At 62.6% G+C, this 112,385-nt stretch carries 106 protein-coding genes, 3 tRNA genes and 3 pseudogenes (2 of these 112 only partly in view); 59 read left to right on the top strand and 53 right to left on the bottom strand.

Annotation, left to right across the window (positions count from 1 at the left end; translation table 11 throughout):
- From SO156_RS12410 to SO156_RS12400, 3 genes are all read right to left on the bottom strand, one after another.
- Positions 1-2,771, bottom strand: partial view of a strawberry notch-like NTP hydrolase domain-containing protein gene (locus SO156_RS12410; RefSeq protein WP_498534964.1) — the 5' portion only. The gene continues 1,552 nt to the left of window position 1, outside the view; the window shows 2,771 of its 4,323 coding nt (coding positions 1-2,771); its start codon is at positions 2,769-2,771; its stop codon lies beyond the left edge, outside the window.
- Between the two features lie 180 nt (positions 2,772-2,951).
- The gene (locus tag SO156_RS12405) at positions 2,952-5,063 is read right to left on the bottom strand and encodes a ParB/RepB/Spo0J family partition protein (protein WP_498534963.1); all 2,112 of its coding nucleotides are present in this window, start codon (positions 5,061-5,063) and stop codon (positions 2,952-2,954) included.
- 108 nt (positions 5,064-5,171) lie between these two features.
- A complete protein-coding gene (locus tag SO156_RS12400; protein ID WP_498534962.1) occupies positions 5,172-6,125 on the bottom strand; it encodes an ArdC family protein in 954 nt (317 codons plus the stop codon).
- 805 nt (positions 6,126-6,930) lie between these two features.
- Between SO156_RS12400 and SO156_RS12395 the strand changes: the two genes are divergently transcribed.
- The gene (locus SO156_RS12395; RefSeq protein ID WP_498534961.1) at positions 6,931-7,194 is read left to right on the top strand and encodes a hypothetical protein; all 264 of its coding nucleotides are present in this window, start codon (positions 6,931-6,933) and stop codon (positions 7,192-7,194) included.
- A gap of 715 nt (positions 7,195-7,909) precedes the next feature.
- Positions 7,910-10,423, top strand: coding sequence for an AAA family ATPase (locus tag SO156_RS12390; RefSeq protein ID WP_498534960.1), 2,514 nt, complete (start codon positions 7,910-7,912; stop codon positions 10,421-10,423).
- Positions 10,424-10,433: 10 nt separating this feature from the next.
- Here the strand turns inward: SO156_RS12390 and SO156_RS12385 are convergent, their stop codons facing one another.
- From SO156_RS12385 to ku, 3 genes are all read right to left on the bottom strand, one after another.
- Positions 10,434-10,919, bottom strand: a complete 486-nt coding sequence (locus tag SO156_RS12385) for a metallophosphoesterase family protein (RefSeq protein WP_498534959.1) — start codon at positions 10,917-10,919, stop codon at positions 10,434-10,436.
- The gene (locus SO156_RS12380; RefSeq protein WP_498534958.1) at positions 10,916-11,419 is read right to left on the bottom strand and encodes an NUDIX hydrolase; all 504 of its coding nucleotides are present in this window, start codon (positions 11,417-11,419) and stop codon (positions 10,916-10,918) included. Before SO156_RS12380 ends, SO156_RS12385 begins: the two co-directional genes overlap by 4 nt.
- Positions 11,420-11,644: 225 nt before the next feature.
- Complete coding sequence (gene ku / locus SO156_RS12375; protein WP_498534957.1) at positions 11,645-12,577, bottom strand: non-homologous end joining protein Ku; 933 nt, start codon at positions 12,575-12,577, stop codon at positions 11,645-11,647.
- A gap of 145 nt (positions 12,578-12,722) precedes the next feature.
- Between ku and SO156_RS12370 the strand changes: the two genes are divergently transcribed.
- The 3 genes from SO156_RS12370 to SO156_RS12360 are packed head-to-tail and all read left to right on the top strand — an operon-like array spanning position 12,723 to position 14,342.
- Positions 12,723-13,118 carry a hypothetical protein gene (locus tag SO156_RS12370; RefSeq protein ID WP_498534956.1) on the top strand — a complete coding sequence of 132 codons (396 nt, stop codon included), beginning with the start codon at positions 12,723-12,725 and terminating at the stop codon, positions 13,116-13,118.
- A 45-nt stretch (positions 13,119-13,163) separates the two neighbouring features.
- Positions 13,164-13,613 (top strand): hypothetical protein, encoded by a 450-nt coding sequence (locus SO156_RS12365; protein WP_498534955.1) that lies wholly within the window; start codon positions 13,164-13,166, stop codon positions 13,611-13,613.
- Between the two features lie 3 nt (positions 13,614-13,616).
- Complete coding sequence (locus SO156_RS12360) at positions 13,617-14,342, top strand: SOS response-associated peptidase (protein WP_498534954.1); 726 nt, start codon at positions 13,617-13,619, stop codon at positions 14,340-14,342.
- Positions 14,343-14,510: 168 nt separating this feature from the next.
- Here SO156_RS12360 and SO156_RS12355 read toward each other — a convergent pair whose 3' ends face one another.
- Positions 14,511-14,951 carry a Wadjet anti-phage system protein JetD domain-containing protein gene (locus tag SO156_RS12355; RefSeq protein ID WP_498534976.1) on the bottom strand — a complete coding sequence of 147 codons (441 nt, stop codon included), beginning with the start codon at positions 14,949-14,951 and terminating at the stop codon, positions 14,511-14,513.
- Positions 14,952-15,723: 772 nt separating this feature from the next.
- A complete protein-coding gene (locus SO156_RS12350) occupies positions 15,724-18,240 on the bottom strand; it encodes an SbcC/MukB-like Walker B domain-containing protein (protein ID WP_498534975.1) in 2,517 nt (838 codons plus the stop codon).
- Between the two features lie 87 nt (positions 18,241-18,327).
- Here SO156_RS12350 and SO156_RS12345 point away from each other — a divergent pair, with 87 nt between their 5' ends.
- Positions 18,328-18,690, top strand: a complete 363-nt coding sequence (locus tag SO156_RS12345; protein WP_498534977.1) for a hypothetical protein — start codon at positions 18,328-18,330, stop codon at positions 18,688-18,690.
- 450 nt (positions 18,691-19,140) lie between these two features.
- Here the strand turns inward: SO156_RS12345 and SO156_RS12340 are convergent.
- From SO156_RS12340 to SO156_RS12330, 3 genes and pseudogenes are all read right to left on the bottom strand, one after another.
- Positions 19,141-19,245: pseudogene (locus SO156_RS12340) on the bottom strand (hypothetical protein); the annotation flags it as partial.
- Positions 19,246-19,411: 166 nt separating this feature from the next.
- Positions 19,412-19,891, bottom strand: a pseudogene (locus SO156_RS12335) (DUF4194 domain-containing protein); the annotation flags it as partial.
- Positions 19,888-21,270, bottom strand: a complete 1,383-nt coding sequence (locus SO156_RS12330; RefSeq protein WP_498534953.1) for a Wadjet anti-phage system protein JetA family protein — start codon at positions 21,268-21,270, stop codon at positions 19,888-19,890. The gene SO156_RS12330 and the pseudogene SO156_RS12335, both read right to left, overlap by 4 nt.
- Positions 21,271-21,339: 69 nt before the next feature.
- Here SO156_RS12330 and SO156_RS12325 point away from each other — a divergent pair, with 69 nt between their 5' ends.
- Positions 21,340-22,017, top strand: a complete 678-nt coding sequence (locus SO156_RS12325) for a hypothetical protein (RefSeq protein WP_498534952.1) — start codon at positions 21,340-21,342, stop codon at positions 22,015-22,017.
- 47 nt (positions 22,018-22,064) lie between these two features.
- On the opposite strand, the gene SO156_RS12320 is transcribed toward SO156_RS12325, so the two are convergent.
- From SO156_RS12320 to SO156_RS12305, 4 genes are read right to left on the bottom strand one after another with little or no spacing between them, the layout of a single operon-like run.
- The gene (locus tag SO156_RS12320) at positions 22,065-23,582 is read right to left on the bottom strand and encodes an SAVED domain-containing protein (RefSeq protein WP_498534951.1); all 1,518 of its coding nucleotides are present in this window, start codon (positions 23,580-23,582) and stop codon (positions 22,065-22,067) included.
- A gap of 4 nt (positions 23,583-23,586) precedes the next feature.
- Positions 23,587-24,534: an AAA family ATPase gene (locus SO156_RS12315; RefSeq protein WP_498534950.1), complete on the bottom strand. Its 948-nt coding sequence runs from the start codon at positions 24,532-24,534 to the stop codon at positions 23,587-23,589.
- A complete protein-coding gene (locus SO156_RS12310; RefSeq protein ID WP_498534949.1) occupies positions 24,534-25,049 on the bottom strand; it encodes an HORMA-1 domain-containing protein in 516 nt (171 codons plus the stop codon). Before SO156_RS12310 ends, SO156_RS12315 begins: the two co-directional genes overlap by 1 nt.
- An 8-nt stretch (positions 25,050-25,057) precedes the next feature.
- A complete protein-coding gene (locus SO156_RS12305) occupies positions 25,058-26,023 on the bottom strand; it encodes a CBASS oligonucleotide cyclase (RefSeq protein ID WP_498534948.1) in 966 nt (321 codons plus the stop codon).
- Positions 26,024-26,177: 154 nt separating this feature from the next.
- Here SO156_RS12305 and SO156_RS12300 point away from each other — a divergent pair, with 154 nt between their 5' ends.
- From SO156_RS12300 to SO156_RS12260, 9 genes are all read left to right on the top strand, one after another.
- Positions 26,178-26,390, top strand: coding sequence for a ribbon-helix-helix protein, CopG family (locus SO156_RS12300; RefSeq protein ID WP_009734077.1), 213 nt, complete (start codon positions 26,178-26,180; stop codon positions 26,388-26,390).
- Positions 26,387-27,022, top strand: coding sequence for a GNAT family N-acetyltransferase (locus SO156_RS12295; RefSeq protein WP_498534947.1), 636 nt, complete (start codon positions 26,387-26,389; stop codon positions 27,020-27,022). Before SO156_RS12300 ends, SO156_RS12295 begins: the two co-directional genes overlap by 4 nt.
- Complete coding sequence (locus tag SO156_RS12290; protein WP_498534946.1) at positions 27,012-27,515, top strand: helix-turn-helix domain-containing protein; 504 nt, start codon at positions 27,012-27,014, stop codon at positions 27,513-27,515. Before SO156_RS12295 ends, SO156_RS12290 begins: the two co-directional genes overlap by 11 nt.
- On the top strand, positions 27,512-28,447 hold the full coding sequence (locus tag SO156_RS12285; protein WP_498534945.1) for an ImmA/IrrE family metallo-endopeptidase: 936 nt from the start codon (positions 27,512-27,514) through the stop codon (positions 28,445-28,447). The genes SO156_RS12290 and SO156_RS12285 overlap by 4 nt, the downstream gene beginning before the upstream one ends.
- Before the next feature lie 52 nt (positions 28,448-28,499).
- Complete coding sequence (locus SO156_RS12280; RefSeq protein WP_498534944.1) at positions 28,500-31,106, top strand: PD-(D/E)XK nuclease family protein; 2,607 nt, start codon at positions 28,500-28,502, stop codon at positions 31,104-31,106.
- Positions 31,103-34,387, top strand: coding sequence for a UvrD-helicase domain-containing protein (locus tag SO156_RS12275; RefSeq protein ID WP_498534943.1), 3,285 nt, complete (start codon positions 31,103-31,105; stop codon positions 34,385-34,387). Before SO156_RS12280 ends, SO156_RS12275 begins: the two co-directional genes overlap by 4 nt.
- Positions 34,388-34,968: 581 nt before the next feature.
- On the top strand, positions 34,969-35,334 hold the full coding sequence (locus SO156_RS12270; protein ID WP_458151039.1) for a hypothetical protein: 366 nt from the start codon (positions 34,969-34,971) through the stop codon (positions 35,332-35,334).
- Positions 35,335-35,339: 5 nt separating this feature from the next.
- Positions 35,340-35,804, top strand: coding sequence for a hypothetical protein (locus tag SO156_RS12265; RefSeq protein ID WP_458151040.1), 465 nt, complete (start codon positions 35,340-35,342; stop codon positions 35,802-35,804).
- Positions 35,762-36,139, top strand: coding sequence for a hypothetical protein (locus tag SO156_RS12260; RefSeq protein ID WP_498534942.1), 378 nt, complete (start codon positions 35,762-35,764; stop codon positions 36,137-36,139). The genes SO156_RS12265 and SO156_RS12260 overlap by 43 nt, the downstream gene beginning before the upstream one ends.
- Before the next feature lie 487 nt (positions 36,140-36,626).
- Here SO156_RS12260 and SO156_RS12255 read toward each other — a convergent pair whose 3' ends face one another.
- From SO156_RS12255 to SO156_RS12245, 3 genes are all read right to left on the bottom strand, one after another.
- A complete protein-coding gene (locus SO156_RS12255; RefSeq protein ID WP_458151043.1) occupies positions 36,627-36,809 on the bottom strand; it encodes a helix-turn-helix domain-containing protein in 183 nt (60 codons plus the stop codon).
- Between the two features lie 390 nt (positions 36,810-37,199).
- Positions 37,200-37,274 (bottom strand) — tRNA-Glu (locus tag SO156_RS12250).
- 281 nt (positions 37,275-37,555) lie between these two features.
- Positions 37,556-37,897: a hypothetical protein gene (locus SO156_RS12245; protein ID WP_458146497.1), complete on the bottom strand. Its 342-nt coding sequence runs from the start codon at positions 37,895-37,897 to the stop codon at positions 37,556-37,558.
- On the opposite strand from SO156_RS12245, the gene SO156_RS12240 reads away from it, so the two are divergent.
- The 3 genes from SO156_RS12240 (at position 37,896) to SO156_RS12230 (ending at position 41,018) form a co-directional block, all read left to right on the top strand.
- Positions 37,896-38,903, top strand: a complete 1,008-nt coding sequence (locus SO156_RS12240) for an RluA family pseudouridine synthase (RefSeq protein ID WP_498534941.1) — start codon at positions 37,896-37,898, stop codon at positions 38,901-38,903. The two genes, SO156_RS12245 and SO156_RS12240, sit on opposite strands and share 2 nt — an antisense overlap.
- Positions 38,904-39,119: 216 nt before the next feature.
- Entirely contained in the window at positions 39,120-40,019 is a 900-nt protein-coding gene (gene rpoH, locus SO156_RS12235) for an RNA polymerase sigma factor RpoH (protein ID WP_458146499.1), read from the top strand.
- A 651-nt stretch (positions 40,020-40,670) separates the two neighbouring features.
- On the top strand, positions 40,671-41,018 hold the full coding sequence (locus SO156_RS12230; RefSeq protein WP_458146500.1) for a hypothetical protein: 348 nt from the start codon (positions 40,671-40,673) through the stop codon (positions 41,016-41,018).
- A gap of 131 nt (positions 41,019-41,149) precedes the next feature.
- Here SO156_RS12230 and SO156_RS12225 read toward each other — a convergent pair whose 3' ends face one another.
- The 4 genes from SO156_RS12225 to SO156_RS12210 form a co-directional block, all read right to left on the bottom strand.
- On the bottom strand, positions 41,150-41,773 hold the full coding sequence (locus tag SO156_RS12225; RefSeq protein ID WP_498534940.1) for a peptidoglycan recognition protein family protein: 624 nt from the start codon (positions 41,771-41,773) through the stop codon (positions 41,150-41,152).
- A 39-nt stretch (positions 41,774-41,812) separates the two neighbouring features.
- Positions 41,813-43,033: a GGDEF domain-containing protein gene (locus SO156_RS12220; RefSeq protein ID WP_458146502.1), complete on the bottom strand. Its 1,221-nt coding sequence runs from the start codon at positions 43,031-43,033 to the stop codon at positions 41,813-41,815.
- A gap of 619 nt (positions 43,034-43,652) precedes the next feature.
- The gene (locus SO156_RS12215) at positions 43,653-44,264 is read right to left on the bottom strand and encodes a LysE family translocator (RefSeq protein ID WP_498534939.1); all 612 of its coding nucleotides are present in this window, start codon (positions 44,262-44,264) and stop codon (positions 43,653-43,655) included.
- Positions 44,265-44,317: 53 nt separating this feature from the next.
- Complete coding sequence (locus SO156_RS12210) at positions 44,318-44,692, bottom strand: response regulator (protein WP_458146504.1); 375 nt, start codon at positions 44,690-44,692, stop codon at positions 44,318-44,320.
- A 127-nt stretch (positions 44,693-44,819) separates the two neighbouring features.
- Between SO156_RS12210 and SO156_RS12205 the strand changes: the two genes are divergently transcribed.
- On the top strand, positions 44,820-45,650 hold the full coding sequence (locus SO156_RS12205; RefSeq protein ID WP_498534938.1) for an SDR family NAD(P)-dependent oxidoreductase: 831 nt from the start codon (positions 44,820-44,822) through the stop codon (positions 45,648-45,650).
- 281 nt (positions 45,651-45,931) lie between these two features.
- On the opposite strand, the gene SO156_RS12200 is transcribed toward SO156_RS12205, so the two are convergent.
- Entirely contained in the window at positions 45,932-46,738 is an 807-nt protein-coding gene (locus SO156_RS12200; RefSeq protein WP_458146506.1) for a lytic murein transglycosylase, read from the bottom strand.
- Positions 46,739-46,897: 159 nt separating this feature from the next.
- Between SO156_RS12200 and SO156_RS12195 the strand changes: the two genes are divergently transcribed.
- The 3 genes from SO156_RS12195 to SO156_RS12185 all read left to right on the top strand — a co-directional run bounded on the left by SO156_RS12195 (position 46,898) and on the right by SO156_RS12185 (position 49,137).
- The gene (locus tag SO156_RS12195; protein ID WP_498534937.1) at positions 46,898-47,842 is read left to right on the top strand and encodes an OmpA family protein; all 945 of its coding nucleotides are present in this window, start codon (positions 46,898-46,900) and stop codon (positions 47,840-47,842) included.
- Positions 47,843-48,044: 202 nt separating this feature from the next.
- A complete protein-coding gene (locus tag SO156_RS12190; RefSeq protein WP_498534936.1) occupies positions 48,045-48,386 on the top strand; it encodes a hypothetical protein in 342 nt (113 codons plus the stop codon).
- Between the two features lie 514 nt (positions 48,387-48,900).
- Positions 48,901-49,137, top strand: a complete 237-nt coding sequence (locus tag SO156_RS12185; RefSeq protein WP_458146509.1) for a hypothetical protein — start codon at positions 48,901-48,903, stop codon at positions 49,135-49,137.
- Between the two features lie 18 nt (positions 49,138-49,155).
- Here SO156_RS12185 and SO156_RS12180 read toward each other — a convergent pair whose 3' ends face one another.
- On the bottom strand, positions 49,156-49,536 hold the full coding sequence (locus SO156_RS12180) for a thiol-disulfide oxidoreductase DCC family protein (protein ID WP_498534935.1): 381 nt from the start codon (positions 49,534-49,536) through the stop codon (positions 49,156-49,158).
- Between the two features lie 154 nt (positions 49,537-49,690).
- Between SO156_RS12180 and SO156_RS12175 the strand changes: the two genes are divergently transcribed.
- Both SO156_RS12175 and tcmP read left to right on the top strand, forming a co-directional pair.
- Positions 49,691-50,443 (top strand): DUF5131 family protein, encoded by a 753-nt coding sequence (locus tag SO156_RS12175; protein WP_498534934.1) that lies wholly within the window; start codon positions 49,691-49,693, stop codon positions 50,441-50,443.
- Positions 50,444-50,455: 12 nt separating this feature from the next.
- Positions 50,456-51,604 carry a three-Cys-motif partner protein TcmP gene (gene tcmP, locus SO156_RS12170; protein WP_498534933.1) on the top strand — a complete coding sequence of 383 codons (1,149 nt, stop codon included), beginning with the start codon at positions 50,456-50,458 and terminating at the stop codon, positions 51,602-51,604.
- A 63-nt stretch (positions 51,605-51,667) separates the two neighbouring features.
- Here the strand turns inward: tcmP and rpoD are convergent, their stop codons facing one another.
- Complete coding sequence (gene rpoD, locus SO156_RS12165; RefSeq protein WP_458146513.1) at positions 51,668-53,818, bottom strand: RNA polymerase sigma factor RpoD; 2,151 nt, start codon at positions 53,816-53,818, stop codon at positions 51,668-51,670.
- 376 nt (positions 53,819-54,194) lie between these two features.
- Positions 54,195-56,201 carry a DNA primase gene (dnaG, locus tag SO156_RS12160; protein ID WP_498534932.1) on the bottom strand — a complete coding sequence of 669 codons (2,007 nt, stop codon included), beginning with the start codon at positions 56,199-56,201 and terminating at the stop codon, positions 54,195-54,197.
- 163 nt (positions 56,202-56,364) lie between these two features.
- On the opposite strand from dnaG, the gene SO156_RS12155 reads away from it, so the two are divergent.
- Complete coding sequence (locus SO156_RS12155; protein WP_458146583.1) at positions 56,365-56,928, top strand: chlorite dismutase family protein; 564 nt, start codon at positions 56,365-56,367, stop codon at positions 56,926-56,928.
- On the opposite strand, the gene SO156_RS12150 is transcribed toward SO156_RS12155, so the two are convergent.
- From SO156_RS12150 to SO156_RS12140, 3 genes are all read right to left on the bottom strand, one after another.
- The gene (locus SO156_RS12150; protein ID WP_498534931.1) at positions 56,925-57,323 is read right to left on the bottom strand and encodes a gamma-glutamylcyclotransferase family protein; all 399 of its coding nucleotides are present in this window, start codon (positions 57,321-57,323) and stop codon (positions 56,925-56,927) included. The genes SO156_RS12155 and SO156_RS12150 overlap by 4 nt on opposite strands.
- A gap of 109 nt (positions 57,324-57,432) precedes the next feature.
- Positions 57,433-58,248: a transglutaminase-like domain-containing protein gene (locus SO156_RS12145; RefSeq protein WP_498534930.1), complete on the bottom strand. Its 816-nt coding sequence runs from the start codon at positions 58,246-58,248 to the stop codon at positions 57,433-57,435.
- Positions 58,249-59,160, bottom strand: a complete 912-nt coding sequence (locus SO156_RS12140) for a transglutaminase family protein (RefSeq protein WP_458146517.1) — start codon at positions 59,158-59,160, stop codon at positions 58,249-58,251.
- Positions 59,161-59,252: 92 nt separating this feature from the next.
- Here SO156_RS12140 and SO156_RS12135 point away from each other — a divergent pair, with 92 nt between their 5' ends.
- Entirely contained in the window at positions 59,253-60,056 is an 804-nt protein-coding gene (locus SO156_RS12135) for an N-formylglutamate amidohydrolase (RefSeq protein WP_498534929.1), read from the top strand.
- 75 nt (positions 60,057-60,131) lie between these two features.
- On the opposite strand, the gene SO156_RS12130 is transcribed toward SO156_RS12135, so the two are convergent.
- From SO156_RS12130 to SO156_RS12120, 3 genes are all read right to left on the bottom strand, one after another.
- Positions 60,132-60,752: a LysE family translocator gene (locus SO156_RS12130; protein WP_254099320.1), complete on the bottom strand. Its 621-nt coding sequence runs from the start codon at positions 60,750-60,752 to the stop codon at positions 60,132-60,134.
- 227 nt (positions 60,753-60,979) lie between these two features.
- The gene (locus SO156_RS12125) at positions 60,980-61,525 is read right to left on the bottom strand and encodes a hypothetical protein (protein WP_498534928.1); all 546 of its coding nucleotides are present in this window, start codon (positions 61,523-61,525) and stop codon (positions 60,980-60,982) included.
- The gene (locus SO156_RS12120; RefSeq protein ID WP_498534927.1) at positions 61,525-62,973 is read right to left on the bottom strand and encodes an LVIVD repeat-containing protein; all 1,449 of its coding nucleotides are present in this window, start codon (positions 62,971-62,973) and stop codon (positions 61,525-61,527) included. Before SO156_RS12120 ends, SO156_RS12125 begins: the two co-directional genes overlap by 1 nt.
- A gap of 206 nt (positions 62,974-63,179) precedes the next feature.
- Here SO156_RS12120 and SO156_RS12115 point away from each other — a divergent pair, with 206 nt between their 5' ends.
- Genes SO156_RS12115 through SO156_RS12100 form a run of 4 tightly spaced genes read left to right on the top strand, consistent with a single transcriptional unit; the run spans position 63,180 to position 64,924 of the window.
- Positions 63,180-63,494: an ArsR/SmtB family transcription factor gene (locus SO156_RS12115; RefSeq protein WP_498534926.1), complete on the top strand. Its 315-nt coding sequence runs from the start codon at positions 63,180-63,182 to the stop codon at positions 63,492-63,494.
- On the top strand, positions 63,487-63,945 hold the full coding sequence (locus SO156_RS12110) for an SRPBCC family protein (RefSeq protein WP_498534925.1): 459 nt from the start codon (positions 63,487-63,489) through the stop codon (positions 63,943-63,945). The genes SO156_RS12115 and SO156_RS12110 overlap by 8 nt, the downstream gene beginning before the upstream one ends.
- Positions 63,945-64,412: an SRPBCC family protein gene (locus tag SO156_RS12105; RefSeq protein WP_498534924.1), complete on the top strand. Its 468-nt coding sequence runs from the start codon at positions 63,945-63,947 to the stop codon at positions 64,410-64,412. Before SO156_RS12110 ends, SO156_RS12105 begins: the two co-directional genes overlap by 1 nt.
- Positions 64,412-64,924 carry an SRPBCC family protein gene (locus SO156_RS12100; RefSeq protein ID WP_498534974.1) on the top strand — a complete coding sequence of 171 codons (513 nt, stop codon included), beginning with the start codon at positions 64,412-64,414 and terminating at the stop codon, positions 64,922-64,924. Before SO156_RS12105 ends, SO156_RS12100 begins: the two co-directional genes overlap by 1 nt.
- Positions 64,925-65,081: 157 nt before the next feature.
- On the opposite strand, the gene SO156_RS12095 is transcribed toward SO156_RS12100, so the two are convergent.
- From SO156_RS12095 to SO156_RS12070, 6 genes are all read right to left on the bottom strand, one after another.
- On the bottom strand, positions 65,082-65,855 hold the full coding sequence (locus tag SO156_RS12095) for a DUF2189 domain-containing protein (protein WP_498534923.1): 774 nt from the start codon (positions 65,853-65,855) through the stop codon (positions 65,082-65,084).
- A 153-nt stretch (positions 65,856-66,008) separates the two neighbouring features.
- The gene (locus SO156_RS12090; RefSeq protein WP_498534922.1) at positions 66,009-66,452 is read right to left on the bottom strand and encodes a hypothetical protein; all 444 of its coding nucleotides are present in this window, start codon (positions 66,450-66,452) and stop codon (positions 66,009-66,011) included.
- Between the two features lie 2 nt (positions 66,453-66,454).
- The gene (locus SO156_RS12085) at positions 66,455-66,772 is read right to left on the bottom strand and encodes a nuclear transport factor 2 family protein (RefSeq protein WP_498534921.1); all 318 of its coding nucleotides are present in this window, start codon (positions 66,770-66,772) and stop codon (positions 66,455-66,457) included.
- Between the two features lie 126 nt (positions 66,773-66,898).
- On the bottom strand, positions 66,899-67,366 hold the full coding sequence (locus tag SO156_RS12080; protein ID WP_458146527.1) for a MarR family winged helix-turn-helix transcriptional regulator: 468 nt from the start codon (positions 67,364-67,366) through the stop codon (positions 66,899-66,901).
- A gap of 28 nt (positions 67,367-67,394) precedes the next feature.
- On the bottom strand, positions 67,395-68,543 hold the full coding sequence (locus tag SO156_RS12075; protein WP_498534920.1) for an epoxide hydrolase family protein: 1,149 nt from the start codon (positions 68,541-68,543) through the stop codon (positions 67,395-67,397).
- Positions 68,544-68,757: 214 nt separating this feature from the next.
- Positions 68,758-69,213, bottom strand: coding sequence for a GatB/YqeY domain-containing protein (locus SO156_RS12070; RefSeq protein ID WP_498534919.1), 456 nt, complete (start codon positions 69,211-69,213; stop codon positions 68,758-68,760).
- Positions 69,214-69,445: 232 nt separating this feature from the next.
- On the opposite strand from SO156_RS12070, the gene carA reads away from it, so the two are divergent.
- The 4 genes from carA (at position 69,446) to SO156_RS12050 (ending at position 72,482) form a co-directional block, all read left to right on the top strand.
- Positions 69,446-70,636, top strand: coding sequence for a glutamine-hydrolyzing carbamoyl-phosphate synthase small subunit (gene carA, locus SO156_RS12065; RefSeq protein WP_458146530.1), 1,191 nt, complete (start codon positions 69,446-69,448; stop codon positions 70,634-70,636).
- A gap of 225 nt (positions 70,637-70,861) precedes the next feature.
- Positions 70,862-71,389 (top strand): hypothetical protein, encoded by a 528-nt coding sequence (locus SO156_RS12060; protein ID WP_458146531.1) that lies wholly within the window; start codon positions 70,862-70,864, stop codon positions 71,387-71,389.
- A gap of 206 nt (positions 71,390-71,595) precedes the next feature.
- Entirely contained in the window at positions 71,596-72,021 is a 426-nt protein-coding gene (locus SO156_RS12055) for a YeeE/YedE family protein (protein ID WP_458146532.1), read from the top strand.
- 8 nt (positions 72,022-72,029) lie between these two features.
- The gene (locus tag SO156_RS12050; protein ID WP_498534918.1) at positions 72,030-72,482 is read left to right on the top strand and encodes a DUF6691 family protein; all 453 of its coding nucleotides are present in this window, start codon (positions 72,030-72,032) and stop codon (positions 72,480-72,482) included.
- A gap of 77 nt (positions 72,483-72,559) precedes the next feature.
- On the opposite strand, the gene SO156_RS12045 is transcribed toward SO156_RS12050, so the two are convergent.
- Positions 72,560-73,090, bottom strand: a complete 531-nt coding sequence (locus SO156_RS12045) for a Dps family protein (RefSeq protein ID WP_458146534.1) — start codon at positions 73,088-73,090, stop codon at positions 72,560-72,562.
- A 113-nt stretch (positions 73,091-73,203) separates the two neighbouring features.
- On the opposite strand from SO156_RS12045, the gene SO156_RS12040 reads away from it, so the two are divergent.
- Positions 73,204-73,908, top strand: coding sequence for a class I SAM-dependent methyltransferase (locus SO156_RS12040; protein WP_458146535.1), 705 nt, complete (start codon positions 73,204-73,206; stop codon positions 73,906-73,908).
- 54 nt (positions 73,909-73,962) lie between these two features.
- Positions 73,963-74,038, top strand: a tRNA-Ala gene (locus SO156_RS12035).
- A 111-nt stretch (positions 74,039-74,149) separates the two neighbouring features.
- Here the strand turns inward: SO156_RS12035 and SO156_RS12030 are convergent.
- On the bottom strand, positions 74,150-74,521 hold the full coding sequence (locus SO156_RS12030) for an ArsR/SmtB family transcription factor (protein ID WP_498534917.1): 372 nt from the start codon (positions 74,519-74,521) through the stop codon (positions 74,150-74,152).
- A 114-nt stretch (positions 74,522-74,635) separates the two neighbouring features.
- Between SO156_RS12030 and SO156_RS12025 the strand changes: the two genes are divergently transcribed.
- The 4 genes from SO156_RS12025 (at position 74,636) to SO156_RS12010 (ending at position 80,744) form a co-directional block, all read left to right on the top strand.
- Entirely contained in the window at positions 74,636-75,805 is a 1,170-nt protein-coding gene (locus SO156_RS12025; protein WP_498534916.1) for an MFS transporter, read from the top strand.
- 251 nt (positions 75,806-76,056) lie between these two features.
- Positions 76,057-79,521, top strand: coding sequence for a carbamoyl-phosphate synthase large subunit (gene carB / locus SO156_RS12020; RefSeq protein ID WP_498534915.1), 3,465 nt, complete (start codon positions 76,057-76,059; stop codon positions 79,519-79,521).
- Between the two features lie 207 nt (positions 79,522-79,728).
- Positions 79,729-80,202: a transcription elongation factor GreA gene (gene greA, locus SO156_RS12015; protein ID WP_027525218.1), complete on the top strand. Its 474-nt coding sequence runs from the start codon at positions 79,729-79,731 to the stop codon at positions 80,200-80,202.
- A 143-nt stretch (positions 80,203-80,345) separates the two neighbouring features.
- Complete coding sequence (locus tag SO156_RS12010) at positions 80,346-80,744, top strand: DoxX family protein (RefSeq protein ID WP_458146539.1); 399 nt, start codon at positions 80,346-80,348, stop codon at positions 80,742-80,744.
- An 8-nt stretch (positions 80,745-80,752) separates the two neighbouring features.
- Here SO156_RS12010 and SO156_RS12005 read toward each other — a convergent pair whose 3' ends face one another.
- Positions 80,753-81,232, bottom strand: coding sequence for an Lrp/AsnC family transcriptional regulator (locus SO156_RS12005; protein ID WP_458146540.1), 480 nt, complete (start codon positions 81,230-81,232; stop codon positions 80,753-80,755).
- A 270-nt stretch (positions 81,233-81,502) separates the two neighbouring features.
- Between SO156_RS12005 and trxB the strand changes: the two genes are divergently transcribed.
- The 5 genes and pseudogenes from trxB to SO156_RS11980 all read left to right on the top strand — a co-directional run.
- Positions 81,503-82,468 (top strand): thioredoxin-disulfide reductase, encoded by a 966-nt coding sequence (trxB, locus tag SO156_RS12000; protein ID WP_498534914.1) that lies wholly within the window; start codon positions 81,503-81,505, stop codon positions 82,466-82,468.
- 5 nt (positions 82,469-82,473) lie between these two features.
- Positions 82,474-83,397, top strand: coding sequence for a LysR family transcriptional regulator (locus tag SO156_RS11995; protein WP_027525214.1), 924 nt, complete (start codon positions 82,474-82,476; stop codon positions 83,395-83,397).
- Positions 83,398-83,855: 458 nt separating this feature from the next.
- A complete protein-coding gene (dapA, locus tag SO156_RS11990; RefSeq protein ID WP_498534913.1) occupies positions 83,856-84,827 on the top strand; it encodes a 4-hydroxy-tetrahydrodipicolinate synthase in 972 nt (323 codons plus the stop codon).
- Positions 84,828-85,146: 319 nt separating this feature from the next.
- Entirely contained in the window at positions 85,147-85,296 is a 150-nt protein-coding gene (locus SO156_RS11985; protein WP_458146543.1) for a hypothetical protein, read from the top strand.
- 91 nt (positions 85,297-85,387) lie between these two features.
- Positions 85,388-85,568, top strand: a pseudogene (locus tag SO156_RS11980) (hypothetical protein); the annotation flags it as partial.
- A gap of 134 nt (positions 85,569-85,702) precedes the next feature.
- Here SO156_RS11980 and SO156_RS11975 read toward each other — a convergent pair.
- On the bottom strand, positions 85,703-86,380 hold the full coding sequence (locus SO156_RS11975) for an AAA family ATPase (RefSeq protein ID WP_449376819.1): 678 nt from the start codon (positions 86,378-86,380) through the stop codon (positions 85,703-85,705).
- A gap of 598 nt (positions 86,381-86,978) precedes the next feature.
- On the bottom strand, positions 86,979-87,356 hold the full coding sequence (locus SO156_RS11970) for a hypothetical protein (protein WP_498534912.1): 378 nt from the start codon (positions 87,354-87,356) through the stop codon (positions 86,979-86,981).
- 348 nt (positions 87,357-87,704) lie between these two features.
- Between SO156_RS11970 and SO156_RS11965 the strand changes: the two genes are divergently transcribed.
- The 3 genes from SO156_RS11965 to SO156_RS11955 all read left to right on the top strand — a co-directional run bounded on the left by SO156_RS11965 (position 87,705) and on the right by SO156_RS11955 (position 89,803).
- A complete protein-coding gene (locus SO156_RS11965) occupies positions 87,705-88,649 on the top strand; it encodes an AEC family transporter (RefSeq protein WP_498534911.1) in 945 nt (314 codons plus the stop codon).
- Positions 88,650-88,764: 115 nt separating this feature from the next.
- The gene (locus SO156_RS11960; RefSeq protein ID WP_498534910.1) at positions 88,765-89,178 is read left to right on the top strand and encodes a hypothetical protein; all 414 of its coding nucleotides are present in this window, start codon (positions 88,765-88,767) and stop codon (positions 89,176-89,178) included.
- 220 nt (positions 89,179-89,398) lie between these two features.
- Positions 89,399-89,803: a nuclear transport factor 2 family protein gene (locus tag SO156_RS11955; protein WP_458146548.1), complete on the top strand. Its 405-nt coding sequence runs from the start codon at positions 89,399-89,401 to the stop codon at positions 89,801-89,803.
- 98 nt (positions 89,804-89,901) lie between these two features.
- Here SO156_RS11955 and SO156_RS11950 read toward each other — a convergent pair whose 3' ends face one another.
- Together SO156_RS11950 and SO156_RS11945 are read right to left on the bottom strand one after the other, a co-directional pair.
- On the bottom strand, positions 89,902-90,096 hold the full coding sequence (locus SO156_RS11950; protein WP_458146552.1) for a hypothetical protein: 195 nt from the start codon (positions 90,094-90,096) through the stop codon (positions 89,902-89,904).
- Positions 90,097-90,480: 384 nt separating this feature from the next.
- Positions 90,481-92,256, bottom strand: coding sequence for an adenylate/guanylate cyclase domain-containing protein (locus SO156_RS11945; protein ID WP_498534909.1), 1,776 nt, complete (start codon positions 92,254-92,256; stop codon positions 90,481-90,483).
- A gap of 536 nt (positions 92,257-92,792) precedes the next feature.
- Between SO156_RS11945 and SO156_RS11940 the strand changes: the two genes are divergently transcribed.
- Together SO156_RS11940 and SO156_RS11935 are read left to right on the top strand one after the other, a co-directional pair.
- Positions 92,793-93,143 (top strand): hypothetical protein, encoded by a 351-nt coding sequence (locus tag SO156_RS11940; protein WP_458146554.1) that lies wholly within the window; start codon positions 92,793-92,795, stop codon positions 93,141-93,143.
- A gap of 140 nt (positions 93,144-93,283) precedes the next feature.
- Positions 93,284-93,670, top strand: a complete 387-nt coding sequence (locus tag SO156_RS11935) for a hypothetical protein (RefSeq protein WP_498534908.1) — start codon at positions 93,284-93,286, stop codon at positions 93,668-93,670.
- Positions 93,671-93,702: 32 nt separating this feature from the next.
- Here the strand turns inward: SO156_RS11935 and SO156_RS11930 are convergent.
- The 3 genes from SO156_RS11930 to SO156_RS11920 all read right to left on the bottom strand — a co-directional run bounded on the left by SO156_RS11930 (position 93,703) and on the right by SO156_RS11920 (position 95,385).
- Positions 93,703-93,779 (bottom strand) — tRNA-His (locus SO156_RS11930).
- Positions 93,780-94,047: 268 nt separating this feature from the next.
- Complete coding sequence (locus SO156_RS11925; RefSeq protein WP_458144916.1) at positions 94,048-94,482, bottom strand: phasin; 435 nt, start codon at positions 94,480-94,482, stop codon at positions 94,048-94,050.
- Between the two features lie 519 nt (positions 94,483-95,001).
- Positions 95,002-95,385: a phasin family protein gene (locus tag SO156_RS11920; protein WP_498534907.1), complete on the bottom strand. Its 384-nt coding sequence runs from the start codon at positions 95,383-95,385 to the stop codon at positions 95,002-95,004.
- Positions 95,386-95,719: 334 nt separating this feature from the next.
- Here SO156_RS11920 and SO156_RS11915 point away from each other — a divergent pair, with 334 nt between their 5' ends.
- Positions 95,720-99,001, top strand: coding sequence for a PAS domain-containing protein (locus tag SO156_RS11915; RefSeq protein ID WP_498534906.1), 3,282 nt, complete (start codon positions 95,720-95,722; stop codon positions 98,999-99,001).
- 8 nt (positions 99,002-99,009) lie between these two features.
- On the opposite strand, the gene SO156_RS11910 is transcribed toward SO156_RS11915, so the two are convergent.
- Positions 99,010-100,221 carry an NnrS family protein gene (locus tag SO156_RS11910; protein ID WP_498534905.1) on the bottom strand — a complete coding sequence of 404 codons (1,212 nt, stop codon included), beginning with the start codon at positions 100,219-100,221 and terminating at the stop codon, positions 99,010-99,012.
- A 137-nt stretch (positions 100,222-100,358) separates the two neighbouring features.
- Between SO156_RS11910 and SO156_RS11905 the strand changes: the two genes are divergently transcribed.
- A complete protein-coding gene (locus SO156_RS11905; RefSeq protein WP_498534904.1) occupies positions 100,359-101,072 on the top strand; it encodes a Crp/Fnr family transcriptional regulator in 714 nt (237 codons plus the stop codon).
- Here SO156_RS11905 and SO156_RS11900 read toward each other — a convergent pair whose 3' ends face one another.
- Together SO156_RS11900 and hemN are read right to left on the bottom strand one after the other, a co-directional pair.
- Positions 101,073-101,270 carry a DUF1858 domain-containing protein gene (locus tag SO156_RS11900; protein ID WP_458144921.1) on the bottom strand — a complete coding sequence of 66 codons (198 nt, stop codon included), beginning with the start codon at positions 101,268-101,270 and terminating at the stop codon, positions 101,073-101,075.
- Between the two features lie 96 nt (positions 101,271-101,366).
- Positions 101,367-102,719: an oxygen-independent coproporphyrinogen III oxidase gene (hemN, locus tag SO156_RS11895; protein WP_498534903.1), complete on the bottom strand. Its 1,353-nt coding sequence runs from the start codon at positions 102,717-102,719 to the stop codon at positions 101,367-101,369.
- Between the two features lie 282 nt (positions 102,720-103,001).
- Here hemN and nirK point away from each other — a divergent pair, with 282 nt between their 5' ends.
- Together nirK and SO156_RS11885 are read left to right on the top strand one after the other, a co-directional pair.
- A complete protein-coding gene (gene nirK, locus SO156_RS11890) occupies positions 103,002-104,099 on the top strand; it encodes a copper-containing nitrite reductase (RefSeq protein ID WP_458144923.1) in 1,098 nt (365 codons plus the stop codon).
- 50 nt (positions 104,100-104,149) lie between these two features.
- Complete coding sequence (locus SO156_RS11885; protein WP_498534902.1) at positions 104,150-105,028, top strand: SUMF1/EgtB/PvdO family nonheme iron enzyme; 879 nt, start codon at positions 104,150-104,152, stop codon at positions 105,026-105,028.
- Between the two features lie 517 nt (positions 105,029-105,545).
- Here the strand turns inward: SO156_RS11885 and SO156_RS11880 are convergent.
- Positions 105,546-106,196, bottom strand: coding sequence for a CoA transferase subunit B (locus tag SO156_RS11880; RefSeq protein WP_458144925.1), 651 nt, complete (start codon positions 106,194-106,196; stop codon positions 105,546-105,548).
- 72 nt (positions 106,197-106,268) lie between these two features.
- Positions 106,269-106,976 carry a CoA transferase subunit A gene (locus SO156_RS11875; protein WP_458144926.1) on the bottom strand — a complete coding sequence of 236 codons (708 nt, stop codon included), beginning with the start codon at positions 106,974-106,976 and terminating at the stop codon, positions 106,269-106,271.
- A gap of 255 nt (positions 106,977-107,231) precedes the next feature.
- Here SO156_RS11875 and SO156_RS11870 point away from each other — a divergent pair, with 255 nt between their 5' ends.
- The 4 genes from SO156_RS11870 to SO156_RS11855 all read left to right on the top strand — a co-directional run.
- Positions 107,232-109,190, top strand: coding sequence for an AsmA family protein (locus SO156_RS11870; protein ID WP_458144967.1), 1,959 nt, complete (start codon positions 107,232-107,234; stop codon positions 109,188-109,190).
- A 366-nt stretch (positions 109,191-109,556) separates the two neighbouring features.
- Positions 109,557-110,942, top strand: a complete 1,386-nt coding sequence (locus SO156_RS11865; protein ID WP_498534901.1) for an ABC transporter substrate-binding protein — start codon at positions 109,557-109,559, stop codon at positions 110,940-110,942.
- Positions 110,943-111,037: 95 nt separating this feature from the next.
- Positions 111,038-111,910, top strand: coding sequence for a carbohydrate ABC transporter permease (locus SO156_RS11860; RefSeq protein ID WP_458144928.1), 873 nt, complete (start codon positions 111,038-111,040; stop codon positions 111,908-111,910).
- Positions 111,907-112,385 carry the 5' portion of a carbohydrate ABC transporter permease gene (locus SO156_RS11855; protein ID WP_458144929.1) on the top strand. The gene runs 373 nt beyond the window's last position, so the window shows 479 of its 852 coding nt (coding positions 1-479); its start codon is at positions 111,907-111,909; its stop codon lies off the right edge, out of view. Before SO156_RS11860 ends, SO156_RS11855 begins: the two co-directional genes overlap by 4 nt.

The raw sequence follows: 112,385 nt of genomic DNA, 5'->3' as shown, positions 1-112,385 counted from the left end.
GCGACCATGTCGGTACCGAAGCGCTGGACGACCTGATCCAGCGCGCCAGGTACCGGAGGGAGCGAGGCGAGCTTCTCGATCAAGCGGTCGCGGCGGGCGACGGCTTCCCGACTCTCGAGCGGTTGGCCGTCACGATAGACAGGCCGGGAGCAGAGATTGCCCTCCTGGTCGGTGAAGGGCTCGTAGAGTTGGACCGGGAAGGAATGGGCGAGATAGTCGAGCACGTACTCACGCGGAGTGATGTCGACGCGGACGTCGCCCCACTCCTCGGTCGGGATATCGGCCAGCCGGCGCTCCATCAGCGCCTCGCCTGTCGAGACGATCTGGATGACGGCGGCGTGGCCGGCGACGAGATCGCGCTCGATCGAGCGGATCAGCGACGGCGTCTTCATCGAGGTCAATAGGTGCCCGAAGAAGCGCTGCTTCGCGCTTTCGAAGGCGGATCGTGCCGCGGATTTCGCCTGCCCGTTCAGCGTTCCGGTCTCGCCGGTGATATTAGCGGCTCGCATCGCCGCATCGAGATTGTTATGGATGATGCTGAACGCATCGGCAAAGGCGTCGTAGATGCGAACCTGCTCCGGCGAGAGTTGATGCTCGACGAGCTCGTACTCAACCCCATCGTAGGACAGTGAGCGGGCGGCGTAGAGACCGAGCGCCTTGAGGTCGCGCGCCAGCACCTCCATCGCCGCGACCCCGCCCTCCTCGATCGCCTCGACGAATTCTGCCCTGGTGGCGAACGGGAAATCATCACCGCCCCACAATCCCAGCCGCTGAGCATAAGCAAGATTGTGCACCGTGGTGGCGCCGGTTGCCGACACATAGACCACGCGTGCATTCGGTAGGGCGTGCTGGAGCCGCAGGCCCGCGCGCCCCTGCTGAGAGGCCGCTTGATCGCCGCGCTCGCCCTTGCCCCCGACCGCATTCTGCATCGCGTGGCTCTCGTCGAAGACGATCACTCCGTCGAAGTCCGAGCCCAACCATTCGACGATCTGCCGCACGCGCGAAAGCTTTTCGCCGCGCTCATCGGTGCGCAGCGTAGCGTAGGTGGTAAATAGGATGCCCTCCGAGAGGCGGATCGGCGTGCCCTGCCTGAAACGTGACAGCGGCGTCACCAGCAGCCGCTCCATGCCGAGCGCGGACCAGTCGCGCTGCGCGTCCTCGATCAGCTTGTCGGATTTGCTGATCCAGACCGCGCGCCGGCGGCCCTTGAGCCAATTGTCGATCAGGATACCCGCGACCTGCCGCCCCTTGCCCGCGCCGGTGCCATCGCCCAAGAAACAGCCGCGGCGAAACCGGACGGCGTTTTCCGCGTCATCGCTCGCGGCGGCCACAACATCGAAGGTCGCATCGACCGTCCATGAGCCCGCGAGAGATTCGGAATGCGCTTCGCCAGCATAGATCACGCTCTCAAGCTGTGCGTCCGACAGGATGCCATTTGCCACGAGACTCGCTGGCAGATGCGGCCGATAGGAAGGTCTTGGCGGCGCTACGGATGCCATTGCAGCCGACTGCACGAGCTTGGTCGGATGCGCGTGCGCGCCGGCAATACGGATCGACTGCAATCCATATTCCTCATAGAGCGCATCGGTGAGCCGGGCGCCTTCCGGTGGCGACCACTCGACCGTCTCGTATGAAAGTTCGACGCCTTCTGGCGCGGCGCCGCCCGAAGTAGAGGTCGGGCATGGTGCAGAGGCGCCAAGGGATCGTGACACCGCAGGGCGACTGGCGACATCGATCACGACTGGGGCAGCAACAGTCAGCCTCGGAGGCACATGCTGGGTCACCCAGTCGAGCAAGGTAGCGACATCGTCCGCCATGCCGAGCGAGGCCGGCAAGACGTTCGGGTCCGCCGCGGGCTGCTTGTCGATCACAAGCAGCCTTGTCTCGGTTTGAGTTCCGTGTTTCGCGTAAACGGCACCGTCGACCGCGGCAGAGAAAACAACACGCCCGCGTTCCTGAAGGCGAACGAAGGCATCTCGCCATGCCGGACTGTCCGCCCCGAAGCTTGCACCGGTGATGGCGACCAGACGCCCACCGTCGCAAAGGCGCGCTAAGGCCGAAGCAATGTGCCGAAGCGCCGCGTCCGCCATTCGTCGATCAACATTCGCCAGCGCCGAGAACGGCGGGTTCATCAGGACCACGCTCGGTGCGACACTTGCATCGAGGTGATCGTTGATCTGCGCTGCGTCGAGCCGCGTGACTCCGGCGTTGACGAACAGTTGGTCGAGCAAGGCTGCACGAGCCTCGGCCAACTCGTTCAACACCAGCGTGCCGCCAGCGAGCTCGGCAAAGATCGCGAGCAAGCCAGTCCCCGCGGAGGGCTCCAGAACCCGGTCGGCCGACGTGATGCCGGCTGCGGTACATGCGGCCAGCCCCAGCGGGATCGGCGTCGAGAATTGTTGAAGCGCCTGGCTGTCCTCGGAACGCCGCGTATGGGTCGGCAGACAGCTCGCGATTTTCGCGAGCATCGGCAGCATCGCGGCAGTTGAGCCAGCCTTGGTCCGGATGGCCGGACCGAACTTGCGAAGGAATAGAACGGTTGCCGCCTCGCAGGCGTCATAGGCGGTCTTCCAATTCCAGGCACCAGCCGCGTCCGAGGCGCCGAAGGCAGCCTCCATGGCGCCACGCAGGACCGCGGCATCGATGCGCCGGCCGCGTTCGAGGTCGGTTAAGAGCTGTCGCGCGGCCCTGACCGTAGCGGAGGTGATAGTTGCAGCGGCACGCATCGAGAGCGGCGCGGCGGCAGCGCCGCCAGCGAGAGATTCGGTCATGGGGATTTCTTTCGGAGAGCAGGAACGGGTCAAACCGCCCGGCGCTCTCCTCAAGACCACGGCGATTCAAACCCTTCCCGGCCAGACTCTCCCTCTCAGGCTCGGCCATAAGAACGGTGACCGGCGCTGTGCACCGGTCCCCCAGCAAGCGCAGGACAGCCGGAGCCACCCGTTATGCTGTCACTCGGCCGCATCGAGCTGTTGCCGATCCTCGTCGCTGCCGTTCTCGGGATCCTCCTCTTCAGCGAGGAATTCTGGCAATGGGCCCGCTTCACCTTCCGGCTCCGCCGAAGACGAGCTGGAATCGACGAGACGCAGCGGTTCTGGCAACCAGCCCGAGCCGTCCAGGAGACGCTCGGCCTCCTTGGCCATGTCGGCCTTCTTCAGATGGTCGATCAGTTGGGCCGACGACTCGCCCTTGGCTTCCCGCACTACCTCCAGAATGCGAGGCTTGGTGACTCGGCCGAGATAGTTGTCGACGGTCGGTCTCCAGCCGGCCTGCACCATGTCGAGTCCGGCAGCGAGCGCCAGCACGTTGGCCTGGTCGAGACGCGTGCGGACGCCGTGGGCTGAGACGCGACCCTGATTGTAACGATTGGTCGGCTCATAGACGGCGTTGACCGCAAAGGACGCGCAGTGGGCGAACAGCGATGCCTGTGCACCACCATCGAGAGCCGTCAGCGCATCCCAGAGATCGTTCTCGCTCTTCGGCAACCGTGCCTTCCAGGCCTCATGCCGCACCTCGACAGCCTTAGCCGAGGCGCTTTCCCTCAGCCCCGGAGCTTGAGCGGGAAAGGTTGGCGTGCGCAGCCCGATCTCAAGGCAGCTCCCGGACGAAGCAAACCGGTAAAAGGCCGTCAGCACGAAGTTGTGTAGCACCGCTTGGAACGCGATCGCGGGATTCTCCGCCAGCGCATCCCGCAATGCCAGCGTACGGTGCGCCGTCAGTTCGATGATGAGCCGATCCGGCAAGGGCCTTGCCAGGTCTTCATCATCTTCCTCCGGTTCGCTCGTTGCGCCGGCGACCGAGATCGCCGTGCGCGTTGCGGAAGCACCAGCCTCCTGCCCCTCAGTCGATGATGCATCAGTGCCCGGATCGACGTCGAAATCGGCCGCAGGCGCCTCATCCTCGGGTCGGACATAGCCCCGATCGACGAAAAGCCGTCCTTCGGAATCGATGCTGACAAAGACGCCGGCCCGGGCAATCTCGGCCGGATCGTAGATCACGGGCCGGTCTTCGAGCGCCAGCAGCGCCGCCTCGATCGCGCCGAGACGCTGGTCGACCTCTTCGGGCAGATCCTCCGGATATTCGGTTTCGAGCTTCGCCTGCTCGGCGTTGAGAGCGTCGATGGTGGCTCGTTCCTCGGCGGTGAGATCGACAGGTTGGCCTTCCAGCTCGCGCAGGCGTGTCGTGTGGCCGTAGGGGAAGTCAACGGCGACTGAGATCCATTTCCATCCCTCCGCGCCAATTGCCTCCGCCTCGGCTTTGAGCTTCTCCGTGACAAGACGGTCGAGCAGAGCGACGTCTTGAAGCCAGCCGCCATCATCGTGCTCAAACAGGTCGCGCAAGACGCCGCCGCCTGCCTGCTGGTAAACATCGAGCCCAATGAACTGCACGCGGCGATCGGACGCCCGCACGGTATTTTCGGTCAGCATCCGCCGGATTTGATAGGGTTCATCGTAGCCCGAGCGGCTGACATTCTCCCAGACCTGTTCCTGACGAGCCTGATCCGCGGTGACGGAAAACGCCATGAGCTGCTCGAGCGTCATGCCGTCTTCGGCATAGACGTCGTGCAGCTTTGGCGACACGGACGCCAGCCGGAGGCGTTGCTTAACGACGGCCGGTGCCACAAAGTGCCGAGCCGCGATATCCTCCTCGGACATGCCGGCGCCACTCAAGGTCTGGAAAGCCCGGAACTGATCAAGCGGATGAAGGCCTACCCGCTCGTCGTTCTCCGCAAGAGAGTCGTCTTCCGCGATGCCACCCTCGCGCACGACACACGGAACGGCCTGCGTCTTCGCCATGCGCTTCTGCTTGACGAGAAGTTCCAGCGCGCGATAACGCCGGCCGCCCGCCGGCACCTCGAACATGCCGGTCTCATTGCCTTCCGCATCCACGACCGCCCGTACATTGAGACTTTGCAGGAGCGTCCGCTGGGCGATGCTTTCGGCGAGCTGCTCGATCGAGACGCCCGCTTTCACGCGCCGGACGTTCGACTGGCTGAGCACCAGCTTGTTGAACGGAATGTCCCGCGAGGGCGACAGGATGATCTTTTGGACAGCCTTCGTCATGTCGATTCTCCACGACGGGCGGCCGGGAGCCTCTCTCTCGGCCTCCAACCCGTCGCGAAAATCGCATCTCCCCTCTCACTCTCGTTTCCGAAGCGACTGGCGAGATCTTCACGCTGCCTCCCGCTCCGCGCTCTCGGTCGTCACGTCAACAGCGGACTCCGGCAGAAAGCCAAGGAGATAATCCGCAACCTTGCTGGCTTGTGAGGCAGCTCGCACGATCGCGCGATTGTCCTCGCGCAGCACCTCGAGCCAGGAGCCGATGTAGTCGGCATGTCGCACCGTCGGTACGATACCGAGCGACGCGCAACTAAACGCAGCCGATATCTCCGCGATCAACTCTTCAAAAGCATACTTCTTGGTACCGTAGGCGCCTGACAAGTCGCGGTTGAGACGTGACGGGTGGCCGCTGGCATGCGCCAGCTCATGCAAAGCGGTTCGATGCCAGTTGATCGGCTCGAAATAGGCCTGTGGTGGAGGCACCTGCACATAGTCTTCTGCCGGCGCATAGTATGCGCGGTTGCCGCCGATGCGGAAGTTGATCCGGGTCGCCTTGATCAGGTATTCGACCTTTGGCTCGATCAGGCCTGGTGGCGGAGGCGACGCCGTCGCTGCGATCTCCAAAGGCAAGTCGTCGCATTGATCAGTGTTAAAGACCGTGAAGCGCTTGAGAAACGAAATGGCCTGCGCTTCGTCGCCCGTTTCGCTCGCGCGCCGCCTTTCCTCAACCGGTACAAATCGATCGGCATAGACCACGGTCGTCCCGCGCTCGCCCTTGCGGACATGACCGCCAAGCGACAGCGCCTGGCGGAAGGTAAGCCAGCTCTGACCTGTAAATGCGCGTTCGGCGGCGGCCCCCCAGAGGATCAGAACGTTGATGCCGCTATATTGACGGCCGGTCGCGGCGCTTTTCGGCATGGCCAAAGACGCCTTCGCGGCGGTGCCCCAAGGCTGCACCCATGGCACTCGGCCGGCCTCAAGTTCACCGATGATCTTGTTGGTGATGTCGTCATAAAGGTTCGCCCGGTCTTCACCGGTGCGCGCCCGAGGAATGTGTCTGGACATCGCGGGTCTCCGCGACGGGCGCCGCGAGCCTCTCTCGCAGCCTGTGACCCGTCACGGCAGACCCATTCAGCTCTCTTACTCTCAGCCTCTTGCGCGGAAACGACGACGCGTGATGCCCCGCCGCTCGCGCGCAAGTGAGAGAATGCGACCATCTGCGGAGTACCCCACCTTACGTCCCATTTCTTCATGGGATGTGGCCTTGACTCTTAGGGCCGCAGGCCCTGATCAGGCGTGCGCCAACGGCGCATCGCCCCACTGAAATGGCACCCGGAGAGCGTGAGCATAGCGACCCGAAGGGGCACGCGGGTCCGAGTGCAGCGACGAGACCGGTTAACAGCGGCACCCGGGAACGGGGCAGTGATAGCGATCGCCGAAGGCGAGCCCCTTTCCCGAGTGCCCCCGGCGAGGAGCTCTGCAGTGTTTGCGCGAGGGATCGAAGCCGAATGGCCGAGACGCAAAGCGGCTCGGTTCACGAGAGCCCGGTGCGGCGAAGCCGCACGCGCCTAAACGAAGGGTCAGGAAAGCCAAGACGAGGCAGTCCGCGAGCTCGTCGCGAACGTTGGTCCACGAGATTCGAATCTAGAGCATCAGGAAGCTCTTTACAATTCCTCCACTGTCGCGGCCGCCGCATAGGATCGCATGCGGACTTCGGTCGGCTGTTCACGTCAAGCGCGCAACCAGACGCGGGCAGTTCGCGGTCGCATTGCACCCTAACCTTGCTCTCTCGTCATTGCGAATCCCAGCCTTTGTTAGCAGGGGGGAACAAATGACGGAAATAAGGATTCGTCGTATCAGGAGCTTCTCAATGCTGATGACGCGTGAACGAAGGCCAGCGACACGGACGCTGCGCGGATGGGTGATCCAGGTGCTCCAGGAAGCCGGCGCCATCCGCGAGTGCGAAGAACACGGTTGGATGCAAGATCGCGCCGATCCGCATGCACGGGATCGGGCCTTTGAAATCGCCCGTGGAGACCCGCCTGCAGGCTTCTCCCCTGATGCGGCTGCGGCCGAGGTTCGCGACGTGCTGAATTCGATCGGTGATACCTGCCCAGAATGCCCCGCAGACTAGAAGGGCTGGTGCCGCACCTCAATGCGCTCAGGCGCGCTTCGACCAAGACCTTTGCTTTTAACGAGCGCGCGGCCGGCAACATACTCCATCACTCTCACTAGTGGAGGATCAGGATGCCTTGGATAGACGAAGCGCGCTGCATTTCCAACGCGGCATGCACCAGATAGAAATCATCACTTACGACGAACTCATACGTGATGCCAAAGCCTTCGTTGATTGCGTTCAGCAAAGCATAAGAACCTGACCTGTTCAGCGTAATCCTGCCGACTGTGCAAAATTTCTAGCACATCCATATGCAAGCCCGCAGACGGACTAGGGGAAGACAAAAAGAACAGTCGGCGCCTATCAGAACGGCCATCTGCGAATACCCTGAAATCATTGAATAATTTTTCGAGCGCTACTTTAGGTTAGATGGCCGGGCTGTGGAGGAAATGGCCGTCGGCCAAGTTTTAGCTTGCGGCCCTTCGCCCTGTGGTTGTTCCCTGACATGGGCTAACGCACGCGAGTACCCATTAATGTCTGACAGAACTTCTTCCCCTGGATCTTCACAACCCGCCCCCGCACCATCCAACTTTGATCGGCTGCGCACGAACCTGACGAACGGCAGTCTCGCCATAGCGCTGCTGGATAGTTGGCTCACCGCTCCATCTTCTACTGTTCAGGAACGAATGCTTTCTGCCGTGGATCAGCACGTCACCAAAAGCCGAACGACGAAATGAAACATCGCATTCAAAGGATCGACCTTCAGGGCTTCCGCGGATTTGGTGCGAGTCCGCAATCCTTCACCCTGCCAGAAACCGTCACCGCTCTTTGGGGCGGCAACAGCCAGGGCAAGTCGAGCCTAGCCGAAGCGATCGAGTTCCTTATGACAGGGCACATCGCAAGGCGGGAGCTCCTCGCCAGCGCCAAGGACGAATTTTCCCAATCCCTGCGAAATGCGCATCTTCCAGCCGCCGTTTCGGTTTTTGTCGAAGCAACGTTCAAGTGTCCGGATGGAGTAAGCCGCCGCCTCCGTCGAACCTTGACATCCGACTATGACGGCAGCACCGCTTGTACAAGTACGCTCCAGATGGACGGAGTGCGGTGCGCCGAATCCGACGTCGAAGGAACATTAGGGCTTCGTCTTCTTCATCCGCCGCTTCGCGCGCCTGTGCTCGCGCAACACACCTTGGCGTACGTCTTTACCGCGTCCCCCACCGATCGCGCGGCATATTTTCGGGCGGTGCTCGACACTCAAGACCTCGAAGATTTCCGGTCTGCGGTTGCGAACCTATCATCCCGTCTCAAGCCCCCGCAAAATACTGAACTTGAGGCACTCGCCGTTCTCGACACGATTCCAGGCCATGCCGCACACGCAAAAGCGATGCGAAACACCAAGACTGAGCCGGCGCTCGGAGCGGCACTTTCTCGCTCGGTTGAGGCTCTGCTTTTCTCAATTGGGATCGCCCTTAAGCCAACGCCGGCTGAACGCATCCACCAACTGAGTGCGGAGCTGGAGACAAGGCGGTCGCAAGCGTTTCCAATCGACCTCTTCGCTCGGAAAGCCCTTGCGCCGTGGAATGCCCCTGCCGATGACCTTGCCAGCACGGTCGACGTTTTTCGACGCGAGCAGGCTGCTATTTCACAGGAGACGCGCCGTCTCGTGTCGCTGTTCGAAAGCGCTCTTGCGATACCTGCCGTCCACGACTGCATCGAACCGACAGACTGTCCCCTTTGTGGTACCGCCGATGCCGTTACTCCCGAGCGGGTCGTATTTCTAAATGCTCAGCTCCGCACGAACGAATCCTATCAAAGTGCAGAGAAGGCGTTGCTAGCCTCCCTCCGCGGCGCCGACGCAAAGCTCGTTGCGCTTAATGACGCCGCCCAAGCCGCTTTGCCAAAGTTCATGGGTATTTTGGCTGCGGACCGGCGCAAACGCGACTTCCGCGTGGCCCGCGTCGCGACGTTGTCGGCCGACCAAGAGGGGACCTCGCGTTGGGTCGCCGCGACCCGCGTGTTTTTCCGCGCGTACATGCGGTATCGCCGCTTAATCGAGGCGATCAGGGTCGAGATCAGCTACGCGATGCGCGATCCGTTCTCTTGGAGGCGCGATACTGCTCTCGCGCAAAGCTTGGATCGTCTGCGAGATTACTATGCTGACTTTGAGTCAGCCGCCAGCGGCTACGGCCTGGCCATCGACGGCATTAGCGCAACACTCAAGGCGTCCGTCGATCTGAGCACGAACACTCGCGGATGGGAGGAACTCATTGCGCTGGCCCGCAAGCCATCAGCAGCCTGGCTTGCACTTGAGCTACTCCGCCATCATGAACAGGTCGTCAAAGCGATCGAACGAGCCGTTCGCGATATCGACACGGCCAGCGGCAAGGTAGCTGACGAGAAATTCGCCGACCTAAGCGCTCAGGTGCTGGCGTGGTGGGAACGGCTCCGTCCTGGCGAGCCGACATTCTTCAGCGCGGTGCAGCGGCGCGGAGCGAAAACGCGCCGCACCGTCGATTTGAAAGTCGCACTCTCTTCCAAAGATGATCGAAGCGATATCAAGCTTCGCGATGCCGTGGCCGTGTTCAGCCAATCGCAGCTCCATTGCTTGGGCCTCTCGCTGTTCCTGGCCCGAGCGATCGAAGGAGGAGCGGGCTTCGTCGTACTTGACGATCCGGTCCTCACGAGTGACGACGATTTTCGCCCGAACTTCGCTTCCTCCGTAATCGAAGCTCTCTTGGATTCGAGCGTGCAGGTTATCGTTATCACGCAAGACCATAAGAGCTGGAAAGACATTGGCCATCGCTGGGAACATCGTGGCGCAGCGCAATTTCAGATTGTCCGCGAAAACGCCGTGGCTGGCACTGAGATTCGGGGGCAGGATGATGCACTCGCTACCATGCTTGCCCAAGCGCGCCCTTTCATCAATTCTCAAGACAGCGATCAGCGCAAAGAAGGAGCAACGCGTCTGCGCCGCGTGATCGAACGCCTCTGCAAGGAGTTGATCGTCAAATCCAGGCGGACGCAGGGTGACAGCATGGCGTTCATAACGGACTATGACAGCAAGAACTATGGCGACTACAGCGCGCAAGCGCTTGCCTTGCTAACCCTCGATCCAGCCCATCGCGGCAAACTCACCGCCGCGTACAGCTATGTCACGCCGGGGCCGCACGACGACACGCCGCCATCCACGGCCCAGCTCAAAGTAGCTGCCGGCGACCTTAATCGGCTGAAGAAAGACTATCTGCAATAATGTGCACGCTCTATTCCCTCCGCGGTGGGACTCGGTCGCCTCCAAGGTCGTGGATCTCCGGTCGCATGCCGTCAGGCGTGACTTCGAGCGTCGCAAGTGTGATCGGCAGCTTGAAGCGCCGGGGTCCCGCGCTGCCGGGATTCAGATAGAGAACGCCACCGACCGTGTCGATCTTCGGCACGTGAGAATGCCCGGAGACGATGACGTTGATGCCAGCGCCTGGATCGGCCTTCAGCATCTTCAAGTCGTGCAGAACGTAGATCGACTTTCCCGCCAGGCGCACAAGCTTCGTGCCGGGGTAATCGCGGGCCCACTCGCCAGTGTCCACGTTTCCACGAATGGCCGTGACGGGCGCGATGCGACGAAGCGCGTCGACGATCTCGGGACGTCCGATGTCGCCGGCATGGATGATGTGATCGACGCCCGTAAGGCCCCGTTCCGCCTCGGGCCTCAACAGACCGTGCGTGTCCGAAATGATTCCAATCCTGAACATCATTTCCCGGCGCTCTCAACCGCGATCGCCAAAAGGCGATCAAGAAACTCAACTTGAGCGGACAACATCTTGGTCCGCGCAAGCTCGATATCAAACCATTCGGCGCGGTCGACTTCGGGAAAGCTCTCCCGTCGACCGCTTCGGGGCGGCCATTCGATATCGAAGGTATTGCTGATCAACGCCGCCGGATCAAAGTGGCCCTCGCCGGCGAATGCGATGACGCGCTTTCCTCCTCGCTGTCGGACTTCCCCCAGCGCCTGGAGCGGACCAATCAAAGCGCTCGGGCCGAGTTCTTCGGCAAACTCGCGTCGTGCGACGTTTTCCGGAGCATCATTGGCATCGATTTCGCCCTTTGGAATGGACCAGGCGCCATCATCCTTCTTACGCCAGAACGGACCGCCGGGATGAACGAGCAGTACCTCGAACCCACGAGCGCCCTTGCGGTATGCGAGAACGCCCGCGCTCAAGGTCGATCTTCTGGAAGTCTTTTTTACCGCAGCCATATCGCTCCTATTTTGCAGAGCAATCCAAAGCTGAGCGGGCGAGGAGCACTGAGGCGCGATGTGCCGGCTAGTTGCACAGCAAAGATCGTTCGAAACAGGCCAGTAGCGCAGCGGGCCTCTGTTGTACCGCCTTTTTTAGAATCTCGTCGAGATTAGGAATTGCCAGCCGCCAGAGCCGGCCGCGGACGACGAAGTAGTGGCCGTCCGACGTCACCGTCACAATACCTAAGCCGACTTCCGCTGGGGTTTTGCCGCCGGCTTCTTCGCCGCGGCCTCTTTCGCCGGCTTCTTGCCTGCGATCGGCATCAGCATTTCCTTCTGCCCGGCCGCCGCCTTGCGTGGCTTTTTGCCTGGCTTCCTGGGTGCCTCGGTCGCGGCCGCCCCTTCTCTTCCGATGCTCTTGCGTAGCGCGTCCATCAGGTCGACGACGTTCTCGCCGCGGGGACGCGCCTTCGCGGTGATGGGTTTGCCGGCGCGTTTCTGGTTGATGAGATCGATGAGGGCGGTTTCGTACTGGTCTTCGAACTTGTCCGGCTCGAAATGGCCTGCCTTCTGATTGACGATGTGCTTGGCCAAGTCGAGCATGTCCTTGGTGACTTTGACGTCCTGGATATCGTCGAAATACTCGTCGGCAGACCGGACTTCGTAGGGATAGCGCAGCAAGGTCCCCATCAGCCCCCTGTCGAGCGGCTCCAGCGCGATGATGTGCTCGCGATTGGTCAGCACCACGCGACCGATCGCGACCTTGTTCATATCGCGGATGGTTTCGCGGATAACGGCGAAGGCGTCGTGCCCGACTTTGCCATCTGGAGTCAGGTAGTAGGGACGGATCAGATATCTTGGATCAATCTCGCTGCGGTCGACGAACCCGTCGATCTCGATCGTTCGCGTCGATTCCAGCGCGACGTTCTCGAGTTCCTCCTTCGTCACCTCGATGAATGTGTCGGTGTCGACTTTATAGCCCTTGACGATGTCCTCGTTGTCGACCTCCTCACCGGTATCGGCGTCCACCTTGGCGTACTTGATGCGGTGGCCGGTCTTCCGGTTGAGCTGGTTGAACGAGACCTTTTCGGATTCCGACGTGGCCGGATAGAGCGCTACCGGACAGGTGACGAGGGAAAGACGCAGGAAGCCTTTCCAGTTAGCGCGGGGGGCCATCGCGGGGGAACTCCATACTGGTGCCGGATTCAAGACGAACGGGCCGGCTTGGTTCCGACACCGCTCCCCTCCCAACGGGATGATTTTTTCAAGGATGAGGGTCGGAGTGGACTCGACATTTGTTCTTGTTATGTTCTAATTCGGAATGACCGATCGACCCGCGAGCTGGCGCATGCCGACCCCAAAACAGATGGAAAAACTGGCCGCAGAAGCCGCCTGTAGGCCCGGCCCGTCCACGGCGGCTCCGGATGCGCCACTCCCGGCGGAATATTGGGAATCGGTCCTGAAAGACCCTCGCGCCGACGAGAGCGGAGCCCAGAGGCCGCAGCGACGTCTTTCTGAGATTCAACGCCATGTCCTGCGCATCTCATGCCGCCGCTGCGAGCGGACCGTGGAAATCCAGAAGGCCGACGCAGTCCGATTGTATGGCGGCAACGCGGTCTGGAAGGACGTGGCGCAGCGGTTGCTCGACAACACCTGCCAGCAGCGCACCGGCAGGCATGAGGAAGACGGGTGCTGGCCTGCGTTCGAGCCGCCGTAACCGCTCCGGATTGCCGTTCCGATCTCTTAGCGCCTGGATGTCCGGATGGCCCCGAAGTATCACCCCACGCCCCTGTCGGGCGGCGATCGCAAGGCTCTGGCGAAAGAGCTCGGCAAAGCACGTGCGATGGCCAACATGCTGGCCGCTCAATCGGCGGAGATGCGGGTCAAGGGCGAGGCCATGATCCAGCAAGCTGACAGGCTGCTTTGCGAAAGCTGGAACGAGCGCATGTGGAGCGACGGCGAACCGATCGATCCATCGCCCACCATCGACCAAGCCGTGAACGGAGGCTTCCCTTGGCTCGAGATCAGGTGCACGCGCTGCAAGACGCCGAGCGACGTCGACCTTGCCACGATGAAGCACCCACCAACCACCTTCGTGCATGACCTCGCCAGCCGGCTGCGCTGCCGCAAATGCGCCAAGGCGGGCCGGCGTCCATCCGCGACTCTGCTACAACTGGCTTGCCAGCCTCGCCACCCTCGAACCGAAGCTTGACTGATGTGCAATCTCTATTCGATCACGACCAACCAGGCCGCGATCAGCGCGCTGTTCCGCGTCGTGAACCGATACGTGGGCAATCTGGCACCCCTGCCCGGCGTGTTTCCGGACTACCAGGCGCCAATCGTGCGCAACGGAGCCGAGGGCCGCGAGCTCGCCACCGCGCGGTGGGGAATGCCGTCGTCATCAAAGGCGTTGATGGACGCCACCAAGAAACGAGCCGAAAAGCTGCAGGCCAAAGGCAAGGCAGTGGATTTCAAGGAATTGCTCAGAATGGAGCCGGACAGCGGCACGACCAACATCCGCAACGTGAAGAGCAAACACTGGGCCCGCTGGCTCGGCGTCGAAAATCGCTGCGTAGTGCCCTTCAATTCCTTCAGCGAGTTCAACAAGACCGAAGGCGGCGACATCTGGTTCGCGCTCGACGAGACCCGCCCACTCGCCTGCTTCGCCGGCATCTGGACCGACTGGACCAGCGTCCGGAAAGTCAAGGAAGGTGAGACGACCAACGACCTCTACGCGTTCCTCACTACGGAGCCGAACGCCGAGGTCGGTGCCATCCACCCCAAAGCGATGCCGGTCATCCTGACAACTCCGGAAGAGGTCGAGACCTGGATGACGGCTCCCGCGGACGAGGCCCTGAAATTGCAAAGGCCGCTTCCGGATGGAAGCCTCCGGATCGTCGCTCGCGGCGTCAAGGAAGACCTACAGGGCCTAACGACGTGACCGACGAGGAGGCTGACTACCAAACGGGGCCAGCACCGCATCGGCGAAAATCATCCATATCGATATGGACGCCTTCTACGCATCCATGGAGCAGCGATTAAACGAACGAGGCAGCCACGCCGCGTTCCGTGATCGTGATCCCGCCGGCAGATGCGACGCTACTTTCGCTCATGACGAAAGATGCCTCCCGGGCGCGAAAATTGGCGGCATCGGATCGAGTTCCTCCTGCTCCAACATTTTTGCTTCCTCACTGCGAAGCCAGAGCGCCAATTGTCCGATTTCGCCTGAGCGCATAGCGAGTTTCTCGAGACCTTTCTGCGATTGCAGCGCTGACCCGAAGGCGCATGCGAGTTTTGGCTCCATCTGATGCAGTTGAACATGAATCCCGAACGCGTCTTCGAGATGCGCGGCGATCCTCAAGCCACCGGCATCGATATCACCCCAATGGTACACCGGCGTTTCCGGCGCCAGGAGAAGAGCGTGCCGGACGAGATGCACCATGCTCGACAGCACATCGCGCGCCGGAAATCCATCTGTCAGGAGTGCGAGATAGTTTCCATCGATTTCCGTGCTGTAACGCCAAAAGCTTGTCGGATTCTCGACAGTCATCACGTAGTCAACGCCGTGAGCCAAAGAAGCCTGCCGAACCGAGAGCCACGGAAGGCCGATAAACGCCTCTCCGGTACCATGGATGTTCAGCGCCTCGGAAGAGAGCCGAAGCGGACCCTTGACCTGCAGGAGATGGGCCCGACGCACGATGCCACTCGCTTCCAGAACCTCGCGCGGCTCTTCACCGGCCAGGCTCGGATCGCGACGTCGGAGCAGCTGGACGACGCGACCCTCCATCCGCTCGAGGGCCTTGCTGTCCTTTGCGAGCCGGCGAGAAAACGTCCGGTGATCGATATCGCGGCCCGACAGGTTTACGATGCCATGCACAAGGCGGATAGTTGTGAGGAACGTGTTGATCTCGCCCACCGAGAGCCCGAGAAACGTCTTATTGTTTTTCCAGGCTGCGATAGCCTCCTGCTCGATACCTCGAAAGAAGGCATCCGCCAGAATCTCCGGGATAGCAGCCAGTATCGCCTGGTGCGCGGTCTCAGCGGTCGCTCTTGCGGGCGCTCTGACCAGGAATCGATAAAGCTTGTCAGGATCGACGAGGCGCACCCGCGCGAACTCGCCGGTGAACCGACCAAGTCGATCCTGCTCGAGCGCGATACCGCCCGCTCGTTCCGCATCGCGCAGCACACGATGAAACTCGTCCTGCGCGGCGGGACCCCCGACCAGGGTGTAGTCGATCGTCTGCGTGATGTCGCGAGTGCGAGCCAACGGCGCTTCAAAGCGGTCGAGCAGCCGATTCAGCAGCGTCTCCGCGGTATTTTGATTATTCCGCGGCATGCCTCCGCTCCTCGCGGACACGCTCTTCGAAGAAACTTCGCGGCTGATGCATAGGGTTCTCTTTGCGCAAGAGAATGTGCGCTTCTTGATGGAAATGTTGCGGGATCGCCTGGATCGCGCGGCCGACCCGGATGATCGAAATCAACGTATCAAACGTCTCCTGATAGAGGGCCTGATGCGTTTTTGGCGCGGCCATGATGAGCTGGAGGCCGAGTTGATCGTAGAACCGGATGATCTTGTAGATATTGTCGGGATCGAGCTTCTCGAACGCCTCGTCCATCAGCATAAGGGCCGATTGGGGCGGCGCCTCGCGACTGCCTCCAAGGTGATTGAAGTAGGCTGACGCGGCCGCAACACCAAGGCAGATATAGAACGGGACGAACTTCTGTCCTCCGCTGGCCTTGCCGCGGCGCTGCTCGAGATCCGAGATCCTGCGGTAACCCTGCTGCGGATCGCATATATCGATGCTGAAACGAAAGTAACTCCGATAGTCCGCTAGCTCACGAATGCGGCGGCGATGCTGGGCATCGTCGCCATTCTCGATCGTCAGCATGTCGATCAGCTCTTTGATCTTCACCTGATCGGGATCGTTCGGATCCGGATTGCTCTGCATCAGAGCGGTGGCCTTTGGCGCCACGATGTCGAGCCGATCGATTAGGTAGCGGATGGTCTCCTTGTCCTGATCACGCTCCTGGCGGATCTGATAAACTTCCCCCATGAAGACGCTGCCGCGCAACGCCCGGTTCAGATCGTCCTTGATGCGGTCGACCGCGTCGATGTTGCCGCTAAGGCGGCTCAGGAAGTCATGCACCATCGTTTCGACCAGGGCAGTGACGGCTTTATCAATCTGCCCCTTGAAGTTACGCAAAATGGTTTGGGTGAGTTCGCGATGTCTCGAGTCGATCCAGTCATAAAGAGTTGTCGTCTGCTCGGTGGCGACAAACTGCGTCCACTCGAAGTGCGGATGCTGGTCTGGATTCGCCTGAACATAGTCCTGTATCGCGGCGTTTAGTCTCGCCACCCGCTGGACGGGCGCCCTGTCCTTGAGAAGACCGTCAAAATGATTGCGTACATGCGCGGGATGCCCGCGTGCGGCGCGCTCCTGCACATAGGCCGCACGAACGCGCCGAGCAAATGCCTCCAAACCAATCGCGGGATCGTGCCTCTGACGGCGCCGGTCGAATGGCGGGAATGCCTCGCAGGCACGTTCGGCGGCCTTCTTGCGCTCGTCTGCGTTCGTATTCATCGCGCCCTTTCGTTGTCCGATGGCATCGATGAGCTCGTCTTCCTTTTCCCTCTCGTCGTCCCTTTCCTTTTTGTATTGAACGAGCATTTGCTCGACTTCGCGCTTTTCCTCCATCACCCCTTGTGGCAACTCGGTCTCGAGCTCGCGAATGAGGGCGGCCTGGCGCTCGCTCTCGCGATCCGCGGACTCGATTGTCTCAAGCAGTTGGGTCGCCGCGCCGCGATTGATTACGAGAGCTGTTTCTGCGCGTTTGATGGCCTCAAGGACAGCGAATGACCGGCGTTCAGCGTCCCGCGCGGTCTGCAACCTTGTCTCGAGCTCGCGTTGCTGTTCGCTGAGCTGGGCGATCTGTTGCTCGCGGACCGATTGTCCCAAGCGCGGAATCTGCTTGAGCTGGCGATACTCGATGCCGCGGCCGTGGGCGTATTTGCCGTCGGCTGATGCGGCCAGATCGCCCTTACGAATATCATTGGCCGAGCGCGCCCGAATGATCCGGCCGAGCCGCACGTTGAGGAACGCGCGAGCATATGAATTATCGGTAACCACCGCCTCGGCCAACGTACCAGATCGGACACTCTGGTCCTGGGCCAGCATGTTCTCCGACTGGATCAGCTTGGCCCTGGTCGCCTTATAGTGGCTGTCGAAATGGCGGTAGGCCTGGTCCATAAAACGCGGCTCGATGATGAGGGCATCGGCCCAGTCGCCGAGGATCGATTCGATGATGGCGCGCCATTCGGCAAACGCAGGCGCGATATCGGCGACTTCCGAAAGACTTTGCGCCGGCACATGCATCTTCGCCATATCGGCCAGGAAGTCCTGCGTGTCGTTCGACATGTAGGTACCGCCCGACTGCAGTTTCTTCAATATGCGATCGCCCTCGTCAAATTCCTTCGTCAAACCCGCTTTAATCGAGGCTGCGGTCTGATGGCGCTCGTCGAGCACGGCCCGGACCTCGGATAGCTGCGGCACGGCGGACACGAGCGCCTCGATCTGCTTTGGAGATTTGGGCCAAGCGGCATCGTGGACGCCGACCAGATCGGACGTCAGCCTCGAAGCAAAATCCGTGATTTTGGCAAGACCACTGGGAAAGACGGGACTGTTCGTAGCTTCGCGCAAGGAGTTGAGCGCATCGAAGATCGGCTTAGCCTCGATGACGCCCGCCTTGCGGATGGCGTCTTGGGTGTTCCTCTCGGCCTGCGCCTTCTTGATCTGCTCAAAGGCCGGCGTTCCGTCGATCTGGTCCTTGATGGCCTCCAATCGGCGCCTGATCTGCTCGATCCCTTCGACGAGCGTCTGCTGATAGGACTTGGTGCTATCAAGCTTCTCCTGCATCTCGGCGATCTCTTGGCGCTGCTTGGCAATGAAAGCACCATATCGATCGTATTCCGCGCGCTGAGCACCGTAATTCCACATGCGCGCGTTAAATTGATCGTCCATGACGCGCTCGCATGCCGCGCGGATTGCTTCGACTGTCCTGATTTCCGCTTCGACGCGCTCGATGGTCTTCTGCATGTCGCGCCAGGTGTTGTAACGCGCCTGGAAGGTCTCGATCTCGATCGGAAGGTCGTCAAGCAGGAAGCGCTTGACGAAGTCGGTGACGCTCGTGATCTGTTCGATGTCAAAGGACAGCGCCTGTCGCAGCGCGGCGCGCGCACGATCGGGATCGAGTTGGGTCCCGCGGGCATTCGCGTTGATGATCGCGTATAGCTCCCGCAAGAAGGCCTGATTTTTCTGTCGCTGGAATGTCTTGACCTCTCGTCCCTTACGGCGCTGCTCATCCAGGAAAGTCTGCCACGCCTTCTCCTCAAAGCCCCTGGGTTTCGGATGGACGAAGTCTGCGAAACCCAGTATCTCGCCCTCCAGGATGAAGAGGCCGAGAACGTTCTCTTCACTGAGAGATGCCTTGGCCTCGAGACAGACGCCTGCGGTGCAGCGACGCGATCCGTCGACAGCTTCGAAGCCGAGAGCAATATATGTCAGGCAGGCGTCGCGCTGATAGCCTTCACCATCATCGAGCAAGCCAAGACAGGCCTCGCGCACGGTTCTGGTGCTGCGCCCTCCCTCGGAAACGCGGCTGTTGAGATCGAGGTAACGCCGGTTCATGCCCGTCATGACGATCTGGATCGCATCGAGCAGAACGGATTTGCCAGATCCGTTGCCACCGAGAAAGACCGCATTGCCGCGTCCGGAAATGGGGAAGTCCTGGGCGTAGAGATAGAAATTGACGGCGGTTATGTTCCGCAACACGAAGGCCGGAATCATGATCGTGAACTCTCCGGCGCACTATCGGAGGCATCGTCTGCAGTATCATACTCCTCATTGACAGGTTCAGCGGCCCGCACCGGCTGACCGGCCCAAACCTCGATGCGGGCCAGGAAAGAACCGTCGACCACCTCCGTAATGGTGGGGCGGATGTAGATGTCGGCGGACACCTGACCAACCCCTTGCGCTTGAACGTCGTCAGAATCGATCGCAATTCGCCCGGCTTGAGAGTTCGGGACCCCATGGAGGAGAAGACAGTCTGGATCTCCTCTTCTTCGACGAGGATCTGTGCGCTCGAGTCGACGAAATAGCCCTTCTCGGCGCCTTCGTTGTAAAGCATACGAAGACATAGGAGAACGATGGTTTCCTGTGTCGGGACGCGCGCATTGCCGTAGGCAACCGGGCTGACGAATCCGGCATAGCCCCAGGTGTCATTGAAGACGAAGCTGAACCCGAAGCTCGCGAACAGGTCTTTGAAATAGTCGAGGTTGCTGGCGATCCGGTCGAAATGCGCGGCTCCGCCGAAATCACCGCGGGAGACGAACTGCCGGTGCAGGAGCCGGTTGGCCGTCTCGGTGAGCTGTTCAGCGCTGAAGTTGGGGTCCTGGGCTGCTTGCTTTGTCGCCCACCGCGAGAAGTAGGTCATGCTTTGCCCTGTCTGCGGCGCACGAGCACGCCGGGTCCGGAAACAAATCTGTTTGTGGTCCGAGCGGCGCTCGCACGCACTTCGAATTCGGGGTTCGATGCGAGCGCACCCGACCGTGCTTCGTAGAGGATGGCGACATCCCGCGCGGACTTCGGCTCGAACTGGTCGAGATCGAAGAAGGTGCCGTCATCCGGCACCAGCTTCCGCATATGTTCGGCGACGACACGGGGAGTAACGTCCATGGCGGCGACATAGGCGTCGATCATCTGCTCGCGCTTGACGTCCGCCGGATCGACTATCTTCGGCTCCCGCGTCTGCGGTTCGACCGGCTCGCGCGCTTTCTTCGCTAGAGCCAGCGTGGCGTTCGCATAAGGAACCGGGATTTCAACAAGTGGCGTGACGCATTCGTCGTTACCGGCGCTCCAGTAGGAAAACGCAAGGCGGATCGCATCCCGCAGTCTCTCTTCGCGGACGTTGCGCGCCGTCTCCTGGTATCGCACGGTCGTGGCAATTCGGCGCTCGAGCCGATGCGAAAAGCGGTCGATCACGTCCAGCTTTTCTCCGAGACCGGCGAACACGGCACGGATGCGCATGAGATCCTGGATGATCTGGGTTTCGGCCGCAGCAATGTCGGCGACCATGCCCTGATCCGCAAGCGCAACGGCGGCTCGCGCAATCTGGCCCTCATCATTGATGAACAGGTCGGTATTCGTCAGGATACTGCGCTGGAAGCGCATCGGATTGTAGGCGGATGCCTTCAGCGCTCGGTAGTTCTCCAGCAGTATCTTCTCGACAAAGCGTTCCATGAATCTAGCCAGCAGGTCGGCGAGGCCTTCGGACCGCATCAGGTCTTCTTCGATCCGATGGAGGGACGTCAGGACACCGTCGATCGAACGCCGCAACTGCACCGCTTGGCGGCGCGCACTAGCAATGTTCATGACCTTGCCGACAGGGTCCTGATAGGCGGCGAAAATGCCGCTGTCGATCAGGCTGGCTTCCGCCGAGATATCGACCTTGAGTTCCTCCTTCAGAGTGATCAGCGAGGAAAGCAGAGCGTGGGCCTCGCGGGGCATGTAGACCTCGGCGGCCTTTCGGTTCGCCACTTCCATGATCCAGCCGTCGTCCCGCAATCGCCCATAGATGACGTACTCGGCGGTCTCGGTGGTTGAGCTTGGCTCGTCGTCATCAGAAACGCTCCGGAAATCGGGGTTCTCGAGAACCTGACGAATGACCTGCAGCACCTCGGACTTCTTCGGCGCGAAAGCAAAATCATCGAAGAACTGTTCAAAGATGGCTTCCAGGATCGCGACGTTGCGAATATGGGCCGGCGACGACAGCAGGCGAAACAACGTGTGCGGAATGACATCAAGAAAGCTCATTCTGCCCTTTCATCGCGGGGAACCGTGTGTAAAATAAGTTAGCACAAATCAAACAAACCGACTGAACCTATGCCCCGCCCACAAAAATATACCGATTCCGAAATTGTGGCGGCTGCGCAAGCATTGATTGCACGGGGCGAACAAATCAATCCGATGCGCGTCCGGATGCGGCTGGGCGGGGGGAATGTCAAACGGATCAAGACCGTGCTTGCCGGGATGCCCCGGCGGCCGTCGCAAGGCCCTGTGCTTGAGGGACGCCTGCCACCCGCATTGAAACGTGAGTTGCTGCACCTCACGGCCGAAGCCTCCCAGGAAATCCTGCTTCTTCTCGCCAAATATTGGGCAGGCGTGCCCACGGCATCAACCAATACGATTGGCGAAGAGAACGCTGGGCCTCAGAGCCCCATCACCGATCTGGAGAGAGACGGGCTCGCCCTGTCGGAGAAGCTTGCGCTCGCCGAAAGCCATCGGGAGGAGACGGAACGCGCCGTGAAGCAGGTTGCGACCGAGAGGGACGATCTGGCCCGGAACTTTGGCTCCCTGCAGTCGGCCCTGCGCAATGCGGAAGCCGACTTTCGCGCCGCACAACGAACAATCGAAACCTTCGAGCGCCATCGGCGCGAGGACCGGGAGCAAATCCGGGACCTTCACAAGCGGATAGAAGAGATGATCGGCGAGATCGCCCAGCTGAAGACGAAAGCGAGCGGCGCCCCGCATCAGAAACGGCCGCGTGGCGCTGGATCCTAGCGGATCATGCGTCAGCTGGGCTCTTAGGGTTTGCCTCATGCGTTTGCCTAGGCGAACGGAAGCGTCAAAGCGGCCGTGTAGGAACGGCCACGTCCGCCATCGAAATCGAACTCGTAGAGCCGGACAGAGCCGAGTGCCGTCTGGCGCTGGCCGAGAAAGAACGTGAAAGCGTTGGGCGCGGCGATGAATAGATGGGTCATGCCGATCCCGTCGGCCTTCACGGCCCGAACCGCGCTGGTCGCCGCGTCCGCGAGTTCGAAAGCGTGGCGCCCACTGGTAACGGACTGTGCGCCCGATCCAGAACTCGGCTTCAAGATCAAAAGCCGGCCGACGCTTGGAAGCGCGGTTTCGCAGTATCGGCGTACATCGGCCGAAACGTCATGGGTCAGGCCGAGCGCCACGGCAAGATCCGGCTGATCATCCCGAAGCTCCACCGTCTCCGCAACGAGGGTGGGCCAGGTCGGATCGGAGATCACGTCATCGGCCGACCAAAGCCGGCGGCCGGTGCTGCGCTGCTCGAGCTCGACTTGTCGGCCCGACTTGATGTTGATGATGGAGCCGGCGGCGAAGGCCAGCGTGGCGTGGGCGTCAAGCGCTAGCCGCAGGCGCGGCTGGTTCTTAGCGGCTGTGAGCAGGAAGCCCCGCAGCGCGGGATAGAGCTTCGCTTCCCAGTCGGCGTCGCTGCGGATATATCGCTCGTCAAAGGACGGGATCATGTCCAGCACGGCATGACAACGCTCCTCAAGCCGATCGAAGGCGTGCTCGAAGGATTTGACGCCGAAGACCCGCGGTCCGCCTCGCGCCGCACCCAACAGGTCTTCCCGGGCGCAGACGGCGCGGAAGCCGGCGCGGTCGAACTCGAGCCGCCCCTGCGCCATCCACTGGAAAACGACATCGTCATAGGGGAACGCGCTCTGGTTGGCGGGGATGCGCTGCAGGCCGACATAGGCAAACAACAGGTCAAGCTGATCGCGCAGCCCATCGAGCGTATCGGTCGCCTCGCCAAATGCGAGCGTGCGCGCCAAAAGGCGAAGCTCGGTTTCATCGATGCCGAGATGCTCGCGCCAGGCCTTGCGCACGGCGCCGGCCTTGCTGTTGTCGGTCACCGAGCCATAGAGCCGCTCGAGCCGCATCGCGCCGGAGCGCGTGCCGACCATTTCGCGCAATGGGTCGTTGCGGTCAAGGCGCCAGTTGGTCACGAGCTTGAACCGCACGCCACTCCCCTGTGGGGCGTAAGCGAGCTGCGCTTCCCGCGCGCGCTGCAGCAACGAGCGGGCATTCGCGTTGATGAACTCCGGATCGACCAGGTGGGAGTAGCCGTAGCTGTCGGGCGCGACGTGCCATTTGCACTGCATGTGCTCGCGCCGCAGCGGGTCGCCATATTGGTCGACCGCACTGCGCGCGGCATCGTATTCGACCCAGATGTCATCGAAACTCTTTGGTCCCGTCTCGAAGCCCACGCTCACGACCGGACTGTCCGGGTCAAGCAGGCGCGCCGCGTGATACCAGAAGAGCCGCGCCTGGAAGGTATCTCCATCGCGCCGGACGGTTACGGCCTGGGTCATGCGCTCACCTCAGCATCTCGCCGTCACGGAAGGGAGGCGTCGGCACCATCGACCGGGCGATCTCGACGGCGCGCGCGCCGTCGACCGCCCTGGTCGGGTAGGCGTCCAGCACGATCGTCGGCAGCAGCCGTTGCGTCAGATCGGAGAAGGTGAAGCCGTAGTCACGGCTGCCCCGCTGCGGCCCGGTCGCCGCGACCAGAGCGTCGATATGATGGCGGCCGAGGCCAATCGGCTCCAGCCGGCTGGACAGCACGAAGCGGCGCTGCTCGTCGGCGGGTCGCGCGAAGCTCAGCACATCGGCGGCACGGCGGCGCACGGCAGGATCAAGCGCATTGAGGCGATTGGTGCACATCAGGACGGACGCCGGCAGCTTCGCATTGGCAATCCGGTCGATGCCGCGGATGAAGGCGTTTACGCCAGCGCGGTCCTCGTGGTGCATCTGGGCCGCCTCGCGCGACTGCGCCAGCGCGTCGGCCTCGTCGACCAGCAGGATCACGGCGCCACGCGAGCGGCCGGACGCTGACTTCAGCTTGGTCGCCTCCGCCACCGTGTAGTCGAAGGCGGCCGAGAGCAGCTGCGTCATCTCGCCAACCCGGCCCTGGCCGCGCGTCGACAGGCTGAGCGGCAGCAGGGTGATGTCGATCTTCTCCTGTCGTGCCACCGCATCGCCGATCGTCTCGGCAAGCTCCGTCTTGCCCGAGCCGACATCGCCGGCAAGCACGACCAGCGGCGGGCGCCGCAGCACCGTATCGAGCAAGGCCTGAGCACCCGGGTGATGCTTCTTCGCCCAGTCGGCAAGGCCTGCCGGATTGACGAGCAGGCCCAGGATCTTTGCGAGCCGGATCTTCTGCTCGTCGAGCCCGACCAGCCGGGCCAGCCGGGATTGCGGATCGATGTCGGGATAGGTGATACGGCGCTCGAACAACTCGTCGAGGGTCGGCTTGGTGTTCATCAAAAGCTCCTGACGGTGGCGCGGTCGAGGGCCCTGCCCCCGGACGAATACGTGCGGTCGTTCGACAGATGGCCGGAGATGCCCGGCTCGGGGGCGCCGCCGCGCGAAAACGGCAGGCTGGCCTTGAAGGCGTCGCGCTCGGTCTGACTGAGACGGTCCCACGCCGCCGTGTAGGTCATGTAGCTGTAGAAGAACGCGCCGCTGATGTCGGCGCCCGGGCGGATCTTGCCGGGATCGTCGTCGTTGGCCGAGGCGCCGGCGAGGTCGCGGGCGGTGTAGCGCAGGGTCGGCTCGATCCACTTGCCGTCTTTCTTGAAGCCGTAGGTGACGGTGTCGAGGTAGCCGGCCCGCAGCATTTCGGTTGCTTCGGTCTCGTAGTCCGCGATGTTTTCGTCGGACGGCTTGCCATAGAACCGCTGCATGCGCTTCAGGTCGGTCGCGACCTTGGCGGCCATGTGGCGGGCGTGGGTGACCGTGAAGGTCGTGCTCTCGGTGAAGCTGTAGCTGTAGGACATTATTGACCTCACGCCTGGAAGGAGGAGCCGAAGACCTTCTGCCAATAGGCGACGGTCAGTTGCTTGTTGGGAGCGGCCAGCGCCGCATCGATGGCATCACCGGCATCGAGCGCGGCATCTACGACCGCATCCGCATTCGCCTTCGTGTAGAGGCGGGCGACGTTGTTGGCGGCGTTCACGGGATCGATGATCTGCACCGTGTCGGTGAAGGCGCCGACCGACGAGGCCGGATAGTAGTCGCCGAAGACGATTTTCGACCGCATGTCGGTGCGGGCGACATAGGTGAAGAAGTGCTGGAGCGCCTCTGGATAGTCGGAGAAATCCAGGCCATCGTCGCAGAGCTTGGCCAGAATCATCTCGATCATGAAGGATTTGAAGCGGAAGCCGTCCCGCTCCTGCTTCATGCGCCTCGCCCAGAACTTCACCAGCCGGACGACCTGGGCGAAGTGCTTCTCCTGCGCGCGCTTGCGCTTGGCGGCGAACTCCAGATGCAGCGGAATGCTCGTCTTCAAAAATGAGCCGTCGTCCTGGCTGACGAGATTGCCGTACCACTTGGGGTCGCCGTCATAGAGGATCGGCACGACGTCGACATCGAGGCCCGTCCCCCGGAAGGAGACGGTGACGGAATACGTCTGCGGCTTGACTTGGTCGGGGTTGAAGTTGGGGAAGGCCTTGCGCAGCCGCTCGGCGAGATAGTCGAGCAGCGCCTGGACATCCTTCGGCGCGTCGGCGCCGCTGATATAGCAGGCGACATCGATGTCGTTGAGGGAGCGAAGCGCCGTGCCCTTCGCCAGGCTGCCCGAGAGCAGCATCTTCTTCAACGTGAAGTCCGGGTGCTCGGACAGATAACCTTCGAGCTTCTCGCGAAGCCGCCGGGCCTGCGCCCGGTACTCATCCGCCGTCTCTTTGGGCAGGTTCACCTTGTCCTGCGCAAAGGCGGCGATCTCGGCATGGCCGACGTGCTGCCGTCCCATATCCTGCTCCTGTTGGCCGGCTGCCCAGGGGCGGCGGCGTTGGGACCAGGATATAATAGCTAAATTTTAGCTATTCAAGGGAGCAAATTTAGCTATTACGCGTTGACAAAATCCACTGATTCTCTATATGCTGCGCACAACGACGGAGGATGAGATGACGGCGAAGCGAACCATGACGCTGAACCTCACCGACGCCGAGATGCGGGTTCTGGACGAATTGTCGGCCCGGAAGGACATCACCAAGACTGCCGTGCTCCGACAGGCCTTGCGCCTCTATCAGACGATCGATGCTCGGGTCGAAAAGGGCGAAAAGCTCTTGTTCGAGAACGACGCGACGAAGGAGAAGGCGGAGTTGATGCTTCTATGACGGCCAACGTCTCAAAAATCTATCTTCTCGATGTCGCGACCGATGGAAGCGTCGAAGCCGAGCTGCGCGATGCGATCGAGCAGGCGCAGCTCGACGACTGGCAGACAAAGTGGCGGCCAGCCCTCTTGACCACACTTCAGGAGCTCGTGCGCAAGGGCGTGCCGTTCGATCAGTGGCCGCAAAGCTGGCACTGGGATTGGAGCAAGAAGACGGCCCGCGTGCAGGGTCTCCTGGCCTTCCGCGGCTTCAGCATTGTCGCGCAAGGCGAGACGCAAGGCCTGGCACAGGTCGATCTGACAAAGGCGGCCCGGGAAGCCAACCAGCGCGGCAAGCCGCTCGTCTATCTCGAATACCTCGAGGTCGCTCCCTGGAACCGGCCAGACCTCGGGAACGCTCCGCGCCTGCGCGGCGTCGGTACAGCCCTGATCACGGCGGCGGTCGCACTCAGCGAAGACGAGGGCTTCAAGGGACGTTTGGGGCTGCATTCGCTACCCCAGGCCGATAACTTCTACCGCAAGATCGGGATGACCGATCTGGGGCAGGACGCGGCGTACCAGAATTTAAGGTACTTTGAGATGACCAGCGAGCAGGCTCGCGCGTTCTTCGAAAAGGAGGAGAACGATGAAACTTGAACGAAGCAAAGAGTGGTGGATGGCTCGGGCCCGTCGTGAAGGCGACGCCGTCATCGGCGCCGGCTTGCTCGCGTTCGACCCGGTGCCGGAGGAGCGGCCGGCCACTATCGCGCAGACCGCTGCCGTCGAGGAAACCCGCATCGCGTTCGGCAAATTCGTGAACCTGATGCGACGTCGCCGCGGCTTTTCGATGGAGCGGCTGGCCGAGGTCGCCGACCTCGACGCCAGCGAGCTCCTCGTGATCGAGGACGACGTCCACTATGTTCCGGACCCACGAACGGTCTTCAAACTGGCGCAGACATTCGAGGTGTCGCAGCGGCGCTTGATGCAGCTCGCAGGTCTTGCTGCGGCGAATGATGCCGGCTTCCGGCAAGAAGCTGTGCGATTTGCTGCGCGCTCCGAGGCCGTGCACAAGCTCACGCCGGAAGAGAATTCCGCTCTTGAAGCGTTCGTCGCTGTCTTGAGCGAGCAGGATCCCAAACGAGTGAAGTGAAAAACGTCAGCCTCAAAGATCGGACGATCGCCGACATCGACGGACAGGTCGACAAGGTCCTGCGGGGCCTTGGCAACGCCGAGCCGCCGGTCGATCTGCGCCTGGTTCGGGAACTGTTGAAGCTAGACCGCGGCTATTACTCGACCACCGACGACAGTCTTCTGCGCGAGACCTTCTCGCGCATGAAGGTCGCCGGCCTTCAAGTTCTCTTGCGCCCGACCATCCTGCGCGATGCGGTCAAGAGTCTCAGCCTGAAAGCGCTCTATCTGCCCGACCAGAAGCGGATCCTGCTCGACCAGGATCTACCCATCCTCAAGCACCGCTGGAACGAGGCCCACGAGATCGGCCACGACATCATCCCCTGGCACATCGGCATGATGTTAGGCGACACCGAGCAGACGCTCACGCCCGCATGTCATCAGATCATGGAGGCGGAGGCGAACTACGCCGCCGGCCAGCTGCTTTTTCTCGCGCGCCGCTTTGTGGAAGAGGCTACGGCTTCGGTTCCGAGCCTTGCCTTCGTCAAGAGCCTGAGCAAGGGGTTCGGCAACACCATGACCTCCACGCTCTGGCGCTTTGTCGAAGAAGGCCATGGCGGCCGGCCAGTCGTGGCTCTCGTCACCGGCCATCCTCATCGCTCACGTCGCAAGGCCGATTTCGATCCTGCGAACCCATGCCGATATTGCGTGGAATCGCCGCCTTTCCGTCAGCGGTTCGGCACCATGCGCGAGACCGACCTGTTCGCGACGATCGTCGGCTATTGCGGTTCGCAGAGCGGCGGCACTCTTGGCCGCAGCGAGGTGCTGCTCACGGACCTCAATGGCGATCGGCATATTTTCAATTTTGAAACGTTCTTCAATCGCCACGAGGCGCTGACGCTGGGCTATTGGCTGGGCCCACACAACGCGCCGGTGCCGGTGCGAGTGTTCTAAGGCGATGATCCCGCGATCAACTCTCGTGGTCGACGGACCGCTGGCGATACGGATGCAGCGCCTAAAGGCGGCGCGCGAAGGAAGCACCGGCCGTGAAATCATCACACTGCCATTCCTCGCCGCCCGTCTTGCCGGCGGATTCGTGGCGCCCGTCGCGACCGACATTCTCTATCCCGCCATTCAGGCGGCGCTGGCGGCGGGCGGCTTCCGTGACCTCGGCCGTGTATCGAGCCTGCCGGGGATGCCCCGCGCGGTCCTTCAGTCGCTCACCGCGATCTGGCGCGCCGATATCGATCTGTCGTCCTTGCCGCAACACGTCGGGCGCTTCGCGGATCTGTGTCTCCTCGAAACGCGCATCAGGGAACGCCTTCCCACCTCCAGGATGCTGCCACGCGATCTTCGCGACGCGGCACAGGCGAGGAGTTCATTTTGCGGGTCCCTGCTCGGGCCAGTCACGCTCGAGGGAATCGTTGAGATCGATGCCGTCTGGCGCCCGCTGCTGAACGAGATTGCGCGATTCACGGAGCTCTCCTGGAACGTCCCGGCCCCGACGGTGGAGCAGGCATGGTTTAAGGGCGCAATCCGCCGGCAGCCAGCAACACCGAAGGCGACATTCTCGGCCGAGACAAGCGCAGATCCCAAATCCGAGGTGGTGGAGGCGCTTCGCTGGGTGCGTCGGCTGCTGTCCTCCGGCAAGGCAAACGCGGAGGACATCGGCATTGCGGCGACGTCGACGACGGACTGGGACGACCATTTTCTCGCCTATGCAAATAGCGCGGGCCTTCCCCTGCACTTCTCACACGGCATACCGGCGCTGAGCACGCCGGATGGGCAAGCCTGTGCCGCCTTGGCTGACGTTCTGACCACCGGTCTCAGCCAGGAGCGGATTTGGCGTCTCATCAGACGGCTGCCGCCACGGCCGTTCGCGGGCGCCCTTCCGAAAGACTGGTTTGCCGGCATACCGCGCGGCGCGGGCCTGAGGACGCTTGAACAGTGGCGCGAGGTGCTCATCGCGGCGAGATCCCATCGCGCGGACGACATGGCTGCCGAAGATGCCCTGCTCCCAATTCTCGAGCTTCTCGCGCGCGGCCCTGAGGCCGGCGAGGAAGCCGGCCGGCTTCTGCTCAGCGGCGCGAGCCTCGCCATGTGGAACGAAGCCTTGCGGAGCGCGCCGCCTCACGCCGTTTCGCTTTCGTTGCAGGCTATGCGGGTGCGCGATGGCCGGGACCCGGCGAACAGCGTTGTGTGGTGCCCTGCTTCGCATCTCGCTGCGAGCCCGCGACCGTTCACGCGACTCCTTGGTCTGACCAGCCGATCATGGCCTCGGCTCGAGAATGATGATCCTCTGATCCCCCACCATCTTCTCGACCGCCAGACGTTGCATGGATTGACGACAGCAGATCGCGACCGCCGGCACTTCGAGGTCATCTGCAGTGGGACCCGCGAGCACTTGATCCTCTCGCGGCCACAGCGCAATTTAAAGGGCAGCATCCTGTCACCAAGCGCGCTTTATCCCGCGAACGAGCTGGTCCACAAGCGCGACCGCATCCCCGAGCATGCGTTCAGCGAAGCGGACCGGCTTCTGGCGCGGCCGCGCGATGCGGGAGCGCTCGAGCACGTACGACAGAGCCAATCATGCTGGCGCGACTGGCAGTGGGACGAGACGCTGACACGCCACGACGGTTCGGTCGCAGCCGACCATCCCGCGATCCTGGCCGCTCTCGCCCGGACCCAATCGACGACGTCGCTTCAGCGGCTCCTGCGGGACCCACTCGGCTACGTCTGGCGCTACGCGCTGGGATGGCGCTCTATCCGCCTGGAGGGCGAGCCGCTTCAGCTTGATTCGATAGCCTTTGGCGAGCTGGTGCACGAGCTCATTGCCGGAGCGATAACACGCCTTGAGCCGATGCCGGGCTTCGCGCGCGCCAACGCGGACGAAATCGAGGCCGCCATTGCGGCAGCATCCAGCAAGGTTCTGGCGTCCTGGCCGCTACAGCGGTCGGTGCCGCCATCCATCCTCTGGCAACATACCGTGAAGGAAGCCGCTCGCCGCACGGCCAAGGGCCTGGCCTGCGACGATCCGACTAGGGCCGATACGAGGAGTTGGAGCGAAGTCCCGTTCGGCCAGGAGATGCGAACAGGCGGCGAATGGCCTTGGGATGAGACAGTCAAGGTTCCGATCGAGCAAGCGGATCTTGTGTTTGGTGGCCGGATAGATCGGCTCGACATCCGCGCCTCCGGCGATGGCGCGCAGATCACCGACTACAAGAGCATCAAACCGCCGCCGAAGAGCCAGCGCATTACCCTCGGACAAGGGCGTGAGCTCCAGCGCGTGCTCTATGCGATGGCCGTCAGGATTTTGCTCCCCGAGATCAGAACTATCGTCACAAGGCTGATCTATCTCGCCGACGAGCCGGCCAGGTTCGAATTGAAGGGCGACGAGCTCGATGCTGCAGTCGCGGAGGCCAACACCTATCTGGTCGCGGCCGTGCAAATCCTTCGAAGCGGGCGGATTGCGCCGCGCTCGGAGCAGGACGCAGTCTACGATGATATGCGTCTTGCGCTGCCGGCGGATCGTGAAAGCTATCTCCGTCGCAAGGCCACCGACTTTCGTGCAGCCAGCCAGAAACTCGGCAAGCTCTGGTATTCGTCTAAATGACGCTGATCGACCAGGACAGTCGCCGTCGCGCGATGACCGACTTCACTTCGATCTTGTTGGTCGAGGCCGCCGCCGGAACGGGAAAGACCTCGCTGATGGCCGGTCGCGTCGCCATGATGCTGGCGAGTGGTTACTCCCCTGCGGATATTGCCGCGATCACCTTCACCGAGCTCGCAGCAAGCCAGCTCGCGCGCCGCATCAAGGAGACCGTGGACCGGCTTCTCGCAGGTGACATACCCAACTTCATCAAACCCGTACTTCCTGACGGCCTCTCGGCTGCCCAGCGCGCGGCGCTCTCTGCGGCGGCCCCGCGGCTGGACGAACTCACTGCGACGACGATCCATGGGTTCTGCCAGGCCGTCATTCGCAGCCATGGCGTCCAGGCTGGCCTCGATCCCGGCGCCCGCATCGTGGACGAAACCGTAGCGAGCTCGCTATTCCTTGGCGAGCTGTCTGCATGGTTTTCGCGCAGGCTCGCCGCGGACGCGATCGAAGACGACCCCATCGTGGTGCTCGCGGAGCAAATTCCGCTGAAAGTCGTCGATCTCATTTCCGAGCTTGCCTTGCTGCGGCGGAAGCACCCGGAAGCCGCACCAATATTGCCGCCGGAGGACGCGCGGCCCGATATCGTGTTTGTGCACGCCGTCGATGATTTTGGCAGGTGGGAAGCAAGCACCGCCAATGACAAGTACGCGCGTGGCATCGCCCAAGAGCTGCGTCGGCTTGCGACACGATATGAGCGCGTATTGGAGAGCCGCCCGAACTTCGCGGCACTGTGGCAACTCTGCGAGGGCGGTTCTTGCCGCCTGTTCGGAAAGGGCCTGCAGCTCAGGACGTATGAAGAGTCAGCGGAGCTCTTTGGGGCGTATCCCGGCGAGCACGCCAGCGAGACGGCGCTCTACCATTATCAGGCGGTCGCTGACGCCTGGAACGAACTGATCGGGCACATTGCCGCCTCGCTTGTCTGTACGCTGTCGTCCTCGCTCGATCTGCTGCTTGAAAGCTACCAGACCCGAAAGCGTGCCGCAGCCGTCCTCGACTTCGACGACCTGCTGCTGCATGTGCGGTCTTTGGTCCGGGGTTACGAGGAGGTTCGCCGCGCGATCGGACAGCGATACAAGTATATTCTGGTCGACGAATTCCAGGACACCGACCGCGTCCAAAACGAAATCCTGTTCTCTATTGCCGCGACGGATGATCGTCCGGCACGCTGGGAAGACAGCCGCTTGCGGCCAGGCTCTCTCTTTCTGGTCGGGGATCCGAAGCAGGCGATCTATCGCTTCCGGGGCGCGGACATTGAGGCCTATGGGCTTTGTCGCCAGCTTATCAGCGCGCAGGAGGGCGGCGCCGTCATTGAGGTAACGGCAAACTTCAGATCACAGCAGGCCATCATTGACCACGTCAATTCGTGCTTCGCCCCGGTGTTCGCACAGCCGGGCCAGCCCAAATACGTCGCTCTTGCGCCGACCATTCCAGATCATTCGTACCCCGTGCCGTGCGTGACGCGGTTCACGGTCCAAGTGGCCACCGAAGGACGCATCTACGCCGAGATGTTTCGTGAGGCCGAAGCTTCAAAGGTTGCGGACATCTGTTCCCGCTTGATCGGAAACGTGATGATCAGACGCGCGGACAACTCCTTCAGTCCCCTCCGTCCCGGGGATATAGCCCTTCTGACGCCCGGACACCGAGAGCTCTGGCGCTATGAACGCGCGCTCGAGCAACGCGGCTTGGCCGTGTCATCGCAAGCCGGTCAAACACTGATGCGGCGGCAGGAGACGCAGGATGTTCTCGCGCTCCTTCGCGTGCTGGCGGATTCCTCAGATACGCTCGCCTTCGGCGCCCTCATGCGCGGGCCGCTGGTGGGGCTGAGTGACCAGGAACTCCTCGACATCACCGCTTCGCTGCCGAGGGGTGGGGAACGTCCGATGTTTTTCGACGTCAGAACCGATCCCGCTTTGGTCCGGCATCCGGTCGCCCAATCAGTCCTCGTCATCCTGCAGGAGCTAAGGCGAAGAGCGGCAATCACGACGCCGAGCCAGATCCTGGCGGAGGCGGTCGAACGGCTGAACGTCCGCGTGATCATGGCGGCCCGTCACGGCAATCGCAATGCGCGCGCGCTCGCCAATCTGGACGCCATTATCGAACGGGCACGCAGCTATGGAGTTTCGGGGCTTCGTACATTTGTCCGGAGCCTGCAGGCGGACTGGGAACGGAATGTGCGCGCGCCAGAGGGCCGCATCGATGCCGCCGAGCACGCGATCGAGATCATGACCATCCATACGGCAAAAGGTCTCGAGTGGCCGGTCGTGATCCCGATCAACTCAACGACGGAACTCTATCGGCCGGATCAGTTTGTGCATCGCCAGTCCGACAACACGCTGCACTGGATGGTCGGAGGGGTGGCGTCGCCGGATCTGGCGGTCGCACGCGCGGAAGAAAGCCGGGAAGACGCCAATCAACGCGAGCGCATCTGGTATGTCGCATCTACGCGTGCACGTGACCTGCTGATCCTCCCACATATCCCGCAGGCTTCGAAAAGCACGTGGTTCAGTTCGATCGACCTGCTTCAACGGGACATTTCCGAACTTGAGCTCTCGAACCTTTCGGTCTCCGATGCCCGGCAGCCGGCGGCATTCAGCAACGAACAATCGGCGGACGTGTTCGCGTTGGAACAGCAAAAGGTGAAGGATAGCGCACCACCGATCGTCTGGCGCCGTCCGAGCGACCACGACCAGGACCGTCTCGACGATACGCTGGACGCGGTGGTGGTCTCTGACACGCTTGCCGAGCAAAGGGAAGTCGTGGGTGCGGGGGCATTGCGCGGAGTTGTCCTTCATAAGCTCATGGAGGAATTTTTGACGGGAGAATTGGAGGAAGACCAGGAAGCGGTGCTTTCGCGCGCACAGGTTCTACTCCTTCAGTTGCAGGCGGAGACAGACGGGCGGGGGCAACTTCCGGAGTCGGAGGAAATGGCCCGATGTGCGTTGCGCGCGCTCGCTCTGTCAGACATCGTGGCATTGCGACCGTTTCTTGTCCCCGAGGTGCCCATCTGGGCGGCTGGCGAAGGCTATCTGATCGCAGGCCGTGCGGACGCCGTCGCGATCCGAGGCGAGCGGATCGAGGTGGCAATTGACTGGAAATCGGATGTCAACCCATCCGCGGCGACGCGTCATGCCTACGCAGGGCAGCTGCGCGATTATCTGGCAGCGACCGGAGCGGAAAGAGGCCTGATCGTGTTCCTCACACTCGGCGAGATAGCGTGGATCGAAAGTCGCTCATGACGGGTGTGTGTTTCAAAATCAGAGCTGATGCTCTCTCTTTCGATTAGACCCCAAGCAAGTGTTTTGCGGCCGACAGATTTGGCGCATATTGCACGTTGATTCGGGTAAATTCGGCTTGACGTTCGGCGTTCAAGATCCCCGCGCTGCTCGTTAGCGTAATCCGCGCTATTGGAAGATAAGATACTGCGGAAAAAATCCAGGCGATCTATCTCAATGAATTGACGCCGAAGCTGCTGCGGTGCCCCCAGATTTACGAGAGACTTCGCACCGACGTTGAAGCGAAGGCCGCCTCCTACAAGCCGCCCGGCAACAAATCTCTGTTGTACTGCCGCAGGTCATGCAGCTCGAGGAAGCGTGCCGAAACTATCTCTACGAGGCGAAAACTTCCTTCGGGATCTGCTCAAAGTCTTCAATCTGCCGTTCGGAACGAGCTTTGAGGAAGCAAGCGAGTCAAAAAGGCTGGGACGGGAATGTCGCGCTTGAGTGGCTGACGGAATAGATGCACGCCCGCCGCCCAGTCAAGCCATAACGACCGTCCGGGCATCTTTCCCATACAACGTGAATCAACGAAAATGCTTTTTATGGAACAGGATGAAACGAAGGCCACCACCGAAGCCATTTGCCGGCAAGCGATTGAGTGCCTTCTGCGCTCGATCTCCATGAAGGATGGCGGCGGCGGATTGTCATGCCGCTTCCTTTTTGGGCATATCGGCGCATCACTGTTCGAGCGACGCCTCGGCACCGAGATCTTCTACGATCCCAAGGGGCTGACCGAGGCTACCCTCTTTGTGCGGCAACACGGCCCGGCGCATCTGCGGCAGATGGAGGTGCGGGCTCTCCAGAGCCTGCTGCAGAACTTTGTCATAGACCACTTCTGGCCCATCGGCGAGCGCGTGATGTTCCAGGATGTGCACGGCAATCTTGCCGATGTGACTCATGGCAGGTGAAGAACATGCTGGCGGGGTACCTTGTTGCCTCCCCAATCTTCACGCCAGAAACTGGATTGACGCTCTATCCGTTGGTGCCGGTAATCGTGGAGGAAGATTTCGACGGGTCGGAATTCAGCTTCCTCAAGCCGTTATCCCTGACCCATGCGTGGCTCGGCATTCATCCGTCTAACCCGCTTTCCCCCGACCGTTTTTCATGCGTCAACCCGGACCGCGGCCGCGAGCTCGTCGCCGCATGGCTTGCAGTCCGTGCCCCGAACTTCGAGATGGCGGAAAAGCGGAAGGCGGCGATCCTTGGGGCGCTCGCGCTCACCCTGCCGCGCCATGAGCGAAAGATGTTCAGCGGCAGACACAACTACGGCGGCCGCTGTACAGTCGCACAGTCCGGCGTCACCGAATCCTCAGTGCCCCCGCCGTGCCACCCCTTATGCACAACGCCACCATCGAGGCATGCGACCATCCGTGGCTGAAACGTATTGGCGAGAAGCTCTCATCCGGCGACAACACCGACGTCAAGCATTGCCGCGCGCTCGAATATTTCTACCGCGCCTGGCCGCTGAAGCCCAATGAGAGCTTCGCGCATATCTTCATGGCCATGGACTCGATTTTGGGCGACCCGGGCCGCGCGACGCAAGCGATCATCGAAGCGGCAGCGAAGCACGGCTTTGAAACGTATCCCTATGAACGTCTCAGGCTTCTCATGAGTCTGCGCGCTAGGCTAGCGTTATCCACGGCGGCGCGCCAGATGTGCACGATGCCGGCAAGTACCACAAGTATTATGCGGACTACGGCGCAGACCCGATAGTGGATGTTGAGATCATCGCAGCGCAGTGCCTGCGTGCGGTAATCTTCGAAGAGCTTTTGCAGGAACGGCCAGACCGCCGCGACGAAATCCGTGCCGCGGCGCTGGCGGCACGCAATTAACCGGCTCTCAAGCGGGATAGCCGGCGCAATCCCGCGCGGCTTCACGGGGTGGGAAACGCTCGCAGCGTCGCCGAAAAGACGGCGAAGGAAGCCTTCCGCATCGACCTAGGATAATCGCGGAGAAGGGTGAGGCGCAAATGAAGGCGTTTGGTCGGTGGTCAAGCGCCTGATCGTAGGCTTATGCCGGAATCGGTTAAAGCAGCTCTGGAGATCGCGACGGCTCGTTCGGCGACAACCGCGCGATCGCAGTTGCCACGGTTGTCAATCATATGTTGAACGTGACTAAGGGAGCACGGTCGTGTCAACAAAATGAGTGGTTGAAGAAATGCACATTGAACGTGGGGTTGCTCCCTTAGGTCGCACGTCCATTAGTTCGACATGTTGGTGTCAATCAGCGCCAGAAGTGATCGCACCAAAACTAGTCGCCGACGTCCGATCGTTGTCGTGACGATACGCCCAGCTCCTATCAACTCGTAAAGCTTCGTGCGTCCCAAGCCGGTCACTTCGCATGCATCGTCAATCGTGCAGGTGAGCCGCTGGGCGAATGGCATCGTGCTCGGTTCGGCAGCTCTCGGAGCGGATAAACTGACTTGTGGCGGTTGCCCGCCAGTTTTCTCTCGTCGATTGTATCTCACGCGTCGCTGCCCTCCATACTCGCACAAAGCTCGACGGGACGAGAGTTGATTGGGGCGATGGGCAACGTCAATGCGAGCATCTGAGGGCGCTCGCGTACGACAGCGCACGTCAGCGGCGGTTTGAATATTTCCGGACACCACGGGCGACGGGGATTTTTTTGCCCAGCCACAGTGAGGCAGCGCGCCGAGGCTTGTCTGCCAATATCGGCAGGCAGATTTCGCAAGCGTCCGCCGCTGTTCACCAGCGTCTTATTCAACCATTATTCAACGAAGGCGGTTGATGGCAAACTAAGTGCCTGAGATTGCTGGCGCTCCCTAGGGGAATCGAACCCCTGTTTCAGCCTTGAGAGGGCCGCGTCCTAACCGCTAGACGAAGGGAGCGTGAGGGACAGGACATAGCCGCGAATTCCGCCGGCGGCAAGCCTCGATCGGTACGGATCGACAGTGCTCATTTGTCGGGGCGTCTTTGTCGGGTCGTCATGGCGAACGCCCATTGCCCGGAATGGTGATTGCTGAGGCAAATTCGGGGCAACGATCTGGCTTAACCAATTCAATCCTGGGGCTATGGGTCCCGAGCTCGCGCGTCGCGCGCCCCGGGACGACGATCTGGGGATGAGGTCGCTTCTGAGCCCGCCTTAGACGGAAATGCCGCGAGCCCCCCCTTACGGCTCGTTGGCAAATTTCAGCCGTCCTGCCGGCTTCAGCGTGTGTGCGTCGAAGGTGCGGATTTCGGTGACCCCGCCGACATCGAGCGTCACCAGCACGCGGTCGCCGGCGACCGCGGTCGAGATGATCTTCGCGCCCTTCGGCAGGGTGGCGGTGACGTCGCTCAGCGCCTCGACCGCCCTTCCCTCGGACTTGAAAAGGCGGTAGCCCACCGCGATCAGGACGGCGCAGATCGCCAGCGCCGTGGTCAACCCCGCGATCAGCATCATCCGCCGCACCCGCGCGAACAGCGCGGCTTGCTCGGAGGTCGGTTCGGGAACAGCGGTTTCGGTCGTCATGCAGGGCTCTGGGTCAGCGCAAAGGATGGAGGTTGTCGTCACCGGCGACGAGGGTTCGGCCCGGCTCGACCGGGTGCTCGCCGCGCGCCTGCCGGACCTGTCGCGATCAAGGCTGAAAACCCTGATTCTGGCGGGCGCGGTGAGCCTCAAGGCCGCCGCGGTCCGCGACCCCGCTTACCACGTCGCATCAGGCGATACGATCATAATCGACGTGCCGGAGGCTGCCCCCGCCGAGCCCATGGCTGAGGATATCGCGCTCGATATCGTGTTCGAGGACGACGACATCATCGTCATCAACAAGCCGGCGGGCCTCGTCGTGCACCCGGCCGCCGGCCACGAGACGGGCACGCTGGTGAACGCGCTGATCGCCCATTGCGGTACCTCGCTGTCCGGGATCGGCGGGGTACGCCGGCCAGGCATCGTGCACCGGCTGGACAAGGACACGACCGGCCTGATGGTGGTCGCCAAGAACGACCTCGCCCACCAGTCACTGTCGGCGCAATTCGCCGACCACGGCCGCACCGGCGAGATGCGGCGCGGCTATCTCGCCTTTGCCTGGGGCGTGCCGAACCGGCAGCGCGGTACGGTCGATGCGCCGATCGACCGTCATCCGCATGCGAGGGAGAAGATGGCCGTGAGGCAGAGCGGCCGCACGGCGGTGACGCATTGGGAAATCATGGAGAGCTTTGCCGGGCGCGACGGCAAGCCTGTGGCCTCGCTGCTCGCCTGCGAGCTCGAGACCGGGCGCACCCACCAGATCCGCGTCCACCTGTCCCATATCGGTCACCCGCTGCTGGGGGATGCCGTCTACGGCCCCCACTTCAAGACCAAGGCGAACCAGCTCGGGCCAGAATCGCAAGGCGCCCTCGCCGCCCTTGGCCGGCAGGCCCTGCACGCTTATCTGCTGGTAATCGAGCACCCGCGAAGCGGAGAACTCCTCCACTGGGAACAGCCTTTGCCGGAGGATTTGCTTCTCCTGGAGGGGAGACTAAAAGCGGCGCTATGACGCAGGCCACTTAGGAAAAGCTTTACATTACAAAAAGTTATGGCAGCCACACGGGGACGTGACGTCAACAATCCTTCCCTAAATGACCCCCCATGGGGTATATTGCGCCTGCGTTGAAAGATCGACGCGGAACATCGCAGCCCGGCCGGCTTTAACCAAGCGGTCGTCTGCCTGGCCCGCCGCTATCGGGGGCCTGAACCTTTGGAGGGCGCAAGTATGGCCCGCGCAGCCACGTTGCCGGTTCTGAATGGAGAATCCGGCCTTTCCCGTTACCTCGCCGAGATCCGCAAATTTCCCATGCTGGAACCCCAGCAGGAGTACATGCTCGCCAAGCGTTGGCGCGAGCATGACGATCGGGACGCGGCGCATCAACTCGTCACCAGCCACCTCCGCCTCGTGGCCAAGATCGCCATGGGCTACCGCGGCTACGGCCTGCCGATCTCCGAGGTCGTCTCGGAAGGCAATGTCGGCCTGATGCAGGCTGTGAAGCGATTCGAGCCCGAGAAGGGCTTCCGTCTCGCCACCTACGCCATGTGGTGGATCAAGGCGTCGATTCAAGAGTACATCCTGCGTTCGTGGTCGCTCGTGAAGATGGGCACCACCGCGAACCAGAAAAAGCTGTTCTTCAACCTGCGCAAGGCGAAGAGCAAGATTTCAGCGCTGGACGAGGGTGATCTGCATCCCGACCAGGTGAAGCTGATCGCAAGCCGCCTCGGCGTCACCGATCAGGACGTCATCGACATGAACCGCCGTCTCGGCGGCGACGCGTCGCTGAACGCACCGATCCGCGACGACGGCGAGGCCGGCGAATGGCAGGACTGGCTGGTCGATACCTCGCCCAACCAGGAAGCCTTGATGGCCGAGCACGAGGAATACGATCATCGCCGTGACGCCCTGCATGGCGCCATGGGCGTGCTCAACCCGCGTGAACGTCGCATCTTCGAGGCGCGGCGCCTTGCGGACGAGCCGATGACGCTGGAAGACCTCGCAGCCGAGTTCGGCGTGTCGCGCGAGCGCGTCCGCCAGATCGAGGTCCGCGCCTTCGAGAAGGTGCAGGCCGCGGTCAAGGGCACGATCGCGAAGCAGGAACAAGCAGCGCTGGAAGCCGCGCACTAAGCGCGAGATTTTCCAGCGCCAACAATTGGCGGATCGAAGAGACTGAAAAGCCGGCGGCAACGCCGGCTTTTTTGTTTGCCGGAACGCAACCAACCTCGCGGTGTCATGCCCCGGCTTGACCGGGGCATCAGTACGCCGCGGCTTGTCGATTGGACCACGACCGTCTCGGCGTACTGGAATCGCCCGGTCAAGCCGGGCGATGACAGCGGTGATTGCGATCAATAAGACGCGCGAAACTATTGCGCGAGCGTGTCCGCAATTCGAGCAAACGCTCCGGAGCTCGACGAGAATCGAGAACGGCGATAGTCGAGCGAGGAGACGTCGAGAGCGTGATGAACGCTCTCCAGTCAATCATTCCCAATCAACCACGCTTGTCGCAGGACGTTTGCTGGTGTATGTGCTGCGGCCCCCGGCGCGATATCGCGCCCTTTTTGTTCAAAGCTCTCGAGGGAGGCGGCATGAAATGTAGATCGACACGTTCTGACCACCGCCGCCCATTGGTGATCGGCAATCGGTCATGAGCTGAACGCCGCTTCGCGGCTGTTCTTTCATTCATCTTTCCGGCTACGAGGGGCGTGACGCAACACGGCGTCGCGCCGTGTTGTCATGTATTTGCGGTTCGTTACACCGCTCATCCACCCGCACAGCCGCGTGGAGAGCGGCTTCTTTCGTGCGTCCTGGTATATCCACCGGAACAACTGTCCCGATTGGATTCGGCAGGAGCTATCGGATCAGTTCACCTGGTTCGCACAGCATCTGCCGATCCCCGGGCGCATCGCGCGGCACTTCAAGCGGCGCGATTCGATTTGGGGCATTTGCTGGTTCGATCCTCAAGCCCGCGAGGCCGTCAGCCGCGCGCGTTACTGTGCTTGGCTGCTTGAGGAGGGTGGCCTGCCGGTGCGCACGATCACAACCTTGCGCCAGCGCGAAGTGATCTGGCGCGATGCGCACCAGATCGTCACGAAGCCTTCCGCCGATCTTCCCAAGGCATTCCCCTGAGCATGGGAAGCCCGGTGGGCTTAGGATGACGATGAAAATCGATAGCGGTCGCTCTTCATTGGCGATCCGGCCCCGGCGGTTTCGGCCGCCGGTTGCCCGGACGCGCCTGGTGCGGAGGAATCCGATGCGCCCTACTCGCCCCACTCCCTTGCGAGGGTCGCGAGCCAGCAGCCTTCGCAATAGCGGGCGTCCTTGAAGTCGATCCAGTTGTGCGCATAGACGTGGTCGAGCGGGATGGCGTAGCGCGCCCGAAGGACGGCAACGAGGATGCGCCATGCCGCAACCTGCGCATCGGTCGGCCCCGTCGTCACATCCGGAAAATTGCCGGCGAACTCGACACCGATCGAATTGTCGCGCACGACCTGATGATAAGTCGCGGAGTTGTCGATGAAGGCGTTGTCGTTGCGATTGGCGCCATCGCCATGGGTCGGTACGAGGTTCTCGGGGACGGCCCAATAGATCGTGCCGTCGGTCTCGACCCAGACCGTGACACCGCGTCGCGTCGGGTTCTTCGATTGTGCCAGCGCCCCCATGCGGGCCGATCCCGCCGGCCCCTCGGTCTGGTGCACGATGATGTTGTGCCAGGCGTGGGCCGCAGTGATGTCGCCCCAGGGCGCGAGCCAGACCATGTTCAGACCGGGAATCGTCGGCGTGCCCGACGCGCGCGCCAGTCTGGCGAGGTCGGGATCGGTTGCCGCGGCCGGGGCGAGGAGTGCAAACGCGGCGAGCAGCGCCGCGAGAAGGCGGTAATGCATGAGGTAGAATGGTCCGTTACACCTCCGCCTTAACATAGGTCAGGCGAACTTGCGTGCCACTTCGGTCGGCAGGTGCGGCAGGTCCGGCTGTAGCGGTGGCGCGCCATCGTAGATAGCGAAATCGTTCTTGCCGCTTTTCTTGGCGGCATAGAGCGCATGGTCGGCGTTCGCCATCAGGCGGTCGGGAAATTGACCGATGCCGCGCTCCCACTGCGCGATACCGATCGAGACCGCGATCGGAATGTCGCCTCCTGAGCAGGTTTGTGCATCCCTGCGGCAGACGTCCAGCACGCGGCGGGCAATCAGCGCGCCCTCGGTCTGGGTCGACGACGGCAGCACGATGCAGAACTCGTCGCCGCCGGTGCGGGCGAGCATGTCGCCGGGTCTGAGGCGCGTCTGCGCCATCAGAGTGAAATGCTGCAGGCAGGCATCGCCCGCCGCATGTCCATGGGTATCGTTGATGGCCTTGAAGCCGTCGAGATCGATGATCAGCAGCGAGAACGGCTTGCCGCTCCGCTCCGAGCGGGCGCACTCCTCGGTGAGGCGCTGCAACAGGTGCCGACGGTTGGCGACGCCCGTGAGGTCGTCGAGCAGCGCGAGATCGGCGACCTCATTGCGCAGGCGCTCGATCGCCATCAACAGGCAGCCGAAATTCCAGGCCATCGCCAGAAACACCAGCACGAGGATCAGGGCTGCCTGCAATCCGTTGAAATTGATCGCGGTGATGGCTCCGCCAAAGCCGAGCAGCGCGGCGACGGAGCGGATCAGATGCGCAGACAGCAGCATGAAGGCGACGATCGCGGCGAGCCGCGCGCCGGGATTTTCGCGGCCGTCCTGCTTGCCGAGGAGGAGCGGCAGCACCATCACGATCGGCGTCGATTGTCCCAGCGAATAAATCAGGACGCGCGCGGGCATGTAGTCGATCACGACCAGGAACCCGGCGAGGCCGACCGTGGTCAGCAGCGAGACGGCAATTCCCGTACTCCAGGATAACGGCTTGTTGTAGAACCGCGTCACGCCCATGCAAGCGAGCCAGGACGAGAAGATCATCAGCCCGCCGCCGGCAATCAGCGGAAAGCGCGGATCCATCACGCCGCGTAGCATGGTGATGCCGGCACCGACCGCTGCCAGCACCGCAGACGCCGTCCAGAACCGTGCCGCCTCGAACTTGGGATAGGCGTTGGCGACGTAAGCCCAGATCAGGCCCAGCGCCAGGAAGTTGATGACGATGACGATCCAGAGTGTCGACACGCTCAGCATGGCGACCGCGCGACGTGCATCATCGCGCCCTCTCCGTTTGGCAACCGTCCGTCCATGACCATCCCCGTCTTGTTACGGAGGACAATGCGCGTGGCGCGCTTAACGGAGTCTCACCGCGATCTGCGAAAGCGCGCCTTTGGTTTTGGATTGATGAACGCCGCGCGCGCGTTGCCGGATCGTTAGCCATGTCGTGCGGGCGTCTGGCAGACACCGGCAAGGCGGATTCGCGGACGGAATCACCCATAAAAGCGTTTGATCTGTGGATAACGCAATGACAGCGGCGTGACAGCGCAGGGCAGGCGCCCGCGAATCTGCTGAGTTTAGTGTCGAGGATGTTGCGAGGCTGGCCCTCCGCCGAGCATCCCTCGTGTCGCGTTCCACCATTAACCCTTGAGAGGATACTATGGCTAAGAAAGCGAAGAAGGCGAAGAAGGCGAAGAAGGCCAAGAAGGCGAAGAAGAAGTAACGTTACTTCTTGTTCTGCCCGGGTGGAGCCTCGCTCCGCCCGGGCATCAGGTCCGGACGAGATGAAAAACGGCGGGCACAAGGCCCGCTTTTTTGTTGGCTAAGCGTCGACGGCCTCACTTTCTCTCCTCGCAGGCAAGGAGAGGTGAAGAGCCTACCGCTCCGCAAACGCCAGCCTCGCGCCGAGCACGGCAAAACCGGCGGCAAAGCTGCGGCGCAGCCAGGCCATGACGCGAGGGCGGGAAATGACGCGCTCGCGAACGGAGGCGGCAAACAGGCCGTAGACCACGAATACGGCAAATGTCATCGCCATGAAGACGCCGCTCAATTCCAGCATCCGCGCCAGCACATGGGCCTCATCGGTGGCAATGAACTGCGGCAAGAAGGCGAGGAAGAAGATCGAGAGCTTGGGATTGAGGATGTTGATCAAAAATCCAGTGACGATCACCCGCCAGCTCGAACGCTCCTTAATCCGCCCCTCCACCGCCAGCGCCCCGGTCTCGCGCAACGCCTGCCAGGACATGTAGAGCAGATACACCACCCCGCACCATTTCAGCGCCGCAAAGGCGAGCGCGCTGGTGTGGAGCACGGCCGCGAGCCCAAGCATCGCCGCCGTCATATGCGGCACGATGCCGAGCGTGCAGCCAAAGGCGGCAGCAACGCTCGCCCGCGAACCGCGTGTCAGGGCCGCAGCCAGCGTGTAGAGCACGCCGGTGCCCGGCGAAGCGATCACGATCAGGGATGTGAGCAGGAAGGGCCAGGTCATGGCCCGAGCTTATCACCGCGGCTGACGGCGACAATACGACGCCCGAACGGCCGTCAGGAGAGCTGAGCGATCTCGGCCTCGCGCAGCACGTCAAGGGGCGCCCAGGGTTTGGCCCAGAATTTTGCACCATGAGGCAAAGGCTGCGTCAGCGGCCGCCCCGAGGTGACGACGACGTCAAGTCCTGGGTTACGCTCCTTCGCGAGGCGGGCGACTTCAACCCCGTCGGTGCGGCCGGCGAGCTGCACGTCGGTCATCAGGAAACACAACGTGCCCGCGGCCACGTCGAGTACGTGCCGAGCATCCTCGCCGTTTGCGCACTGAATGACGTGATAGCCGCTCTCCTCCAAGAGAAGGCTGAGCATCTCGCGCTGCATGGCGTCATCCTCGACAATCAGCGCGACCGCACGAAATGGCCGGGCCTGTCCCATAGGCTGCTCCTGATATTGCTGGTCGTGGGTCTCAACTATCGTAGGTTAAAAAAGGAACCGCGAATTGGTTCGGCTCCGGACCAAATATTGTAAGCAGGTTCCCTTCTTTGAACCCATGGAGTCACACATGACTGCGATCCGCGGCGCCGCCGCCATCACGGGAGCTGCGAGCGGCATCGGCCGCGCGCTGGTGATCGAGTTCTGCGAGCGCGGCTGCGATCTCGCGCTCGCCGACCGCGACGAGGCCGGACTGACGACGCTGGCGGCCGAGATCGGCGGCAGAAGCAGGGTCAGCGTGCATCGCGTCGATGTCGCAGAGCCGAGCGAGATCGCGCGGTTCGCAGCCGAGGCGGTTGCCGCGCACCCCGATCTCAACATCCTCGTCAACAATGCCGGCGTCGCGCTGCTGGGCTCGTTCGAGGAGATCGATCAGGCGCAGATGGAGTGGCTGTTCAACATCAATTTCTGGGGCGTGGTGCATGGCACGCGCGCCTTCCTGCCGCATCTGAAAACGCGGGACGCGGCGCATATCGTCAACATTTCCTCCAGCTTCGGCATCATCGCCCCGCCGGGGCAATCCGCCTACGCGGCGTCGAAGTTCGCGGTGCGCGGCTTTTCGGAGAGCCTGCGTCATGAGCTTCAGGTCGCCGGAGGTCCGGTGAAGCTGTCGGTGGTGCACCCCGGTGGCATCGCCACCAATATCGTCCGCAATTCGCGCACCGGTGTCGGCGTCACCGACAACGCCCGCCGCGTGCAGTCGATCGAGTGGTTCGAGAATGCAGCGAAGACGACGCCAAGAGCCGCGGCCCTGCGCATCATCAAGGGCATCGAGCGCAACGAGCCGCGCATCCTGATCGGCAACGACGCCCGCTTCATGGATCTGCTCCAGCGCTTTCGGCCGGCGAGGTATTGGAAGCCGTTGCAGCGAAGGCTGGAGAAGATGGCGCAGGGGAAGTGAGGATGATGGGCGCCACATAGTGCCACATATGTATCGCTGTCATTCCCCGCTAAAGCGGGGAATCCAGTACGCCGCGACCTCTCCGTATCCCCTCACCGCCTCTGCAATACTGGATCACCCGATTTCGCGGGTGATGACAGTTGGGCTGTGGATGGCACTTGCCACAAGCTCGTCATTGCGAGGAGCGAAGCGACGAAGCAATCCAGATTATCTCCGTGGAAAGATTCTGGATTGCTTCGCTGCGCGCGCAACGACGGTGGTCGAGGCGTTCTCCACTCCCCTCACTGCCCCATCAGCCGATCGGCAAAATAACCGATGGTCTTGCGATAAATCAGCGCCCTGTTCCACTCCCGCATGGCTTCGAAATTGGCGGTGCCTTCGCCATAGGGCTGGCCCATCTTGAAGCCGTTGGTGTGCAAGAGGTTCGCAGTCGAGGCGAGCACGTCGGCGGCGCTGTGGCGCAGGTCGACGCGGCCGTCGCCGTCGAAATCGACGCCGTACTTGATGTAGGAGGACGGCAGGAACTGCGTCTGCCCGATCTCGCCGGCATAGGCGCCGATCAGGTCGCGCAGCGGCAGGTCGCCACGCTGCACGATCTTCAAGGCGGCGAGCAGCTCGCCCTGGAACAGCTCGGTGCGGCGGCAGTCGTGGGCCAGCGTCGCGAGCGTTCGGATCACCGGCAGCTTGCCCATGTCGCCCTTGCCGAAATCGCTCTCCAGCCCCCAGATCGCGACAAGGATCTGCCTGGGCACGCCGAATTGCTGCTCGATGCGCGAGAGCAGCGCGGCGTGGCGCTGGAGCAGCGCGCGGCCGCCATTGATGCGGCCGGGACCGACGCGGGTCGAGACATACTGCTCGAACGTCTTGTTGAAGGTGTAGCGCTGGCGCCGGTCGAAGGCGAGCACCGCGCCGTCCTGGGTCAGCCCACTGAACGCCGCGCTGGTCACGCTCGGCGAAACTCCGGCCGCCTGCGCTTCCGACGCCATACTGGCGACGAACGAATTAAAGTCGCCGCCGCAACGGGCGGCCTCGGCCGAACCGCTCGCCAAAAGACCGACGAACGCGACGGCCAGACCCAATCTCAGCATGTCAGAAATCCCTCAAAATCTCGCGCAGAGCACGCGAGCGATCATGCCCGGGAACGCCACCACCGTCAAAGTGGTGCGGCTGACCAACAGAACCGGCGAGGCAGCAGGCGAGACTAATGTCCTGCGTCCCTGTTTTCTCCCAACCGAAAGAGAGTGCCGATGCCCGCGCCGCGCCACATCCTCGGATCGCTTGCCCTTGCCGTCCTCCTCTCGTTTCACGCGTTCACCGAGGCTTCAGCACAGACACGCGACGTCGCAAGTGCCCGGGACTATCCCGGCATCGGGCGATTCGCCGGCAGCGTGATCACGGGATATGTAACCAAGGATTTCGACGCGACGCGGATGCAGGCCGCGGCCTTCAGGGACGGCCAGCCCACCGACGCGCGGCGCCTGGAAGGCCGCATCGTCCGCATCGCCTATCGCACCAATCCCGGCCCCTCAATCCTGGAAGTGTCCCGAAATTTCGAGACGCAACTTGCAAAGGCCGGCTTCGAGACCCTGCTCGCCTGCGACACGGATGCCTGCGGCGCCATTCCATTTACGGAAAGCATCGACACGCTGCCCGTCCCGCAGATGTGGGTCGACGGCTTCAACTACCACTACTATGCAGGACGCAAGACCGATGGCGGCCATCAGACCTATGCCAGCGTCATCGTCAGCCAGAACAACCAGGAGATCTATGCACAGCTCATCGTTGCCGAGCTCGGCGCAATCGAGAACAAGATGGTGGATGCCGCCGCGATGGCGAAAGGCCTCGGCGAGGCCGGACACATCGCGCTCTACGGCATCTATTTCGATACCGACAAGGCCGTGCTCAAGCCGGAGAGCCGGCCGACGCTGGAGCAGATCGCAAAGCTGCTGACAAGCCAGCCGCAGCTCAACGTCTTCATTGTCGGCCATACCGACAGCCAGGGTGCCTACGACTACAATCTAGATCTGTCACGCCGCCGCGCCGAAGCGGTCGCGGCCGAGCTCGCAAAGAGTTTTCACATCGCGCAGACCCGCCTGCGGACAGCCGGCGTCGGACTACTTGCGCCGGTCGGCTCCAACGCAACGGACGCCGGCCGCACCCTCAATCGCCGCGTGGAGCTCGTGGCGCCGTGATGACCGACCAACTTTCTCGTCATTCCGGGGTGGCCTGAAGGGCCGCGCCCGGAATCCATCCGACCGCAGAGTCGGCAGCGATATGGATTCGGGGGCTCGCGCTGACCCCGGAATGACGAGATACGGGACCGGGCCGGTTACAGAATTGAAGCCTTGCGCACTGGTGCTATCTTCGATCCTCTGCTGCGTGCGAAGGTACGTCATGCCCGACGATCAGCAACATCCTCAACCAAAGCGCCTCACGCTCCTGCGTGTTCCCCTGTTCCGCCTGCTCGCCATCAATCTCGCGATCGGCGCCTGTGCCGCGACGCTGCTCGTCGGCGGGCTGCTGCTCATTAATCCCGCGCACTTGCGCGATCTCATCTTCGCCGACAGTTCGCCGGTCGTCGCGATTTTCCTCCTGCTCGGCTCCTTCCTCGTCACGTTCGGCTCGGCGGCGATGGGCAGCGCCATCATGGCGCAGGAACGCAAGGAAAATGACGGCGGAGGCGGCGGTCGAAAGCTGCACCTGGCGCCGCAGAAGCTGATCGACGAACCGCGTTAGCGCGCACGCGTCGTCGAATGGGCCAGTGACGTGCGATGGAACCGATGCAGTTCGCTGCTACCGCGTACAAATGCAGCGAGTTCCAATCGCGCCGCCGTGATCGGTATAGTTCGACCGGCCAAGCAAATCGTTCGAATCTCAAACGTAATGTGCGACGGCGATTAACTTATGTGTGTTGGCACGCTGCGACATCGCTCTGTCATAATTTTATCTTGCCAACACATCGATCAAGCGATAGAATTCTATCTTAAGTTGTCGTCCCTGCCAGCCCCGGGCGACGGTGAAGACCAAAAATAAACGGCGGGCTTTTCGGCCCGCCGTTTATTTGAGGGAGGGGTCGCACTAAAGGGCGCATGGGACCTTGCGAAGCGCCTTCCATCCTGCAAATAGATTTCGTCGATCGATTGCGCAACCGGTCCCGCGGCCACAAGCCTTGCCACCAAGGCCCCGCGCTGACCACCGGCAAATCGCAAAGCCATTTGACTATGGCGTCTTGATCGACGACAAGCCGCTCATGGCCAAAAAACCTGGAACCAATCCCAAAGGCGAATTCGCCTTCTTCAACGTCGTCTACGAAGACGATTCCCAACGCTCCAACCGCCGCGTGCCTGCCGAATTGCTCAGCGGCCTCGACGGCGACGATCCCGCACGCGGCTTCATCCTGGAGCAGGACCGCGAGATCGCCGAAAAGTCCGGCCGGCCGGCACTCGAGATCAAGCGGATCGAGCGGGTCGGGGCGAAGAAGAAATAGGCCGACAGAGGCTGGCGTTCACCAGCGCCCGCTCCGCTTGTTCCAGGCAAACAGCAGATCGGCAAAACGGTCATAGAAGAATCGCGTGAACGGCAGCGCCACGCGATTGCCCAGCAGGGCTGCAAGCCATCCTTCTCCCGGCGTCAGGCGCCACAGCGCGATCGCCACATCCGCACCGACGATGAGCCGGCCGGCCTCATCGGTCGCATGCAGGCGACGCCTGATGTCGTCGAGCGAAGCCCCAAAGTGCGCCAGCACATTGGGCTGCTCGTTGATGTCCCTGAACTCGACCTTGCCCGCGCGCACCGGCGCCAGCAGCTTGTTGCGCTGCCAGTCGATGCCGGCGTCACAGACGGGGCAGCGGGTGTTGTACCAGACGGTGAGGTGAGGTCTCGGCATGAGCGGTTATAGCGAAGCAGAATTCAAAACTTAAATCGAGCGCATCAAACAAACTCGCGGCGCGCGGACAGTAGCGTTCACCAGAGGTGGTGCTGATTTTTGATACGTTGTTATTAACCTGGATTGCGTTCTCTTTTTTTTCTAAGGTGGATGGATGGCTGCCTCGACCCAGATTGAGTGGACTGACGCCACGTGGAATCCGGTCACTGGATGCACGAAGATTACTCGCGGCTGCGACCTCTGTTACGCGGAACGCTTTTCAGAACGGTTTAGAGGCGTGCCCGGTCATCCATTCGAATCCGGCTTTGATCTTCAGTTGCGTCCAGAACGACTAGAGCAACCACTCACTTGGCGACAGCCGCGCCGCATCTTCGTCAACTCCATGAGTGACCTCTTTCACAAGGAAATACCGAAGCCGTTCATCGATTCCGTCTTCAAGACGATGGAGGCCGCCGATTGGCATACATATCAGGTACTGACGAAACGTAGTTCGCTCGTGACGCGCTATCTCCTAAACCGATACCCCACGGGGAAAGCTCCTCCCCATATTTGGTTAGGTGTGTCCATCGAGGATGCGCAGAATGCTGTTCGACTAAAGCATCTCCGGGCCGCGCGCGCGTCAACGAAGTTCGTTTCATTCGAACCTCTGCTTGGTCCTGTCGGCAAACTTGACCTCAAAGGGATCGATTGGGTGATTGTGGGTGGTGAAAGCGGTCCACGCGCACGTCCAATGGCGGAGGAGTGGGCAATCGAGATTCGAGATCAATGCCGGACCGCGAAAGCCGCCTTCTTCTTCAAACAATGGGGCGGCACTCGACCGAAGTCTGGCGGGCGACTCCTGCGGGGCCGTGAATGGAATCAATACCCTCGAATTTCTCGAACCAGACTATTAGAGGCAGCAGAATAGAGAGGTTTAGTTGTGACCGACCCTTACTTCGGTCGCGAGCAGAGCAAGGCTAAGCATTTTATTTTGAAGAGCTACCTTCAGGCGCTCGCGTTTAAGGTATTGAATTTTTCTGACGTCACGTATGTCGACGGCTTTTCAGGTCCGTGGGAATCCCAGACCGAAGACTTTAGCGACTCGTCCTTCATGATTGCGATCCACGTTTTGAAGGACGCTCAAAGTCAAGTGCTGGCGCGAACCGGAAAAAGACGGCGGATTGGATGCTTCTTTTCCGAGAAGAATGCAAAGGCGTATTCTCTGCTAGAGAGCGCAGTTGCCAAATTTCATAAACCTGAGGACGGGTTTGAAATTAAAACTCACGAAGGAAAATTCGAGGATGCGGTTGACATCATTCGATCTTTCGTGGGCACATCCTTTCCTTTGATATTCATCGACCCCACTGGGTGGACTGGCTATCCATTCGGCAAGATCAGACCTTTATTTGCACGAGCCAAGTGCGAGGTGTTGATCAACTTCATGTACGACTTTATCAATCGATTTGCATATAGTGCGGACCGAGAAATCATTGACTCACTGGCTCCCATTCTGGGCGGGCCTGATTGGCCAAATTGTCTCGATCAAGATATTCCCCGCGGCCTCGCTGTTGAAAAGCTATTCCGCGACACGCTCGAAAACGCAGGAAATTTCGAATTTGTCGTATCCACGAAGATCGACAAGGCGACAGCCGAGCGCCCTCATTTCTTCATCGCATACGGAACCAAGAGCGCTGAAGGACTGAAGACGTTCCGTGACATTGAATACGACGCACTGCGAAGACACGCTAAAGATCGGGCGAATGCAATAGAAGCGAGAAGAGAAGAACGACTAAACGTTGCCGACTTGTTTGCCGGTCATCGAGCCGAATTGAGTGAAGCGACAGTGGAGGAGATTGTCGCCGAACAAAAGCGATTAGCCGCCGCCCGCATATCGGAGTTGCTTGCCCAACAAGGGGCGCTCAAATTTTCGCAAGTCGTCCCCGCCCTTCTCCAGCCGTTCATGTTGCGGAAGACAAACGTGAAGGACATTTGTGTCGACCTTGCCAAGGCCGGCCGAATTGAAAATGTATGGGGCAGCGGCAATCGAAAACCGCACGATGAAGATGTTATCCGGCTAAGCTCGCAGTAGTGACCCAAACAAGAAACGGCGGGCTTTCGCCCGCCGTTCTGGATGCCAAGAGTGGCCTTCCGATCAATTATCCAAAAAGCTCCGCAGCTTGCGGCTCCTTGACGGATGCTTCAGCTTGCGCAGCGCCTTGGCTTCGATCTGGCGGATGCGTTCGCGAGTGACCGAGAACTGCTGACCGACTTCTTCGAGCGTGTGGTCGGTGTTCATGCCGATACCGAAGCGCATGCGCAGCACGCGCTCTTCGCGCGGGGTGAGCGAGGCGAGCACGCGCGTGGTGGTCTCGCGCAGGTTCGACTGGATCGCGGCGTCGATGGGGAGGATCGCGTTCTTGTCCTCGATGAAATCGCCGAGGTGTGAATCCTCTTCATCACCGACGGGCGTTTCGAGCGACAAGGGCTCCTTGGCGATCTTGAGAACCTTGCGCACCTTCTCGAGCGGCATGCCGAGCTTCTCGGCGAGCTCTTCCGGGGTCGGCTCGCGGCCGATCTCGTTGAGCATCTGGCGCGAGGTGCGCACGATCTTGTTGATCGTCTCGATCATGTGCACGGGGATGCGGATGGTGCGCGCCTGGTCGGCGATCGAGCGGGTGATCGCCTGCCGGATCCACCACGTCGCATAGGTCGAGAACTTGTAGCCGCGGCGGTACTCGAACTTGTCGACCGCCTTCATCAGGCCGATGTTGCCTTCCTGGATCAGGTCGAGGAACTGAAGGCCGCGGTTGGTGTACTTCTTCGCGATCGAGATCACGAGACGCAGGTTGGCTTCCACCATCTCCTTCTTGGCCTGGCGGGCTTCGCGCTCGCCCTTCTGCACGGAGTGCACGATCTTGCGGAATTCGACGATCTCGAGACCCGTGAGCGCAGCGAGCTGATGAACCTCGTGGCGGAGGTCCTTGATGCGGTCCTTCTCGTGATGGACGAAGTTCTTCCAGCCCTTGGCCGAAAGCTTCGAGACCCGGTTGAGCCAACGCGGATCGAGCTCCGAGCCGGTGTAGTTGCGCAGGAAGTCCTCGCGCGCGACGCCGTGGCTGTCGGCAAGGCGCATCAGGCGGCCCTCGTGCGAGACGAGGCGCTTGTTGATGTCGTAGAGCTGCTCGACGAGGCTGTCGATACGCGCCTGGTTCAGGCGCAGCGACTTCACCTCGACGATGATCTCGTCCTTGAGCTTGCGATATTTGCGCTCCTGGTGCGGCGAGAGCGAGGGCCCATGCGAGGTGCTCTCGAGCTGGTTCTGGATGTCCTGCTCCTGAAGCTTGCGCAGCTTCTTGTAGCTTTCGGCGATCTTGTCGAAGATCTCGACGACCTTCGGCTTGAGCTCAGCCTCGATCGCCGCGAGCGACATCTGGTTCTCGAACTCATCGTCCTCGTCCATGTCGGCTTCGGCTGCGGCCTCGCCCGGATCCTTCTCGGCCTCGGTGCCATTGCCGCCGGCAGGCGCGGCACGGAATGGGGTCGGCGACGGCGGCGCGGCGGGTGGCGCGACGTGCGCGGGCGCAGCCGCGTTGGCTTCACCGCCCTCGGCGGGAGCTTCGCCGTTCTCCCCGGTGGGGCCGCCGATCATCGCGGTGTTCATGCCGCCCTTGGCATCCGGACCGGCATAGGTCGCTTCGAGATCGATGATGTCGCGGAGGAAAATCTTGCCTTCGTTGAGCTCGTCGCGCCAGATGATGATGGCCTGGAAGGTAAGCGGGCTTTCGCAGAGGCCCGCGATCATCGCCTCACGGCCGGCCTCGATGCGCTTGGCGATCGCGATTTCGCCTTCGCGGGACAGGAGCTCGACCGTGCCCATCTCGCGCAGATACATGCGCACGGGATCGTCGGTGCGCTCGCCGGGCTCGCTCTTCTTGACCTCGGTGACGGCCTTCTGGGTGACCTCGACGAGCTCGTTGTCGGTCTCGTCCTCGCCGCCCTCGTCCTTGTCGTCCTCGCCTTCGCTGTCGTCGGCTTCGGTGACGTTGATGCCCATGTCCGAGAGCATGGACATGATGTCCTCGATCTGCTCGGGCGAGGTCTGGTCGGACGGCAGGACTTCGTTGAGCTGATCAAAGGTCACGAAGCCGCGCTTCTTGGCCTGCTTGATCATCTTCTTCACTGCCGCATCGGACAGGTCGAGCAACGGCGAGGGCGCGTCCTGGGAATCCTTCTCCGGAGCGTCCGCTGCCTTGTCGTCCTTTTCCTTGTCCTTCGCCTGCAGCGTCTTTGCCTTGGTGGCCATCCATTGCTCCTAAACGCGCTTCATACAGGCGGCTCGCACGGCGCCTGCCTGAATTCACTGAACCTGTTTCGACGCTCTCGCTTCGTCAGCTCTCGACACGGAAAGGGCGGCGCAAACCTCTCTCGCCACCCCGGAACTTCTCTCGCCGGATTTGCCTAACGCTTCGTGAGCACCTTTGTCGCCGGCGAATGCAGGTAGAGTGCCAAACAGCGAATGCGCGGATTTATTCCTGACGCGTCTGTTATGCCTGCGGCCGCCTGTTGGCCAAAGTGCTACAAGACAGTTAAGCCTCGATTAACCCTGTTTTTGCCGCCAAACCATGGATTTGGCGAGTCTTTTTGCGGTTCCGGCCCCGGCCGTCCGCATGATTCTTTCATCACACGCTCTTCTGAAACCGGCCCGACAGCTCGCCAAAACCCTCAATCAGGGCCTCGGTACCGTCGACCTCGGCCATCCGAGCCTTGACGTCACGCAGCCACGCCAAATTGGCCTCGCTGGGGTCTTCCCCCAAGGCCAGCTCGGCGTCTTTCAGCTCCCTAAGTAGTGAATGCCACTGCCGATGCAAGGCGACGAGCTGATTCCAGGTCGCAAGAACGTCATCGCGCGCTGCGCCCTCGCGCGCCCCGAACACGGCCTGGGTCGTGATGGCGCGTTCAACCCTTTGAAGTAGAAGAGAAAATCCGCCTCGATCGAGGTCGGCGCGCATCTTCTCGGCCTGCTCGGAGGGGTCCGGGCTGTGATGATGGTCATTGGCGAAGGCGGCGATAATACCGGCACGGAGCTTGTGGGCCTCCGGGTGAGCGAGCTCCAGCGCCGCCACCTCCTCCAGATGGTCGTGCAGGAGCCAGGGGTGGTTGATAAGGCTTTGCAGGATCAGCGCTTCCCGGCGGGAGATGGCGCTGCGCTGTCCTCGCATGATCGGGCTTGCCGCGAGTTGCGGGCTCGCCGCCTGGTACGGGCCGGAGGGGAGCGAGGTGGGAATCGGGCCGCCGCGACGCCCCTGGCTGGCGAATCGATTCGCGCCGCCCCCGCCGCGGGGCTGGAAGGAGCGACCGGGTTGCGAGCGGAAATTGCCACGGCCGGCGAAGCTGCCGCGGCCGCCCCCTTCAGGCGCAAAGGTGCGCTGCAGGCGCTCGGCGAGATCCTGGCGGTAGTAGCGGCGCACGACCTCGTCGCGGATGCCGTTGCTGAGTTCGTTGATGCGTGCTTCCAGCGCGGCGCGGCGCTCGGGCGTGACAAAGCTGCCGCCTTCGAGCTCGCGCGACCAGATCACGTCCGCAAGCGGCCGCGCCGCCGCGATGACTTCCTCGACCGCGCCGCGGCCGCCGGAGCGCACGAGATCGTCGGGATCCTGCCCCTCCGGCAGCAGCGCGAAACGCAGGCTCTTTCCGGGCGCCAGGAACGGCAAGGCAAGGTCCGCAGCACGATAAGCCGCCTTCTGCCCAGCCTTGTCGCCGTCGAAGCAGAGGATCGGCTCGTCCGCCATCTTCCAGAGCAGCGCGAGCTGGCTTTCGGTCAGCGCGGTGCCGAGCGGCGCCACCGCGCCGGCAAAGCCCGCGGTGACCATGGCGATGACGTCGACATAGCCTTCGACCACGATCAGCGCCGCGCCGTCATGCGCTGCTTTCCGCGCGGTGGCGTGGTTGTAGAGATTGTCACCCTTGTGGAAGAGCGGTGTCTCGGGCGAGTTCAGGTATTTTGCCGGAACGTCCTTCTCGAGTGCCCGCCCGCCGAACGCTATGACGCGGCCACGCAAGTCCGTGATCGGAAACATCACGCGGTCGCGGAAGCGGTCGTAGGGCACGGGAATGTCGTTGCCCGCGACCAACAGGCCGGTCTCGATCATGTCTTCGACCGAGACGCCCTGCTTGCCGAGATGCTCTTTCAGCGCGAAGCGCTCGGGTGGCGGCGGCGCATAGCCGAGGCGGAACTGCAACTGCGTCGCAGGCGAGATGGCGCGATCAGCGAGATAGCCCCGCGCCTTGGCGCCCAGGCGCGAGGCCAGCGTCTCGGCAAAGAACTTTGCGGCGAGCACCATCACGTCATGCAGCGTGCGCCGACGCTGCTCGTGACGCGCCGCATCCGGGGTTGCCGCCGGCAGCGGCAGGCCCGCCATGTTGGCGAGCCGCTCGACGGCCTCGGCAAACGGCAGACCGTCGGTCTCCATCACGAAGTCGATGATGTCGCCATGCTTGCCGGAGGAGAAGTCGTGGTAAAAGCCCTTCTGGTCGTTGACGTAGAAGGACGGCGTCTTCTCCTGCTGGAACGGCGAGAGCCCCTTCCACTCCCGCCCCGCCTTCTTCAGCTTCACGCGCTTGCCCACGACTTCGGAGACCGAAAGCCGGGCACGCAGCTCGTCGAGGAATTGGGGCGTGAAGCGCATAAGGTGATTCTAGGCGTGAGTCGGGGCCTTGTGCCAGTCGGCTAGGCATATAGGGCTGGCTCACGGAAATACGCCGGTCGTAGGGTTTCTCCCGGTTATTCACAGGGGCTCTTCCATCACGTCGCGCTTGAACCCTGCGGGGTTCCGCGCTTCCATGCCCCCCATGTTCACGACGTTTCGAGGCGGCCACAGCGGGGGTTGGCGCGTCACCTCGATCTCACCCGTGAAGGGTGATCCCCTGCCGTTCATGCCGGCGCTGTCGGTGGTCGACAGCGAGGCGGCTGCACTGCCACTTGTGCCGTCGCGCAATTCGTGGCGGCTGGTCGGCGTCGCAAGCTATCTCCGCTACACCGAGCGCGCCGAGAAAGAGCAGCTCGTCGCGGCGCAGGCCGGTCTCGGCCGCAGCGAGGCGACCAGCGCGGCGCTGATCCCGATCCGCAAATCGACCGCCTGGTGGGACCTCACGGCCGAAGAGCGGCGCAGGATCTTCGAGGACAAGTCGCACCATATCGCCAGCAGCCTGCGCTTCTTGCCGGCGATTGCGCGGCAGCTCTACCACTGCCGCGATCTCGGCGAGCCCTTCGACTTCCTGACCTGGTTCGAATATGCGCCGGCGCACGCCTCGCTGTTCGAGGAGCTGGTCGCGATGCTGCGCACGACCGAGGAGTGGTCCTACGTCGAACGCGAGGTCGACGTGCGCGTGGTGCGCGAAGTGCTTGCGGCCTAGCGCTCCAGAAATCTGCCGGACGCGATCTGCGGCAGGTCTGTGACCGGCCAGTTGTAGACGTAGGTCCAGGCCTTCTCGGTCGCGCCATCCGCAAGCGTGACGTCGATCAGCGCGCGCAGATATTCGGTCGGCTCGGGAAAGCCCTCGCCGCAGGCCTCGTACATGTCGAGCTCACGCAGGAGTTCGTCGGGCGCGCGCAGGCGGAAGAGTTCGCCATGCGCGAGGTCGGACGCTGCCTCCGAGAGCAGGAGCCCCGGATAATGCTTCACAAGAACGAGCCGGCCGCGGCAGGCCGCTTCCCCAAGGAAATCCGCATGCGCCGCGAGCAGCCGCGCCATCGGATGGTCAAAGCCGCGCATCAAGGTGCCGTAGACGAAGAGACGATCGGTGGTCATGGGGGTTGTTCGTCGTTCCGGGATGGTGCGTCAGCACCAGACCCGGAACCTCGAGATTCCGGGTTCGATGCTGCGCATCGCCCCGGAATGACGAATTGCGGAGGCATTTTCAAGCCGCCTTCACCACTTCATCGCTGACGACCTCGAACTTCTTCAACTCCATTCGCCCGAAGCTCGTCGACAGCGCGACGTCAGCGGCGTCGCGGCCTGTGGCCATCAGGATACGGCCGATGCGCGGAACATTGTGGCGGGCATCGAAGGTGAGCCACTTGCCGGAGAGGTAGACCTGAAACCAACCGGAAAAATCCATCGGGAACGGTTCGGGCGGAATGCCGATGTCGCCCATGTAGCCGGTGCAGTAGCGCGCCGGAATACCCATGCAGCGGCAGAAGGCGACCGCGAGATGCGCGAAGTCACGGCAGACGCCGGAACGGCTTTCATAGACGTCGTGCGCGGACTTCATGTGATGGGCGTGCTCGTAGCCGAAGGTGACGTGTTTGTGCACGAACTCGGTGATCGCGCAGACGCGCTTCCAGCCAGGTTCGGTCTTGGCGAACAGCGGCCAGGCGATGTCGGTAAGCTTGTCGGTCTCGCAATAGCGGCTCGGCATCAGATAAAGCAGAAGCTCGTTTGGCAACTGCTCGATCGGCAATTGCTGCGCGGTCGGCATCACCTCGTCCGGCAGGCCGGAGTCGCGCACCAGCGCGCTGCCCTTCAGCGTGACGCCGCCCGCTGGCGCGACGAGGCGGCCGCAGATATTGCCAAAGCTGTCGTGATAGAAGCGGATCGGCACGTCCGGCTCGGCGATCACCATCTCCTTGCCAACGATGTCGGCCTGGCGCGAGGGGTGGATGTTGAGCATGATTACCATCGGCGTCGGCTGTGGCGCAGCGTAAGCAATCTCGAAGCCGACGTTGATGTCCATCTACAATACCTCTGCCTCCAGCTCTTCGTCGCTCTCTTGGTCGTCCGAGACCACCTTGATGTTCACCTCCATGGCCTCGAACGCCTCGGCCGAGCCGAGATAGACCCCATGCAGCGGGATCGCCTGGCGGGGATCGCGGGCCACTGCGACGCGGATCAGGTCGCGCGTGCCGACGATGCCGTTGGTCGGATCGAACTCGATCCAACCCGCGCTCGGCAGATACACCTGCACCCAGGCGTGGGTCGAGCCGCCGCCGACATGGCGCGTCTCGAGATCCTCCGGCACGAAGATGTAGCCGGAGACGAATCGCGCGGCGATGCCGAGCCGGCGCAGCGCCTCGATCATGATCAGCGCATAGTCGCGGCAGGTACCGGTGCCCCTTTGCAGCGTGTCGAGCGGATGCTGCGTGCCCTGCTCGTGACGCTTGCGATATCTGAAGGCCTTGCGGATGCCGTGCGTCATGCCGCTCAGGATCTTGAACGTCGGCGTCGGCGCCTCCTCGTCGAGGAAACTGCGCGCCCATTCCGACAGCTCGCCGTCGGGATCGGCATATTGCGGCGTGATGTAGTGCACGAGATCCGGAAATTCCTCGTCGTCATAGACGAAGGGGTAGAAATAGGCCGGATCGTCCGGCGTCAGCGCGTACTCCTCGACCGGATTGTGCTCGACGGTGACGTGCCAATCGAACGTCAGGACGTCCGCGCGCTCGTCGAAATTCGCGATCGCAACCGAATTGCCGAACACGTCATGGATCCAGTGCAGCGACATCGGCTGGGGCGAAATATGAAGCCGGCTGGCGAGCACGCGCAGATCGTGGCTGTCGCGCGGACGCAGCATGATGCGATGCTCGCCGAACGCCACCGGGCGATTGTAGCGATATTCGGTCTTGTGATGAATCGTGAGCAGCGGCATCGTCAGGCAATCATGGTGATTTTGGACCGGCTAATCTATAGCGTTGGCTGCCCAATTTTAAGAGCAGAGTGCATTTTCCATAGGCAATCAGGATGGTTTTAGAGGCGGCCGGCACGACGAATCAACTTCTCGGCGAAGGCGACATTCCGCCGGTGCATGAGACGAATGCGGCAGGAGGTGCCCCCTTCCTGCTCACCTGCGATCATTACGGGCGGACGCTGCCTCACGCGCTCGGCGATCTCGGCGTCGCCGAAACCGAGCTGACACGGCACATCGCCTGGGACATCGGGATTGCCGGCGTCGCGGAGCGGCTGGCTGGGATGCTGGATGCGCATCTGATCGTGCAGCGCTACTCGCGGCTCGTGATCGACTGCAACCGCCCGCCGGGCGTCGCAAGCTCCATCCCCGTGATCTCGGAGGCCACGGTGATCCCGCGCAATGAGGGGATTTCCGCCGACGAACGCGACGCGCGGCGCCGCGAGATTTTCGATCCCTATCACGGCCGCATCAATGCGGTGATCGACGCGCGCGTTCATGCCAGGCGCCCGACCGTGCTGGTCGCGCTGCACAGCTTCACGCCGGTCTATGCCGGCGTCGCGCGGCCCTGGCACATCGGCACGCTCTATCACCGCGACACCGTGCTGCCGCACCTCTTGCTGAAACATCTGCGCGGCGAAAGCGATCTCGTGGTCGGCGACAACGAGCCCTATGCGGTGAGCGACCTCACCGACTACACCATCCCCGTCCACGGCGAGGCGCGCGGCCTCTTCAACACCGGCATCGAGATCCGCCAGGATCTGATCACCGACCAATCCGGCCAGCAGCAATGGGCGGAACGGCTGGCGAGGATTTTTGCGGAGATCGAAAAAGAGCTGAGGGCGGAGGGGTTGGTGTAGCCGCGGCTGGGCGCAAGCCGCGGCTCATCTCTTCAACCCATCAGATCATGTCGCAACGCGACACGCCGCGAGGGGCTATTTGGCCCGGGTCAGCGCCAGCCAGATACCGCCGCCGATCATGAAGCCGCCGGAGACGCGCGACATCATCCGCGTCCGGCGTGCCGAGAAGAATTTTCGGGCGCGGCCTGCGGCGGTTGCGTAGAGCGCGTCCGTCATCGCGGCCGTCACCATGAAGGTGGCGCCCAGCAGCGCGACCTGCGGGAAGTGGTCGCGGTTCATGTCCATGAACTGCGGGATGAAGGCGCCGAAGAACACCAGCACCTTCGGGTTCGACAGCAGCACCAGAAAGCCTTGCAGGAAGAAGCCGCCGCGTGGCGGCGCCGGCGGTTCATCGACCTTGACGCCCTCGACCGGCGACCAGATCAGCTTGATGCCGAGCCAGATCAGATAGGCGGCCCCGGCAAAGCGCACCCAGTCGAACCAGTAGCCCATGGTCGCCATCAGCGAGGTCAGTCCGATCGCGACGACGCCGATCACGATCGCAAGGCCAGCCTGTGCGCCCGCGACGTTGGTCAGCGCCGCCCGGGTTCCATGCCTGAGGCCATTGGCGATGACGAGCGTGACGATCGGACCCGGCAACAGCGCCAGCGCGATGCAGGCGGCGACGAAAGCGAGATAGGCTTGCAAGGACATCATGGGGAGACTCGCTGAGGGAGTTGCGGCTCATTAATGCATGTTTGGCGCAGGGGCGAAAGCTCGACGTGTATCGCACGCACGGGCCACGGACACCGTCGTCATACCCCGCGAAAGCGGCGTATCCAGTACGCCGCGGCCTCTCCGTATCCCACAAACGTCTCTGGAATACTGGATCACCCGCTTTCGCGGGTGATGACGGCGGTGTGGGCGGCGCGATCGTACGTGCCTTACCGTCCATCCAGCGCAGCGACCATCCATGTTTTCATCTCCTGCGTTTCCAGGAACTCAATCGCGGCGTGCTGCATCGCGCGCGCCTTACCCGCACTTTGCACAACTGCAACCAGGAGATCGCAGCGACGCGACAGGGCGATACCGGTGGCCGCGTGGCGCGTGCCGTCGGACATGTCGAGATCGTAGCGTCTAGCGCGACCATGCAGCTCGCCGACGCGCAACCGATCGCCCGGAGCGGCCGCCGCGAAACGCGGGCTGATCAAATCGAGATCGGTGACGCGATCGACCTCGTCGTCATCGGCAACGCCGCGGTCGCAATTGCAGAAGCCGAGCTTGGCGCGGACGTAGAGCTCGGCACCCGCGCAGCCACCTTCGCAGCGGAAGGCACGGCCGGCCGGCCAGCCGTCGCGCGGAAACGGCCAGGCGATCTCGCGCCAATGTGAAGACGTCTCCGCCGGCACCGGCGCGAGTTGATACGCGCCGACACCGGACGCGCCGAGCGCGATTGCGGAGGCCAATAGGGTCGCCGCGCGCCGCATCATCAGTTCTTCGGCAGGCCGGCGACGGCGCGCGCAGGTCCAGTCAGCTCCAGAATGTGCATCCCGGTATTGGCGCGATCGACGATATAGATATAGCCGCGGTCATCGGTCTCGACATTGTTGGTCTGGATCGCGACCTTGCAGCGCTCGCCACCTTCGACGGGGATGCAGCGCTTGTCAGTCGCCGCCGTGATCGCCGGGATGAAGTAGCCGACCTCCTTGGGGTGATAGGGATCGCGGATATCGAGCGCACGTACGCCGGCATTGAAGAAGGCGATGAAGGCCATCTTCTTGTAATAGACCGGCGCCATGCTCTCATTCGACGAATGCGAGCCGAACCGGCCGCCGCGCTGACAGAACTGCCCGCTCGCCTCGGGCACCGTATAGCTCGAGATCATCATCGGCCGCGTCTCGGTGGTGACGTCGGCGAACCACACCATCTGCCGCGCTTCGCCGCATTCGTTCAAAATCGCCTCGTCGACGATCATCACGATGTCGCGGGTCTTGCCGTCCCTGTCTTCGGCGAACTCGGCGACGGGCATGTCGAGCATCGGAAACGTCGTATGCGCGCCGTTGAAGGCGGACATCGGCAGGCGCGCGATCTCGGGATAACGCAGGTTCTCCGGCGTCGGCTCCTTGCCGCCGTTCAAGAGCTTCTCTCGATCGACGATCTGCAAGATGCCGCCCTTGTTGGTGCCGTAGCCGAAATAGACGCGGTTGCCCGTCGGCCCCGTCGAAATCGGCCCGTGCAATTCGGTCGGCACCGCGCCGGTCGCACCGGGCTCCTGACCGGGCAGGCCGAAATCCCTGATTTTCTGCGGATGCGCGGGATCGCCGAGATCATAGACCTGCGTCATACGGCGCGTGCGCCAGTCCGGCGCGCCCGAGACGAGATAGGCGATGCCGGTGTCGCATTCCCACCAGCTCTTGTGCGTGTCCTTCAAACCGCCAATGCGGCTGATGAGCACGGGATTGCCGGGATCGGCGACGTTCCAGATCTCATGCGCCTCGCTGCCGAAGGTGCGCAGCATGTAGACGGCGTTGGCATCGCCCTTCGGCAGCGATTTGCCATCGCAGACCCGCACCATCTGCGCGCCGCCGGATTCATACTTGCCCTCCTGCCCCGGCAGGTGGCGCAGATATTTGGGATGCGCGGCGTCCGTGACGTCGACGATCGAGGTGCCGTTCGGCTCGGCTTGCCCCGTCAAGGGATTGACGGGACTGGGCACGTCGTCGGTGCCGCCATGATGGCCGATATAGGCGATCCAGCGATCGCCCTGATGATGAATGGTCGGCTGATAGGCGCTGCGTGCCTGAAGGTCGCTATATCCGACCAGCTTCATGTTGGAGGCTTCGGGCGGCGCGCCGATCACCTGCTGCTTCTGGGCGTGGACGCTGGCGCCGCATGCAAGATAGACCAGGCAGCAAGCAAGTTGGACGCGACGAAACATGTTTCCTCCCGGAACCAATCTCCGTTGGCTGAGATACGCTAACACAGGGACCGCGCCGAAAACATGATCTCGAGATCAAGGCAGTCATTCCGGAAACCGCGCAGCGGTGATGCGGAATCTCGAGATTCCGGGTTCATCGCTGCGCGATGCCCCGGAATAACGGACATGCTTGACATGCAACCATTTGGTTGCCTATTATCATCTGCATGGATGAGGTCTTCAAAGCGCTGGCCGACGCCTCGAGACGGTCGCTCTTGGACAGGCTTCACGCCAAAAACGGCCAGACGCTGAACGAGCTCTGCGAGGGCCTGGAGATGACGCGCCAGGCCGTCACCAAGCACCTTGCCATTCTCGAAGAGGCCAACCTGGTCACCACCTTCAGGCATGGCCGCGAGAAGCTGCACTACCTCAACCCCGTGCCGATCCATCAGATCGGCGAACGCTGGATCAGGAAGTTCGAGCGCGGGAAACTCGCCGCGCTCAGCGAGTTGAAACGTCAAATGGAGAAGCGCGATGAGTAAGCCGAGCTATGTCTACGTGACCTATATCGAGACCTCGCCCGAGGCGCTGTGGCAGGCGCTGACTGACGGCGATTTCACCGAACGCTACTGGTTCGGCCATCGCATCGCCTCCGACTGGACGCAGGGCGCGCCCTATCGTTTCACCAACAATGGCAATCCGACAGTAGAGGGCGAGGTCATCACCTTCGAGCCGACGCGGCGGCTTGCCTATAGCTGGTACAATCGCAAGCCCGAAGCCGCGGGCGAAGGGATCTCACGCGTCACCTTCGATCTCGAACCGCGCGGCAAGGTCGTCAAGCTGACGGTCACGCATGACGAGTTCGGCGAGGACGGCAAGACCCTGCGCGACATTTCGGGCGGCTGGCCGATGGTGCTGTCGAACCTGAAGAGCCTGCTCGAGACCGGCCGCACCATCGACATCGTGCCGCTTTCAAAGAAGGACGCGGCGTGATGTCTCGGCCCGAATTCGTCTATGTCACCTATATCGAGACCACACCGGAAAAACTCTGGAACGCGCTGACCGACAGCGAGTTCACCCGGCAATACTGGTTCGACACCGAGGTCAGATCCGACTGGAAGGTGGGCTCGTCCCTCGCACTCGTCATGAGCGGCAAGACCACCGACACCGGCGAGATCCTGGAAATCGATCCACCGCGCCGACTATCTTATACGTTCAAGCATGAAGTCGACGAGGCGATGCGGAATGAACCGCCAACCAAGGTCATCTTTACACTCGAGCCGTGGGGTAATCTCGTGAAGCTGACGGTGACCCACGAGGGCTTCGCCCACGGCAGCAAGCTGCTCGACGGCATCTCCAAGGGATGGCCGGCAATCCTCTCCGGGCTCAAGAGCCTGCTGGAAACCGGCAAAGCGCCTACGATCCCGCCGGCCGCGCTGGCCATCGAAGGATTTGAATGATGAATCTCGCGCAGTTCAAGCCGCTCACGGTCTACACCATCTACATCGCCTCCACGCCGGAAAAGGTGTGGGAGGCGCTGACCTCGGCCGAGTTCAGCCGGACGTATTTCTTCGGCAATGCCGTCGAGGTCGAGCCGCGGCTCGGAGGTGTATTTACCGTGCACACGCCGGACGGCGCGTTGCATATCAGCGGCGAGGTCCTCGCCTACGACCCGCCGCGAAAGCTCTCGGTCACCTTCAACGTCAACTGGCCCGAGTTGATCGAGAAGCTCGGGCCGACGCTCGTCACCTACGAGATTGAAAAGGTTGGCGATGCGGTCCGGCTCACCATGAGCGAAGGCCACGACCGGCCGCTCAGCGACGACATTCTTGCCGGCGGACGGCAGGGCTGGCCCGCGATCCTGTCGAGCCTCAAGAGCATGCTCGAGACCGGCAAGCCGCTGGTAGTCAAGATGGGCCCGCCGCAACGCATGCTGGACGCGCTCAAGGCGATGGGCATCAAGACGCCATAGCGCCTGCAATCTCCGCCGTCGTCCTGGACAAGCGAAGCAAAGCGGAGCGCTGATCCAGGACCCATTACCCCAGGGAGATGTTTGGCGAAGACTCGTGGTTGCGATCTCGCGCCACGACTGCTTTCTGGGTAATGGGTCCTGGCTTTCGCCAGGACGACTAGGGAAGGGGCACCACGAGCCGCCGATAGAGATGCCACGTCGCATGCCCGAGCACCGGCAGCGTCACGATCAGCCCGAGAAAGTACGGCAGCGCCGAGACGATCAGCAGCATCACGATGACCGCGGCCCAGCCGATCATCGACAACGGGCTGGTGACGACGGCACGCACGCTCGTCACCATCGCGGTAACGAAATCGACATCGCGATCGAGCAGCAGCGGGAACGACACCACCGTCAGCGAGAACAGGATCAGAGACAACGCAGCACCGACCGCATTGCCGATGGCCAGGAACAACAGGCCCTCATTGGTGGTGAGCACCGCGGTCATGAATTCCTGCAGGCTCGAGAACGAGGCGTGCAGGCCGAGCAGCAGCGCGATCAACAGCCGCACCTGATACATCCAGACCACGAACACGAACAGCGTGACGAAGGCCATCCAGCCGATCTCGCTGCGCGACCGTATCGTCGACCAGATCCCGCCGAAGGAAACTGGCTCACCTCGCTCGCGGCGCCGGCTGACCTCGTAGAGGCCGATGGCGACGAACGGCCCGATCAGCGCAAAGCCCGCCGCGAGAGGATAGACGAGATAGATCAGGCCGAAGGCGGTAAGGCAGAGCATGATGGCGATGCCGCCGGCGGCATAGAGCACGCCGAAGCAAAGCCCGTACAGCGGCAGCGCCTGGAAATCCCGAAGGCCTTCGGCCAGCGCCTCCGCGATGTCGGTCGCGGCCACAGTGCGCACCACCGGATCGACTTTGCCCGAGATGGACATTGGCTTCCTCCGCGAATTCCTCTCGCGCGATCTTCACCGCGCGCGGTACTCTCAGCGCCAATGATAGTCCGCTCTCGCAGGGCTTGCACGGGAGAGTTGAGCGGTCAGCTGATACCGCGATGGTCTTTCAATGCTGCACCACCCTCCCGCTCGTCAGGAGTGCGACGCGAACAGAAGCGCCACACCGAGATTGGCTACGAACAGCGCCGCGTCGATGACGAAGATCCTGAGCATCGGTCCCTTCAACACGGGCCAGTAAGCCACCCCAACGCGTCCGCCGCGCATCAGGACCGGAAGATTATAGGCGAACTGGCTGAAGTGGCAGGCGGCGAAGAACAGGAACAAAACCAGCTGCGCTTCGATCGGCTGGAAGAAGTGTGGCCGAACGGCGAGAAGATAGAGCGAAAGAATTCCAATCGGCAGATTGATCCCGCCAAGGAACGCCACGCTGGCCGACACGGTCGGCGCAATCGGATTGCTGCGCTCTTCCCGCGGCACGAGAATCTTCAGCGTATTGCGCTGGGCGATGCTGAACTGGATGAAGGCGCCGCCGAACCAGAGCGTGTTGAGCAGCAGGACGAAATCTGAAAGATGCATTGCTATTTTCCGTAGAAGGCCTCGCTACGCACGACACGACCGGCATCATCGAAGTCCATGAACTCGCTAGCGCGCTTGTCGCCCAATTGCCACCACACCGTCAGGCGCGCGATCGCGTCGTCCCAGCTCCAATTCAGGATCTTCAGGTCAGCACTTTCGATGCTGCCATAGGCTTGCCGCCAATAGTCCCGGATGTTTTCCGCGCCCGCGACGATGGCAGAATTGGTCAGCTTCAGTGCGAGAGGGCTGCGCATCTCTGCGTCTTCGGCAAAGTGCGCGACGACGCGTCGATATCGACCCTGCACCAGCTCGCGCACCACGCTTCAACAAACCGTCCTGCGGCTGCGCGATCCATTTTCTGTCCGCTCATGGCGCGGCCCTCCCCTGGCTCGCCACCAGAAGAGTGACAAAACCAGCCTCTCATGTCAACTTTGTTGACCTCAGAGCTAATTGTTGTCGGCAATCGCTTCCATGACGGCCATCCATGTGGCCGCGCCGCGCGCGCCGACGCGATCGAACGCCTGGCGCAGGACCTTGCGCTCGTAGTCCGATGCCTTCTCCTCGATGCGTTGCCCCGCTTGCGTCAGGCGCAGCAGTTTGGAGCGATGCTGCTCGGGCGACCGCTTCGAGGTCAGAAGCTTGCGCTCCAGCAACAGATTGAGCGGCCGATTCAAGGCCTGCTTGGAAATGCCGAGTGTCTCGATCAGCGAGCCGATTGCGATATCGGGTCGGCGGGCCACCACATACAGGACACGATGATGCGGACGCGACAGACCCTGCTTCGCAAGATACTCGTCGGCCAGGAGCGTCATTCCGCGCCAGCCGTAATACATGAGCTCCAGCGCCGCATCCAGATCGTGCAGCTTCTCGAGTGAGGCACGGTGAAGACCCGCGGCACGAGACGTCTTTGGCATCATCTGACTGCGTCGAATTGAAAAGAATTTATACCCGCGCCCGCACCGTCGCAAAAAACTTTCGCACGTCGCGCACGAACAGCTCCGGCTGCTCGAAGGCGGCGAAGTGGCCGCCCTTCTCCATCTCGCTCCAATGCGTGATGTTATGAAAATTGGGCTCCATCCAGCGCCGCACCGGCGTGATGATCTCCTTGGGGAACACCGCAACGCCGGTCGGCACCTTGACGACCGGCGTCGTGCGGCGCTTGCCAAAGCTCTCCCAATAGAGCCGCGCAGAGGAGGTCGCCGTCTCCGTCGCCCAATAGAGCATGACGTTGTCAAGCAGCTCGTCCCGGGTGAAGATGTTTTCGGGGTGGCCGTTGCAATCGGTCCAGGCCCAGAACTTTTCCAGGATCCAGGCCGCCTGCCCGCTCGGCGAATCCGTCAAGCCGTAGCCGAGCGTCTGCGGACGCGTCGATTGCTGCTTTGAATAACCGGAGTCGAGATCGACATAGTGCTTCAGCCCGGCGAGCGCCCGCTTGTCCTCAGCCGTCGGCTCGCCCTCGACCTTTGGTGCCGAAGTGAAGGCCAGCGTGATGTGAATGCCGGCGCAATGTTCGAAGTCCTGCGCGCCGAGCGAGGTCGTCACCGCCGAGCCCCAATCGCCGCCCTGCGCGCCGTAGCTGACGTAGCCGAGGCGATCCATCAGCTTGGCCCAGGTCGCGGCGATGCGGTCGACGCCCCAACCGGTCACTTTTGGTTTCGCGGAGAAGCCGAAGCCCGGCAGCGACGGGCACACCACGTGGAAAGCATCAGCCGGATTGCCGCCGTGCGCGGCGGGATCAACTAGCGGCGCGATCACCTTCTGAAATTCGACGATCGATCCGGGCCAGCCATGGGTGATGATCAGCGGCAGCGCGGCAGGCTCTTTCGAGCGCGCATGGATGAAGTGGATATCGAGCCCGTCGATCTCGGTCGTGAACTGATCGAAGCGATTGAGCTTTGCCTCGCGCGCCCGCCAGTCATACTCGTTGGCCCAATAGCCGCAGATCTCCTTGATCCATGTCAGCGGCGCCCCCTGGCTCCAGTCGTCGACCAGCTCCGCCTCCGGCCAGCGCGTACGCACAAGGCGCGATTTGAGGTCGGTGAGGATGTCGTCGCTGACATTGATGCGGAACGGCTTGATCGCGCTGGTCATCGGCTGCCTCCCGATCTGTCTGTCGAGGAGACTAGACCGAATGGTCGCCACATCAAAGGTACCCCTTGTGGGAGAAGGTGGCGCGAAGCGCCGGATGAGGGGTTCTATCCGCAGAGAAAAATGCGAGAAGCTCAAGCGCCGAGAGAGACCCCTCACCCGGCTTCGCTTCGCGAAGCCACCCTCTCCCACAACAAGGGGAGAGGGAAAGAAAGCATTAGCCTGTCAACGCAGCCTTCACCAAACCACTGGCCTTCGCGAAATCCATCTGCCCGGTGTACTTCGCCTTTAATGCGGCGATCACCTTGCCCATGTCCTTCATGCCCGCCGCGCCCGTCTCAGTGATCGCGTCCGAAATCGCCTTCTTCACGTCATCATCCGACATCTGCTTGGGCAGATAGGCCGAGATGACGGCGATCTCCTCGCGCTCCTGGGCGGCGAGCTCGGCGCGGCCGCCCTTCTCGTAAAGTTCGACCGCCTCCTGACGCTGCTTGATCATCTTCTGGAGCACGCCGAGCAGCTCGGCATCGCTAAGCGGCGGCTTGCCGTTGCCACGCGCCTCGATGTCGGCGTTCTTGATGGTCGAATTGACCATGCGCAGCGTGCCGAGCTTGCGCTCGTCCTTGGCCTTCATGGCCTCTTTCACCGCAGCGTTGATGTCGTCACGCATCATGGTCCTGATCCTTTCGATGTATTGTGCCTGATCTAGGCCGTTCGCAGCCGGGAGGCCATAGCGTACCCGCGCCGGTCCGGGTCCATTATTTCCCCATCAGCCGTCCAAATTGCCCAAAATTGCCAATTTCAGCCAAAGTGCGTTCGAAGGTCTGTCAAATATGCAAAAACGCATGTGAATCCGCACTTCTCCGCTTTGACGGCAGCGCCGCGCCGGACTATGTAGCGGGCTCATGACACAATCCGCAAACGATCACGCCTGGCCGGACCATAAACCGACCGCGCTCTTGGTGCTTGCCGATGGCACGGTGCTCGAAGGCTTTGGCCTCGGCGCGGAAGGCCACGCCGTCGGCGAGGTCTGCTTCAACACCGCGATGACCGGCTATGAGGAGATCCTGACCGATCCGTCCTATGCCGGGCAGCTCATCACCTTCACCTTCCCGCATATCGGCAATGTCGGGACCAACGAGGAAGACATCGAGACGGTGAACATGGCCGCAACGCCCGGCGCGCGCGGAGTGATCCTGCGCACCGCCATCACCGATCCCTCGAACTACCGCGCCACCCGCCATCTCGACCAGTGGCTGAAGGCACGCGGCATCATCGGCCTGTCCGGCATCGATACGCGCGCGCTGACCGCGCTGATCCGCACCAAGGGCATGCCGAACGCCGTGATCGCTCACGCGAAGAACGGCGAGTTCGACCTGCACGGCCTGAAGGAAGAGGCGCGCGAATGGCCCGGCCTCGAGGGCATGGACCTCGTGCCCATGGTCACCTCGGGTCAGCGCTTCACCTGGGACGAGACGCCCTGGGAATGGAATCAGGGTTTCGGCCGCCTGGACAATCCTGCGTACAACGTTGTCGCCATCGACTACGGCATCAAGCGCAACATCCTGCGCCTGCTCGCTGGCGTCGGCTGCAAGGTGACGGTGGTGCCGGCGACGACATCGGCCGAGGACATTTTGGCGATGAAGCCGGATGGCGTGTTCCTGTCGAACGGCCCGGGCGATCCGGCCGCGACCGGCAAATATGCCGTGCCGGTGATCAAGGAAGTGATCAAGTCGGGCACGCCGACGTTCGGCATCTGCCTCGGCCACCAGATGCTCGGCCTCGCCGTCGGTGCCAAGACCAGGAAGATGCATCAGGGCCATCACGGTGCCAACCATCCCGTGAAGGACGAGACCACCGGCAAGGTCGAGATCACCTCGATGAACCACGGCTTTGCCGTGGACGAGAAGACGCTGCCGAAGGGCGCAACCCAGACCCATGTGTCGCTGTTCGACGGCTCCAATTGCGGCATCCAGCTCGACGGCAAGCCGGTGTTTTCGGTGCAGTATCACCCCGAGGCTTCGCCCGGCCCGCGCGACTCGCACTATCTGTTCCAGCGCTTTGCCGATCTGATGCGCGAGAGGAAGCGGGCGTAAGCTTTCGCGATCCTACTTTTCGAATTCGTCATGCCCGGGCCTCGCCCCGGGCATTTTTATTCGTCATTCCGGGGCGCGCGAAGCGCGAGCCCGGAATCTATTGCGCAACGAGCTCCGTGGGACGATGGATTCCGGGTTCGACGCTGACGCGTCGCCCCGGGATGGCGAGGGAACGTTGACTGACGCCCTTCGTTGAACCCTGCTAGTCTGCGTCCGGAGCCCACCATGGCCGTCGTCCACGACAATGCCGAGCCGCTTGCGATCGTCTTCGAAGACGATGGCGTCGTGCCGAACAATATCATGCCGTTCCTGGTCTATCAGGGCACCGTCAAGCTCGATCCGAAACGTCCCGAGGAAACCATCGAAGGCCTGTTCGCCGAGAACGGCTGGGGCGGCACGTGGCGCAACGGCGTCTACGATTATCTCCACTATCATTCGACCGTGCATGAGGTGCTCGGCGTCGCGCGCGGCCACGCCCGCGTGCGCTTCGGTGGCGATCACGGTCAGGAGCTCGACATCAAGGCGGGCGACGTCGCGATCCTCCCCGCTGGCACCGGACATCAGCGCATCAGCGCAAGCGACGATTTCTGCGTGATCGGCGCCTATCCGCCCGGATCGAAGATGGAAGTCACGCGCCCAACGCCAGGGAACCACGTCAAAGCGCTGAAGACTATACCGGCGGTGAAACTGCCACCGAGCGATCCCGTAATGGGCAAGCAGGGGCCGTTGATGCGGCTGTGGCGAGGTCCCTAGCGCTATTTCGGCAGCATACTCCGGCGCAATGCAGCCGATAGAGCGTCTGCAGCACTTCACCAGGTCGAGCGCGCATCTTGCCGAGATGCTGCGACATGCGGCCGAGGACAGCCCGACAAGGCCCGCGAGATCGCCGACCGACCGCTCCCCGTCGAGAAGGTTTCGAATATAATGAGCAACTATGTTTTTCTCTGAGGAGCATCCTCATGCCGACCACGTTCACACCGCTGGCCTCGCTTGCGGGCGGGGTCCTGATCGGGCTTTCCGCGGTGATGCTGATGGCTGTCAGCGGCCGGATCGCCGGCGTCAGCGGCATCGCCGCGCGTCTGCTGCCGCCCTTCGGCGATAACGCTACCGCGGGCCGCTTCGCCTTCATCGCCGGGCTCATCGCTGCGCCCGCGCTTGCGCGCCTCGTCACCGGCGAGTTTCCACCGCAAGCGATCGAGACCGGCGGCGTGCTTCTGGCCGTCGCCGGCGTGCTGGTCGGCTTCGGCTCGGTGTGGGGCAACGGCTGCACCTCCGGGCACGGCGTCTGCGGAATATCGCGCCTGTCGATCCGCTCGATTGTAGCCACCCTGATCTTCATGACCACCGGCTTCGTAACGACGTTCGTCGTCCGGCATCTCGTGTGAGGCCTGCCATGTCTGTCCTGATACAGTTTGCCATCGGCCTGATATTCGGAGCCGGGCTCTTGATCTCCGGCATGTCGAATCCCGCGAAGGTTCTCAATTTCCTCGATCTCGCCGCCATTCGCACGGGATCGTGGGACCCGAGCCTGATGTTCGTGATGCTGGGTGCCGTCGCCACCGCTTTCATCGGCTTCCGAATGGTACTGAAGCGACAACGACCGCTGCTCGGCGACACCTTCCATCTGCCGGCCAGGAACGATCTCGATCCACGCATCATTGTCGGGCCGGCGATTTTCGGCGTCGGCTGGGGTCTCGCCGGCTTCTGTCCGGGCCCTGCCTTTGTGGCCCTCGGCTACGGCACTTTGGCTTCGGTCCTGTTCGTGATCGCTATGATGGTCGGCATGGCCGCTGCCCGCGCGCTCACGGAGCGGCAACCGACGCTGGCGATGCCATCTTACGAGTAACGGAAGGCCGCAGGAGGCCCGGCGAGCTGCGCTCTACGCAGCCGCGGGGCTAACACCAACCTGCAGCAGTTGCGCCCTTACGCCGCGTTGCTGCCTTCCTGACGCGATGCCTCGAACAGGAACCAGGTCCGCCGCTCGGTCTCGTCGATGAAGGTTTCCAAAAGGCTCGCGCTCGCGACATCGCCGGCTTCGTCGCAGACCTCGTGCGCTTTGCGCATGGCGGCTGCGACGTGCTTGTTGTCCTGCATCAATTCGCGCAACATCTCGCGTGGCGGGACGTAATCCTCGTCATTGTCCTTGATGGTCTTGAGCTTGGCGACCTGGCCGATCGACTTCAGCGTGGCGCCGCCGATCTTGCGGACGCGCTCGGCGAGCTGGTCGGTGGTGGCGAAGATCGCTTCCGACTGCTCGTCCAGCAGCAGGTGGTAGTCGCGAAAGTGCCGGCCGCTGATGTGCCAGTGGAAATTCTTGGTCTTCAGGTACAGCGCAAAGGCATCGGCAAGCAACACGTTGAGCGCTTCCGAAACCTTGTCGACCGAGGCGGATGCCAAATCGGTCGGGGTGTCGAGATCGGATGAGATCTTGTGGTTATCTGGCTTTTTGCTCACGGGAGACCTTCCTGTTAGGACGCGGACATTGACGGCGTGCCGTCGCACCCCTAACGCAGGCGAGCAGCACCGGTTCCTGACCCGGAACCGCTTTGCCGGGACCCTCGAAGACCATGGACGATTGGATCGACTATTACGACTCCACGCACACGATCTATGTCAGCAAGCTGCATCGCGATTTGCACTTCCAGATCATCGCGCGGGACATCATCGGCTACATCTCCTCGCCCGACGCGACGGTGCTGGACTATGCCTGCGGCGAGGCGCTGTCGGCGAGCGAGGTGGCGAATGCCTGCGGGAAGCTGATCCTGGCGGAACCCGCGCCGGGCGTGCGTGGCCGGCTGATCGCGCGCTTTGCGCCGAACACCAGGATCCGTGTCCGCTCGCTTGAAGACGTGCGCAAGATGGCCGAGCAATCCATCGACCTCGTGGTGATGAACTCGGTCATTCAGTATATGACGTCGGCGGAGCTGGACTCCGCGCTCTCTGTGATCCGCCGGCTCCTGAAACCTTCAGGCAAGCTGGTGCTCGGCGACATCCTCCAGCCCGAGGTCGGCATGTTCAGGGACGTGATGGCGCTGCTCAGCTTTGGCGCACGTCACGGCTTTCTAAAGGATGCGCTGGTCGGACTAGTCTCGACCGCGCTGTCCGACTACCGCCACCTGCGCTCGCGCATCGGACTCCAGCGCTACAGCGAGGACGAGATCACCGCCAAGCTCGCGGCGGCGGGGTTTTCGGTGCAGCGCGCGCACACCAATATCGGACATAACCGCTGGCGCATGACCTTCATCGCGCGCCCGCCCTTTGCACGCGGTTAGGGTTAACGAGGAGTGGAAGTGGCCTGCCCGACCGCGATCGGTCATGATCCGGTTGGCCCGGTGGCGGAAGCGTCAACGCGAGGGCAGTGCATCGCTCTTTATCCTGGTTCAAATCCAGGCCGGGTCTCCACGCTTCGCCCCTGCGGGGCTACGCGTGGCGCAGCCACGCAAGGCCCGCAGCGGCGAAGCGTGGCGTAGCTGGAGCAGCGCGGAAGCGAAGACGGACTGCCCGCCCAAAAGCTCAATCCGCTTCCACGACTTCACACGCTGACAGCAGCTGAAGCCGATCGGCATCCTTGGCGGCCGAGCTGATCACGGCATCGAGCAGGCCCGGGAAACGCGCTTGCAAATCCTCGCGGCGCAGCCGCATGAATCGGCTGGTCCCCACCACTCGGGTCTGCATCAGCCCGCATTCGCGCAGTTTGCCGAAGTGATAGGCGAGGTTCGACTTAGCCCCGAGGCCGCTGAAGTCGCCACAGCGCAGTTCGCTGCTGACACGTTCCTGCTGGGCGAGTTGGTAGACGATCGCCAGCCGGATCGGATCGCTGAGGCAATCCAGAACCATTGGCAGCTCGATCTGCTCGCGGGTGGGGTGCAAGGGCGTGCGGCTCATAGGCCGGATTATAACCATGTGGCCGCTGTGTTCAATAGTTCTTGAACTAATTGACAACGGAACAAGGGCGGCGAATAGTTCAACAAACATTGAACTTAAAAGGAAGGCCTGGACATGCGCATCTTCTGGCTGGCGCTTGCCGCTTTTGCGATCGGGACGGAAGCCTTTGTCATTGCGGGTCTTTTGCCGACCATCGCGACGGACCTGTCGATCTCGGTATCGGCCGCCGGGCAGTTGGTCACTGTGTACGCCCTCACCTATGCCGTGGGATCGCCGATCCTGGCGGTGACGCTGAACAATATCGACCGCCGCACCGTGCTGACGGTGGCACTCGCGACCTTCATTGCCGGCAATCTGGTGGCGGTGGTCGCTGCCGGCTTCCCGCTGCTGCTGGCCTCGCGGATGCTGATGGCGTTCGGCGCCGGCCTTTGCATGCCTACCGCGCTCGGCGTTTCTGTCGCGGTTGCCTCTCCTGAGCGGCGCGGACGCGCGGTCGCGCTGGTCACCTCCGGCCTCACGGTTGCAACCGTGGTCGGTGTTCCCCTGGGTAATTTCATCGGCAGCCTGTACGGCTGGCGTGCGACCTTTGCCATGGTCGCCCTGCTCGGGGCCGTCGCGCTTGCGGGCCTGCTGTTCGGCCTGCCCCGTGGCCTGCCGCGCAACGCAGCCTCGCTGGCAGAACGGCTGGCCGTGGCCCGTCACCGCAATGTCCTGATCGCGCTTCTCATCACGACCCTGTGGGCGCTCGGCGGCTTCACCGTCTTCACCTATTTCGCGGTCCCGCTGAAAAGCCTCGGTTTCGACGCCTCCAGGATCAGCCTTGCACTGCTGGTCTTCGGCGGAGCGGCCGCGATCGGGAATATGCTCGGCGGCGTCCTCGCTGACCGGCTCGGGACGCTGGCCACAGCGGCGCTCGGCCTCGCCGGCATGGCTAGCGCGCTGATCCTGCATTCGCTGGTCCTGAAGCTAATGCCCGGCCAAGCCCATTACGCCGTGCTGGCCGCGATCTTCCTCTGGGGCATTTCGGGCTGGGCGTTCTATCCGGCGCAGGTTGCCAGCATCATCCGGATTGAGCCGCAAGCCTCGATGATCGCGCTTTCGCTCAACGCCTCCGCCATGTATCTCGGCTTCGCTATCGGTGGCGCCTTGGGCGGCGCGGTGCTGGCGGCGCTCTCGCCGACCGATCTCGGCTGGGTCGGCGGATCGAGCGTTGCGACCTCGCTTCTGGTGCATCTTGCCCGTGGCTGGCAGGCTCGGCCGAAACCCTTAAAAATTGCCGGTTGATGGGCGTTTTTCGGGGTTTCGCTGCCTCGGAATCTGGTCTAAGACCCACCCGCGCGCGAGGGAGACCCCCGCGCTGGCGCATGATCCGCCAAAGTGTGGGCGGTTTGGCGTGAAGATCATGCGCTTTTTTTAGAGTCGAAGCGCGATCGGACGCAAAACCGGCTACCACTTTTGCTGATCGCGCTTCGGCTTCAGGGGACGCGCGGCAAGCGCGCCCTTTTTTTGTGCCCAAATTCCAGTTCGCGAGTCTTATGCCCAAACGAACAGACATCTCGACCATCCTGATCATCGGCGCCGGTCCCATCGTGATCGGCCAGGCCTGCGAATTCGACTATTCCGGCACCCAGGCCTGCAAGACGCTGAAGGAAGAGGGTTATCGCATCGTCCTCGTCAATTCCAACCCGGCCACCATCATGACCGATCCGGAATTGGCCGATGCGACCTATATCGAGCCGATCACGCCCGAGATCGTCGCCAAGATCATCGAGAAGGAACGTCACGTCATTCCCGGCGGCTTCGCGCTGCTGCCGACCATGGGCGGCCAGACTGCGCTCAACTGCGCGCTGTCGCTGCGCCGGCAAGGCACGCTGGAAAAGTTCGACGTCGAGATGATCGGCGCGACCGCTGACGCCATCGACAAGGCCGAGGATCGCCAGCTTTTCCGCAACGCCATGGAGAAGATCGGGCTCCAGACACCGAAGTCGCGGCTTGCCAATGCCTCAGAACTGAAGAAGTCCTTCCGTGACAAATACCATGCCGAACGCGAGAAGCTGTCCGGCGAAGCGCTGGAAAAACTCGACCAGCAGTGGGTGCTCGGCGAGAACGAACGTCGCAAACGCTACCAGGAATATGCGCTGGGCCAGGCGATGATGGCGCTGTCTGAGATCGGCCTGCCCGCGATCATCCGGCCGTCCTTTACGCTCGGCGGTACCGGCGGCGGCATCGCCTACAACAAGGAAGAGTTCCTCGACATCATCGAGCGCGGCCTCGATGCATCCCCCACCAACGAGGTCCTCATCGAGGAATCCGTTCTCGGCTGGAAAGAGTTCGAGATGGAGGTGGTGCGCGACAAGAAGGACAATTGCATCATCGTCTGCTCGATCGAGAATTTCGATCCGATGGGCGTGCACACCGGCGACTCCATCACGGTGGCGCCCGCGCTGACGCTGACCGACAAGGAATACCAGATCATGCGCGACGCCTCGCTGGCGGTGCTGCGCGAGATCGGGGTCGAGACCGGCGGCTCGAACGTGCAGTTCGGCATCAACCCGGCCGACGGCCGCATGGTCGTGATCGAGATGAACCCGCGTGTTTCTCGTTCGTCGGCTTTGGCGTCGAAGGCGACGGGCTTCCCGATCGCCAAGGTCGCAGCCAAGCTCGCGATCGGCTACACGCTGGACGAGATCGCCAACGACATCACCGGCGGCGCGACGCCGGCCTCGTTCGAGCCGACCATCGACTACGTGGTGACCAAGATCCCGCGTTTCGCTTTCGAGAAATTCCCCGGCGCCTCCCACACGCTGACGACCTCGATGAAGTCGGTCGGCGAGGTCATGGCGATCGGCCGCACCTTCCAGGAAAGCCTGCAAAAGGCGCTGCGCGGGCTCGAGACCGGGCTGACCGGTCTCGACGAGATCGAGATCGAGGGCTTGGGCCAGGGCGACGACAAGAACGCGCTCCGCGCCGCGCTCGGCACGCCGACGCCGAACCGGCTGCTCCAGGTGGCGCAGGCGATGCGGCTCGGCTGGTCCAACGACGAGATCTTCAACTCCTGCAAGATCGACCCCTGGTTCCTCGCCGAGATGCGCTGCATCGTCGACATGGAGGACAAGGTCCGCAAGAACGGCCTGCCGCAAAATGCCTTCGGCATGCGCACGCTGAAAGCCATGGGCTTTTCGGACGCGCGACTCGCGGTGCTGTCGGAGAGCACGGAAGCCGATGTGACGGCAAAGCGCCACGCGCTCGGCGTCCGCCCCGTATTCAAGCGCATCGACACCTGCGCCGCCGAGTTCGCCTCGCCCACCGCCTATATGTATTCGACCTATGAGGCGCCGTTCGCAGGCGCAGTTGCGGACGAGAGCGAACCGTCGGACCGGAAGAAGGTCATCATCCTCGGCGGCGGCCCGAACCGCATCGGCCAGGGCATCGAGTTCGACTATTGCTGCTGTCACGCCTGCTTCGCGCTGCATGACGCCGGCTACGAGTCCATCATGGTCAACTGCAACCCGGAGACGGTGTCGACCGACTACGACACCGCCGACCGGCTGTATTTCGAGCCGCTCACGGCCGAGGACGTGCTCGAGATCATCGCGACCGAGCGCAGCAAGGGCACGCTGCATGGCGTGATCGTGCAGTTCGGCGGCCAGACCCCGCTGAAGCTCGCGCGTGCGCTGGAAGCTGCCGAAGTGCCGATCCTCGGCACCTCGCCCGACGCCATCGATCTCGCCGAAGACCGCGACCGCTTCAAGCGCGTGCTCGACAAGCTTCGTCTCAAGCAGCCGAAGAACGGCATTGCCTATTCGGTCGAGCAGGCGCGGCTCGTCTCCGCCGATCTCGGGCTGCCGTTGGTGGTGCGTCCGTCCTACGTGCTCGGCGGCCGCGCGATGCAGATCATCCGCGAGGAGAACCAGCTCAACGACTATCTGCTCGGCACGCTGCCGGAGCTCGTGCCCGCCGACGTCAAGGCGCGCTACCCCAACGACAAGACCGGGCAGATCAACACCGTGCTCGGCAAGAACCCACTGCTGTTCGATCGCTATCTCTCTGACGCCACCGAGGTCGACGTCGACTGCCTCTGCGACGGCAAGGACGTCTTCATCGTCGGTATCATGGAGCACATCGAGGAAGCCGGCATACACTCCGGCGACTCCGCCTGCTCGCTCCCGCCCTACTCGCTCGATGCCCAGATGATCGAGGAGCTGGAGCGGCAGACCCGCGAGCTCGCGCTCGGGCTCGACGTCGTCGGCCTGATGAACGTGCAATACGCCATCAAGGACGGCGAGATCTACGTGCTCGAGGTCAATCCGCGCGCCTCGCGCACGGTGCCGTTCGTCGCCAAGGTGATCGGCACGCCGGTCGCCAAGATTGCCGCCCGCATCATGGCCGGCGAGAAGCTCGCCGACTTCAAGCTGAAGAAGGCCCGGCTCAAGCATGTCGGCGTCAAGGAATCGGTGTTCCCCTTCGCCCGCTTCCCCGGCGTCGACACGGTGCTCGGTCCGGAGATGCGCTCGACCGGCGAGGTCATGGGCATCGACCGCTCCTTCGAGGTCGCGTTCGCCAAGAGCCAGCTCGGCGGCGGCACCCGCGTGCCACGCAAGGGCACGGTGTTCGTCTCGGTGCGCGACAGCGACAAGAACCGCATTGCGGACGCGGTGCGGTTGTTGCAATCCGTCGGCTTCAAGGTGCTGGCCACCTCGGGCACCCAGCGCTTCCTGGCCGACCAGGGCATTCCTACCGAGAAGGTGAACAAGGTGCTGGAGGGCCGGCCGCACATCGTCGACGCCATTACCAATGGCGACATCCAGCTCGTCTTCAACACCACGGAAGGCCCGCAGGCGCTTGCCGACAGCCGTTCGCTGCGGCGCGCAGCCCTCTTGCATAAAGTGCCGTATTACACCACTCTTTCCGGGGCCGTGGCGGCCGCGCAGGGCATCCGCGCTTATCTGGGCGGGGACCTTGAGGTTCGCACCCTGCAGAGCTACTTTTCGGAAACCTGATCGTTAGCGGGGGCCAAGCCCGCGCTAAGTGATTGGCAATGAAGCTACAATGGCCGGAGGAACTGTCCGGCCATGTGGTTGTTCTGTTCCGGCGCCAGCCCCACATAACGTTCCGGTGGCCGTGTGTTCAGCCCCGGGATCACCGACGAATCAAGGTTGCTGCGCCCTCCGTTTTTGTGGGCGCGGGGCCGAAGGACGAGAGAAGAGATGGAAAAGGTTCCGATGACTTCGGCCGGATTTGCCGCGCTCGGAGAAGAATTGAAGCATCGCCAGTCCGTGGATCGTCCGCGGATCATCGAGCATATCGCCGAGGCGCGCTCACACGGAGACCTGTCGGAGAACGCGGAATATCATGCCGCGAAGGAAGAGCAGTCCCACAATGAGGGCCGGATCGCCGAGCTCGAGGACAAGCTCGCGCGCGCCGACATCATCGACATCTCGAAACTGTCCGGCGACACCATCAAGTTCGGCGCCACCGTGACGCTGGTCGACGAGGACACCGAGAAGAAGACGGTGTGGCAGATCGTCGGCGAGGTCGAGGCCGACGCCAAGAAGGGCCGCATCTCCATCACCTCGCCGCTCGCCCGCGCGCTGATCGGCAAGAAGAAGGGCGCCTCCGTCGAGGTCAACACGCCCGGTGGCGCCAAGGCGTACGAGATCACCAAGGTCGAGTGGCGGTAATCCGTGCCGCGGTACCGAAGGGAAAAGCCGCGCGACCAGCGCGGCTTTTTTGTCTCTCGGTCGTTGCACGATTGTAAACGGCCGCGATTGTGAACCATGACATCCTCGGCCATGCTCTCTTGGCTGCATCAAGGGAGGACACGATGGACGTCGATCGTATCGCCGCGCAGAGCCAGCCCTATCTGCTCAGCTTGTTCCGCTTCATCACCGGACTTCTGCTGTTCCAGTTCGGCGTGGCAAAACTGTTCAAGTTTCCGCCGGTCGAGATGTTCGCGGACGTCACGCCGCTGTCGCTTTGGGGCATCGCCGGCATGATCGAGCTGGTGTTCGGCGGCCTGTTGATGCTGGGCCTGTTCACACGCCTCGTCGCCTTCATCCTGTCGGGCGAGATGGCGTTCGCCTATTTCATCGAGCATCTGCCGAACAGTTTCTTCCCGCTCGTCAACGAGGGGACGCTGGCGATCCTGTTCTGCTTTGCCTGCCTTTATCTTGCCTCCGCCGGCGGCGGTCCGATCAGCGTGGACGCCATGCGGCAAGGATGAGTCTTGCTTCAGCGCCGCCCCTTTACCTCGAGCGGCACGGCGGCTTCGTATTTCGAATTGTGCAGCACCAGCGAGGTCCGCACGTTGCGCACGTGCGGCGCGGCGGTCAGATGCGTGACGAAATCCTGGAACGTCGCCATGTCCGGCGCGACGCATTTCAGGATGAAATCGACCTCGCCCGACAGCATCCAGCATTCGCGCACCAGCGGTTCGGCGCGCACGAACTGCTCGAAGGCGCGCAAATCCGCCTCCGCCTGGCTCGACAAATGGACGGCGGCGAACACCGTGACGTCGAAGCCGAGCTTTCGCGAATCGAGCAGCCCGCGATAGCCGTGGATGAAACCTTCCTCCTCGAGCGCCCGAACACGGCGCAGGCAGGGCGGCGGCGAAATGCCGACGCGCTTGGCCAGCTCGACATTGGTGATTCGTCCGTCAGCCTGGATCTCGGCGAGAATTTTGAGATCGATCTCGTCTAGGTTCCGCGACACGTGATTGGAACTCCTGGCTTTAGGGCGGTATCGGGTGGCTTCGTCGCAATCCTCATAACCAGTCCCGCCAAGATGCGCAATTTTATTGCGCGTGCAGCGCAACGGTCTTTTGTTCCCGGGGGGAAAAATCCGCCGACATGGGCTGCAATTCTTGCATAGCTCGCCAGATGGCTTAGATTAGCAACTGACATTTCAGCGCCTCCGCGGCGCCTTCCCAGGCACTATCCGCGCCCGCGCTGCAACTCCCCCAAGAGAGAGGCACCGGTCCACATGCGCGCGCCCATCCATGCCAAGGTCGTCATCATCGGCTCCGGCCCCGCCGGCTACACCGCGGCGATCTATGCCGCGCGTGCGATGCTCGAGCCGATCTTGATCCAGGGCATCCAGCCGGGCGGCCAGCTCACCATCACCACCGACGTCGAGAACTATCCGGGCTTTGCCGACGTGATCCAGGGTCCCTGGCTCATGGAGCAGATGGAGAAGCAGGCGGTCCATGTCGGTACCAAGATCGTCACCGACCTCGTCACCAAGCTGGAGACCGCGCAGCGGCCGTTCCGCCTCACCTCCGACAGCGGCGACGTCTATCTCGCCGACACCGTGATCCTCGCCACAGGCGCGCAAGCGCGCTGGCTCGGGTTGCCGTCCGAAGGGAAATTCCAGGGCGGTGGCGTGTCGGCCTGCGCCACCTGCGACGGCTTCTTCTACCGCGGCAAGGAAGTCGTGGTGGTCGGCGGCGGCAATACCGCGGTCGAGGAAGCGCTGTACCTGACCAACCATGCCTCGCAGGTCACCATCGTGCATCGGCGCGATCACTTCCGCGCCGAGCGCATCCTGCAGGAGCGTCTGTTCAAGCACCCGAAGATCAAGGTGATCTGGGATTCAGCCGTCGACGAGATCTGCGGCACCGAGAACCCGAACAAGGTCACCCATGTGCGACTGAAGAACGTCAAGACCGGCACGCTCACCGAAGTGAAGGCCGACGGCGTCTTCATCGCCATCGGGCACGCGCCGGCGACCGAGCTCGTGAAGGGCCAGGTGAAACTCAAACCGTCGGGCTATGTCGAGGTCGCCCCGAACTCGACCGCCACCTCGGTGCCCGGCCTGTTCGCGGCCGGCGACGTCGCCGATGAAACCTATCGCCAGGCCGTGACGGCCGCAGGCCTCGGCTGTATGGCCGCACTCGAAGCCGAACGTTTCTTGGCCTTGCGCGCCAGCGAGCGCGCGGCAGCGGAATAGCGATCATGCCTCGAACACGCGACGGATTTACCGATATGGACTGGGACAAGCTGAAGGTGTTTCACGCGGCGGCGGAAGCGGGCAGCTTCACGCATGCGGGCGAGCAACTCGGCCTGTCGCAGTCGGCCGTGTCACGCCAGGTCTCGGCGCTGGAGCAGGAGCTCTCGGTCTCGCTCTTCCACCGCCATGCCCGCGGCCTGATCCTCACCGAGCAGGGCGACCTCTTGTTCCGCACCGCGCATGACGTGTTCATGCAGCTCCAGGCCGCGCGCGCCAAATTGACCGACAGCCGCGAGCGGCCGAGCGGCGACCTCAAGATCACGACCACGCCCGGCGTCGGCATCAACTGGCTGATCCCGCGGCTCGGCGAGTTCACGGCACTGTACCCGGAGATCCGCATTTCGCTGATCGTGACCGACGAGGAGCTCGACCTCTCGATGCGCGAAGCGGATGTTGCGATCCGCACCCGCAAGCCGACGCAGCCGGATCTCATCCAGCGCAAGCTCTTCGCGATGGGCTTCCATGCCTATTGCTCGCCGGAATACATCAAGCGTTTCGGCACGCCGCGCACGCTCGAGGAGCTCGATGCTCACCGCATCATCACGCTCGCCGACGGCAACTTCGCGCCGCATTTGCAGAACCGCAACTGGCTGGTCGAAGCGGCGCGCAACGGCTCGGGCCCGCGCGAGGCTTACTTCAAGGTCAACAACATCCTCGGTCTCGTACGCGCCTGTCAGCAGGGCCTTGGGATTGCGGCGCTGCCGGATTACCTCGTCGAAGAAAACAGCCGCCTCGTGCAACTGTTCGGCGAATCGGACTCGATTCAACTCGATACCTATTTCGTCTATCCCGAGGAGTTGAAGACGGTCGCGCGCGTGCAGGTGTTCCGCGATTTCGTGGTGAGCAAGGCGCAACGCTGGCCTTCCTGATTTCCGCATGACTGACATGCGACCTCGGCTGTTGCTGCAGGGCTCTAGCCGAGCCCATACTCTCTCCACGCTGAGCCTTCGCGTTGCGCATTTGTCCCCCTCCTCCAGTGGCGCGGGAGTTCAGTAATCCCTCTTGGAAGGTGATTGTGTCGGCCTCACGTGGCCAATACCTAAGCCGGGCCCTTCGGGTCCGGCTTTTTTTCTGCCAATTCGGCCTTCGCTTTCCGCGTGTATTGACAGTTCCACATATCCCCCGCATCATTTGCACACGATGATCACGAATTCGTGCGCAATTCTCTCGAAGGCGATCGCCTCGAAAAAAGCCCCCCATCCGGGGCTCAGGGATGTTTGCGCGCGCTAAACCTTCGTCATCGTCGCGATCCCGAAAACCCCGCCGTCTGGACGGGGTTTTTTCATGTGCCCTCCGTCTCAGACCTCAACTGAAAAGGAGATGGAACATGACCGATCTGAGACAACAATTGCAGGGCCTCTGGCTGCCTCTGGTGACACCGTTTCGCGACGGCCGTCTCGACGAGCGCTCGCTGCGGCAGCTCACGCGGCACTATGCGCGCGAGGCGGTCGACGGCTTTATCCTGGGCGCGACCTCCGGCGAGGGCATGACGCTGAAGGGCGCCGAGCTCGAGCGCCTCGTCGCAACCGTGCGCGAGGAGCTCGCCGCGCACCGCCGCAGCGTTCCCATCGTTCTTGGCCTCTCCGGCGCGGACACCGCGCGGCTGAAGGAAAGCCTGGATGAGACCGCAGACTGGCCGATCGACGGTTATCTGATCGCGAGCCCCTACTACCTGCGGCCATCGCAGCGCGGCCTCTTGGCGCATTTCGAGGCGCTCGCCGATCACGCCGCCTGGCCGATCGTGCTCTACAACATTCCCTATCGCACCGGCATCAATCTCACGAACCAGACGCTGCTCCGCCTCGCCGACCATCCCAACATCGTCGGCCTGAAGGATTGCAGCGCGAGCCGCGAGCAATCCGTCGCGCTGCTCCGCGACAAGCCGGATCACTTTCGTGTGCTGACCGGCGAGGACGCGCACACCCATGAGGCGCTGAGTGACGGCGCCGACGGCGCCATCCTGCTCTCCGCCCACATCGAGACCGCAACCTTTGCTGCGATCCAAACCGAGCTGAAGCGCGGCAATGCCGACACCGCGCTCGCGCGCTGGCAGCAGGTTTCGGAGCTGACGCGGCTGTTGTTCGCCGAGCCGAGCCCGGCGCCGGCGAAGTATTGGCTATGGCGAACAGGCCTCATCGAAAGTCCCGAGGTGCGCCTGCCGATGGTCGAGATCGGAAGCGAGCTCGCTGCTGCGCTCGATCGCGAGATCGCGCGGAGGTCGGAAAAATCGGCCTATGGGGAATCGTCGGTGGCTCCACGCCCTGACGGCGGCATGGCAACGCCTTTCATGCAGACCTGAGTGGGGCCGAGTCGAGACGTATCCGATGTCCGATTGGCTGCGCCGCGATATCGGCCTGACCGAAGACGTCATGACATCGGCATTGGAGCGGATTGACGACATCAGGCGGAGGCACGGCGAGTGGCTCTAGCAGCTGCGAGATCGTGAAGAAGATAAGTCGCTTTGCCTCTCCCCGCTTGCGGGGAGAGGCAGTGAAGCAGCCGCGCCTGTGGTTAACCGCGCCTCAACGGCCTTCGCAGGCGCCGCATGGCGCATCCACGGCTCGTTTACGCATCGCGCCCTATCGTTTCTCTCAAGGACCAATCCATAGGGGGAAACCATGGGACATCGTATCCGGCCGACGGCCGCGGAACACTTCGCGCCCGCCGATCTCATGCAAGGACTTCTGGTAATCTCGTCGTTCGGCTTCTGGGCCCTGATGCTCGGCCTGATGCCGGTGCTGCTGTTTCGCGTCTGGCTCGCGGGCTGACGCGAGGATAGTTAATCGGCGGTAGCGTCCGTGCTCGAATTGTCCGGGAACCAGCGAGGCGGATGTTAAAACGTTTCTAGTATCACTCGAGCCCGCAAGCGAAGAACTCGCGGGGGCGTTTAGTGAATACTCGAAATGACATGGCGCCTGGCTACCAGGCCGCCGAGCAGCAGGGCTTTACCACCGAGGACATCCTTTGGGCCGCCGGCATCTGGTCGGTCATCCTGACGCTGTCACCGGTGATCGTGTTCTACATGCTGATGGTGGCGTAGAGCATGATCCGGAAAAGTGGATACCGGTTTTCCGATCAGATCATGCTTACCTAAAGAGCTTCCACCGGCACCTGAAACGCAAAACGCGCGGGCCAACCGCGCGTTTTTCGTACCTAGAAAATGAATAATGAAAACTACGCGGCCTGCTTGTGCATTGCGCCGGATGCCGACGCCGTGCCTCGGATTGCCTTGACTGAACGCTCGATCGCAGCCCACAGCCTCGCGATCTCCTGCGCGGCGCGGCTCTCGGCCTGATATTCCCGTGCGCCCTCGCCGTGGCTCAGCGCCATCAGCAGGTCCGAGCGGTTGGTGATCTGGCCGCCCCAGACCGGCGCGCGAAACTTGGCGAGCGCCTCGCGGGCGATGGTGACGATCGGGCTTTCGGCTTCGTCGCGACGGGCGGGTGCGCCGTTGAGCACGACCGCGTAGGGCTTGCGCGCCGCGCGGCACATCTGGATGGTTTCCTGCACCGCGTTGACGTCGAACACGCCAGGCCGCGCCGGAATGACCACCATGGTTGCGTTCTTGATCGCGTCGTCGACGACGGCCGACAGGTTCGGCGGCGTGTCGATCAACACCCATTCATAGCCGTCGCGCTTGGCAGCGGAGACGATGCCGCTGACCGAGTTGACGGCAGCCTTGATCGGCGGTTCGTTGGTGCCACGCAGCTTGTGCCACAGCGTGAGCGAGCCCTGCGGATCCGCATCGACGAGCAGAACTTGTTTACTCGCCTTGATCTGCGCGGCGAGATGAGCAGCAAGGGTACTCTTGCCCGAGCCGCCTTTACGCGATGCAAAAACAATAACGTTCATACCCTTGGCCTCCAGATTGACCCCAGGTCGCGAAAATGAATCAGCACGCTGATTCGTGAAAGAAAAATTTACCGGGAGTTGCGTTGAAGCCACGAAATAAAAGGCGTGTTGGCTTTTGAGTCACACTGCACGCGGGGTCACGGACATGAATTGCCATGAATGACCGTTCGCGACGGCAAATCGTGCATTTTTCGAGCAATCGTTCGGGAAACGGCGGCACGCAACCTGCCCGAGCAAATCGATTCCCGACTCTTTGCAGTCGGGCGAGGGCAAATTGCTGCAACGAGTTCGCGGAGTGACGCGAACAAAAGGAGTCCTTCAGCTGACATCACACATCATCACTGAGTGATTTTTACTCAGAGGTGTAAGCCGTGGTCTCGGTAACCTCCCCCGCTTGCGGGGAAGCATAGGCCGCCCTTGGCGGCCGTCTCTGAAGAACGCCGAAGCGAAGCTTCGGCTATGGCGCTCGAAGAGCGCGGCGGGTGAGTGCTCTTTCCTCTCGGGGGTTCTCGATCGTGGAGACACCCTCTCCCCACCCTCTCCCGCAAGCGGGAGAGGGAGCGCAGCTTGCCTGATGCTGGAGTTCTTTCGCGAGGCGCTAGGTATCGTCGGCTTTCGGCTTCTTCTTGCCGGACTTGCTGCTCGCCGTGGTCTTCTTCGCCGCCGGCCTGCTCGAGGTCTTCTTCCTCGCCACCGGCTTGATGTTGACGGGCTGACCGGTTGCCTCGCCCGGTTCCGGCCCCTGGCGGAAGAACACCGCGCACTGCGGTGAGAGCTGCGACTTCTTCTGGATCATGCAGGCGGTGATGGCGTCGACGTTCGGAACGAACTCGCCGCACAGCCGCATCGCGTCGGGCGAGCAGGCCTGCTGCTGCTCGGGCGTATAGGCGAGGCTTGCGCGAGGCTGGACGATGACGGCCAGGGCGATCGCGGAGATCGCCGCGACCAGGAACTTCTCGAAACGAAACGCCAGCATGATCCCCCCTATCTTTCCAAGTCGGAGAGAATAGTGGGTGAAGCCTTCCGCGTTGGCAACCGAGCCGCGAAACGAAAACCGAAAGCTGTGCGCTCCGGGCAACAGGCATCTCGAGTGTGACGAGATCAGACTCGATTGTGGCCACGAGGGAGATCGGACCCCCTCGCCCGCTTGCGGGAGAGGGAGCGCCGCCTCCTCAAACAAAAAGCTCGAAAACAACCCCATGCAAAGTAGGAATTCTACGGATTTTACGAAATCAATTTGACACGTCGGGCAAATCAGCGGCAATATGCCAGCATCGAGGGTGTGTGGGGTGGTCAGCGGATATCCCCTCAAGGTGAGGGCCGCATGGCTACCGTGTTGATCGTCGCGCCGGTGTTTGCCCTGATCGCGGCCGGCTATGCGGCGGTGCTGTTTCGCTTCGTCTCCGAGAGCGCGCACAAGGGCATCTCCGAATTCGCCTTCAGCATCGCGATTCCCGCGCTGATGTTCCGCACCATCGTCGTGTCGGAATTCCCTCAGCTCAGCGCCTTTCGGATGTGGGGCGCCTATTACGGCGCGCTGGCCATCACCTGGATCGCGGCGCTCGCGCTGTCAGCCCTGCTGCGCGAGCGGCGCGACGACCGCGCGGACGGCGTCGTGTTCGCGATCGGCTCGGTCTACGGCAATATCGTGATGCTCGGCATTCCCCTGACGCTCTCGGCGCTGGGAAATGAGTCCGCAGGGCCGATGGCCCTGATCCTGTCGGTGAACACGCCGCTGCTCTGGCTCTGCGGCACGCTGCAGATGGAGCTCGTCGACCGCAAGCAGAAGGGCTCGGCCCTGTCGATCATCCTGCCGGTGATTCTGGATCTGGCGCGCAACCCGATCATGCTGGCGATCGGTTTTGGCCTCATCTGGCGTTTCACAGGGCTCGGCCTTCATCCCGTCGTCGACAGGACGATCGAGCTGCTCGCACAGGCGGGATCGCCGGCTGCGCTGATCGCGCTCGGCATCAACCTGTTCCGCTTCGAGGTCAAGGGCGAGAAACTCAGCATCGTCGTGATGAGCGCGCTCAAGCTGCTGGCGATGCCGGCGGCCGCGTTCGTGCTGGCAAAGCTGCTTAACCTTCCGCCGCTGGCGGCCGACGTGGTCGTGCTGTTCGCGGCGATGCCGACCGGCGCGAATGCCTACATCTTTGCGGTTCAGTATCAGCGGCTGGTGAACCCGGTATCGGGGGCTGTTGCGCTGGGGACGGTGCTGGCTGCGGTGACGCTGCCGGCCGTCGTGTTACTCGTCGCGCATCTGCAATAGCGGTCCGAACAAATTCCGTAAAAATCGAACGCTACAGATCCGGTGTGAGATATGTCACGCCCGTCAAGGTTGCCGGAGATTATGCTGCGCCGAACCTCATAGCAGGATGCGGCCCATGCAAATGCTCTTACACGATCATCTCGCACAGAACTGGCCCATGCTGGCCGAGCTATCCCCAACGCAGGAGCACCAGTGGGTCGCTCTTTTCAAGGCACTGATCGCCTTGCTAGGGGCATCGGGCGCCGCAGCCTCCATAACGACATACCTCACTAAGTTCCAGCACATGGATCTGATACTGGCTCCGACGGTGTTTGTCGGCATTTTTCTCGTTGCGCTCTCCGTCGGATTGATGGCTATCGAAAACCGAAGTCTTGGTCTTCATGCGGCGAGTGCAAAAGTTTCAAAGCAGCTCTCCCTGAGATTCCGTAGTCTAGCGGCGGCATCTATGATTGCCGGGTTGCTGATATTGCTGATGGCGTTCATCACGTGGACGTACATCTTAACGCATCCGCCAATGCCGCCGCATTGAACCAGCGCGTTGAGCTTGGTTCGAAGCATATCCGAGAGATCCGCAAGTCAGCGCCAGATCAGCCACAGCAGCCGCCAGCCGGATGACGAGTTACTTCCCGGGATCGGCCCGTGCTGGCGGGCCAAGCAGGCATCGATCAAGTTTGCGCCCAGCGTTATAGATTTTGCCTTTGCACGCGAAGGTAGCTACCCTGCGATGAGGCGTGTTGCAGGAGGCGGATATGGGACATCGCGAAGACATGCTCGAAGTCATTAGAAGCGCTTACGCGGCGCGCGGTAGCGGCGACGTGGAGGGCCTCGTGGGAGCTTTTCATCCCGAAGGTGTGTTCACTCTGGTCGGCGACAACAGCGCGCTCGAACTGACCGGGAGTGCTCAGGGCCACCCGACCTTGCGAGGGGCCTTCGGCCAGTTCATTGCCAATTTCGACTTCATAGAGCGCGAAATCCTGAGCGAGTTGGTCGAAGGGCAAAGTGCTGCGGTGCACTGCCGCATCGTCGTCCGATATCGCCCCACCGGGAAAACCTTCAGCACCGAGGTCATGGACCTGTTCAAATTTCAGGACGGCAAGATCGTCGAGCTGATTGAGTTTGCGGACACCGCGCAGATCAAAGCCGTGATCTCCTAGGGTGGCGAGTGATGTGCGCACTCAAGCTGCCGGCGGGCCGCATTCTTGCCGGCCAAGCTGTCCAGGCCGACGCGGTAGTCTACGTCGCGCAAACCAGGTTAAGCGACTGCCGTCAACCTGCTGTCCGCATCGGTGCTTGTGAAGAGTAGCCGCCTGCGGATGGCTTCCTCGACCAGCGCCAGTGTCTGCTTTGCTTCGCGGGCATCAGCCTCGGCCGCCTGAGCGCGAAACTCGATTGCCGTCAACTGATCTTGCTGAGCTTCGATGCGCTTCTGGGCTTCCTCGAGAGCCATAGAGGCTTCCCTTAGCTTGCGCTCTGTCGTGGCTATGAGTTCGCGTTGCGCCCGCTCAGCGGCCTCGGCTCGCGCTTCCGTCTCGCGAACACTCTCCTCCATGCTGCGGAATAAATCCGCTGCCTGATATACGAGCCCGAGAGCCCGAGCACCCGTGTTGGGCGAGGAGGACCTTGCAAGCCCAAGGACGTTCTCCCCATCCGGTATTGATCTGCTGAAACCGCGCTGCGCCATCCAAATCAGCTCCACCGCGAATAAAGTAAGGGGAGCACGATGACGCACTTATGGTAAACGCGCGGTTAAGGGAGCCGCTGTCTGGCGCGGCCGCCGTCGAGATTCACAGGGCTATGCGTTCGCTACAGGGAACGAGGCGGGACACCAGGCTCATTCGGGCAGCCCCGCTTTCCGAAGGCCCTCGATCTGCAGCTTTGCGTTTGATTGTCCACCCCGAGCGATCCATGCAGATATTGTAAAGCCGGGATCGACCTCAAGCAGACGCGCCGCCGCCTCACGCGCCTCAGCGTCACGTCCGAGATGGGCGAAAGCGGACGCAAGACAGCGATAAGCTGGCCCAAAAAAGGGGCTCTGACGTTGGGCTTTCTTCCCCGCCGCGATGGCCTCGTCAAAGCGACCAAGCTCAATCAAGGCAAGCCCCATCCCAGCAAACGTATGACGTAGCCGCGGGTCTACCGGGCTCACGCGCATGGCGCGTTCAAAGCTCCGGACCGCTTCCTCCGGCCGCCCCGCAATTCTATTGACATGGCCTCTGCTGCTCCATGCGGCAAATGAATTCGGGTTGAGCGCGACCGCCCGGTCAGCCATTTCGATCTCACTTTCACAATCGCCGATCATGAACGCCGAGATTAAGCAAGCGTATGCCAACGTTTCCGGATCACCATCGTCGACGCTTAAAGCCAAACGAAAGAGCCGGACTGCTTCCTTGCGCTCGAATTGAGCATCGGCCGCATAGCCAAAAAGGACCCTTTGCATGTGACCGAGACCTGCCAGAGCCGCGACGAAGCCGAACCGAGGGTCAAGCTCCAAAGCGCGATGAGCCAGCCTGATCGCCTCGGCCAAACCTTCGGCGGTGGTTAGGTAAAACTGCGGCAAGGCCCGGAGATAGAAATCATAGGCGGTAAGGTTCTCTGGCCGCCGCCGCATCGCCATTGCAATTTCCGTTTGAAGCAACTTTGGCCGAATGGCTGAGACAACGGCGACCGTGACTTCATCCTGGAGAGCGAAAACGTCCGTTAAGTCACGCTCGAACCTGTCCGCCCATAGATGTGCTCCCGTCACCGCATCAATCAACTGTCCTGTGATCCGAACCTTCCCCGATGCCTTGCGCACGGCCCCCTCAAGGACATAGCGCACGCCGAGCCTGCGTCCGACCTCCTTTATATCGACGGCTTTGCCTTTGAAGGTGAAGCTCGAATTGCGAGCGATCACGAACAACCATCTGAACCGCGAGAGCGCGGTAGTGATTTCCTCAACCATCCCATCCGCGAAGTATTCCTGTTCGGGGTCGCCGCTCATGTTCTCAAACGGCAGAACCGCAATGGAAGGCTTGTCGGGTAGCGGAGGCGGGCTCTCAGTCTCAGCAACACGCGCGGAAGCAGCCTCTCGCATTTCCCTCAGCGCACCCACCTGATAGGCCCTGATTGGCTCTTGGATGTTCTTCACCTGCTGAACACCAAGGTCCACAAAGGTCACCGGCAAGACCTTGCGCACCTGATCGTGCGTCACAGCGGAAATACACACGCCTCCCGGCTTCGCAATCGACTGTAGCCGCGCGGCAATGTTCACACCGTCGCCGAAGAGGTCCCCAGCGCGTATCATTACGTCACCGATGTGGATACCGATGCGGAAAAGTATGCAGCGATCAGGCGCGAGACTGGAGTTCGCTTCGGTCAAAGCAGTCTGTGCCTCCACCGCGCACTGCACGGCGTCCACGGCGCTTCCGAACTCCGCAAGGACACTGTCGCCCGCCGTGTTGGCTATGCGGCCCCTGTGTTCCCCAATGAGCCTGTCGAGGATTGCTCTCCGTTCGGTCAGGCCTTTGAGCGTGCCTACCTCGTCAGCGCCCATGAGGCGGCTGTAGCCTTCGACATCCGCTGCGAAGACTGCGACGAGCTTGCGGCTGACCTCGCCACGGTCTGACATTGCTATCCCGAGGAAGCCTGAGTTAAGCCAGTTATCATTCCGCAACCGGGATAATGCGGCAAGGTTGTACGGCGATTGGGGAGCGGGGGCAATTTGGATGGCGCTGGTACAGTTGGGTGGATACCACAGCCAGCCAGCTTCATCATTGATAAACCTAGGCTTTTCGCCCGCGTAGGGGCGGCGTTTGTAGCAGCATTTTGTATAAGCGCAAAGCCAGGTTTCCCGTTCGTCGCCGGTCGGTTCTCCTTTGGCTGCAGTGTCGCGCCGCTACGCCAACGGACGCGTGTTCGCCACAGAGAACGAGGAGAAGCACCGGTTTCATTCGGACACCTGTTTTCCGAAGACGCGGTCACACAAGAGCGCGTTCATCGACGCATAGGCTGCAGCGTTGGACGAAAAGTGTTCTGATCCGCCCGAACCTTTGCATGTTTTTCCCGACTTATAGTGAACAGGTTCACATAGCGCGTTTTTGACTACGGCTAAGGTGCGTATGGAATTCGTGGTGGGAATATCTCCAATCGAACAGGGGGAACCCCATGAAGAGGCAGTTCTTGATTGTGACCGCCGTCGCCGCCATCGGACTCGTGGCGACCAATCATGCGAATGCGTGCGCATTGCATCTTCCAACCTTTGAACTTACGGGCTTCCCGATCTCGCGGCATCAAGTGGCAGTGCTGGGTGCAGCCCAAGTGGAGGAGAGTTCGGTTACGCCAAACCTAATGTTGGCTGGTATGCCGGCTTCTCCCCATCAGATCGATGTTCTGAAGCCACGGGCGAACAGACTGAAAATAGCTCAGGCTGCGGACCATCCCAGTCTAGTCACCGTTGGCCTGGCGAGCCCCAGCTCGCAGCAAACCACTATTCAGGCGCCGTGCGCCTCCGAGTGATTCTTCTGAATGGGCTACGCGTGCCGTTTGCTGAGGCTGGCGAAGTACCCGGGCCGTTCGTTGTGCCAGTGGACTGATCCGGCGATATCTCCTCCCTTGACCTGCGCCGATTTGTTATCTGACGATTTGGATTGACGCCTATGTTCCGTATTCTGTTCGCCGTCGCGCTGATGGTATGGACCGGCGCCGTGCTCGCGCACGATCACAATCGGACTGATCTGTCGAAGTGGTTTGAGACGCTTCACGACCGAAAAGGGGATCTGTGCTGCGATGGTAGCGAAGCGATGCATTTGTCCGAGATAGATTGGGAGATTAGTGGCAACCGTTACCGCGTCCGCGTGCCGACAACGTCTGGGGGCTACCAGCGTGCGAAGGCCGGCGCCACCAACGTGGAAACCGAATGGGTTCACGTGCCCCACGATGCCGTGATCGACGAGCCGAACAGGGCTAGCGTGACGCTGGTCTGGCCGCTGTACGGCCCGATGGGTGTGAGTGTTCGCTGCTTCTTGCCGGGAACGATGATATGAAGCGCGCGGTTTGTGTTGCGACTAGATGGCGCTGGTACAGTTGGGTGGGCTCGAACCACCGACCTCCTGTTCCACAGACAGGCGCTCTAACCAACTGAGCTACAACTGCATTTTCGCGCGAGCCGCCCTTGAGGCTGCCTGAAAGGCTTGAAGCGCCGAGGGGGGCTGGACGGGCCGGAAACTAGGTGCAACGGCTCTGTTTGGCAAGGCCGCAGCTAAGCTAAAATCCGCCCCTAATCACCCTATTCCAAAACAAAACCCGGGCCGTGGGGCCCGGGTTTCTTATTCCTTGGGCATGATCTTATCGGAAAACCGCTTCACATTTTGCGCTAACGCGGCCCTTCGGGTCCGGATCATGCCTAACGGCGCCGATCGGCTCAGGCGGCGGGCTTGTAGAACTTCGCGGCGTTCGCCTTGATGGGTTCGACGGTCTCGCTGGCAACGCGCTGGCCGAGCTCGGCAAGCTCCTTGGCCTGGGTCTGGAAGGTCTCGAACTGCTTCTTGGTGTGGGTATTCCACAGCTCCATCGCTTCCGACGGCGACTTGAGGCCGAGCAGCTCCTGGGCGAAGTCCAGATGCGCGCTGGTGTTGGCCTTCGTGAATTCCATCAGCTTGGCGGTATACTCGCCAAAGCCCTTGTTGGCGGAGGCGAACACCGCCTCGATGGTGCCGTTCTGGCTTTCGGCAGCATCCTTGAACTTGGCGTAGCTTTCGCGGGCTTGTGACACGCCCTTTTCAGCAAACGCACGCATCTGCTCGGGGACCTCGAACGGAATGATCGAGGCGGAGAATGGATCAGTCGCACCTGTCATGGTTAACCCTCACAATGGTCGAAGAAACGAGTGAGCCGTCTGGCGCCCGCCGGCCATGATGGCGGGACGGGTACGGTCGAGATGGAAACGCTTAAAACGAGATGGCTCGCCCAGCGCCTCCGGTTATCTACGGATATCATGTCAACATTGTGCGTCGCAATGCGACATCAGGTGCGACGCCGCAATTTAATCCCGGCCAAGGGTAGTTCCTGGCCGGGGGAACCCACGGTTGCAGGTGCGTGATGCGTGCCACGAAGGAAGCGCGCGCCCCCTCTCCCGCTTGCGGGAGAGGGCTGGGGAGAGGGTGTTTCCGCGTCGGGATTGTCTGAGATTTGCGGAGAAAGCCCCTGGGTGGAGAGAGCCCCCACCCGGCGCTTCGCGCCGACCTCCCCCGCAAGCGGGAGAGGTTGAGTGAGCCCGCGGCGCGAGCGGAGCGACCATCGGGCCGCAACGTATGTGGGGCGATGGATTCCGGGCTCGATGCTTCGCATCGCCCCGGAATGACATCCACTTACGGCTTCAGTGCTTCGGCTTGGTCGCGTCGATGGCGGCGCGGCTGACGGCCTGGCCCATTTCGCTGGCCTGCTCGGCCAGTGCCTTCATCTGCGCCTGCACGTATTCGCCGTGTAGCCGCATGATCTCGGACAGGTCCTTGGCGTGGATCAGCGACTGGGCGTAGTCGAGCGAGGCCTGCACGTTCCTCTCGGCAAAGGCCAGCGCGCGGGCGTTGAGGTCCTTGGCGCCGGCGCGCATGGTTTCGCCGCGCTCCTCGATCGAGCCGGCCGCGGCCTGGGCGCCGCTGAGGAATTTCTCGAACGCATCGCGCGCCTGCTTGAAGCTCGTCTCCGCCATGGATCGCATCTCCGGCGGAATCTCAAAACGTTCACGGGCTGGTTCGCTCATGCTGCCACTCCTGTTGTTTTGGTTTCGGCTTGGCAACCCGTTTGGGCTGCCGTTTTCTGGAAGCGCCGCCAGCATCACCGGCGCGATGGCGGCCCGCTTCCCTCAGGGCCCCACAGCCTCTTACCCACATGCAACGCACGGGCGGGCTTGCGGGTTCAGCAACATTAAGGTTATCGCGGCTATGGTCGCTCTTCGGGGGCCGGGGCCCGTGGACCTGCCGGCGGGGGCGGGCGATACTAACCCTTTCTTAAGGCTGCCATTCCCGCAGGCCGCCTCGACGATGACGAGCAAGAGACGATCAAGAATTGCGTGACCACCAGAACAAGCCGGTTGGATGAATAGCTCGGATTTCCAGTTGCGAGGCGTGGACGATCCGCGGCTGGCCGTGCATGCGACCTCTCCCCTGCCCGCATGGCTGTGGTCGATCGACGGCGCGCGGGTGGTCTGGGCCAATCCGGTCGGCGCAAAACTGTTCGGCGCTGCCAATGCCGCCGAGCTCGCCAAAAAAACCTTCGGGCCGGCCGATCCGCACCGCCGCCAGGTCGCGCAGCTCGGCCGACGCCTGTTGCCCGGCGGCGCCGTGCGGCTGGAGCGGCTGCGCGGTTTTGGTAGCACGCTCGGCATGCTGATGACCTGCGCCTGCGCGCGGCTCGAATTTCCCGACGGCAGCCACGCCGTGCTGGTCGCCGCGATGTCATCGAGCGGCCGCGTCATGCCGCTGGTCGAACGGCTGCAGCGCCTTGTCGAAGGCGCTGATGTACCGATGGCGGCGTTTGCGCCGGACGGCCTGTTCGTCGGCGCGAGCGAGACCGCGCGCACCCTGCTCGGCATTCCCGATCTCAATCACGCAGGCCTTGCGCAGGCACGCAGCGATGCGCTCGCGCAAGGGCGGGCCAGGACGCCGCTCGGCATCGGCCACATGGTGCTGCAACGGGTCGGCGTAGGTGCCGATACCGGCCTCGTCGCGCTGTACGAACGCGGCGCATTCGAGGCCGCGCATGTGCCGCGAGATGTTGCGCCGGACGCGCCCGAGGCGCCGCCGGTCGAGGCTGTTCAATCTGCGGCGCCCATGGCACCGGCGGTACCGGACTACGAGCAGCCGGCGCTGGCCAACGAGGCGCCGGCCGAATTTGCGCTGTTCGATGCCTTCGCCGAACCACTCGACGCCGAGACGGTGGAGACGCCCGCGCCGGTTGAAGATGCGGTTGATAACCCGGACAAGGACATTGTCTCGCCCAAAGCCGAGCCGACCCATGCGGCGATGGACCAGCCGCCCCCAGCTGCGGATGCGCCTGCCACGCCGCGCAATCAGCCTTTGCGCTTCCTGTGGCAGATGGATGCCGTGGGGCGCTTCGTGCTCGGCTCGGACGATTTCATCCGCCTGATGGGCACGCACACCGCCGCCGGCTTCGGCCGGCTGTGGTCGGAGATCGCAGAAGAGTTTGCGCTCGATCCCGAGGGGCGCATCGCGAGGGCCCTCGCCAGGCGCGACACCTGGGCCGGCATCACCGTGAACTGGCCGGTCGATGGCGGCGAACGGCTGCCGGTCGAGCTCGCCGGCCTGCCGATCTATGACCGGCTGCGCAACTTCGCGGGCTTCAAGGGCTTTGGCGTCTGCCGCGATCTCGACGGCCTCAACCGGCTCGATGCGCTGAGGCGCTTCGAGCTGTTCACCGATCCGCCCGCAACGCCGCGCCCATCGGCCGACACCATCCCGCCCGTCACAGAGCCGGAGCCCGCACCGCCGCCGGCCGTATCAGATAGTCCAGAGCCCATTGCCGAACTGCCCGAACCCTTGATCGACGCGAATTCACAACAAGCCGATTTGGATAAGCAAGTGGAAACGCCCCCCAACGTCGTGCCATTCCGTCCGCTCGGCGACAACAAATCGCCGACGCTGACGCCAGTCGAGAACTCCGCCTTCAACGAACTCGCCCGGCAATTGTCCGAGCGGCTCGAGCGCGAGCGGGACGCGGCCGCAGCCTCCGTCGAGCCGCAAGAGACGACGCAGGCGACCATCGAGGAGCCACCGGCTGCGCCCGCAGAGGAGAGGCCGCGCGAACTGGCCGAATGGCTGATGACCGAGCCCGAGCCGCCGCCGCGCGGCGAGGCCGTGCGCGACCGCATGCTGCTCGATCTCATGCCGACCGGCATCCTGATCTACCGGCTCGACCGCCTGCTCTACGCCAACCCCGCTTTCCTCGCGCGCGTCGGCCATCCCAATCTGGGCGCGCTGGAGGAAGCCGGCGGGCTGGATGCGCTCTACGTCGCGCCGGGCGTGTCGTCGGAAAGCAGCACGTCGGAGGCCGGCACGCCGGTGACGATCAGCGCGACCGATGGCTCTGAGGCGACCGAGGCCCGCCTGCACACGATCATCTGGGACGGCGACACCGCGCATGCGCTGATCTGCGAGCTGCCGGCGCCAGCGCCCGTCATCGCCGAAGCCGTCACTGCTGCGGAAGAGCCCGAGCCCGCGTTCGAGGACGAGCTGGAGCTCGAACCCGGTCAGGCCAATGCGGAAGATCTCGCCGCGATCCTCGACACCACGGCCGAAGGCATCGTCATGTTCGATGCCGAAGGCAACATCCATGCCTGCAACCGCAGCGCCGAGGCGCTGTTCGGCTATGACGGCGAGACGTTGCTGCAGCAGAACCTCACGACGCTGTTCGCGCCGGAGAGCCAGCGCGTGGTCGTCGACTATCTCGACAGCATCAGGGGCGGCAACATCGCGAGCCTGCTCGACCATGGCCGCGAGGTGCTGGGCCGCGAGTGCAAGGGCGGCGTCATCCCGCTCGCCATGATCATGGGCCGCACCCAGCCCGACGGCCCGAACTTCTTCGCCGTGTTCCGCGACCTCTCGCAGACCAAGCAGGGCGAGAGCGAATTGAAGCAGGCGCAGCGCCTCGCCGACGGCGCGGCCAACGCCAAGGCCGACATGCTGGCGCGCATCAGCCACGAGATCCGCACCCCGCTCAACGCCATCATCGGTTTTGCCGAGGTGATGATCTCCGAGCGCTTCGGCGCGCTCGGCAACGAGCGCTACGGCGACTACATGAAGGACATCCGCGCCTCAGGCGAGCGCGTGATCGCGATCGTCGACGATCTCTCGGAGCTTTCGCGGATCGAGACCGGCAAGCTCGATCTCACCTTCGGCAATCTCAACCTCAACGACCTCGTCGAGGCCTGCGTCGTGGTGATGCAGCCGCAGGCCAACCGCGAGCGCATCATCATCCGCACCTCGCTCGCGCATGCGCTGCCGCAGGTCTCGGCCGATGCCCGCGCGCTGCGGCAGATCGCCGTGAACCTGATCGGCAATTCGATCCGGCTCGCCAGCGCCGGCGGCCAGGTCATCGTCTCGACCGCGCTCACCGACCGCGGCGAGGTCGCACTTCGCATCCGCGACACCGGCCATGGCCTTTCCGAGCAGGAAGTCGCCGCCGCCATGGAGCCGTTCCGCACCCCGCCGCCGCTCGATGCCTCGGAAAGCGCCGGCCTCAGCCTGTCCCTGATCAGGGCGCTGGTCGAAGCCAACCGCGCGCGCTTCAACATCAAGAGCGCGGTGAACACCGGCACGCTGATCGAGGTCGTGTTCGCCCCGTCGCTGGCGCGGGCGTAGAGCTGATCTCAGCGCGCCGCTACAGCCGCGCGCGGGATTGCCAGCGCGCGCCATTTGCTACCGACGAGCAGCGGGCCAAACGCGATTGCAAAACCTGCGAACGCCGCGACCCAGCCGAATGCTGCAACGTGCAGCAGCACCTCGCCGTGCGCGGGCGAGACCACGGCACAGATGCGCGCCAGCGCTGCCACGATGATCGCGGCGTAGATCGCTTGCGTCGCAACGGAGGCCGTCAGCGCCTGCCCGGTGTGGCCGAGTGTTGCACGCGTCATCACCGCGAGCGTCATGGTGCCGGCCGCCCCCGCCATCCAGGCGTGGATGCCCGCGCTTGGCGGCAGCGCGCCGAAAGCGGCCGCCGCGTGCAGGAGGAAGCCGAGCGGCACGAAGGCGTAGCCGACATGCAGGATCAGCAGCAGCCGCTCGCGCGTGGTGCGGTCGCCGGCCCAGCGCGCAAGGCGCACGATGTGCAGCACACCGACAAGCGCCATTGCAACACCCGTAAGCGCACTCAGCGGGCTCGCGATCCAGCACAGCAGCGCCAGCGCGCTTAGGGCGATCACGACGCCGTCGAAGCGGCCGAACGGCACCGGCAGGCGGCCGGGATTCATCTTGACCAGCCAGTTCCGTGTGAAGCTCGGGATGATGCGCCCCCCGATCAGCGAGATAAGCAGCACGACCACGGCGATGCCGACGCGGATGCTGTAGTCCGCCGCGCCTTCGATATGCGCCTCCAGATGGAACCCGACGTTGCCGGCGAGCAACAACAACACCAGCATCACCACCGGCAGATTGCGCCAGTTTTTCCCGGCGGCGATCTCACGCAAGGCGGCGGCGACGACCAGCGCCAGGAAGGCGGCATCGACCGCAAGCGCAACGGCCCAGCCGAGCCCGGCCGAGCACGTCACCGCGATGCGGCCCGCAAGCCACACGATGACCAGGGCCGCCAGCGGCGTGCCCTGGATCGGCAACCGTCCGGTCCAGTTCGGGATCGCCGTAAACAGGAACCCGGTGATTACAGCGGGCAGGAAGCCATAGAGCATCTCATGCACATGCCAGTCGCGCGGCGCGAACGCAGAACTCAGCGACAGCTCGCCATAGAACAGCGGCAGCCAGACCAGGATCGACGCGGCAGCCTGGATCGCGGCCAACAGGAAGAACGGGCGGAAGCTGTGCGCCAGCAGCGGCCAGCCTTGGTGGTTGCGGGTACGGGCGCCAGCCATATCGGTAAACTCCGGCTCAATCGGGCTTTGCACACAAAAATACCGGCGCCGGACCGGCATGTTTTGCGCTAACGCAAATTGCCGGCCGAATGGCGTGCGATCACAAAGTCCTGAAAGGTTCGCGCCATGGAGGCAGAATGGCCAAGGTCGACCCGTCACTGGTTGCGCATTTGCCGCTGTTTGCCGGCTTCACGAACGAGGAACTCGAGGAGATCCTGCGCGAGGCGCGCTCGTCGCGTCATCCGAAGAACAGTGCGGTCTTCGAGCAAGGCGAGGACGCGCATTCCTTCTTCCTGCTGCTGCATGGCCATGTCCGCGCCGCCAAAACCACGCCAACCGGCGAGCAGATCGTGGTGCGCTATGTGGCACCCGGCGAGACTTTTGGGCTCGCGATGGCGATCGGGCTCACGCAATATCCGGCGACCGCGACCGCGGTCGACGACAGCGTCGTGCTGGCCTGGCCGACCGGCAGCTGGCCGCGGCTGGTCGAGAGGTTCCCCCCACTCGCGACCAACACGCTGCTGACCGTCGGCGCGCGCTTGCAGGAGAGCCACACCCGCGTGCTGGAAATGTCGACCCAGCAGGTCGAGCAGCGCGTCGCGCATGCGCTGCTGCGGCTTGCGAAGCAATCCGGCAAGAAGCTCGATCACGGCATCGAGATCGACTTCCCGATCAGCCGCCAGGACATCGCGCAGATGACCGGCACCACGCTGCACACCGTGAGCCGCATCCTGAGCGGCTGGGAAAGCCAGGGCCTCGTCGAAAGTGGCCGCCAGCGCATCATCCTGCGCGAGCCGCACAGGATTTTCGTGCTGGCGGAACAGAGCGCCGACGGCGGGTCGGCAGGTTGATCACGCCGGCACGCTCTCGCACAGCGCGGCCAGGAACTCTTCGCGATCGATACCATGCTCGCGGCAGGCATCGTCGACGGTGTGGAAGCAGCCGATCGGACAGCCGACGCACGCCATCCGGAATTCCAGGAACACGCGGATCGTGTGCGGCGCCGAGCGCATGATGTCGTCGACGAGATCGTCAGATCGGAAGGACATGGGCAACTCCGTTCCGATGCGACGATAGCGGCGCTGTCAATGCCCTCTTTGCTGAAGCGCAAGCTTGCACCAGTTCCTCGATGAGTGGGAGAGACCTCACACCGCCCGGCTGTGCAGCTGCTTGGCGGCGTCCAGATGCGCATCAAAGGCGGCAGCGACGCTGCGAACGAGGAAGCGGGAATCCCTGGCGACCGCGAGCCAGTCGCCGTCGAGCCTGACCACGCCATCGGAGATCAGCGTCTTCAGCCGCGGCGCGGATTGCAGCATGCTATCAGCTCTCGCGCCGTGGCGGGCGCAGATCGCGCCGAGATCGGCGCCGTAGTCGCACATGATGCGCTCGATGATGTCGGCGCGCAGCCGATCGTCGCCGGTCAGCGCGTAGCCCTTGACGGTTGCAAGGCGACCAGCCTCGATGGCCTTCGCATAGGTAACGATCGACACTTCGTTCTGGACATAGCCCTGCGATACATGGCCGATGGCGCTGGCGCCGAAGCCGAGCAGCACGTCACTCACATCGGTCGTGTAGCCCTGGAAATTACGGCGCAACGTCTTGCTCTCGAAAGCAAGCGCCATGGCATCGTCCGGCCGTGCGAAATGGTCGAGCCCGATCTGCACATAGCCTTCGTCCTTCAGCGCGTTGGCGATCGCGCAGGCCTGGTCGTGACGCGCCGGGCCGTCGGGCAGAAAAGCCTCGTCGATCTTGCGCTGGTGCTTCTTGAAGGTCGGCACATGGGCATAGCCGAACACCGAGAAACGGTCGGGCTCGAGCTCCAGGCTGCGCCGCACGGTGTCGAGACAGGAGGCGATGGTCTGGTGCGGCAATCCGTAGATCAGGTCAAAATTGACGCCCTTGATGCCGGCGCGCCTTAAGCTCCGGGTGACGGCGGCGGTCTGTTCGAAGCTCTGCGCGCGGTTGATCGCAAGCTGCACGCGCGGATCAAAACTCTGCACGCCGAGGCTGGCGCGGTTGACGCCAGCAAGCGCCAGCGCGGCGGTCATCTCCGGCGTCAGCGCCCGCGGATCGATCTCGATCGCGATCTCGGCCGACGGCAGCACGAAGTACGCCTGCCGAATCGCCGCCATCAATTCCGTAAAAGCTTCGGGCGCCATGATCGTCGGCGTGCCGCCGCCGAAATGGATGTGCGCGACCTTGATGCGGCGATCGATGGTGTCGGCCACCAGGTCGACCTCGCGGCGCAGCGTCTGCTGATAGGCGGCGATCAGATCGTCGCGGCGGGCGATCTGGGTATGGCAGCCGCAGTACCAGCACATCTTGCGGCAGAACGGCACGTGCAGATAGAGCGAAGCGCTGACATTGGTGGGAAGCTCGGCGAGCCATCGGCCGTAGGTGTCGGCGCCGACCGCGGGCGAGAAATGCGGAGCTGTCGGGTAGCTCGTATAGCGCGGCAGACGTTCGTCGCCATAGCTCGCCGCGAGATCCGCTCTCATGTCCTGATCCATCCTGATTCAAGGGTTTGCGGACGCAACATCCTCGCCCGTGTGCCTTGGCTTATCCCGGATTTGAGCCGCCGACCTTGCGCTTGCTCAAAGTGCGGCGATGACTTGAGCATGCGAATGAGTTGCTCGCAGCCGCCCTGCTCCGGTTACCGACCTAAGTACTGCTCCGGAGGCAAATCAGGCGAAAGATTGTCGCAGCGCAAACTCTCTTGCACCAGGAAGCGCAGAGTAGGTCCCGTCATCAAAAACCATCTCAGATGAAGGATGCTTCCGATGTTCACCCGCAGAGCCGCATTGATCAGCGCCGCCGCGACCGCCCTGATGCTGGCGACCCCCGCTTTCGCCGCCGACGATCTCAAGCTGCCGCGGCAGAAGGTCGAGCTGGTCGCACCGCCCTTCGTGCATGCACACGAGCAGGCCACCAAGCAGGCACCCAAGATCATGGAGTTCACGCTCACGATCCAGGAGAAGAAGGTCGTCATCGACGACAAGGGCACCACCTTCCAGGCCATGACCTTCAACGGATCGATGCCCGGGCCGCTGATGGTCGTGCATGAAGGCGACTATGTCGAGCTGACGCTGGTCAATCCCGCGACCAACTCCATGCCGCACAACATCGACTTCCATTCCGCGACCGGTGCGCTCGGTGGCGCCGAGCTGACGCTGGTCAACCCCGGCGAACAGGTCGTGCTGCGCTGGAAGGCAACCCGCACCGGTGTGTTCGTCTATCACTGCGCTCCGGGCGGCCCGATGATCCCCTGGCACGTCGTCTCCGGCATGAACGGCGCGGTGATGGTGCTGCCGCGCGACGGGCTGAACGACGGCAAGGGCCACGCGCTGAAATACGACAAGATCTACTACATCGGCGAGCAGGACATGTATGTGCCGCGCGACGAGAAGGGCAACTTCAAGTCCTATGACTCGCCGGGCGAGGCCTACACCGATACCGAGGAGGTGATGAAGAAGCTCACTCCGAGCCACGTCGTGTTCAACGGCAAGGTTGGCGCACTCACCGGCAAGAATGCCCTCACCGCCAATGTCGGCGAGAACGTGCTGATCGTGCACTCGCAAGCCAATCGCGACAGCCGCCCGCATCTGATCGGTGGCCATGGCGACTATGTCTGGGAGACCGGCAAGTTCAGTAACGCACCGGAGACCGGGCTCGAGACCTGGTTCATCCGCGGCGGCTCGGCGGGAGCTGCGATGTACAAGTTCCTGCAGCCCGGCATTTACGCCTATGTCACGCATAACCTGATCGAGGCGGCCGATCTCGGTGCCACCGCCCACTTCAAGATCGAAGGCAAGTGGAACGACGATCTGATGACCCAGGTGAAAGCGCCTGCGGACATCCCGCCTTCCGGCACCAACTAGCGACGAAGGGGCCGGTGATCACCGGCCCCTTCTTCTTTCGGGGGTTCACCATGCTGGTCGCATTCAAACTCAAACTGGCGCTCGCCTGCCTCGCCGGATTCGCGACGCCGCTGGCCGTTGCGCCTCTGATGACTGATGTCGCCACGCACAGCGCGGCGAGCGATCCGGCGATCGTCGAGATCGCCGCCGGCAGTTTCAGCTATCGTGCCGCCGGCGATTTCACCCGCGCGGGCCAACAGGCGGAAGCGCCGCTGCGCAAGATACGCTTTGCAAGGCCGCTTGCGATCATGCAGCAGCAGGTGTCCTCCGCCGACTATCAGCTCTGCGCGAAGGACGGCGCGTGCCGCGCGCTCGACCGCGATGTCGTGGTCGCACCCGATCGCCCCGCAGTGCAGGTGAGCTGGCACGATGCGCAGGCCTATGCCGGCTGGCTGTCGCGCAAGACCGGCAGGAGCTGGCGCCTGCCGAGCGATGAGGAATGGGCCTTTGCCGCCGGCAGCAAGTTCAGGGATGACGGATCGCCGGTCGACGCCGCCGATCCCGCGAAGCGCTGGATCAACCGCTACGAGCGCGAATCCGAACGCGACCGGTCGGACTCCGCGACGCATCCGTTCGGCAAGTTTGGCCTGAATGAGCACGGCGTCTCAGATGTCGCCGGCAATGTCTGGGAATGGACCTCGACCTGCTTCGTGCGCGAGCGGGTCGACGAGAACGGCAATGCGGGCCGGCAGACCGTGAATTGCGGCGTGCGCGTCGCCGAAGGCGCTCACCGTGCCTACGTCACCGACTTCATCCGCGACGCCCGCGCCGGCGGCTGCGCCCAAGGCGTCCCGCCCGCCAATCTCGGCTTCCGCCTGGTGCGCGAGGAGACGTCGTGGGTGGCGAGCGTGTCGCAGCGGCTCGGCAGGGCGTTGTCGGCGAGGTTGTAGCTATCCACGCGCGCTGCGTTGGGGGAGCGCCGTAGCCCGGATGGAGCGCAGCGCAATCCGGGATAAGTCCATCCACTTGCACGCGCCCCGGATTTCGCTTCGCTCCATCCGGGCTACGACGACGCTTCGTGTTGCGCTGGAAAATTGGAAGAGTTAGGCCCCTCCTCACTCTCTGGCGCCGTAGGGTGGGCAAAGCGAAGCGTGCCCACCATGGCCCCGCGATCGCAGAGAGATGGTGGGCACGGCGCTTCGCGCCTTTGCCCACCCTACAAACTGAGACGGGCGATCCGGTATTCCAGAGGCGGTGATGGGATACGGATAAGCTGCGGCGTACTGGATTCCCCGCTTGCCGCCTTCGCTAAAGCTTCGGCGGGTCAAGACCTCACGCCTCGGCGAAGCCTTGGCGTAGCCGGGTCGCGGGGAATGACGGCGGTGACGTGGACGTGGAACCGCGCCAATGACGCAAAACGAAAATGGCCGGGACGAGCCCGGCCACGGCAACGATCAAATTCGACGCTCAGCTATTCTTCAGCGCGACACGAAACTCGGCTTCGGTCTTGGACTTGACCTCATCGAGCGTGACGCCGTCGGCGAGCTCGATCAGGGCCATGCCGCCGTCGCCGTGCTTGTCGATGGTGAAGACGGCGAGATCGGTGACGACCATGTCGACCACGCGCTCGCCGGTCAGCGGCAGGGTGCAGCTCTTCAGGAGCTTCGCGCCGTCCTTGGCGGAATGCTCCATCACCACCACGACGCGCTTGACGCCCGCGACGAGGTCCATCGCGCCGCCCATGCCCTTGACCATCTTGCCGGGGATCATCCAGTTGGCGAGGTCGCCGTTCTGGGCCACCTGCATGGCGCCGAGGATCGACAGGTCCATGTGGCCGCCGCGGATCATGCCGAAGGAATCGGCGCTCGAGAAATAGCTGGTCGACGGCAGCTCGCTCACGGTCTGCTTGCCGGCGTTGATGAGATCGGCGTCCTCTTCACCTTCATAGGGGAACGGGCCCATGCCGAGCATGCCGTTCTCGCTCTGGAGGCTGACGTCCATGCCGTCGGGGATGTAGTTCGATACCAGCGTCGGGATGCCGATGCCGAGGTTGACGTAGTAGCCGTCACGCAATTCCTTTGCGGCGCGCGCGGCCATCTGTTCACGGGTCCAGGCCATCTTATTCTCCTGTAGTCCTTAGTTGCGCATGATCTTGCCGGAAAAGCGGTGTCCACTTTTCCGGATATGCGCTCAAGCTGCCGGGCGCGGGCGGGTGTTGCGGAATTCGATGCGCTTGTTGGCGGTGCCGACCTCGACGATGCGCTTCACGAAAAGACCAGGCGTGTGGATGTGGTCGGGATTGAGTTCACCGGCCGGAACCAGATGCTCGACCTCGGCCACCGTGATCTTCGCGGCGGTCGCCATCATCGGGTTAAAGTTGCGCGCGGTCTTGCGGTAGATGAGGTTGCCGGCAGTGTCGCCCTTCCAGGCGTGGACGATGGCGAGGTCGGCGAACAGGCCGCGCTCCATCAGGTACTTCTGGCCGTCGAACTCCTTCACTTCCTTGCCTTCGGCGATCAGCGTGCCGACGCCGGTCTTGGTGTAGAAGGCCGGGATGCCCGCGCCGCCGGCGCGGATGCGCTCGGCGAGCGTGCCTTGCGGGTTGAATTCGAGTTCCAGCTCGCCCGCGAGATATTGCTGGGCGAACAGCTTGTTCTCGCCGACATAGGACGAGATCATCTTCTTGATCTGCCGGGTTTCCAGCAGGCGGCTGAGCCCGATGCCGTCGACGCCGGCATTGTTGGAGACCACCGTCAGGCCCTTGACGCCGGAGTCGCGGATCGCGTCCGAGAGCGCCTCGGCGATGCCGCAGAGGCCGAAACCGCCCGACATGATCATCATGCCGTCCTTGAGAATGCCATCGAGAGCCGACTTGGCGTCGGGATAGACCTTGTTCATGCGGAAAACCTTGGGGTGTGGGGCGTTAAGCCCGTTGTTGCTTGGATTATTAGGCGAAATGATCTTGAGCCGTCAATGATACGGGGTTTCCGGCGCGCGGGCGCGATGATAGAGGCTGCCCGTGCGGTGGGGGTAACCGCCTCCGCGGCCTTGAAAGCGACAAGAAAACCCATCAAATTGCGGGACTTGTACGTGGGGCGCGTGAGGCTCCCGGCTCGTCCCCGACAGCAACCCGATCAGGATATGCCATTGACGATGGCCCAAGGAATGAAGCGCCTGGGGACGCCGATTGCGGCGCTGCTCGGCATCGTGCTGATCGTCCTGGTTGGGACCTCCTGGCTGATCAACCGCGAGGCGCTGCGCAAGGCGGTGGAGGGCCAGATCCGTGCCGTCACCGGCCTCGAGCTCAATGTCGCTGGCGCCATCGACATCTCGGTGCTGCCGGCGAGCTACATTTCCTTCCATGACGTCAGCCTGAGGGGCCCCGGCGGGGACAGCGATCCTGCTCTGCGTGTCGACGTCCTCACCGCGAATCTGCGGCTGCTGCCCCTCCTGCTCCAGCGCTTCGAGATCGCCGACCTGATGCTGCTGCGGCCGCATATCCACGTCAGCCTCGAAGCCAATGGCGACAGCAACTGGACACCCTTCATCCAGACCATCGCGCGCACCATGAAGCCGGGCGCCGACAACCAGGTGTCGTTCTCCGAGATCCGGGTCCAGGACGGCGTGCTCGACTACGAGGACATGGCCAGCCACGGCACCGAAAAGTTCGAGGACATCGACCTGTCGCTGGCCTGGCCCTCGATCTCGCGTTCCTTTGCCGCCACCGGACAATTCGACTGGCGCGGCGAACGCGTCGACGGCTCGATCAGCTTCTCCGATTTCGTCGCGGCGCTCTCCGGCGACCGCTCGGGCCTGAAGGCGCGGATCACCAGCCCGCCCCTCAAGGTCGCCTTCGATGGCAGCGTCGCCAACCGCAGCAGCGCGATGATGGAAGGCACGCTCACCATCGACAGCCCGTCCCTGCGCAACGCGCTGCGCTGGACCGGCCAGCCGCAGCCGGGCAGCGGCGGCTTCGGCCGCTTCGCGCTCAAGGCGCGCGCCAATGTGGTTGGCGCCTCGATCGCGCTCACCAACGTCAATGTCGAGCTCGACGGCAACGTCGCCGAAGGCGTGATGACCTACGCCAATAACGGCCGGCAGACGCTGCAGGCAACGCTCGCCGCCGACGCGCTCGACTTCACGCCCTACATCTCGACCTTCCGCCTGCTCGCCAGCGGTGCACGCGACTGGAACAGGCAGCTGTTCGACCTCAACGGCCTGTCGACCACCGATCTCGACATGCGCCTGTCGGCGGCGCGGCTGACGGTCGGACCGTCGAGACTCGGCCGCACCGCCATCGGCGCGAATTTGCGCAATGGCACGCTGGCGCTCTCGGTCGGTGAGGCGCAGGTCTATGGCGGCATTGCCAGGGGCTCGTTCGGCATCGCGCGCTCCGACACGGTCGCCGACGTCAAGGCGCAATTCCAGTTCATCGACGTGGATTTGCAGGCCTGCACCTCCGAGCTGTTCGGCATCAACAAGCTGTCCGGCCGCGGCAACATCAACGTGTCGCTGGTCGCCTCCGGCTCGAGCCCGTTCGGCCTCATGCAATCGCTCGACGGCACCGCCTCGGTGACCGGGCACGATGGCGCGATCTCCGGCTTCAACGCCGAGCAGCTGTTGAAGCGGCTGGAGCGACGGCCGCTGTCGGGCGGCGGCAATTTCCGGAGTGGCTCGACGCCCTACAACAACATGACGTTGTCGGTGAAATTCGCCGACGGCATCGCGACCGCCGACGACATCCACATCGAGGGACCGACGGCGAAGATCACGCTGACCGGCACCGCCTCGGTGCCGACGCGCGAATACGACATGAAGGGCGTGGCGAGCCTGAACGGCGCGTCCGGCTTCGAGCTGCCCTTCGTGGTGCAGGGGCCCTGGGACGATCCGCTGATCTTCCCCGATCCGGAGAGCCTGATCCGCCGCTCGCCGGCGTCCGCGCCGCTGCTCGAATCCGTGCGCAATCCGAAGACGCGCGACGCCGTGCGCTCGGTGCTCGAGCGCTTCACCGGCGCCAAACCCGCCGCACCCGATGCCGCGGCCGCACCGACCACGGAGAACGCGAAGGAAAGCGCCAAGGACGGCGCCAAGGACGGCGCCAAGTCGAACTAGTTCTACTGCGTCACTAGTACTCCTTTCCTCATCCTGAGGAGCGCGGAACGCGCGTCTCGAAGGATGGCCGCGGGTAAGATCCGGGCCTTCATGGTTCGCCCGGCGATGCGCAGCATGGTCCGGAGACGCGCTCCGCGCTCCTCACCATGAGGGTCTTCGCAGCAAGACCGGCGGCGCGCAACCGACGCAGCGCGAATTGATTGCCGTGAATTGATGCGTCGATTGGATCGATGCGCGACGTTAAGACTGTTCGCGACCAAATCCCCCTCGACCTAGGTCTGACAAGATGCCGCTAGATCGGCCCCCGCCCATGCGCTAGTGTTTTCGCCGACCGGTTAAAACACCGGCGACTTGAGGGAGAAAAACGTGAAATCAAGGGTTATTGGCGCATTTTCACTTGCGGTTGCTGCGGTCGGGCTGTTCGCCGTTACTGCACCCGCATTTGCCCAGCAGAAGACCATCACGGTCTGGTGGGGCAAGGGATTTTATAAATCTGAAGACGACGCGCTGCTCGACACGATCAAGAAATTCGAGGCGAAGACCGGCATCAAGGTCGAATTGTCGCAGTATGCGATCCAGGACATGATTCCGAAGACGGTGGCCGCGCTCGATGCCGGCACCGTGCCGGATGTCGCCTATTCCGACACTTATGACGTGCAGGCGCAGGGCAAGTGGGCCTATGAGGGCAAGCTCGAGGACCTCTCGGACGTCATGACGCCGATCCAGGACCGGTTCGCGCCGAACACGCTGGAAGCGTCGAAGCTCTATGACGACGTCGCCAAGAAGAGATCCTATTACGGCTTCCCGCTGAAGCAGCAGAGCATGCACGTCCAGATCTGGAACGACATGCTCGAGAAGGCGGGCTTCAAGCAAAGCGACATTCCCAACGACTGGAGCGGCTATTGGACGTTCTGGTGCGACAAGGTGCAGCCGGCGATCCGCAAGGCGACCGGCCAGCGCATCTATGCGGTTGGCCAGCCGATGGGCGTGGAATCGACCGACGCGTTCCAGTCGTTCTACACCTTCATGGACGCCTATCACGTCAAGCTGGTCGACGACGAGGGCAAGCTGCTGGTCGACGACCCCAAGGTTCGCGACGGCCTGATCCACGCGCTGAAGGACTACACCGACACCTACATCAAGGGCTGCACACCGCCCTCGTCCACGACCTGGAAGGATCCGGACAACAACGTCGCCTTCCACAACAAGACGATCGTGATGACGCACAACTTCACGATCTCGATCGCGGCGAAGTGGTACGAGGACTCCCAGAACCAGGCGCTCACTCAGGAGCAGCGCGACGCCGGCAAGAAGGCCTATGAGCAGGACATCATCACCGCGTCCTTCCCCAAGGCGCCTGATGGTTCGACCATCCGCTACCGCTCCGACGTCAAGACCGGGCTGATCTTCAGCGCGGCCAAGAACAAGGCCGAGGCCAAGCAGTTCATCAGCTTCCTGCTCCAGGAAGACAACGTCCGGCCCTACATCGAGGGTGCGCTCGGCCGCTGGTTCCCGGTGACGAAGGAAAGTCAGGCAAGCCCGTTCTGGCAGGCCGACAAGCATCGCAAGGCGGTCTACAACCAGTTCATGGGCGGCACCGCGCCGTTCGATTTCACCAAGAACTGGAAGTTCACGATCCTCAATAACGAGAACGTCTGGGCCAAGGCGATGAACCGGGTGGTGAGCGAGAAGGTCCCGGTGGACAAGGCCGTCGACGAGCTCATTGCCCGCATCAAGCAGGTTGCGGGTTAAAACCGTTTTCCCCTCTCCCCACCCCGCGGGGAGAGGTGTAAGAACATTACCGGCCGCATTTTGCGGCCGGTAACTCGTTGAAGAGTTCGAAAAGAATGGCGATCACGCTCTCTGGCGATCAAGCGGTAGCCTCGCCGCCCCTGTCGGCGCGGCTGACCCCGGCACAGGTCTGGGGCATCGTGCTGCTCGCGCCCTATTTCCTGGTCTTCCTGGCCTTCGTCGTCTACCCCGTCTGTTACGGGCTGTGGCTGGCGCGCCATCCCGCGAGCTACGTCGCACTCTACAATGACCCGATCTTCGCGCGCGCCGCGGTCAACACACTGATCTTCCTGGTCATCGGCATCAACATCAAGATGCTGATCGCGCTGTTCCTGTCCGGCTTCTTCGCCCAGCAGCGCACCTGGATCAAATGGCTCTCGGTGATCTTCATCCTGCCCTGGGCGGTGCCGTCGATCCCGACCATCCTGTCGGTGCGCTTCATGCTCAATCCCGAATGGGGCATGGTCAACCACATCATCTTCAGCCTCACCGGCGATGACGGCCCGAACTGGCTGAACGATCCGACCGTCGCGCTGACCATGGCGATCGCCGTGCACATCTGGAAATCGCTGCCGTTCTGGACGCTGATCCTGATCACCGGACGCCTTGCGATCTCGCACGATCTGTTCGAGGCCGCCGAGGTCGACGGCGCGAGCTGGTGGCAGAAATTCCGCTACATCACCTGGCCGTCGATGCAGACGCTCTACATCACCTGCACGCTGCTCTCGATGATCTGGACGCTCGGCGACTTCAACAGCGTCTACCTCCTGACCGGCGGCGGCCCGGCCGACCTCACGCATGTGCTGTCGACGCTCGGCATTCGCTATCTCCGGCTCGACCAGCTCTCGCTCGCGATGGCCTCCATCGTCTGCGCGATGCCGTTCGTCCTGCCGCTCGTGTACTTCATGATGAAACGGTTGTCGCGATGAAGCTCCCTACCTTGCGCGAAGTCGCGACCGAAGCAAAGTTGCTGCTGATCGGAATCCCGGTGTTCATCTGGACGATGGTGCCGATCTATCACATGTTCCTGTTTGCGATCTCGCCGAAGGAGGACGCGTTCTCGGGCAAGCTGTGGCCAGACCATCCGACGCTGCACAACTTCTCGATCGTGTTCAACCAGCAGCACTATTTCCTGCGCGACTTCTATGTCCAGTTCTGGAATTCGGTGGTGATCGCGGCGGCCGTCGGCGCGCTGACGCTGTTCATAGCAACCGCGGCCGCGTTCTCGATCTCGCGGCTCAAGGTACCCGGCGGGCGCGTGGTGATGAACCTCGCACTCTTCACCTATTTCATTCCGGCGGCGTTCCTCGCCGTGCCGATGTACCGGACCATGGGCAATTACGGCCTCCTCAACAATCACTGGTCGCTGATTCTTGCGATGGTGACGATCGCCTCGCCCTACGC

The organism is Bradyrhizobium sp. UFLA05-125, from assembly GCF_059803515.1.
Note: the sequence above shows the minus strand (reverse complement) of the source record. Positions and strands in the feature narration are given on the sequence as shown.

Excerpts from the sequence above, each read along its gene's own strand:
- SO156_RS11905 (WP_498534904.1), top strand. The coding sequence starts at position 100,359 with ATGGCCAAGGTCGACCCGTCACTGGTTGCGCATTTGCCGCTGTTTGCC.
- greA (WP_027525218.1), top strand. The coding sequence starts at position 79,729 with ATGGAAAAGGTTCCGATGACTTCGGCCGGATTTGCCGCGCTCGGAGAA.
- SO156_RS11965 (WP_498534911.1), top strand. The coding sequence starts at position 87,705 with ATGGCTACCGTGTTGATCGTCGCGCCGGTGTTTGCCCTGATCGCGGCC.
- SO156_RS11955 (WP_458146548.1), top strand. The coding sequence starts at position 89,399 with ATGGGACATCGCGAAGACATGCTCGAAGTCATTAGAAGCGCTTACGCG.
- SO156_RS11860 (WP_458144928.1), top strand. The coding sequence starts at position 111,038 with ATGGCGATCACGCTCTCTGGCGATCAAGCGGTAGCCTCGCCGCCCCTG.
- SO156_RS12280 (WP_498534944.1), top strand. The coding sequence starts at position 28,500 with ATGCAGCGCCTAAAGGCGGCGCGCGAAGGAAGCACCGGCCGTGAAATC.
- SO156_RS12355 (WP_498534976.1), bottom strand. The coding sequence starts at position 14,951 with ATGACTGTCGAGAATCCGACAAGCTTTTGGCGTTACAGCACGGAAATC.
- dapA (WP_498534913.1), top strand. The coding sequence starts at position 83,856 with ATGACCGATCTGAGACAACAATTGCAGGGCCTCTGGCTGCCTCTGGTG.
- SO156_RS12130 (WP_254099320.1), bottom strand. The coding sequence starts at position 60,752 with ATGATGTCCTTGCAAGCCTATCTCGCTTTCGTCGCCGCCTGCATCGCG.
- SO156_RS12145 (WP_498534930.1), bottom strand. The coding sequence starts at position 58,248 with ATGGACATCAACGTCGGCTTCGAGATTGCTTACGCTGCGCCACAGCCG.
- SO156_RS11935 (WP_498534908.1), top strand. The coding sequence starts at position 93,284 with ATGTTCCGTATTCTGTTCGCCGTCGCGCTGATGGTATGGACCGGCGCC.
- nirK (WP_458144923.1), top strand. The coding sequence starts at position 103,002 with ATGTTCACCCGCAGAGCCGCATTGATCAGCGCCGCCGCGACCGCCCTG.
- SO156_RS12050 (WP_498534918.1), top strand. The coding sequence starts at position 72,030 with ATGTCTGTCCTGATACAGTTTGCCATCGGCCTGATATTCGGAGCCGGG.
- SO156_RS12405 (WP_498534963.1), bottom strand. The coding sequence starts at position 5,063 with ATGACGAAGGCTGTCCAAAAGATCATCCTGTCGCCCTCGCGGGACATT.
- SO156_RS12215 (WP_498534939.1), bottom strand. The coding sequence starts at position 44,264 with ATGACCTGGCCCTTCCTGCTCACATCCCTGATCGTGATCGCTTCGCCG.
- SO156_RS12195 (WP_498534937.1), top strand. The coding sequence starts at position 46,898 with ATGCCCGCGCCGCGCCACATCCTCGGATCGCTTGCCCTTGCCGTCCTC.
- SO156_RS12150 (WP_498534931.1), bottom strand. The coding sequence starts at position 57,323 with ATGACCACCGATCGTCTCTTCGTCTACGGCACCTTGATGCGCGGCTTT.
- SO156_RS12175 (WP_498534934.1), top strand. The coding sequence starts at position 49,691 with ATGGCTGCCTCGACCCAGATTGAGTGGACTGACGCCACGTGGAATCCG.
- SO156_RS11950 (WP_458146552.1), bottom strand. The coding sequence starts at position 90,096 with ATGGCTCTCGAGGAAGCCCAGAAGCGCATCGAAGCTCAGCAAGATCAG.
- ku (WP_498534957.1), bottom strand. The coding sequence starts at position 12,577 with ATGGCCCCCCGCGCTAACTGGAAAGGCTTCCTGCGTCTTTCCCTCGTC.
- SO156_RS12320 (WP_498534951.1), bottom strand. The coding sequence starts at position 23,582 with ATGACCCAGGCCGTAACCGTCCGGCGCGATGGAGATACCTTCCAGGCG.
- SO156_RS12295 (WP_498534947.1), top strand. The coding sequence starts at position 26,387 with ATGACGGCCAACGTCTCAAAAATCTATCTTCTCGATGTCGCGACCGAT.
- SO156_RS12180 (WP_498534935.1), bottom strand. The coding sequence starts at position 49,536 with ATGCCGAGACCTCACCTCACCGTCTGGTACAACACCCGCTGCCCCGTC.
- SO156_RS11995 (WP_027525214.1), top strand. The coding sequence starts at position 82,474 with ATGCCTCGAACACGCGACGGATTTACCGATATGGACTGGGACAAGCTG.
- SO156_RS12370 (WP_498534956.1), top strand. The coding sequence starts at position 12,723 with ATGACCGATCGACCCGCGAGCTGGCGCATGCCGACCCCAAAACAGATG.
- dnaG (WP_498534932.1), bottom strand. The coding sequence starts at position 56,201 with ATGCGCTTCACGCCCCAATTCCTCGACGAGCTGCGTGCCCGGCTTTCG.
- SO156_RS11915 (WP_498534906.1), top strand. The coding sequence starts at position 95,720 with ATGAATAGCTCGGATTTCCAGTTGCGAGGCGTGGACGATCCGCGGCTG.
- SO156_RS11945 (WP_498534909.1), bottom strand. The coding sequence starts at position 92,256 with ATGTCAGACCGTGGCGAGGTCAGCCGCAAGCTCGTCGCAGTCTTCGCA.
- SO156_RS12095 (WP_498534923.1), bottom strand. The coding sequence starts at position 65,855 with ATGTCCATCTCGGGCAAAGTCGATCCGGTGGTGCGCACTGTGGCCGCG.
- SO156_RS12300 (WP_009734077.1), top strand. The coding sequence starts at position 26,178 with ATGACGGCGAAGCGAACCATGACGCTGAACCTCACCGACGCCGAGATG.
- SO156_RS11900 (WP_458144921.1), bottom strand. The coding sequence starts at position 101,270 with ATGTCCTTCCGATCTGACGATCTCGTCGACGACATCATGCGCTCGGCG.
- SO156_RS11910 (WP_498534905.1), bottom strand. The coding sequence starts at position 100,221 with ATGGCTGGCGCCCGTACCCGCAACCACCAAGGCTGGCCGCTGCTGGCG.
- SO156_RS12325 (WP_498534952.1), top strand. The coding sequence starts at position 21,340 with ATGCCCCGCCCACAAAAATATACCGATTCCGAAATTGTGGCGGCTGCG.
- SO156_RS12155 (WP_458146583.1), top strand. The coding sequence starts at position 56,365 with ATGTTCACGACGTTTCGAGGCGGCCACAGCGGGGGTTGGCGCGTCACC.
- SO156_RS12080 (WP_458146527.1), bottom strand. The coding sequence starts at position 67,366 with ATGCCAAAGACGTCTCGTGCCGCGGGTCTTCACCGTGCCTCACTCGAG.
- SO156_RS12060 (WP_458146531.1), top strand. The coding sequence starts at position 70,862 with ATGGCCGTCGTCCACGACAATGCCGAGCCGCTTGCGATCGTCTTCGAA.
- SO156_RS11870 (WP_458144967.1), top strand. The coding sequence starts at position 107,232 with ATGGCCCAAGGAATGAAGCGCCTGGGGACGCCGATTGCGGCGCTGCTC.
- SO156_RS12100 (WP_498534974.1), top strand. The coding sequence starts at position 64,412 with ATGAATCTCGCGCAGTTCAAGCCGCTCACGGTCTACACCATCTACATC.
- SO156_RS11970 (WP_498534912.1), bottom strand. The coding sequence starts at position 87,356 with ATGCTGGCGTTTCGTTTCGAGAAGTTCCTGGTCGCGGCGATCTCCGCG.
- SO156_RS12135 (WP_498534929.1), top strand. The coding sequence starts at position 59,253 with ATGGTTTTAGAGGCGGCCGGCACGACGAATCAACTTCTCGGCGAAGGC.
- SO156_RS12390 (WP_498534960.1), top strand. The coding sequence starts at position 7,910 with ATGAAACATCGCATTCAAAGGATCGACCTTCAGGGCTTCCGCGGATTT.
- SO156_RS12010 (WP_458146539.1), top strand. The coding sequence starts at position 80,346 with ATGGACGTCGATCGTATCGCCGCGCAGAGCCAGCCCTATCTGCTCAGC.
- SO156_RS12270 (WP_458151039.1), top strand. The coding sequence starts at position 34,969 with ATGGAACAGGATGAAACGAAGGCCACCACCGAAGCCATTTGCCGGCAA.
- SO156_RS12395 (WP_498534961.1), top strand. The coding sequence starts at position 6,931 with ATGCTGATGACGCGTGAACGAAGGCCAGCGACACGGACGCTGCGCGGA.
- rpoD (WP_458146513.1), bottom strand. The coding sequence starts at position 53,818 with ATGGCCACCAAGGCAAAGACGCTGCAGGCGAAGGACAAGGAAAAGGAC.
- SO156_RS12120 (WP_498534927.1), bottom strand. The coding sequence starts at position 62,973 with ATGTTTCGTCGCGTCCAACTTGCTTGCTGCCTGGTCTATCTTGCATGC.
- SO156_RS12400 (WP_498534962.1), bottom strand. The coding sequence starts at position 6,125 with ATGTCCAGACACATTCCTCGGGCGCGCACCGGTGAAGACCGGGCGAAC.
- SO156_RS12125 (WP_498534928.1), bottom strand. The coding sequence starts at position 61,525 with ATGATGCGGCGCGCGGCGACCCTATTGGCCTCCGCAATCGCGCTCGGC.
- SO156_RS11960 (WP_498534910.1), top strand. The coding sequence starts at position 88,765 with ATGCAAATGCTCTTACACGATCATCTCGCACAGAACTGGCCCATGCTG.
- SO156_RS12255 (WP_458151043.1), bottom strand. The coding sequence starts at position 36,809 with ATGCCATTCGCCCAGCGGCTCACCTGCACGATTGACGATGCATGCGAA.
- SO156_RS12265 (WP_458151040.1), top strand. The coding sequence starts at position 35,340 with ATGCTGGCGGGGTACCTTGTTGCCTCCCCAATCTTCACGCCAGAAACT.
- SO156_RS12115 (WP_498534926.1), top strand. The coding sequence starts at position 63,180 with ATGGATGAGGTCTTCAAAGCGCTGGCCGACGCCTCGAGACGGTCGCTC.
- SO156_RS11920 (WP_498534907.1), bottom strand. The coding sequence starts at position 95,385 with ATGAGCGAACCAGCCCGTGAACGTTTTGAGATTCCGCCGGAGATGCGA.
- SO156_RS12240 (WP_498534941.1), top strand. The coding sequence starts at position 37,896 with ATGCAGGGCTCTGGGTCAGCGCAAAGGATGGAGGTTGTCGTCACCGGC.
- SO156_RS11880 (WP_458144925.1), bottom strand. The coding sequence starts at position 106,196 with ATGGCCTGGACCCGTGAACAGATGGCCGCGCGCGCCGCAAAGGAATTG.
- carB (WP_498534915.1), top strand. The coding sequence starts at position 76,057 with ATGCCCAAACGAACAGACATCTCGACCATCCTGATCATCGGCGCCGGT.
- SO156_RS12030 (WP_498534917.1), bottom strand. The coding sequence starts at position 74,521 with ATGAGCCGCACGCCCTTGCACCCCACCCGCGAGCAGATCGAGCTGCCA.
- SO156_RS11940 (WP_458146554.1), top strand. The coding sequence starts at position 92,793 with ATGAAGAGGCAGTTCTTGATTGTGACCGCCGTCGCCGCCATCGGACTC.
- SO156_RS12245 (WP_458146497.1), bottom strand. The coding sequence starts at position 37,897 with ATGACGACCGAAACCGCTGTTCCCGAACCGACCTCCGAGCAAGCCGCG.
- SO156_RS12310 (WP_498534949.1), bottom strand. The coding sequence starts at position 25,049 with ATGTCCTACAGCTACAGCTTCACCGAGAGCACGACCTTCACGGTCACC.
- trxB (WP_498534914.1), top strand. The coding sequence starts at position 81,503 with ATGCGCGCGCCCATCCATGCCAAGGTCGTCATCATCGGCTCCGGCCCC.
- SO156_RS12330 (WP_498534953.1), bottom strand. The coding sequence starts at position 21,270 with ATGAGCTTTCTTGATGTCATTCCGCACACGTTGTTTCGCCTGCTGTCG.
- SO156_RS12025 (WP_498534916.1), top strand. The coding sequence starts at position 74,636 with ATGCGCATCTTCTGGCTGGCGCTTGCCGCTTTTGCGATCGGGACGGAA.
- SO156_RS12220 (WP_458146502.1), bottom strand. The coding sequence starts at position 43,033 with ATGCTGAGCGTGTCGACACTCTGGATCGTCATCGTCATCAACTTCCTG.
- SO156_RS12055 (WP_458146532.1), top strand. The coding sequence starts at position 71,596 with ATGCCGACCACGTTCACACCGCTGGCCTCGCTTGCGGGCGGGGTCCTG.
- SO156_RS12070 (WP_498534919.1), bottom strand. The coding sequence starts at position 69,213 with ATGATGCGTGACGACATCAACGCTGCGGTGAAAGAGGCCATGAAGGCC.
- SO156_RS12315 (WP_498534950.1), bottom strand. The coding sequence starts at position 24,534 with ATGAACACCAAGCCGACCCTCGACGAGTTGTTCGAGCGCCGTATCACC.
- SO156_RS12075 (WP_498534920.1), bottom strand. The coding sequence starts at position 68,543 with ATGACCAGCGCGATCAAGCCGTTCCGCATCAATGTCAGCGACGACATC.
- SO156_RS12290 (WP_498534946.1), top strand. The coding sequence starts at position 27,012 with ATGAAACTTGAACGAAGCAAAGAGTGGTGGATGGCTCGGGCCCGTCGT.
- SO156_RS12090 (WP_498534922.1), bottom strand. The coding sequence starts at position 66,452 with ATGCATCTTTCAGATTTCGTCCTGCTGCTCAACACGCTCTGGTTCGGC.
- SO156_RS12200 (WP_458146506.1), bottom strand. The coding sequence starts at position 46,738 with ATGCTGAGATTGGGTCTGGCCGTCGCGTTCGTCGGTCTTTTGGCGAGC.
- SO156_RS12365 (WP_498534955.1), top strand. The coding sequence starts at position 13,164 with ATGGCCCCGAAGTATCACCCCACGCCCCTGTCGGGCGGCGATCGCAAG.
- SO156_RS12305 (WP_498534948.1), bottom strand. The coding sequence starts at position 26,023 with ATGGGACGGCAGCACGTCGGCCATGCCGAGATCGCCGCCTTTGCGCAG.
- SO156_RS11885 (WP_498534902.1), top strand. The coding sequence starts at position 104,150 with ATGCTGGTCGCATTCAAACTCAAACTGGCGCTCGCCTGCCTCGCCGGA.
- SO156_RS12210 (WP_458146504.1), bottom strand. The coding sequence starts at position 44,692 with ATGGGACAGGCCCGGCCATTTCGTGCGGTCGCGCTGATTGTCGAGGAT.
- SO156_RS12110 (WP_498534925.1), top strand. The coding sequence starts at position 63,487 with ATGAGTAAGCCGAGCTATGTCTACGTGACCTATATCGAGACCTCGCCC.
- SO156_RS12275 (WP_498534943.1), top strand. The coding sequence starts at position 31,103 with ATGACGCTGATCGACCAGGACAGTCGCCGTCGCGCGATGACCGACTTC.
- SO156_RS12140 (WP_458146517.1), bottom strand. The coding sequence starts at position 59,160 with ATGCCGCTGCTCACGATTCATCACAAGACCGAATATCGCTACAATCGC.
- SO156_RS12105 (WP_498534924.1), top strand. The coding sequence starts at position 63,945 with ATGTCTCGGCCCGAATTCGTCTATGTCACCTATATCGAGACCACACCG.
- SO156_RS11925 (WP_458144916.1), bottom strand. The coding sequence starts at position 94,482 with ATGACAGGTGCGACTGATCCATTCTCCGCCTCGATCATTCCGTTCGAG.
- SO156_RS12190 (WP_498534936.1), top strand. The coding sequence starts at position 48,045 with ATGCCCGACGATCAGCAACATCCTCAACCAAAGCGCCTCACGCTCCTG.
- SO156_RS12040 (WP_458146535.1), top strand. The coding sequence starts at position 73,204 with ATGGACGATTGGATCGACTATTACGACTCCACGCACACGATCTATGTC.
- SO156_RS11985 (WP_458146543.1), top strand. The coding sequence starts at position 85,147 with ATGGGACATCGTATCCGGCCGACGGCCGCGGAACACTTCGCGCCCGCC.
- SO156_RS11875 (WP_458144926.1), bottom strand. The coding sequence starts at position 106,976 with ATGAACAAGGTCTATCCCGACGCCAAGTCGGCTCTCGATGGCATTCTC.
- SO156_RS11975 (WP_449376819.1), bottom strand. The coding sequence starts at position 86,380 with ATGAACGTTATTGTTTTTGCATCGCGTAAAGGCGGCTCGGGCAAGAGT.
- SO156_RS12380 (WP_498534958.1), bottom strand. The coding sequence starts at position 11,419 with ATGGCTGCGGTAAAAAAGACTTCCAGAAGATCGACCTTGAGCGCGGGC.
- rpoH (WP_458146499.1), top strand. The coding sequence starts at position 39,120 with ATGGCCCGCGCAGCCACGTTGCCGGTTCTGAATGGAGAATCCGGCCTT.
- SO156_RS12260 (WP_498534942.1), top strand. The coding sequence starts at position 35,762 with ATGCACAACGCCACCATCGAGGCATGCGACCATCCGTGGCTGAAACGT.
- SO156_RS12185 (WP_458146509.1), top strand. The coding sequence starts at position 48,901 with ATGGCCAAAAAACCTGGAACCAATCCCAAAGGCGAATTCGCCTTCTTC.
- SO156_RS12360 (WP_498534954.1), top strand. The coding sequence starts at position 13,617 with ATGTGCAATCTCTATTCGATCACGACCAACCAGGCCGCGATCAGCGCG.
- SO156_RS12385 (WP_498534959.1), bottom strand. The coding sequence starts at position 10,919 with ATGATGTTCAGGATTGGAATCATTTCGGACACGCACGGTCTGTTGAGG.
- hemN (WP_498534903.1), bottom strand. The coding sequence starts at position 102,719 with ATGAGAGCGGATCTCGCGGCGAGCTATGGCGACGAACGTCTGCCGCGC.
- carA (WP_458146530.1), top strand. The coding sequence starts at position 69,446 with ATGACACAATCCGCAAACGATCACGCCTGGCCGGACCATAAACCGACC.
- SO156_RS12205 (WP_498534938.1), top strand. The coding sequence starts at position 44,820 with ATGACTGCGATCCGCGGCGCCGCCGCCATCACGGGAGCTGCGAGCGGC.
- SO156_RS12225 (WP_498534940.1), bottom strand. The coding sequence starts at position 41,773 with ATGCATTACCGCCTTCTCGCGGCGCTGCTCGCCGCGTTTGCACTCCTC.